Origin of the sequence: Pseudomonas sp. LRP2-20 (assembly GCF_024349685.1) — a bacterium.
Classification (GTDB): Bacteria; Pseudomonadota; Gammaproteobacteria; order Pseudomonadales; family Pseudomonadaceae; genus Aquipseudomonas.
Genome location: NZ_AP025944.1, coordinates 992,355 through 1,106,074, shown reverse-complemented (window position 1 = coordinate 1,106,074; position 113,720 = coordinate 992,355). Strand labels below are relative to the sequence as shown.

Below are 113,720 nucleotides of genomic sequence, written 5' to 3'. Positions count from 1 at the left end.
AAGTGCACGCGCACGCCTCGGTTGCCCTGGGCCTGGCAGACAATGCCGGCGAGCACCGGGACCTGCTGATCAACCTGGGTGCCGATGTACCAGGGTTCGTCGGCCAGTTCGAGCGGGTTGCCGAGATCGTTGTCGAGGAGCCCGGCATTCGCCAATCGGCCCGCGAGCGGTTCCGTTTCTACCGTGAACAGGGCTATGCTCTGCAAGACCACCGCTTACAGCGACTTTAACGACGATGGACAAGCCTTCCGCCCTACCCGATTCTGCCCATCTGCTGGACGATCTGGAATCGATTCGCCAGTTGCTCGGCGATGCCGACCTGCAGCCGCCGCTGCTGACCGATACGGTCGAGCAGATTCCGCTGTTGCTCGACGTGCCTGCAGGCACCGCGGCGCCCGAAGCCGAGCCCGCAGCAACTGAGCCCGAGGATGATCCGCAAACCCGCCGCCAGGACACCCTGCTGCACCTGGAGAGCGAGTTGCGCGCCGCCGCGCAGATGATCATGCAGGACGTGATCAACGACTTCACCCCGCATATCGAGAACGAGATCAAGCGCCGCCTCGATGCGCGGATCGAGCGCCTGATCAAGCGTTCCGAGTAATCCCCAGAGATCGGGCACCTGCTTCGCTGGCAGGCCCGCTCCCACATCTTCAAGCCTGCGCCGAACCTGTGGGAGCGGGCTTGCCCGCGAAGCAGGCGCCACTGTTCCGACAGTTGTCAGCAGCTTGTCGCCTGCGGCCCCCAGCTTGGTTATACTTCCCGGCTTTCCCGAATAAATGCACAGGGTCCCGCCGCGCATGGATAAGACCTACCAGCCGCACGCCATCGAAACTTCCTGGTACAACACCTGGGAGTCCGAAAACTATTTCGCTCCACAAGGTGCAGGTGAGTCCTACACCATCATGATCCCGCCACCGAACGTGACGGGCAGCCTGCACATGGGCCACGGTTTCAACAACGCGATCATGGACGCCCTGATCCGTTTCCGCCGCATGCAAGGCCGCGACACCCTGTGGCAGCCCGGTACCGACCACGCCGGTATCGCCACGCAAATGCTGGTCGAGCGCCAGCTCGAGGCCAAGGGCCAGAACCGTCACGACCTGGGCCGTGAGAAATTCCTGGAAAAGGTCTGGGAATGGAAGGATCAATCGGGCGGCAACATCAGCCGCCAGATCCGTCGCCTGGGCTCGTCGGTAGACTGGAGCCGCGAGCGCTTCACCATGGACGACGGCCTGTCCGAGGCGGTCAAGGAAGCCTTCGTGCGCCTGCACGAGGACGGCCTGATCTACCGCGGCAAGCGCCTGGTCAACTGGGACACCAAACTGCACACGGCCATCTCCGACCTCGAAGTGGAAAACCACGACGAGAAGGGCCACCTGTGGAACCTGCGCTACCCGCTGGCCGATGGCGCCAAGACCGCCGAGGGCAAGGACTACCTGGTAGTCGCCACCACCCGTCCGGAAACCCTGCTGGGTGACGCCGCGGTGGCTGTCAACCCGACCGACGAGCGCTACCAGGCGCTGATCGGCAAATTCGTCGAACTGCCGCTGGTCGGCCGCCGCATCCCGATCATCGCCGATGACTACTGCGACCCGGAGTTCGGCACAGGCTGCGTGAAGATCACCCCGGCCCACGACTTCAACGACTATGAAGTCGGCAAGCGCCACAACCTGCCGCTGCTGAACATCTTCGACAAGAACGCCCTGGTGCTGCCCGCCGCCCAGGCCTTCAACCTCGACGGCAGCCTCAACGAGCAGGTCGATACCAGCCTGCCTGCCCAGTACGCCGGCCTCGACCGCTTCGTCGCCCGCAAGCAGATCGTCGCCGACCTGGACGCCCAGGGCCTGCTGGTGAGCATCGACGACCACGCCCTGAAAGTGCCGAAAGGCGACCGCTCGGGCACCGTCATCGAGCCGTGGCTGACCGACCAGTGGTACGTCTCCACCAAGCCGCTGGCAGAACCGGCCATCGAAGCCGTGGAAGACGGCCGCATCCAGTTCGTGCCCAAGCAGTACGAGAACATGTACTTCTCCTGGATGCGCGACATTCAGGACTGGTGCATCAGCCGCCAGCTGTGGTGGGGCCATCGCATCCCGGCCTGGTACGACGAGGCTGGCCAGGTATATGTCGGGCGCAATGAAGAAGAAGTCCGCGCCAAGCACAACCTCGGCAGCGAGGTGAAACTGCGCCAGGACGACGACGTGCTCGACACCTGGTTCAGCTCGGGCCTGTGGACCTTCTCCACCCTGGGCTGGCCGGAGCAGACCGAGTTCCTGAAGAAGTTCCACTCCACCGACGTGCTGGTGACCGGCTTCGACATCATCTTCTTCTGGGTTGCGCGCATGATCATGCTGACCATGCACCTGATCAAGAACGAGGACGGCACCCCGCAGGTACCGTTCAAGACCGTGTACGTACACGGCCTGGTGCGTGACGGCCAAGGCCAGAAGATGTCCAAGTCCAAGGGCAACGTGCTCGACCCGCTGGACATCGTCGACGGCATCACCCTCGACGCCCTGCTGGAAAAACGCACCAGCGGCATGATGCAGCCCAAGCTTGCCGAGAAGATCGCCAAGCAGACCAAGGCTGAGTTCCCTGAAGGCATCGCCAGCTACGGCACCGACGCCCTGCGCTTCACCTTCTGCTCGCTGGCTTCCACCGGCCGCGACATCAAGTTCGACATGGGCCGCGTCGAAGGCTACCGCAACTTCTGCAACAAGATCTGGAACGCCGCCCGCTATGTGCTGGACAAAGGCGAAGACTGCGGCCAGAACGGCGAAGCCTACGAGCTGTCGCTGGCCGACCGCTGGATCATCTCGCAGCTGCAGCGCACCGAAGCCGAAGTGACCCGCCAGCTCGAGCAGTTCCGCTTCGACCTGGCCAGCCAGGCGCTGTACGAGTTCATCTGGAACCAGTACTGCGACTGGTACCTGGAGCTGTCCAAGCCCGTACTGTGGGACGAGAACGCCCCGGTCGAGCGCGCTCGCGGCACCCGTCGCACCCTGGTGCGTGTGCTGGAAGTGGCGCTGCGCCTGGCGCACCCGTTCATGCCGTTCATCACCGAAGAAATCTGGCAGCGCATCGCGCCGCTGGCCGGCATCCAAGGCAAGACCATCATGCTGCAGCCGTGGCCAGTGGCCAATGAAAGCCGCATCGATGCCGCCGCCGAAGGTGATATCGAGTGGCTCAAGGAGCTGATGGTCGGCCTGCGCAACATCCGCGCCGAGATGAACATCGGCCCAGGCAAGCCGCTGCCGCTGTTCCTGAAGAACGCCAACGCCGACGACCAGCGTCGCCTGCAGGAAAACGAAGCGCTGCTGAAGAAGCTGGCCAAGGTCGAATCGTTCACGGTGCTCGGCGACGCCGACGAAGCACCGCTATCGGCCACCGCCCTGGTGGGCGACCTGCAGGTACTGGTGCCGATGGCCGGCCTGATCGACAAGGACGCCGAACTGGCTCGCCTGAACAAGGAAATCCAGCGTCTGCAGGGTGAAGTCCAGCGCGTGGGCGGCAAGCTGTCCAACGCGGCCTTCGTCGACAAGGCACCGCCTGCAGTGATCGAGAAGGAACGCGCCAAGCTGGCCGAGTCCGAGCAGGCCCTGGCCAACTTCACCGAGCAGCATGCGCGGATTGCAGCGCTGTAACCTGACATTGCTGATCTGACCGGCGAGGGCTTCGCCCTCGTTCGCGGCCAAGGCCGCTCCCACAGGAATGATGCTGCCTTCAGGTAGCACCACTATCCTGTGGGAGCGGCCTTGGCCGCGAATGGGCCGCACAACGGCCCTCTGGCCAGCGCAAGCAACACCGGACCCGAGCATGACCCAGAACAAACCCACCCTGCACCCGCGCAACCGCCACCAGGGTCGATACGACTTCCCCAGCCTGATCAAGGCCCACCCTGACCTGGCCCGCTTCACCATCACCAACCCCCACGGCAAACCCAGCATCGACTTCGCCAACCCCGAAGCCGTGCGGGTGTTCAACCGCGCCCTGCTCAAGGCGCAGTACGGCATCCAGCACTGGGATATTCCTGCCGATTACCTGTGCCCGCCGATCCCCGGCCGTGCCGACTACATCCATGTGGCTGCCGACCTGTTGGCCGAGGACAATGCCGGCGAGGTACCCAGGGGCGCCCAGGTTCGCGCGCTGGACATTGGCGTGGGTGCCAACTGCATCTACCCGCTGCTCGGCCATAGCGATTACCGCTGGCGCTTCCTTGGCTCGGACATCGACCCGGTTGCGCTGGCCTCGGCCAAGGCCATCGTCCAGGCCAATGGTTTGAGCAAGGGCATCAGCCTGCGCCAGCAAGCCAACCCCAGGCACATCCTCAGCGGCCTGCTGCACGAGGATGAGCGCTTCGACCTGACCCTGTGCAACCCACCCTTCCATGCTTCACGCGAGGAGGCTACCCGCGGCAGCCAGCGCAAGTGGAAGAACCTCGGCAAGCAGGACCCCAAGCGCAAGCTACCGGTGCTCAATTTCGGCGGGCAGAACAACGAACTGTGGTGCGAGGGCGGCGAGATCCGCTTCGTCACCCAACTGGTCGACGAAAGCGCGCAATACGCACAGCAGGTGCTGTGGTTCACCAGCCTGGTGTCCAAGGCCAGCAACCTGCCAGGTATCGAGGCGGCGCTGAAGAAGGCCGGCGCCAAGGCCGTGCGCATCACCGAGATGGGCCAAGGCCAGAAGCAGAGCCGCATGGTCGCCTGGAGCTTCCAGGACACCACCGCTCGCCAGGCCTGGCGAGCCCTGGGTAAATCGCAGGCATGAAAAAACCGCGCCCGGGCAAGCCGGGCGCGGTTTCGTCATTGCGTCAACGGATTACTTGTTGACCGCGTCGGTCAGGCCTTTGGCCGGAACGAACTTGACGACTTTCTTGGCAGCGATTTCGATGGCAGCGCCAGTCGAAGGGTTGCGGCCGGTACGGGCAGGACGCTCGGAGACTTTCAGCTTGCCGATGCCTGGCAGGGTGATTTCAGCGCCGTTTTCCAGTTGGTCAGCAACGATCTGGCCCAGTTGCTCCAGTGCGTTACGAGCGGTGGTTTTTGGCGCGTCGATGGCTTCAGCGATATCGGCAATCAGTTGGTCTTTGGTCAATGCCATGGTGGTGTTCCTTCCCTATCTAATTCAGTGGTTATGCAGCGTTCTACGACGTTATCGGGCCAGCCCCTGAATTCTGGAGGGCCGCGCCAATCGCGCATGTAGATGCGTAAATCGGCGTTTGGTTCGACACGGCATGAGCACGCTGCCAGCAATGCGCCACACACGGGGCGCAAGACGGCGCAAAGCTACCACAGGAATGGATAAATATCCGCTACCCGCTTCGATTTAGTGCAGGTTTTTCGGGGGTTTTAGCCGAAATCCCACAATTTTGAACAAAAAACGAACAACCGGCATTTCTGCCAACATGCGGCCACTGCAGCGCCTGTTGTCTGAGGTAAACTGGACAACTTTTGCAGCGCGGCTTTTGGCCGCCCCGGACTCACCGAGAATTCCATGCCAATCCGTCATTGCATCGTTCACCTGATCGACAAGAAGCCCGATGGCAGCCCCGCCGTGCTCCATGCACGGGATACCGAACTGGGCGCATCGGACGCCATCGAAAACCTCCTGGCCGACCTCAACGACAGCTACAACGCCAAGCAAGGCAAGGCCTGGGGCTTCTTCCACGGCGAGTCCGGCGCCTACCCGCTGAGCGGCTGGCTGAAACAGTACCTGGAAAACGAGAAAGACTTCACCGCGTTCAGCCGGGTGGCGGTGGAGCACCTGCAAAAGCTGATGGAAGAGTCCAACCTCTCCACCGGCGGCCACATTTTGTTCGCGCACTACCAGCAAGGCATGACCGACTACCTGGCCATCGCCCTGCTGCACCACAGCGAAGGCGTGGCGGTGAATGCCGAGCTGGACGTGACACCGTCGCGCCACCTGGACCTCGGCCAGCTGCACCTGGCGGCGCGAATCAACCTGTCGGAGTGGAAGAACAACCAGAACTCCAAACAGTACATCTCGTTCATCAAGGGCAAGAACGGCAAGAAGGTGTCGGATTACTTCCGCGACTTCATCGGCTGCCAGGAAGGCGTCGACGGCCCTGGCGAGACGCGCACCCTGCTCAAGGCCTTCAGCGACTTCGTCGAAAGCGAGGACTTGCCAGAAGAAGCCGCCCGCGAAAAGACCCAGACCCTGGTCGAGTACGCCACCACCCAGACCAAGCTGGGTGAACCGGTGACCCTCGAAGAGCTGTCGAGCCTGATTGACGAGGACCGCCCCAAGGCCTTCTACGACCACATCCGCAACAAGGACTACGGCCTGTCGCCGGAAATCCCTGCGGACAAACGCACCCTCAACCAGTTCCGCCGCTTCACCGGGCGCGCCGAAGGCTTGTCGATCAGCTTCGAGGCGCACCTGCTGGGTGACAAGGTGGAATATGACGAGGCCGCCGGCACGTTGATCATCAAAGGCCTGCCGACCACGCTGGTGGATCAGCTCAAGCGCCGCAAGGACTGATCAGACGGCCGCATAGGAGGCGACCAGCGCCTCCTTGGCCGACTTGCGCAACTTCTTCACCAGGCGCTCCTGGCGCAGCGCCTCGCCCTTGTCCGGCCATTGCTCGACGTAGACCAACGCCTGTGCCGGGCTGGTCTTGAAATAGCGGGCACCCTGGCCCTTCTGGTGGGCAGCGAAACGCCGCTGCGGGTCATCGCTGATACCGCAGTACAGCGAGCCATTGGCAGCCCGCACCAGATACACATACCAGGGTTTGCACAGCGGGGTTTCGCTGACTTCGTTGACGATGCTCATGGCCGACAGCTTAACCGCTCAGCGCGCCTGCTGGAACGCTCGCAGCCCTTTGAACGCCTGCTGGCGCACCTTGTTCTGCAGCATTGGCGACCAACCCAGCAGTACCCCTGTCACCCCCAGCGCCTGACGCGACCAGCGCCACAGGTCGAAGGTATCGTCATGCTGACAGATCAGGCCGTCGCGAATGATGAAGCGCGCCTGGATATCGTTGACCACGGTGCGGCCGGTCTGGCTGAACAGGTAGGTTGCAACCCAGTGCGCGCAGCCACTGTGCGAGTCGGCGCGGACCTGGTCGAACGTCAGCGAAAAATCCTTGGCGCGGGTGGTGAGCATGCGCCACATATCGCCTGCGTCGCGGCCGCGCAGGGTGCCGAACACGGGGTCGCTGAAAACGATGTCGTCGCTGTAGCAGGCCACCATGGCCTCGGCGTCCAGGCGCTGGAAGGCCTGGTAGAAGCGGGTGATCAGGTCACGGTTGGCGTCGCTCATGGGGGGCTGGTCCGTCCTGGGAATGGGATGTTGCACGATAATCTGCCCCGCCTGCATACGCCAGTACCAGCCTCTTCACTGGCAAGTCGGGGCGCCGAACCGCCGCACCCACAGGCTCACCGCAATCCTCGAGCTGGCGGTACTCCAGTGAGAGCGGGTTTACCCGCGAAGAGGTCGGCAAGGCCGGCCTCGATGTCAGAGTTTTTCGCTGCTCACCTGCACATGCAGAGCCCGCCCGGCGCCAAGCCCGAACACGATCGCCCCGACGCCCAGCACGGCGAAGATCCAGCCCACCGCCGCCCAGCCCCCGGTCAGGTCATGCACCAGGCCAACCGCAAACGGGCCCATGGATGCCAGGGTATACCCCACCCCCTGCGCCATGCTCGACAAGTTTGCCGCCACATGGGCATCCTTCGAGCGCAGCACGATCAACGTAAGGGCCAAGGCGAAAGTACCGCCCTGCCCCAGCCCCAGCAGTACTGCCCAGCCCCACAAACCCTCGACCGGTGCATACAGGCAACCGAACAGCCCAGCCAGCGTCACCAGCATGACGATCACGATGGCCAGGCGCTGGTCTTTGCCACGGGTCGCCAGCCAAGGTGCGCTCAGCGAGCTGACCAGCTGTACGATCACCGAGCCGGACAGCACCAGGCCGGCTTCGGTCGGGCTCAGGCCGCGGCCAATGAGGATCGACGGCAACCAGCCAAAGACGATGTACGCCAGCGACGACTGCAACCCCATGTACAGCGTTACCTGCCACGCCAGAGGGTCTCGCCAAAGCCCGCGCACCCGGTAGGCAGCCTTGTGCAGGCCGTGGCCCTGGCGCGCTTGTGGCAACCAGATGAGCATCGCCAGCAGCGCCGGTATCATCCAGAAGCCAAGGCCCAGGGCCCAGTTGTCATCGAAATGCTGGGTCAGCGGCACTGTGGCCCCCGCGGCCATGGCCGCCCCCAGGCACAGCGCCATGGTGTAGACGCCGGTCAGGGTACCCGCATGCTGCGGGAAGTCGCGCTTGACGATACCCGGCAACAGCACCCCGATGATGCCGATGCTGGCCCCCGCCATCAGGCTGCCGATGAACACCCCGGCAGCCCCCAGGGCGCTGCGCACCACGATACCCAATGCCAAGGTGAGCAGGATGCCCAGGATCACCCGCTCGCTGCCGAAACGGCGTGCCAGGACCGGTGCCAGCGGTGCGAACAGCCCCAGGCAGAGCACCGGCAAGGTGGTCAGCAGACCGGCCTCGGAGGCATTCAGGCCCAGCCCCGCAGCGACCTGGCCAAGCACCGGCGCCATGCTCGACAATGCCGGCCGCAGGTTCAGCGCCACCAGCACCAGACCCAGCAGCAATAGCCAGGGCCGCTGCAGAGCCGGCGCTTGTTGTTGCACCTGGGCATCGTCGGCCTCGGCGTCGATCAGCAGTTCTTCCAGTTCTCGCTCGCGGGCAGGCGCGTCTCGGGTCATTGGTTCAGCCATGGCCTTTTCGTCTTCAGGATTCGATGAGGGTCCGGCTCAGGGCCTTGGCCCGCTCCGGATCGCGTTGTTCGATGGCGTCGAGGATCTGCCCGTGCAGGTCGAAAGTCGCCTGGCTGCGTGGCACGGTCGCCATGTTGTGTTGCAGCGCGGCGGCCACCACGCCGGAAAAGTAGCGGTACAGCTCGCTCAGTGCCGGGTTGTGCGCGGCGTCGATCAGCCGCTGGTGAAACACCAGGTCGCAGCTGACATAGGCATCGACATCACCGTGGAAGTGCTCGGCACTGCCCGTCAGTGCTGCGCGCAAGGCTTGCAGGTCCGCGTCGGTACGGCGCAACGCCGCAAGGCCGATCGCCTCGGTTTCGAGGATGCGCCGGGTTTCGCGGGCCTGCTCCAGGGTGCAACGCGACATGGCCTGCACGGCTTGCAGCGGATCCTGGCAGGTGCGCAGGTAACTGCCGTCACCCTGGCGGATTTCCACCAGGCCACTGAATGCCAGCACGCGCATGGCTTCGCGCACGGTATTGCGGCTGATGCCCATTTCCAGCGCCAGCACCGGCTCGGTCGGCAGGCGCTGCCCGACTTGCCAGTCGCCTTGCACAATGCGCTCACGCATCCGCTCTACGGCAAGTTCGACCAGGGATCGCTTGGTCAATTCACTGCTCATTTCACTCAACCAATCATCCGATGAATTTGCGAAGCTTAATGGAACGCCTTCCGGACATCAATTCAACTGGCATTTTTACCAGTTGTCAGTTGAATGCCTTGTTGTAACGCTTGGCGCGACTCCATCAAGGCACGATTCATGTTCACTTCCAAAGCATTGCGGTTGGGTGCGCTGGTGACAGCCGCCCTGCTGTTCAGCCTGCTCTTCAGAGGCTGCGAGCACAGGCAGCCCCCCATACACCCCAAAACACTCATCATCGGCATGGACGGCGTGCAGTTGCAGTACTACGAACAACTGGGCGCCGATACCCACCTGAAGAAGCGCATGCTCCACAATAAAGCCTATGCCGGCGGCATAAGTGGCCGCGCAAGTGAACAGGCGACCATCAGTGACCCAGGCTGGATGACCTTGCTCACCGGGGTATGGGCCAACAAGCACGGGGTCATTTCCAATGCCGGATCCTTGCGCGTCGACCCTGAGTTCCCCAGCCTGTTCAAACGACTACGTGATGCCCTGCCGAACGCTTACCTGTCCAGCATCGTCAACTGGTCACCGATCAACACGGCTTTCCTGCTGGAGGACGCGCAAGGCAGCAATGTGCGCGAAAGCGGCCTGACCGATGAACAGGTCACCCTCCGAACTCTGGAGATCCTAGAAAGCACACCTGCCGACTTCACCTTCATCCAGCTCGACGATCCCGATGAGGTCGGCCATGCCAGCGGCTTTGGCCCGGCCTACCAGTTTGCCCTGCGCGAAGCTGACAACAGGCTCGGGCGCCTGCTGGACAAGGTCAAGGCACGTGCCTACAAGAACCCCCAGGAAAACTGGCTGGTGATCGTCTGCACTGACCACGGTCGTGATTATGAGGGCACAGGGCATGGTGGGATGACCGAACAGGAGAAGACGGTCTTCATTGCCAGCAACAAGTCGTTGAACGAAGAGTTGAACCAGCCAAGCATTCCAGAGGACAACCCGGGGCCCAACAACCTGTATGGCTACGCGGCGCAGACCTCGGTGGCCCCGACCGTGCTCAGGCACATGGGCCTCGACCTGCTGCCCGAATGGAGGCTCGATGGCACGCCACTGCTTGGCGCTACGGGAGTACGCAAGGCGCGGGCCATTGAAGGCGCCGCCAAGTTGCTGTGGAACAGCGACTCGCAAGGCACGGTGATCATTCACAGAAATGGCCAGGTAGTGGCTAACGTGCCAGCCTACCTGCAGCAATGGACTGATCCACAGGGCATGCGCCAGCCCAACGACTACGTGCTTGAGCTGGATGACACACCGGTGGCGGTGCGCACCCGGCCCGTCAGCAAACCAATCGTCATCGAAGAAAACAGCTACTGATGCACGCACATTGCCTGCAGGAGCGAGCACACCCGCTCCTGCAGCAAGCCGGGCTCAGTTCAGGGCGTCGATCAACGCCTGGTTCATCTCGGGCGTACCAATGGTGATACGCAGGAACTGGGCAATCCGCTCCTGCTTGAAGTGACGCACGATCACACCTTGCTCACGCAGGCGCGCCGCCAGTTGCGCGGCATCCTGCTGCGGGTGGCGGGCAAAGATGAAGTTGGCCGCCGATGGCAGCACTTCGAAGCCCTTTGCAACCAACTGCTCGACCAGCGCTTCACGGCTGCCGATCACCTTGCGGCAGGTTTCCTCGAAATAGGCCTGATCTTCGAACGCCGCCGCTGCACCCACGATGGCCATGCGGTCCAGCGGGTAGGAGTTGAAGCTGTTCTTGATTCGCTCCAGCGCTTCGATCAGGTCCGGATGGCCGACGGCCAGGCCGACCCGCAGACCGGCCAGCGAGCGCGATTTCGACAGGGTCTGGGTCACCAGCAGGTTGTCATAACGATCCACCAGGCTGATGGCCGTCTCACCCCCGAAATCAATGTAGGCCTCATCCACCACCACGACCGAATCGCGGTTGGCCTGCAGCAACTGCTCGATCGCTTGCAGCGGCAGCAGGCAGCCGGTTGGCGCGTTGGGGTTGGGGAAGATGATCCCGGCGTTGGCCTTGGCGTAGTCGGCGATGCGGATCTGGAACTGCTCATCCAGCGCCACCTGCTCGAATGGAATGCCATACAGGCCGCAATAGACCGGATAGAAGCTGTAGCTGACATCCGGGAACAGCAGCGGGCCACGATCGTGCTGGAACAAACCGTGGAAAATGTGCGCCAGCACCTCGTCCGAGCCGTTGCCGACGAATACCTGGGCTGCGGTGACGCCGTAGTAGTCGGCCACCGCCTGCTTGAGCCGGTCACTGTTCGGGTCCGGATACAGGCGCAGGTTGTCGTTCAGTTCAGCGCGCATGGCTTCCAGCGCCTTGGGCGACGGGCCATACGGGTTCTCGTTGGTGTTCAGCTTCACCAGGCGGGCCATTTTCGGCTGCTCGCCCGGCACGTACGGCACCAGTGCCTTGACGAAGGGGCTCCAGAATCGACTCATGTTCAGTTCCCCTTGTCTTGGGTCAGGATACGGTATTCAGCACTGCGGGCGTGGGCGGTCAGCGACTCGCCACGGGCCAGGACCGAGGCGGTGTGACCCAGCTCGGATGCGCCCTGCTCGGAGCAGAAGATGATCGACGAGCGCTTCTGGAAGTCATACACGCCCAGCGGCGACGAGAAACGCGCAGTGCCGGAGGTCGGCAACACGTGGTTGGGGCCCGCGCAGTAGTCGCCCAGCGCCTCGCTGGTGTGGCGGCCCATGAAGATCGCGCCGGCGTGGCGGATCTGCGGCAGCCAGGCTTGCGGGTCGGCAACCGACAGCTCGAGGTGCTCTGGGGCGATGCGGTTGGCCACTTCCATGGCCTGCTGCATGTCGCGCACCTGGATCAGCGCACCCCGGCCGTTGATCGACTTGCCGATGATCTCGGCGCGCTCCATGGTCGGCAGCAGCTTGTCGATGCTCGCGGCCACGCGGTCGAGGAATGCGGCATCCGGGCTGACCAGGATGGCCTGGGCGTCTTCATCGTGCTCGGCCTGGGAGAACAGGTCCATGGCGATCCAGTCCGGGTCGGTCTGGCCGTCGCACACCACGAGGATTTCCGAAGGGCCGGCGATCATGTCGATGCCGACCTGGCCAAACACGTGGCGCTTGGCAGTGGCCACGTAGATGTTGCCCGGGCCGACGATCTTGTCGACCTGCGGCACGCTTTCGGTGCCATAGGCCAGGGCTGCAACGGCCTGGGCGCCGCCGACGGTGAACACCCGATCGACACCGGCGATGCACGCAGCAGCCAGCACCAGTTCGTTGACCTCGCCACGCGGGGTCGGCACCACCATCACCACCTCGGTGACGCCAGCGACCTTGGCCGGAATGGCATTCATCAGCACCGACGAAGGGTACGACGCCTTGCCACCCGGCACGTACAGGCCGGCGCGGTCCAGCGGCGTGACCTTCTGACCGAGCACGGTGCCGTCCGCTTCGGTGTACTGCCATGAGTCCTGCTTTTGGCGCTCGTGGTACAGGCGCACGCGGCTGGCGGCTTTTTCCAGGGCCTGACGCTGGGCGTCGGTGATGCGGGTCAGTGCCAGCTCCAGGCGCTCGCGACCAAGGATCAGGTCATCGATGGACTTGGCGTCAACGCCGTCGAAGCGCTGGGTGAATTCCACCAGCGCGGCGTCACCGCGCTCGCGCACGGCCTTGATGATGTCGAGCACGCGCTGGTTGACCGCGTCATCGGACACACTTTCCCAGCTCAGCAGATGATCCAGATGTCGGGCGAAATCCGGATCAGCAGCGTTGAGACGGGCAATTGCAGTGGACACGGTCATGGCGAGGGCCTCGATTGTTAGCGAATGCTCAGGCGCCCTAGGCTACCAGTCCATCCGCGCGGGCACCCGAGAAAAATGGCTATGACGCGGATAGACGGGCGCGACAGCGGAGGTCGCGCGCAGGAGGTAGTGAGTCTTAGCCGCGGTGTCGGGATTCGACCGCTTGGCGCAGCGTGTCGATCAGGCTCTGGATGCGGGCGTGCTGCATCTTCATGGAGGCCTTGTTGACCACCAGGCGCGAGCTGATCGTGGCGATCAGTTCCTGGGGTTCCAGGCCGTTGGCACGCAGGGTGTTGCCGGTGTCGACCACGTCGATGATCTTGTCGGCGAGGTTGATCAGCGGGGCCAGCTCCATCGAGCCGTACAGCTTGATGATGTCGACCTGGCGGCCCTGCTCGGCGTAATAACGCTTGGCCACGTTGACGAACTTGGTGGCGACGCGCAGGCGGCCCTTGGGCTCGGGCGCACCGACCACACCGGCGGTCATCAGCTTGCAGCGGGCAATCTGCAGGTCCAGTGGTTCATACAGGCCTTGGCCGCCGTACTCCATCAGCACGTCCTTGCCAGCCACACCGAGGTCGGCAGCACCATGCTCGACATAGGTCGGCACGTCGGTGGCACGCACGATCAGCAGGCGCACGTCGTCCTGCGTGGTGGGGATGATCAGCTTGCGGCTCTTGTCCGGATTCTCGGTCGGCACGATACCGGCCTCGGCCAGCAATGGCAGGGTATCGTCGAGAATACGGCCTTTGGAAAGCGCGATGGTCAACATTGGAACGTCGGTCCTTAAGCGGCTACTGCCGGCCGGGCAACTATCGCCCGACCGCATTCAATTCGAATGACACATCCTTGTGCCAGTGGGCGACTAGCCCGGTACGCGGCGGATTTTCGCGCCGAGCATCTGCAGTTTTTCCTCGATGCACTCGTAACCACGGTCGATGTGGTAGATGCGGTCGATCAGGGTATCGCCTTCGGCGACCAGCGCCGACAGCACCAGGCTGGCGGATGCACGCAGGTCGGTGGCCATTACCGGCGCCCCTTTGAGGGTCGGTACGCCCGTGACGATCGCGGTGTTGCCTTCGACCTGGATCTGCGCGCCCATGCGGTGCATTTCGTACACGTGCATGAAGCGGTTTTCGAAGATCGTCTCGATGACCGCGCCAGTGCCTTCGGCGATCGCGTTCAGCGAGATGAATTGCGCCTGCATGTCGGTCGGGAACGCCGGGTACGGGGCGGTACGCAGGTTGACGGCTTTGGGCCGCTTGCCGTGCATGTCCAGCTCGATCCAGTCCTCACCGGTGGTGAGGTCGGCGCCCGCTTCCTTCAGCTTTTCCAGTACCGCCTCGAGGATGGTCGGGTCGGTATCCTTGACCTTGACGCGGCCACCGGTCACGGCGGCGGCGACCAGGTAGGTGCCGGTCTCGATACGGTCGGGCATGACGCGGTAGTGGGCGCTGTGCAGACGCTCGACGCCATCGATGGTGATGGTGTCGGTGCCTGCGCCCTGGACCTTGCCGCCCATGGCGTTGATGAAGTTGGCCAGATCGACCACTTCAGGCTCGCGCGCGGCGTTCTGCAGCACGCTGCGGCCTTTGGCCAGTGCCGCGGCCATCATGATGTTCTCGGTGCCGGTCACGCTGACGGTGTCGAAGAAGAAGTGCGCGCCGCGCAGGCCGCCTTCAGGGGCCTTGGCCTTGATGTAGCCGCCTTCGACTTCGATCTTCGCGCCCATGGCCTCGAGGCCGCGGATGTGCAGGTCGACCGGGCGCGAACCGATGGCGCAGCCACCTGGCAGCGCCACCTCGGCTTCACCGAAGCGCGCGACCATGGGGCCGAGCACCAGGATCGAGGCGCGCATGGTCTTGACCAGCTCGTAAGGCGCTACCAGGGTCTTGATGGTGCGCGGGTCGATTTCCACCGCCAGCTTTTCGTCGATCACAGGCTCGATGCCCATGCGCCCGAACAGCTCGATCATGGTGGTGATGTCGTGCAGGTGCGGCAGGTTGCCCACGGTGACCGGGCCATCGGCCAGCAGGGTCGCCGCCAGGATCGGCAGAGCCGCGTTCTTCGCGCCGGAAATGCGGATCTCGCCATCAAGACGAGCGCCGCCAGTAATAATCAGTTTGTCCATTGGTGTCTCGCCGCCAAGTTGGCTCAGGTGCGCTCAGCCCAGGCTGCGCTGCTGAAAAATTTCATGGTTACCGCATGGATGCTGCCATTGGCAATCCACGGATTCAGGTGAGCATAGATCGCCTGCTGACGTTTGACCGGGCTCAGGCCAGCCAACTCGTCGCTGATCACGTTCAACTGGAAGTTGCAGCCTTCGCCTTCAACTTCGACCCGGGATCCCGGCAATTTCTCTTCAAGGAAGCTCTTAACTTCTACGGCCTGCATGCTCAACCTCAATCGGCGCCCGATGCGCACGGGTCGGCCATCATACAAAAAAGCCCCTCGCCTGCGAAGCCCAACGAAGGGGCGCGCGACCGAGGGGCCTCTCTTCACTGCCAAGCCATCAGCTTGCCAGCACCTCATCGAGGTCATAGACCCCGGCGATTTCCCGCATGTCGTCGGGCATGCCACGCACTTCGAAGGCCTTGCCGGCAGCCTGGGCGTCACGGATGAACGCCAGCAGCAGCGACAGGCCGACACTGGTGGAGCGCGCCACGGCCGAGCAGTCCAGCACCAGACGCGCTTCACGGCAGGCGCCGATCAGCGCCTTGCCCTGCTTGCGCAGGGCCGGCCCGCTGCGGTAATCCAGTTCGCCGGCCAGGCACAGCACGCCCGGCTCGGCCATGGTTACAGCGGCCTCGCTCATTTGACGGTCTTCTCTGGCGAGTTGTCGGCAGCTTCCTTGGCCTTGGCCACTTCGCCGGCCCAGCCGTCGATGGTCTTGTCCAGGTCGTTGCCATTGCGCTGCATGGCATCGGCGAACTGGTCGCGGAACAGCTTGCCGATATTGATGCCGTTGACGATGACGTTGCGTACCTTCCACTCACCGCCGAGGTTTTCCAGGGTGTATTGCACCGGATAGACCGCACCGTTGTTGCCGGTAACCTTCATGCCGACACTGGCGCGCTTGCCGTCATCAGCCTTGGCCGGGTCGACGGTGATGCCCTGGTTGTTGTACTCCAGCAGCGCATTGCCATAGAACTGAAACAGGCTGCGCTTGAAGTTGTCCTGGAAGCGCTGAATCTGCGCAGGGGTGGCCTTGCGCGAGTACTTGACGGTCATGATGCTTTTCGAGATGCCTTCAGCATCCACTACCGGACCGAGAATGCGGTTGAGCGAATCGTAGAAGGCATTCGGGTTGGTCTTGTACTGCTCCTTGTTGGCCTTCAGATCGCTGAGCAACTCAGTGGTGGTGCTCTGAACCACGTCATGCGGCGACTGCGCGGCCAGGGTCATCAGGGGGAAGGCCGCCAGCAGCACCAGCAGGCCACGTCGCAGGATCGAAATCATGGAAACTCCTTAATTAGCCGGTTGCGCTTCTTTGGGTTCCTTGCCAACGGAGTTGAGCAGGAACTTGCCAATCAGATCTTCCAGCACCAGCGCCGACTGAGTGTCATGGATGGTCGAACCATCCTTGAGCACGTCTTCTTCACCGCCCACGCTGATACCGATGTATTTCTCGCCAAGCAAGCCGGCGGTCAGGATCGAAGCAGTGGAGTCGGTCGGCAGGTTGTTGACCGACTTGTCCAGCTGCAGGGTCACCCGACCGGTGTAGGAATCACGGTCCAGATCGATGGCGGTGACCTTGCCGATCGTTACACCGGCCATGGTCACTTTAGCTCTGACCGTCAAACCGGCGATATTGTCGAAGTACGCATAAACTTTATAGGTATCGCTGCTCGGGCTGGCGGACAGCCCGCTGACGCGCAGGGCCAGCAGCAGCAGCGCCAGGATCCCGGCCAGGAGGAACAGGCCGACACCGATTTCCAGGGTGCGGTTTTGCATCAGAAATCTCCAAACATCAAGGCGGTCAGAATAAAGTCCAGACCCAGTACTGCCAACGAGGCATAGACCACGGTCTTGGTGGTGGCACGGCTGATCCCCTCTGAGGTGGGTTCGCAGTCGTACCCCTGGAACACGGCAATCCAGGTCGTGACGAAGGCGAACACCAGGCTCTTGATCAGCCCGTTGAGCACGTCGTCGGTAAAGGAAACACTGTTCTGCATGTTGGCCCAGAACGAGCCTTCGTAAACGCCCAGCCAGTCGACCGCGACCCACGAACCACCCCAGATGCCGACCACGCTGAAGATCAGCGCCAGCAGCGGCAGCGAGATGAAACCGGCCCACAGGCGTGGCGCGACGATGTACTTGAGCGGGTCGACGCCGATCATTTCCAGGCTCGACAGCTGCTCGGTGGACTTCATGTTGCCGATTTCGGCGGTCAGTGCAGAACCGGCGCGGCCGGCGAACAACAGCGCGGTGACCACCGGGCCGAGCTCACGCAGCAGGGTCAGGGCGACCATCTGCCCGACCGCCTGCTCGGAGCCGTACTTGGTCAGGATGCTGTAGCCCTGCAGGGCCAGCACCATGCCGATGAACACGCCGGAAACGACAATGATCGCCAGCGACAGCACGCCCACCGAGTACAGCTGCTTGGTCAGCAACTGGAAACCACCGCCGATGCCGCCACGGCCGATCAGTGCATGGAACAGGAACAGGCACGAACGCCCGAGCACCGCCAGCACGTCGATCGCCGAGCGCCCGAGCAGGCGGATACGTTCGAGTAAGGATTTTCTGCGCATCACCGCGCTCCCAGCAGATCGGCGCGGTAGTCAGGCGCGGGAAAGTGGAATGGCACCGGGCCGTCCGGGTCACCTTTCATGAACTGGCGAATGCGCGGATTGTCCGAGCCCATCAGTTCGTCGGGCGTACCCTGGCCCAGCACCTGGCCATCGCCGACCACATAGATGTAGTCGGCGATACTGGCAGTTTCGGCCAGGTCGTGGGAAACCACGATGCTGGTGATACCCAGGGCATCGTTGAGCAGGCGGATCAGCCGCACGAGCACACCCATGGCAATCGGGTCCTGGCCGACGAACGGTTCGTCGTACATCAGGATCTGCGGGTCCAGGGCAATCGCCCGGGCCAGCGCCACCCGGCGCTTCATGCCGCCGGACAGTTCGTCCGGCATCAGGTCGATGGCACCGCGCAGGCCCACGGCCTGCAGTTTCATCAACACGATGTCGCGGATCATCTCGTCCGAAAGCTGGGTATGCACGCGCAACGGAAAAGCGACGTTCTCGAACACATCGAGATCGGTGAACAGCGCGCCGCTCTGGAACAGCACGCCCATCTGCTTGCGTGCGTCGAACAAGTCGCTGCGCGAAAGGCTCGGCAGGTTCTGCCCCGCCACCCACACTTCACCGCTCGACGGCCGTAGCTGCGCGCCCATCAGGCGTAGCAGCGTGGTCTTGCCGCAACCCGACGGCCCCATGATCCCGGTGACCTTGCCGCGCGGGATACGGATGTCGACATTGCTGAAAATGCTGCGCGAACCGCGCTTGAAGGTGACTCCCTTCAACTCGACCGCGTAGGCGCTATCCACACTCATCTAGACTCCTTGCTAGTGCAGCCTCGCACTAATGGACGCCGGCCTTCATCTTGAAGACACACGCGCCCTTGGCAGGCCGAATAGCGGCGAACTATAGCACCGCTGCCCCCTCGCCCCCAAGGCCATGCAACGTGTCGTTCAGGGCAACGACAGGGTTTCATGACAAATGTTCAGGCAATCCAATGGATGAGGCTTTCTTACATTGCGGCTATAATCGCCGCCTTTTCTTCAGGCAGTGTTTTCGACATGAGCCAATCCAATGAGCTGATCCAGTCCGCCCAGCGCACCTTGCGCCTGGAGTTGGAGGCCGTACAGGGCCTGGCAGCCAGCATCGACGCGAACTTCGTCAAGGCCTGCGAGCTGATCCTGGCCAGCACGGGCCGCGTGGTGGTGGTCGGCATGGGCAAGTCAGGGCATATCGGCAACAAGATCGCCGCCACCCTGGCCAGCACCGGCACACCGGCATTCTTCGTGCACCCCGCCGAGGCCAGCCACGGCGACATGGGCATGATTACCCGCAATGATGTGATCCTGGCGCTGTCCAATTCGGGCAGCACGGCCGAAATCGTTACCCTGCTGCCGTTGATCAAGCGCCTTGGCATCCAGCTGATCAGCCTGACCGGCAACCCGGACTCGCCACTGGCCCAGGCAGCCGAGGTCAACCTCGATGCCCGCGTCGCACAGGAAGCCTGCCCGCTCAATCTGGCCCCGACCTCCTCCACCACCGCCGCGCTGGTGCTGGGCGACGCGCTGGCCATCGCCCTGCTCGAAGCGCGCGGTTTCACCGCAGAAGACTTCGCCTTCTCGCACCCCGGCGGTGCACTGGGCCGGCGCCTGCTGCTCAAGGTCGAGAATGTCATGCATTCCGGCGACGAGCTGCCACAGGTTCAACGCGGCACATTGCTCAAGGACGCACTGCTGGAAATGTCGCGCAAGGGCCTGGGCATGACCGTGGTCCTGGAGCAGGACGGCACCCTGGCCGGGATCTTCACCGATGGCGACCTGCGCCGCAGCCTGGACCGCAACATCGATGTGCACACCACCCTGATCGACCAGGTGATGACCGTGCACGGCAGGACCGCTCGCGCCGAGATGCTCGCCGCCGAAGCGCTGAAAATCATGGAAGATCACAAGATCAACGCGCTGGTGGTGGTCGACCGTAACAACTGCCCGACCGGCGCGCTGAACATGCACGACCTGCTGCGCGCAGGCGTCATGTAACCGAGAGTCATGACTATGAACCAAGACCTGATGCAACGTGGCAAGGCCATCAAGCTCGCCGTGTTCGACGTGGACGGCGTGCTCACCGACGGCCGCCTGTACTTCCTTGAAGACGGCAGCGAATTCAAGACCTTCAATACCCTCGACGGCCAAGGCATCAAGATGCTCATGACCTCGGGCGTGACCACGGCGATCATCAGCGGGCGCAAGACCCCGGTGGTCGAGCGCCGGGCGAAGAACCTCGGCATCCCCCACCTGTTCCAGGGCCGCGAGGACAAACTGGTGGTGCTGGACGGCCTGCTCGCCGAACTGGGCCTAAGCTATGAACAGGTCGCCTACCTGGGCGACGACCTTCCCGACCTGCCGGTGATTCGCCGAGTCGGGCTGGGCATGGCGGTGGCCAATGCCGCACCATTCGTACGCCAGCACGCCCATGGCGTGACCCAGGCACGGGGTGGCGAAGGTGCCGCTCGCGAGTTCTGTGAACTGATCATGCAGGCCCAGGGCACCCTGGACGCTGCCAACGCCAATTACCTTTAAGGCCGCCCATGCTCAGCAAGAAAGCCCGCAACATTGCGCTGCTCGTGGTCATCGCCGCCCTGCTGGTGGCGGTCGGCTACTGGAATGTCAGCCCGGAGCGCTTCCTCGAGGAACCAAAGGCCCAGGTCGACGAAAGCGCCATCGACTACTATGCGATCAACGCACACAGCGTGCAGTTCCTGCCCGATGGCAAGCTGCAATACGAAATGACCGCCGACAAGGTCGAACACCTCAAGGCCAGCGAGGTCACCCTGGTGACCACGCCCGACCTGCACATGTACCGCGGCACTGAATACCCGTGGCACGTGCAGAGCCTGCGCGCCGAGGTCAACCCCGACGGCAGCGAAGTCGAACTGATCGACCAGGTGCGGGTCGCCCGCACCGACGAAAAGCAGCGCGACACCATCATCACCAGCTCGCGCATGACCGTATTCCCGCAGAAGCAATATGCTCAGACCGAGCAAGCCGTTAGAATCGACGGCGCCGGTGGCACAACCACAGGCAAGGGAATGAAAGCGTATTTGAAAGAAGGCAAGATGGACTTGCTCTCTAACGTAAGAGGACAGTATGAGGCTCGTTAAAACCCTCCCCCTTTTGCTCAGCCTGAGCGCAGCACTGGGAAGCGCGAGCGCCTTCGCCCTGCCGACCGACCGTGACCAGCCTATTCGCATCCAGGCCGACAACGCGCACCTGGACGACAAGCAAGGCGTGGCCACCTATACCGGCGATGTGATCATCACCCAGGGCTCGATGATGATCAAAGGCAACACCGTAACCATGACCCGTGCCGCCAATGGCGACATCGACGTGGTGACGTCGGTGGGCAACCTGGCCTACTTCGAGCAGCAGCAGAGCACGGCCAAGCCTGACAAGATGAAGGGCTGGGCGGTGACCATCCAGTACCAGGCGCAGAAAGACACGGTGATCCTCACCGATCGCGCCAAGGTCGAGAACGAAGGCAACACCACCGAAGGCGAGAAGATCGTCTACAACACCAAGACCCAGGTTGCGACCGCCGGTCGCGGTGGCAACGTGACTCAACCACGTCAGCGCATCGACATGGTGATCCAGCCGAAGAAGAAGGCCGAGTAAATGGCAACTCTCAAAGCCCAGCACCTGGCCAAGAGCTACAAGGGGCGGCAAGTCGTGCGCGATGTCAGCCTGTCGATCGACAGCGGGCAGATCGTTGGCCTGCTCGGCCCCAACGGCGCCGGCAAGACCACCTGCTTCTACATGATCGTCGGCCTGGTCCAGGCCGACCAGGGGCGCGTGCTCATCGACAACCTCGATGTCAGCCACCAGCCCATGCACGGCCGCGCCCGCGCCGGTATCGGCTACCTGCCGCAGGAAGCCTCGATCTTCCGCAAGCTATCGGTGGCCGACAACATCATGGCCATTCTCGAGACCCGCAAGGACATCGACCGCGAAGGCCGGCGCAAGGAGCTGGAAAGCCTGCTGCAGGAGTTCCACATCAGTCACATCCGCGACAACCTCGGCATGAGCCTTTCCGGTGGCGAACGCCGCCGGGTCGAAATTGCCCGCGCCCTGGCCACCGCACCGAAGTTCATCCTGCTGGACGAACCTTTTGCCGGTGTCGACCCGATCTCCGTGGGTGACATCAAGCAGATCATCCACCACCTCAAGGCCAAGGGCATCGGTGTACTGATCACCGACCACAACGTCCGTGAAACCCTGGATATCTGCGAAACAGCCTATATCGTCAACGACGGCCGACTGATCGCCGAAGGTGACGCCGAGACCATCCTGGCCAACGACCTGGTCAAGGAGGTCTACCTGGGCCACGAGTTCCGACTCTGACCCCTGGGACCTGCCTGGAGCGCTGGCATTAACGCCCTGTCGGGGCTTAAGTTGTTACAGTGCTCTAGGCAAACGCTACAATTTAAGGCATAAAACTTGCTTGAATTTGGCGCTCCGGCGCCCTCGTGTAGTGGATGGCGCATGCGCGCCGGCGAACAAGGTATTAAGCCCCAGCCATGAAACCATCGCTCGTCCTAAAAATGGGCCAGCAACTGACGATGACACCGCAGTTGCAACAGGCCATCCGCCTACTCCAGCTCTCCACCCTGGACCTCCAGCAGGAAATCCAGGAAGCGCTGGAATCCAATCCGATGCTCGAACGTCAGGAAGACGGCGACGACTTCGACAACAGCGACCCGATGGCGGACAACGCCGAGAACAAGCCGGCCGCCGAAGTCCAGGACACCAGCTTCCAGGAAAGCACCAGCAGTGCCGAAACCCTGGAAGACGGTGAGTGGAACGAGCGCATCCCCAACGAGTTGCCGGTCGACACCGCCTGGGAAGACATCTACCAGACCAGCGCCAGCAGCCTGCCGAGCAACGATGACGACGAGTGGGACTTCACCACCCGCACATCGGCCGGCGAAAGCCTGCAGAGCCACCTGCTGTGGCAACTGAACCTGGCACCGATGTCCGATACCGACCGCCTGATCGCCGTCACCCTGATCGACAGCATCAACGGCCAGGGCTACCTGGAAGACACCCTCGAAGAGATCTGCGCAGGCTTCGACCCGGAGCTGGATATCGAGCTCGACGAGGTCGAAGCGGTGCTGCACCGCATCCAGCAGTTCGAGCCGGCCGGCGTCGGTGCCCGCAACCTCGGCGAGTGCCTGCTGCTGCAATTGCGCCAGCTGCCCGCCAGCACGCCGTGGATGGGCGAAGCCCAGCGCCTGGTCACCGATTTCATCGACCTGCTCGGCAGCCGCGACTACAGCCAGCTGATGCGCCGCATGAAGCTCAAGGAAGACGAACTGCGCCAGGTGATCGAACTGGTGCAGAGCCTCAACCCGCGGCCCGGTTCACAGATCGAGTCCAGCGAACCGGAATACGTGGTGCCTGACGTGATCGTGCGCAAGGACAGCGACCGCTGGCTGGTCGAGCTGAACCAGGAAGCGATCCCACGCCTGCGGGTCAACCCGCAGTACGCCGGCTTCGTCCGCCGCGCCGATACCAGCGCCGACAACACCTTCATGCGCAACCAGCTGCAAGAGGCGCGCTGGTTCATCAAGAGCCTGCAAAGCCGCAACGAAACGCTGATGAAGGTCGCCACGCAGATCGTCGAGCACCAGCGCGGCTTCCTCGACCATGGCGACGAAGCGATGAAGCCACTGGTCCTGCATGACATCGCCGAAGCGGTGGGCATGCATGAGTCGACCATTTCGCGGGTGACCACGCAGAAATACATGCACACCCCGCGTGGCATCTACGAACTGAAGTACTTTTTCTCCAGCCACGTCAGCACCGCCGAAGGCGGAGAATGCTCGTCTACGGCGATTCGCGCGATCATCAAGAAACTGGTTGCAGCGGAAAATCAGAAAAAGCCATTGAGTGACAGCAAGATCGCTGGTTTACTGGAGGCACAAGGCATCCAGGTAGCCCGTCGCACCGTCGCCAAGTACCGCGAGTCCCTCGGCATCGCACCGTCGAGCGAGCGCAAGCGACTGATGTAGCCCCTGGATGTGCCACAGCGTTTGTGGGGCAGGTGCAATACCTGCCTCTTTATGCACGGGCAACAAAGGAGAAGCTGTATGCAAGTCAATATCAGTGGACAGCATGTAGAAGTCACCCAGCCACTGCGCGATTATGTGCTTGAAAAGCTCGCTCGCGTGGAAAGTCACTTCGACAAGATCACCAACGTGCAGGTCATCATGAAAGTCGAGAAGCTGCAGCAGAAGGTCGAGGCGACCCTGCAGATTCCCGGCGGTGAAGTGGTTGCCAACGCCGAACACGAAGACATGTATGCAGCGATCGACGCCTTGGCCGACAAGCTCGACCGCCAACTGAAAAAACACAAGGAAAAACAGCAAAGCCTGCTGCAAGGTGCAGCAGCCCGCTGATCCCTCTCATCCATGATCCGACTTGAAACCATCCTGACCCCCGGCCGTTCCCTGGTGAATGTGCCGGGCGTCAGCAGTAAAAAACGCGCGCTGGAAACGATCGCCGCTGCGGTCCACCGCGAAGTCCCCGAGCTTGATGAGCAAGATCTCTTCGAGAAGCTGATCGCCCGCGAAAAACTGGGCTCAACTGGATTTGGCAATGGCATTGCAATTCCACATTGCCGTCTCAAGGGTTGCGAGAGCCCGGTAAGTGCCCTGCTCCACCTCGCCGCCCCCATTGATTTCGACGCCATCGACGGTGCACCTGTGGACTTGCTGTTCGTCCTGCTGGTGCCAGAAGCCGCCACCGATGCGCACCTTGAACTGCTCCGCCAGATCGCCAGCATGCTCGATCGCAAGGATGTTCGTGATCGCCTGCGTGCCGCCAGCAGCAGCGAAGCGTTGTATCAAGTCGTCCTGGACGTGCAGAACGGGAGCTGAACATGCGCCTGATCATCGTCAGCGGCCGGTCCGGCTCCGGCAAGAGCACCGCCCTTGATGTGCTGGAAGACAACGGTTTCTATTGCATCGACAACCTGCCCGCCGGGCTGCTACCGCAGCTGGCAGAGAACGCGTTGATCAATACCGAACTGCTGCAACCCAAGGTGGCGGTATCGATCGATGCGCGCAACCTGCCCAGCCACCTGTCGCGCTTCCCCGAACTGTTGGCGGAGGCCCGTGGGCGCCACATCCAGTGTGATGTGCTGTTCCTCGATGCCGACCAAGACACGCTGCTCAAGCGTTTCTCGGAAACCCGTCGGCGTCACCCGCTGACCAACGCCGAGCGCTCGCTGGCCGAAGCGATCCGCGTCGAAAGTGAACTGCTGGGGCCGATTGCCGACCTTGCCGACCTGAAGATCGACACCACCAATCTCAACCTCTACCAGCTGCGCGATTCGATCAAACTGCGCCTGCTCAACCAGCCCGAGCCGGGCACCGCCTTCCTGGTCGAGTCGTTCGGCTTCAAGCGCGGTATGCCGGTCGATGCCGACCTGGTGTTCGACGTGCGCTGCCTGCCCAACCCGTACTGGAAACCGGAACTGCGCGAACATTCTGGCCTGGAGCAACCGGTCATCGATTACCTGGCCGCACAGCCGGACGTCGAGGAAATGTTCAGCGACATTTCCAGCTATCTGCTCAAATGGCTGCCACGCTTTGCTGCCAGCAACCGCGCCTATGTCACCATCGCCATTGGCTGCACGGGTGGCCACCACCGCTCGGTCTACATCACCGAACGCCTCGGCCAACTGCTGCAGCAATCTCTGAAAAACGTCCAGGTCCGCCACCGCGACCTCTAGCCCACAGGATCCACCGCACGATGCCCGCCCGCGAAATCACCATCATCAACAAGCTGGGCCTGCATGCCCGGGCGGCAGCCAAGTTCGTCGGCGTGGCCGGCAAGTACCCGTGCCAGGTCCGTGTCGGGCGTGCGCCCGACAAGCTGGTGGATGGCAAGAGCATCATGGCGGTGATGATGCTGGCTGCGGGCAAAGGCACTCAGGTGCACCTGCTTACCGAAGGGGAGCAGGATAACGATGCGCTGGAAGCGCTGGTGGCGCTTATCAACAACTACTTCGACGAAGGCGAGTGAAGGCCTCAGGGGGCTCAACTTACCCCTTTCAGCGCCTGTGAGATCGAGCGCCGCCCGCGCGGCGCATCGCGAGCTGCGCTCGCTCCTACGTTTGTTTCGGGCCAGTAATTCCTTGGGGGATTTTCGCGCGAACGCCTAGGCGCATGGCGCGATATCGCGCCGTACCAACAAGGCGGTCGCGCGCGCCTGGCACAGGCGTTACTGGCCGGAAACAAACGTAGGAGCGAGCGCAGCTCGCGATGCGCCGCGCGGGCGGCGCTCGATCTCACAGGCACAACAAACCCGCCGGCGGGCCCCAGGCCAAAATCACGACATCGCCGTATCCATCACCATCATCAGGCAAAAACCGAGGCAAAGCCCCAGGCTGGCCAAGCGGTGATGGTCATTGCTGCGTGACTCGGGAATGATCTCCTGGGTCACCACCAGCAACATCGCCCCGGCTGCACAGGCCAGGCCCACCGGCAACAGCAGCTGCGCCATGTTCACCAGCCAGGCACAGATCACTGCAGCCACTGGCTCTACCAGGCCAGAAGCGGCGCCGATCAGAAACGCCTTGAACCGTGGCATCCCCGCCCCTGCCAGCACCAACGCTATCACCAGCCCTTCGGGCACATCCTGCAAGGCAATGCCCATCGCCAGGCTATCGGCGTCGGCCATGCCACCGCCGGCAGATACACCGATGGCCATACCTTCAGGGATGTTATGGGCAATGATGGCGATCACGAACAACCAGATCCGCGCGGCGATCACGGGCTGATTTTCGGTACCGACCAGCGCTTGCGGCGAAGCACCAGAGACCTTGAGGTCGACCAGAAACAGGCACAGGGCACCGAGCATCAGGCCGAAGCTGATCAGGCCTCCGGCGCCCCAAGGGCTGAAACCAATGGCCTGGGCGGCATCCAGGCCGGGGATGATCAGCGAGAACGCCGTGGCCGCCAGCATCACCCCTGCCCCGAAGCCCAGCAAGCTATCGGCCAGGGCTACCGGCATATTGCGGATCACCAGCACCGGTACAGCACCCAACGCCGTACCTAGCGCGCACAGTGCGCCACCTTCCAGGGCACGCAGCATGCGCGGTTCCAGGTCCAGCCAGGCGATGCCCCGGGCCAGCAGCAGCGCAGTGCCGACCAGCAACAGCAAAGTACCCAGCGCCAGCCGGAACAGGCGCACACTGCCGACAGACATCACCTCCGTGCGCATACCGGGCCGACTCACTTCAAGGCTTGGTGATAGCGGCGATCCACTTCCGCCCAGTCGATCACGTTGTAGAAAGCCCCAATGTATTCCGGGCGACGGTTCTGGTACTTCAGGTAATAGGCGTGCTCCCACACGTCCAGGCCAAGGATCGGCGTATTGCCGTGCATCAGCGGGCTGTCCTGGTTACCACTGCTTTCCACTACCAGCTTGTTTTGTGGCGTAACACTGAGCCATGCCCAGCCGCTGCCAAAACGGGTCAGCGCCGCCTTGGTGAAGGCATCCTTGAATGCTTCGAAACCACCCAGCTCGGCGTCGATGGCCAGGGCCAGCTGGCCGTGGGGCTGCCCGCCGCCCTGGGGCGACATGACCGTCCAGAACAGGCTGTGGTTGGCGTGCCCACCCCCGTGGTTGGTGACTGCACCACGCAGGTTCTCGGGCAGCTGCTTCACTGCAGCGACCAGTATCTCGACTGGCCATTCGGCCCACTCGGTCCCCTCGATGGCCGCGTTCAGGCCATTGACGTAGGTCTGATGGTGCTTGGTGTGATGGATTTCCATGGTTTGCGCATCGATGTGCGGTTCCAGCGCATCGTAGGCATAAGTCAGGGCAGGCAAGGTATGCGACATATCAATGGATTCCGTAGGCATGGGTTCTGGGCGCCACATCCGGCTGGGCAGCGAGTTCGCTGGCCACGGCGCCATGGCGGTTGAGCAGGCGCTCGGTACGCGGGTACTGGCCGTACTCGGCGATGAAACTCAGCAGTTCGGTATAGGTTGGTCCGCTGTGGCGCAGCGCTGCAGCACGCAGCGCCTGCGGCAAACGCGCCTCCTGGCTGGCCTGGAGCAATCGCTGATGGGCGGCGCACAGGTAGTCGGCGCTCTCGTGCGGCTGGTTCAGGCGCAGGTGCAGGTCGGCCAGGTTGTGATGGGCAATGACCAGCGCGGCCACCGCTTCGTCCACGTCATGCCAGCGCTCGAACAGCACCTGGGCCAGGGCCAATGCTTGCAGATAGTGCTCCCGGGCATCGACCAGCTGGCCCTGTTCGAACAGGCGGTTGGCGGCCTCGGTGGTGCGTTTCCAGTGCTGCATGACGTTACTTCCTCTGGGCCCGGCGGCTTGTCAGATACCGCCTGCGGTGAGTTTTTCCGGATCCAGCAGCGCCTCCAGCTGGTCGCGCGACAGGTCGGTGTGCTCCAGTGCGACATCGATGATCGGACGGCCCTGTTTGTAGGCCGTCTTGGCAATGTCGGCGGCTTTGAGGTAACCGATGATCGGGTTCAGCGCGGTAACCAGAATCGGGTTGCGCGCCAAGGCTTCCTTGAGCTTGCCTTCGTTGACCTTGAAGCTGGCAATGGCCTTGTCGGCCAGCAGGCGGCTGGCATTGGCCATCAGCTCGATGCTCTCCAGCAGGTTGCGGGCGATCACCGGCAGCATCACGTTCAGTTCGAAGTTGCCCGACTGGCCGGCCACCGCGATGGTGGCGTCATTGCCGATCACCTGCGCGGCAACCATGGCGGTCGCCTCCGGGATCACCGGGTTGACCTTGCCCGGCATGATCGATGAGCCCGGCTGCAGGCCCTGCAGCTCGATTTCGCCCAGGCCGGCCAAAGGGCCTGAGTTCATCCAGCGCAGGTCGTTGGCAATCTTCATCAGCGCCACCGCGGTGGTCTTGAGTTGGCCAGACAGCGCAACGGCGGTGTCCTGGGAGCCGATCAGGGCGAACAGGTTTTGGCCGGGGGTGAACTCGACCTGGGTGAGAGCACTCAACTGGCGCGCGAAGCCGGCAGCGAACTGTGGATGGGCATTGATCCCGGTGCCCACGGCCGTGCCACCCTGGGCCAGTGCCTGCAGGCTCGGCAAGGTTGCCTGGAGATGTGCCTTGGCAGCGTTGATTTGCGCAGCCCAGCCGTCGAGCACCTGGCTCATGCGCACCGGCATGGCATCCATCAGGTGGGTTCGACCGGTTTTCACATACTGATGCACGTGTGCTGACTTGGCCTCGATCACCTGGACCAGGTGGCTCAGCGCCGGCAACAGTTGCTCATGCAGGGCCAGGGCGGCACTGACGTGGATGCTGGTCGGGATGATGTCGTTGCTGCTCTGGCCACAGTTGACGTGGTCGTTGGCATTGACCGGCTCGCCGAGGATGCGGCTGGCCAAGGTGGCGATCACCTCATTGGCATTCATGTTCGAACTGGTGCCGGAACCGGTCTGGAATACATCCACCGGGAAGTGCTGGATGAAATCTTCGGCCAACAGTTGCTCGACCGCCTTGGCGATCGCCTGGCCCTGCCCCGCCGACAGTTGCTCCAGTTCGATGTTGGCCTTGGCCGCAGCGGCCTTGGCCAGCAACAGGGCCCGGATGAACTGGGCCGGCATGCGCTGGCCGCTGATCGGGAAGTTGTCGACCGCGCGCTGGGTCTGGGCGCCATACAGGGCCTTGGCCGGCACCTGCAGCTCGCCCATGCTGTCACGCTCGATACGGGTATCACTCATCTTCAAGTCCTTGCATCAGTTCATCGGGAGAAATCGACGGCAGCAGCCGGCAGTTGGCCAGCTGCAAGGCATAGGGCTGCCAGCGCTGGTTCTGTTCGCGGCGATCGAGGTTGCGCAGGTCAAGCAGCGGGCGCCAGGCCTGGTCCAGGCACAGGCAGCGCCAGTGCCACGGCAACATGCGGTCGCAGGCGGTATCCAGCAGCAGGCGGAACGAAGTCAGTGCCACGGTCCATGGCGAGGTTTCGGTGCAGCACACCAGGTAACGGCCTTCGGCCAGGTAGTGCTCGATCAGGCGCGGCTCGTCGGGTTCGAGGGCGCAGCGGATGCGCCGGCTGAGCCAGCGCCAGTTTTCCAGGTAGGGCAGTTCGCGGAGGACGGGTTTCATGAACATCATCGCCGGGTTACTGGATAATGATATTCATTATTAAGTGATAAATAGAATCACTTCAAGTGGATCGTGATGAAAGAAAAACCCGGCGCGATGGCCGGGTTTCAATGTCAGTGGGCAATTCCGGCAGTTTTCAGCTGCCAGCGACGGTCATCCGCTCGATCAGCACCGACCCTGTGTGAATATTGCTACGGGTCTCAAGATCACTGCCGATCGCGACAATCTGCTGGAACATATCCTTCATGTTTCCGGCAATGGTCACTTCCTGCACAGCATGCTGGATCTCGCCATTCTCGACCCAGAAGCCCGCCGCACCGCGCGAATAGTCGCCGGTCACCATGTTCAGGCCATGGCCCATCAGCTCGGTCACCAGCAGGCCACGGCCCATGCGGCGAATCAGCGCCGCCTGGTCTTCGACGCCATGGGTAACGTACAGGTTGTGCACGCCCCCGGCGTTGGCAGTACTCGGCAGGCCCAGTTTGCGCCCGGAGTAGGTACCCAGCAGGTAGGACACCAGCTCGCCTTGGTCGACGAACGGTTTGGCGTAGGTCGCCAGGCCATCACCGTCGAATGCGGCGCTGCCCAGCGCACGCGGAATGTGCGGGCGCTCGTCGAGGGTGAGCCAGGACGGGAACAGGCGCTGGCCAATGGCGCCATCAAGGAACGACGATTTGCGGTACAGGTTGCCCCCCGAGATGGCCGACAGGAAGCTGCCGAACAGGCCGCCTGCCAGCTCGGCGGAGAACAGTACCGGCACTTCGCAGGTCGGTACCGGCCGCGCGCCCAAGCGGCTGGCGGCACGCTGGGCGGCGCGCACGCCAATGCTGCGCGGGTCGGCCAGCAGGTTGCCCTGGCGGTTCACGTCATACCAGTAGTCGCGCTGCATCTGGCCATCACCTTCGGCGATCATCACGCAGCTCAGGCTGTGCCGGGTCGAAGCGTAGCCACCGATGAAGCCGTGGCTGTTGCCGTATACGCGGCAACCTTGGTGGGTATTCAAGGTGGTGCCATCGGCATTGAGGATGCGCTTGTCGGCGTCGAATGCCGCCGCCTCGCAGGTCAGCGCCATCTCGATGGCTTTCTCCGGCTCGATGTCCCAGTCGTGATAAAGGTCGAGGTCGGGAATCTCGCGGGCCATCAGCGCGGCGTCAGCCAGGCCCGAGCATTCGTCCTCGGAGGTGTGTTTGGCAATCGCCAGGGCAGCGGCCACGGTTTCGCGGATAGCCTCCGGGCCACTGGCCGAGGTGCTGGCCGAGCCCTTGCGCTGGCCGACATAGAGGGTGATGCCAAAGCCTTGGTCGCGGTTGAACTCGACCGTCTCGACCTCGCGCTGACGCACCGTGGTGGACAGGCCCTGCTCCAGCGATACCGCCACTTCGCAGGCACTGGCGCCTTGCTTGCGCGCTTCTGCAATGATCGCTTCGACCTGCTCCTGCAACGCTGGCAGGTCCTTGGGGCCTACGCTCTGGACTGCACTCATGGTTTTCTCCACTCAAATTCTGCGTTCGGCAAAGGTCATTCTACGACCGGGCCGGACAAGCGGCCCCCGACTGGTTATCATGGCGGCGATTTCTAGCGGACTGCCACCATGGTTGATTCATACGACGACGCCTTCGACGGCGAAAAAAGCAAAACCCAGATCAAGCGCGAGCTGCATGCGCTGGTCGAACTCGGCGAACGCCTGACCACAGTCAAGGCCGATACCCTGGCGCGCCTGCCGCTCACCGACGAGCTGCGCAAGGCCCTGGCCGACGCCAGCAAGCACACAGCCCACGGCGCACGCAAACGCCACATGTCGTTCGTCGGCAAGCTGATGCGCGACCAAGACCTGGATGCCATCCACGCCGTGCTCGAGCAGATCGACAGCTCCAGCCGCCAGTACAACGAGCGCTTCCACAACCTGGAGCGCTGGCGCGACCGCCTGATCGACGGTAACGACGAAGACCTCGAGCGTTTCGTCAACGAATACCCCGAGACCGATCGCCAGCAACTGCGCTCGCTGATCCGTCATGCCCAGCACGAAAAGGCGCGGAACAAACCGCCTGCCGCTGCGCGCAAGGTGTTCAAGTACATCCGTGATCTCGACGAGATGCAGCGCGGTCTGCGCTGATTCCCGCCGCTGGCCGCTTGTAGGAGCGGCCTTGCGTCGCGAAAGGGCTGCGCAGCAGCCCCATCCGTTTCTGCTGTGTCGCTGATATCCCGGGGCCGCCTTGCGGCCCTTTCGCGACACAAGGCCGCTCCTACAGGCAGCGCGTATCATCAAGCGCCTGTACCGCCCACGGTGATTGCATCCAGCTTCAAGGTCGGCTGACCGACGCCTACTGGCACCGACTGACCATCCTTGCCGCACGTTCCCACACCACTGTCCAGCGCCAGGTCATTACCGACCATCGACACCCGGCTCATGGCCTCAGGCCCGTTGCCGATCAGGGTTGCGCCTTTGACTGGGGCGGTGATCTTGCCGTCTTCGATCAGGTAGGCTTCGCTGGTCGAGAACACGAACTTGCCACTGGTGATATCGACCTGGCCACCGCCAAGGTTTGCGCAGTAGATGCCCTTCTTCACCGAGGCGATGATTTCCTGCGGGTCGCTTTTGCCGGCCAGCATGTAGGTGTTGGTCATGCGCGGCATCGGCAGGTGCGCATAAGACTCGCGACGGCCGTTGCCGGTAACTGCCATGCCCATCAGGCGCGCATTGAGCTTGTCCTGCATGTAGCCCTTGAGGATGCCGTTCTCGATCAGCGTGGTGCATTCGGTCGGGGTACCTTCGTCATCCACGCTCAACGAGCCGCGGCGACCTTCGAGGGTGCCGTCGTCGACAATGGTGCACAGGCTCGAAGCGACCTTCTCACCGATCCGCCCACTGAATGCCGAGCTGCCCTTGCGGTTGAAGTCGCCTTCCAGGCCATGGCCGACCGCTTCGTGCAGCAGCACGCCCGACCAGCCGGAACCCAGTACCACCGGTAGGGTGCCGGCCGGAGCCGGGATAGCCTCGAGGTTGACCAGCGCCTGGCGCAGCGCTTCGCGGGCATAGCCCATGACGCGGTCTTCAGTGAAGAAGCGGTAGTCGGTACGCCCGCCACCGCCCTGCCCGCCGCGCTCGCGACGGCCATTGTGCTCGACGATGACGCTGACGTTGAAGCGCACCAGCGGGCGCACATCGGCGGCCAGGCTACCGTCGGCCGCGGCGATCAGGATGCGCTCCCAGACCCCGGCCATGCTCACGCTGACCTGCTGGATGCGCGGGTCGAGGGCACGGGTGGCAGCATCGACACGCTTGAGCAACTCGACCTTCTCGGCACGACTGAGCACATCCAGCGGGTTGTCCGGCGCATACAGCGCCGTCACGTCCTGGCTGCGGAACGCCTGCACCTTGCCATTCTGGCCGGCGCGGGAAATCGAGCGGGCAGCGCGGGCCGCCGAGGTCAACGCCTCGAGGTTGATCGCATTGCTGTAGGCGAAGCCGGTCTTCTCGCCAGACTGGGCACGCACGCCCACACCCTGGTCAAGGTTGAAGCTGCCCTCTTTGACGATGCCGTCCTCCAGCGCCCAGGTTTCCGAAATCTGGCCCTGGAAATACAGGTCGGCGGCGTCGATGCCGGGGCCGGCCAGCTCGCCCAGCACGCTCTGCAGGCTGTCGAGGGTGAGTCCGCCCGGGGCCAGGAGCTGCTCGCTGACGGTGGATAACATCTGGCTCATAGTCACTCCGAGGTGTGCGCAGGCCGCAAGGCGTCCTGCGAGAAAAAGCGCCGGTGGCTAATGACCGGCATGCGCGCCCGGATGGACGCCTGTTCTTCAATGTCGCGCTCGGCGAGCAATACCGCTTCGCCATGCGCCTGTTCGGCGACGATCCGCCCCCAAGGGTCGACGATCGCCGCATGCCCGTGGGTTTCCCGTGGGCCTGGATGGGTGCCGCCCTGTGCCGCCGCCAGCAGATAGCACTGGGTTTCGATGGCCCGGGCACGGATCAGCACTTCCCAATGCGCTGCGCCTGTGACCGCAGTAAAGGCGGCCGGTGCCGTTATCAGTTCCGCGCCGGCGCTGCGCAAGGCGCTGTACAGCTCGGGGAAGCGCAGGTCGTAGCATACGCTGAGCCCCAAGCGCCCTACCGGCGTATCGGCCACCACCACCCGGGCTCCATGGGCATAGTCATCGGACTCGCGGTAGCGGCCACGGTTGTCGGCCACATCCACGTCGAACAGGTGCAGCTTGTCGTAGCGCGCCACCACTTCGCCGTGTTCGTCGATGAGCAGCGAACAGGCATGGGCCTTGGCTTCAGGCTGACCTTGTGGTGGCAGCGGCAAGGTACCGGCGACAATCCATAATCTGAGGTCGCGTGCGGTACGTTTCAACCATGGCAGGATCGGGCCATCGCCCATGGCTTCGGCGCGGCCGATGGCGGCGGCATCCTTGCGCCCCATTGCCGCGAAGTTTTCCGGCAGCACCGCCAGCCGTGCGCCGCCCAGGGCCGCCTGTTCGAGCAGGGCCCCCGCACGCTGCAGGTTGGCCAGCACATCGTCCTGGCTGACCATCTGGATCACCGCTGCCTTCATGGGCACTCCCGAAGTTATTTATCGAACGGTTTCACAAAGGTGATTTTAGGCTCTTTCACCGGGCCTTCGACGCGATAGTGCACGCTGGCGAAACGCGACACCCGGTCGCCGATCAGCCGATCGACCAGGAACAGCGCACCACCGACCGCTGGCGCACCGACGATCAGTGCGGCCAGCGGCAGGTTGTTGGTCACCGGCAGGGTCACCTGGAGGTTGGCAGCGACCTGATCGCGCACCAGGTCCAAGGTGCCATCGAGTTCGAAGTTGCTCGACGGCCCGGTCACGGTGATCGGCTCGCGGGTCACATAGACGCCGTTGCTGGCCACCAGCAGGCCCTTGACCCGGTCATAGGCCAGACCCTTTTCGAACAGGTCGGAGAAGTCCAGGCGCAGGCGCCGGCCAATCGAGTTGAAGTTGAGCAGGCCGAACACGCGCAGGGCCTGGGCGCCACCTTCCACTTCGACGAACTGACCGCTGCGCAAGGCTGCATCCATGCTGCCAGAGAAGCGTTTGAGGCCGACCCAGGCTGGCGAACCGGGCCAACGGCCGTCCACATCCAGGCGGAAGTCGCGACTGGTCACGGTCGGGGCGAAGCCCCAGGCCTTGAGCACATCAGCAAGGTTCTTGCCATCGAGTCGGCCTTTGTACCAGCTGCTGGTCGCGCCGGTTTCGCCTTCCCAACCACCGCTGCCATCGACATGCAGGCCTTTGAAATCGAGGTCGATGTCCTGCGCCGCCACACCACGTGCAGTCGGGCGCAGCTTCAGCGCGGCACTGCCGAACAGGTCATCGCCGCGGTACAGCTTGTCGATGCTCAGGTCCAGGGCCGGTACCTTGCGTGGGTCGAACGAAGCCAGCGGGTCGGGGCCCTCTTCCGATTGTGTCTCAGTCGGGTCGGCAGGCGGCAGGCGCAGGGTCTGCAGGCGCACGGTCATCGGCGCAGCCTTGGCATCTGGCACGCGCGCGTTGCCGATGACTTCCTTGCTGTCCAGGCGCAGGTCCCAGGCCTGGCCACCACGGGCCAGCCGCACCACGGCCTGGTTCAGGTCCATGCCGAAAGCTTTCAGCTGGCCGATGCTCAGGTCGACGCTCTGCAGGTTCTGCCGGGCATTGCCACCGGGGTCGTCACCGGCAAAGCGTGCGGCCTGTTGCTGCCAGGGCGCCAGGTCCAGGCTTTCCAGCCGCCCTTTCACCCGCAGCCCCTGGCCCGCCGGCAACTGCGCCTGCCCGGCACCGAGCAGCAATTCGCCGCGACCTTGGCCCAGCTTGTCGGCCGGTGCGGCGTAGGCGAAACGGGCGAGATCGGCGTAAGCCGCATCAAAACGCCGTTCTGGCCCTTGCAGGTTCATGCTGAAACGGCTGTCGCGGGTATCCGCCGCCGCCTTGCCGAATGGCGCTGGCAGGTCGATGGCCAGGCCCTTGAGCGAAGAGCTGACATTCAAGCTGTTGTCGCGGCTGCCCAGATTAAGCTGCAACTGGTAGGGCAGATCACCAGAGGCGGGCAAGGTCTGCTTGAACTGCAACCAGTCGGTCAGTGACTTCAGTGAGGCCTGGCCGCTGGCATTGATGCGTGTCTGCATCTGCCCGGGCTGGCCCTCGGCGCTGATCTGCGCAGTGGCCGGCTTGCCGAATACCTGCAGGCTGATGTTCTTGCCGCTCAGGCCCTTGTCGAAGTCGAAGCTGAAGTCACCCTTCAGCCGCGTCAGGTCCAGGCTGGGCGGGGCAACTTTCAGGTGTGCATCGGCAGTGGCGAAGTCCACCAGCACTTTTGGCCGCTCGCCGTGGGCCAGGGGGACGTCGAGCTTGAGCTTGCCCTTGAGGGGGCCCTCGCCTTCCCAGCCGGCGAAGATCTCGCCGGTGCCGATCGGTGCTTCCTTGAGAATCTTCAAGCCATCGCCGAGGCTGCCATCGAAATCACCGTCGAGGTACAGGTGACTGTGCTGGCCGCTGTCGACATGGGGAATATTCACACTGACGTCGCTGACCTGGGTGTCGAGCAGCAAGCCCTTGCTGGCCTTGATGCGCACGCCGCTGTCTTCGATCAGCACATCGCCGTCCACCTGCTGCACCTGCGGCCAGCCAGGCTGGAAGTCCAGCGCGGCGTCGTGGACCTTGAAGAACAGGCTGATGCTGCGTGCTTCCGGCGCGGCGCCGTGGTTCAACGAGCCCTGGTACTGGAAATAGCCCTGGTCGACATTGCCCTTGACGATGGCGCTGCGCAACCATTCGTCGAGGGCCGGGCTCAGCACTTCAGGCAGGTATTTGGCGGTGTAGCGGCCATCGCCTTCGGTCAGGCCGACACGCAGGTCCATGTAGCTTTCAGTGCCTTCGTCGAACAGCAGGCGAATCAGGAAGTCGCCGGCAATCTTGCCTTCCTCGCCCAGCACCTTGAGGTAGGGCGCGATGAGCGTGAAGCCGTGCTTGTCGAGGGCCCAGGTCAGGCGCGCATTGGCCTTCTGGTAATGCCAGGGTTTGGCGAAGATTGGATACAAATGCAGCATGAACGCGTCAGTATCGAGGCGCAGCTCGCCATGCCCGAGATCACCACTGATGCTGCCACTGACATTACCGGCCGCCGGTGCGCCATGGTAGGCATCGAAACCGACCCTCTCCAGATTCGCGGCAAACTGCAGGCGCTGGTCGCCCTCGGCTTTTGGCCGTGCTTCCAGGCGAACGTTACGCAGGGCGCCAGTCACCTTCAGCGCATCGACCACAGTCATGAGCTTGTCCGGCAAGGGGGCCAATGCCTCGATCAACGGGGTCAACGGGGTGAGGTCAAGGCGGTCGGCCTGCACTTGCCAGGTTTCGCCCGCCGGGTCATCGCCGAGCCGCTGGTTCACTTGCAGGTGCGATTCCCAGCGGGTCTTGCCAATGCTTGCAGCGAGTGAATCCACCACCACGTCGAAGCCCTGATCGCGGCGCTGGAACCAGGCGGACAAGGCGAGATTGTCCAGGGCCACGGCCTTGCGTTCGGCGTAGGCACCCTGCAGTTGCGGGGCATTGAGGCGGACCACCGCCTGCTGCAACTGGCCCTTGCTCCAGTCCACCCAGAACTCGCCACCGGCCTTCAGCGCCTCGGCCCGCCACTGGCCCAGCAAACGCGGTGGCAACCACCGCGCCCAGTCGCTCTGCGGCAGGCTCAGGTAGGCCTCGACCTCACCGTCGCGCCAGGCCTTGGCGCTTGCCCGGCTGCGCAGGTTGACCGCAAGCGGCTGGCCATCGGGCAAGGTCGCACGCAGGTCCAGGGCCTGGCGGGATGCGCCGGCCTGCAGACCGACGCTGACATAGGTGAGGGTCACCGGGTCACGCTGCCAGGGCTGCAGGGTAACCTGACTGTCGAACACATCGATGCGGCCCAGTTGGCGCAGGCGCTGCAGCATTTCGGCGGGGTCCAGCGGCGCGTCGTCTTTTTTCGGTAACCCTTCGAGGGCCCAGCCTCCCTGCTCATCCTCCCGCAGAATCAATTGCAGGCCGCCGAGTTCGATGCGCGCCAGGCGCACCTCGCGGGACGTCAGGCTGGCCCACAGGTCGGGCACCACCTTGACGTCATCCAGGCGCAGAGCCGAAGCACCCTCGCCCAGTTGCAGGTCACGCACGCGCAATACCGGCGCCAGGCCACTCCAATGCCCTTCCAGAGCCCCCACATGCACGGGCAGGCCCAGGGCCTGTTCGGCCTTGCTTTCGACGTCGGCACGGTATTCGGCCACCAGTGGCACCAGCTCGCGACCGAGACTGACATACAACGCCACCAGCACCGCGAGCAGCGCGCAGATGCCCAGCCCCCAGCGGGTCAAGGCAACAAGAACGCGGTTCAGACGTCCCATGGCCATGGCCCTCCAGGTCGTTTATCCATCATGGCCCGACGTGCCGATTTTGCCAGCCAGAGCGATCCTGGGTGGTTATCAGAACGCCTCAGAGCAGCACCACATCATATTGTTCCTGCGAATACATCGACTCGACCTGAAAGCGAATGGTTCGACCAATGAAGGTCTCCAGTTCGGCAACGTTGCCGGATTCTTCGTCCAGCAGGCGATCGACCACCTTCTGGTTGGCCAGCACGCGATAACCTTCGGCCTGGTAGGCACGGGCTTCGCGGAGGATTTCGCGGAATATCTCGTAACAGATGGTTTCGGGGGTTTTCAGCTTGCCGCGGCCCTGGCAAGCGATGCAGGGTTCGCACAGCACCTGCTCCAGGCTTTCGCGGGTGCGTTTGCGGGTCATCTGCACCAGGCCCAGTTCGGTGATGCCGATGATATTGGTCTTGGCGTGATCGCGTTCCAGCTGTTTTTCCAGGGTACGCAGCACCTGGCGCTGGTGCTCTTCGTCTTCCATGTCGATGAAGTCGATGATGATGATCCCGCCGATGTTGCGCAGGCGCAGCTGCCGGGCGATGGCCGTGGCGGCTTCGAGGTTGGTCTTGAAGATGGTTTCTTCGAGGTTGCGGTGGCCGACGAACGCCCCCGTGTTGACGTCGATGGTGGTCATCGCCTCGGCCGGGTCGACCACCAGGTAGCCACCGGACTTGAGCGGCACCTTGCGCTCCAGGGCGCGCTGGATTTCGTCCTCGACCCCATACAGGTCGAAGATCGGCCGTTCGCCTGGGTAATGCTCCAGGCGATCGGCGATTTCAGGCATTAGTTCGGCGACGAACTGCGTGGTTTTCTGGAAGGTTTCCCGCGAATCGATGCGGATCTTCTCGATCTTCGGGTTGACCAGGTCGCGCAGCGTGCGCAGGGCCAGGCCGAGGTCTTCATAAATGACCGTCGGTGCGCCGCAGGTCTTGATCTGGCTGCCGATCTGCTCCCACAGGCGGCGCAGGTAGCGGATGTCCTGCAGGATTTCCTCGGCCCGCGCGCCCTCGGCGGCAGTGCGCAGGATGAAGCCGCCGGCGTCCTTGATGTTCTCGCTGTCCATGCAGTCGCTGACCACCTGCTTGAGGCGATCACGTTCGGCTTCATCTTCGATCTTCAGGGAAATGCCGACATGGCTGCTGCGTGGCATGTACACCAGGTACCGCGAGGGGATCGACAGTTGCGTGGTCAGGCGTGCGCCTTTGGTACCGATCGGGTCCTTGGTCACCTGCACCACCAGGGCCTGGCCCTCGTGCACCAGTGCGGTGATGTTCTCCACTGCCGAGCCTTCGCGCTGGGAGATTTCCGACGCATGGATGAACGCGGCACGCTCCAGGCCGATATCGACGAACGCTGCCTGCATGCCCGGCAGCACCCGCACCACCTTGCCCTTGTAGATATTGCCGACGATGCCGCGACGTTGGGTGCGCTCGACATGCACTTCCTGCAGCACCCCGTTTTCCACCACCGCCACACGCGATTCCATCGGGGTGATGTTGATCAGGATCTCTTCACTCATGGCAGGCTCTCGTCAAAGGTCTTCGGTAATGATGGATCGCGCGTGCTGGGCTGGCTACCGCTGGATTGTTACCTCCGGCAAAAGCGCCGGTACCTGCCAGCAGGCGATACCGAAGCGGGCGAGCATGTCGGCCGTTTCGCACAGCGGCAGGCCGACCACCGCCGAATAACTGCCTTCGAGCCCGGTGACGAACACCGCGCCCAGGCCCTGGATGGCATAGCCGCCCGCCTTGTCCGCTGGCTCGCCACTGGCCCAATAGCGCTCGGCTTCTGCGCCATCGACAGGGCGAAAACGCACCGTGCTGCTGACGCACAGGCTCTCGCAGCGCTGGCCATCGCTCAACGCCACGGCCGTCAGCACCTGGTGCTCGCGGCCAGCCAGGTCGGCCAGCATCGTCAGGGCATGTTCACGGTTTTCCGGCTTGCCGAGAATACGACCATCGAGCACCACTGCCGTGTCGGCGCCAAGCGCCACGGCAGGGCCCTGAAGCGTGGCCAGGCCGGCTTCGGCCTTGGCCCGGGCCAGGCGTTCGACATAGGCCTCGGCGCTTTCGCCCGGCAGCGGAGTTTCATCGATGGGTGCACTGATGACGGTGAACGGCACGCCGATCTGGCCGAGCAGTTCACGCCGGCGCGGGGAGCCAGAGGCGAGGTAGAGGGGTTTCATTCAGACATCTCCCTGTCAGTGGTGGCAGCGCCGTCAGTTGATATGCAAACGTCGGCGCAGGTCGCGCAGGGCGAAGCTGATCCAGGGCCAGAGCAAGGCACTGATCACGGCTGACCAGACCAGTGCCAGGGTTGGCAGGCGGTTGCCAGTGAGCGCGCTGAGCCACAGCTGTATCAGCTGGGCGATACCGAAGATCACCAGGATCACCAGGCTCTGCTGCCACAGCGGGAACATGCGCAGGCGCTGCTGCAGCGAAAGCACCAGGAACGTGATCAAGGTGAGGATGAACGCGTTCTGCCCGAGCAAGGTGCCATACAGCACGTCCTCGGCCAGGCCCAGGACGAAGGCGGTGGTCATGCCCACCTTGTTCGGCACGTTCAAGGTCCAGAACGACACCAGCATTGCCAGCCACATCGGCCGGAACACTTCGAGGAACTGCGGCATGGGCGAAACGCTGAGCAGCAGGCCGATGGCGAACGTCAGCCAGATGACCCAACCGTGGTTACGGCGCGACTTGGCCATCATTGCCTCCGTGGATGGGCGGGTGCCGCTGGCGCAGCGGCGGGGCTGGCGGGCGCTGCGGCAGGGGCTGCAGGAGCCGGAGCCGCAGCTGCCGGAGCCGCTGGCTGCACCGGGGCTGCTGCCGGGTGCTCGGGGTTTGCGGCAGGTTGGCCAGCACCTTTGCGATCGGCTTCTTCCTGGGCAATTGCCGCATCGGTGGCGCGCTGCTCGGGGGTACGGCGATCACTGAATACCAGCAACATGTAACGGCTGCGGTTGAGCGCGGCGGTAGGAATGGCGCGGACGATGGCGAACGGCTGGCCGGAGTCGTGGATCACCTCGTTGACCGTGGCCACCGGGTAGCCGGCCGGGAAGCGTTGGCCCATGCCGGAGCTCACCAGCAGGTCGCCTTCCTTGATGTCGGCAGTGTCGGCGACATGGCGCAGCTCCAGGCGTTCCGGGTTGCCAGTACCGCTGGCGATGGCGCGCAGGCCGTTGCGGTTGACCTGCACAGGGATGCTGTGGGTGGTGTCGGTCAGCAGCAGGACGCGTGAGGTATACGGCATCAGCTCGACCACCTGGCCCATCAGGCCACGGGCATCGAGCACCGGCTGGCCGAGAAACACGCCATCACGCTCACCCTTGTTGATCAGGATGCGGTGGGTGAACGGGTTGGGGTCGACACCGATCAGCTCGGCCACTTCGACCTTCTCGTTGACCAGCGCCGAGGAGTTGAGCAACTCGCGCAAGCGCACATTCTGCTCGGTCAGGGCCGCCAGCTTCTGCAGGCGCCCCTGCAGCAGCAGGGCTTCGGTCTTGAGTTTTTCGTTTTCGGCGATCAGCTCGGTGCGGCTGCCGAACTGGCCCGCCACGCCTTGCCACATACGCTGCGGCAGGTCGGTGATCCAGTACGATTCCATGAGCACCAGGCCCATCTGGCTGCGCACCGGCTTGAGCACGTCGAAACGCGCGTCGACAACCATCAACGCGACCGACAGCACCACCAGTACCAGCAGGCGAACGCCCAGCGAAGGGCCCTTGGAAAAAAGCGGTTTAATGGGCCGTTCCTCGTGGACGACTCAGGAGGTCATTGGACATGGGACAACGCACCAGCCTGGTTGCGGGTTGACGGAAACGACGCCCGGATGGACGCCAGCCCAGCGCATACAGGTAGCACTGCACGTGCTACCTGTAAACCGGGCGCTCGAAAGCAGCAAGGATCACTCGCTGGAGAGCAGGTCCATCGCGTGCTTGTCCATCATCTCCAGGGCGCGACCGCCGCCACGGGCAACGCAGGTCAGCGGGTCTTCGGCGACGATCACCGGCAGGCCGGTTTCCTGGGCCAGCAGCTTGTCGAGGTCACGCAGCAGCGCGCCACCACCGGTCAGCACCAGGCCGCGCTCGGCGATGTCGGAGGCCAGCTCCGGCGGCGACTGTTCCAGGGCGCTCTTGACCGCCTGGACGATGGTCGCCAGGGACTCCTGCAGGGCTTCGAGGACTTCGTTGGAGTTCAGGGTGAAGGCACGTGGTACGCCCTCGGCCAGGTTACGGCCGCGCACGTCGACTTCGCGCACTTCGCCGCCCGGGTAGGCGGTGCCGATTTCCTGCTTGATGCGCTCGGCGGTGGATTCGCCGATCAGGCTGCCGTAGTTGCGGCGCACGTAGGTGACGATGGCTTCGTCGAAGCGGTCGCCGCCAACACGCACGGACTCGGCGTAGACCACACCGTTCAGCGAGATCAGGGCGATTTCGGTGGTACCACCACCGATATCGACGACCATCGAGCCACGGGCTTCTTCGACCGGCAGGCCGGCGCCGATGGCAGCGGCCATGGGCTCTTCGATCAGGAACACTTCACGGGCACCAGCACCCAGGGCCGACTCGCGAATGGCGCGGCGCTCTACCTGGGTCGACTTGCACGGCACGCAGATCAGCACGCGAGGGCTGGGCTGCAGGAAGCTGTTCTCGTGAACCTTGTTGATGAAGTACTGCAACATTTTTTCACAAACGCTGAAGTCGGCGATGACGCCGTCCTTCATCGGACGAATGGCAGCAATGTTACCTGGCGTACGGCCCAGCATGCGCTTGGCTTCGGTACCGACGGCGACAACGCTTTTCTGGTTGCCGTGGGTACGGATGGCAACAACCGAGGGCTCATTCAGGACGATACCGCGCTCACGCACGTAAATAAGGGTGTTGGCAGTCCCCAGGTCGATGGAAAGATCGCTGGAAAACATGCCACGCAGTTTCTTGAACATGGGAAAGTGACCCTGGGGAAAGCGTGGGTAAAAAAGTGCGGCAAACTCTAACAATGGCAGGGATTTTGGGCAAGGAGCCAATATGTTAAATTGGCTGTTTTTCCGAGCACGCCAGCAGATGATCGCGGCCGATAGACCGCCAAAATGCTGACATGTTCCTCACCGCGGACCCTATTCCGTTCTTTGTTTCCCCTGGAGATCACCATGGCGCTTGAACGCAGCGACGTGGAAAAGATCGCCCATCTGGCCCGCCTGGGCCTGAATGACGGCGAACTGCCACGCATTACTGACGCCCTGAACAGCATTCTCGGCCTGGTCGACCAGATGCAAGCGGTCGATACCAACGGCATCGAGCCCCTGGCCCACCCCCTGGAGGCCAGCCAGCGCCTGCGTCCCGACCAGGTCACCGAAAGCAACCAGCGCGACGCCTACCAGGCCATCGCACCCTCGACCGAAAGCGGTCTGTACCTGGTTCCCAAAGTCATCGAGTAAGGGATAGAGCCTGCCATGCATGAATTGACCCTGGCCGAGATCGCCCGCGGACTCGCCGACAAGTCGTTTTCCTCCGAAGAGCTGACCGGCGCCCTGCTGGCGCGCGTCAAGCAGATCGACCCACAGATCAACAGCTTCATCAGCGTCACCGAGGAACTGGCCCTGGGCCAGGCACGCGCCGCCGACGCCCGTCGCGCCGCTGGCGAGACCGGTGCGCTGCTGGGTGCTCCGATCGCCCACAAAGACCTGTTCTGCACTCTCGGCGTACGCACCAGCTGCGGCTCGAAGATGCTCGACAACTTCAAGGCGCCATATGACGCCACCGTGGTCGCCAAGCTGGCCGAAGCCGGCATGGTCACCCTGGGCAAGACCAACATGGACGAATTCGCCATGGGTTCGGCCAACGAATCCAGCCACTACGGTGCGGTGAAGAACCCGTGGAACCTCGAGCACGTGCCAGGCGGCTCGTCCGGCGGTTCGGCCGCGGCCGTGGCCGCGCGCTTGCTGCCGGCCACCACCGGCACCGACACCGGCGGCTCGATCCGCCAGCCGGCAGCACTGACCAACCTCACCGGCCTCAAGCCGACGTACGGTCGTGTGTCGCGCTGGGGCATGATCGCCTACGCCTCCAGCCTCGACCAGGGTGGCCCACTGGCACGCACCGCCGAAGACTGCGCCCTGCTGCTGCAAGGCATGGCCGGCTTCGACGCCAAGGATTCCACCAGCATCGATGAGCCGGTGCCGGACTACAGCGCCAGCCTCAATGGCTCGCTGCAGGGCCTGCGCATCGGCCTGCCGAAGGAATACTTCGGCGCCGGCCTCGACCCGCGCATTGCCGAACTGGTCCAGGCCAGCGTCAAGGAGCTGGAAAAGCTCGGCGCGGTGGTCAAGGAAATCAGCCTGCCGAACATGCAGCACGCCATTCCGGCGTACTACGTGATCGCCCCGGCCGAGGCCTCCTCCAACCTGTCGCGTTTCGACGGCGTGCGCTTCGGCTACCGCTGCGAAGAGCCGAAAGACCTCACCGACCTGTACAAGCGTTCCCGTGGCGAAGGCTTCGGCGCCGAAGTGCAGCGCCGCATCATGGTCGGCACCTACGCCCTGTCGGCCGGCTACTATGACGCCTACTACGTCAAGGCGCAGCAGATCCGCCGCCTGATCAAGAACGACTTCATGGCCGCCTTCAACGATGTCGACCTGATCCTCGGCCCGACCACGCCGAACCCGGCCTGGAAGCTGGGCGCCAAGAGCAGCGACCCGGTCGCCGCGTACCTGGAAGACGTCTACACCATCACCGCCAACCTGGCGGGCCTGCCCGGCCTGTCGATGCCAGCCGGCTTCGTCGATGGCCTGCCGGTCGGCGTGCAGCTGCTGGCCCCGTACTTCCAGGAAGGCCGCCTGCTCAACGTCGCGCACCGTTACCAGCAAGTCACCGACTGGCACACCCGCGCCCCTAACGGCTTCTGAGGAATTCACACATGCAATGGGAAGTTGTGATCGGGCTGGAGATTCATACCCAGCTGGCCACCCAGTCGAAGATCTTCTCCGGCAGCGCCACCACCTTCGGCTCCGAGCCGAACACCCAGGCCAGCCTGGTTGACCTGGGCATGCCCGGCGTACTGCCGGTGCTGAACCAGGAAGCCGTGCGCATGGCCTGCATGTTCGGCCTGGCGATCGATGCCGAGATCGGCAAGCGCAACGTGTTCGCGCGCAAGAACTACTTCTACCCCGACCTGCCCAAGGGCTACCAGATCAGCCAGATGGACCTGCCGATCGTCGGCAAGGGCCACCTGGACATCGCCCTGGAAGACGGCACCATCAAGCGCATCGGTGTCACCCGCGCGCACCTGGAAGAGGACGCCGGCAAGAGCCTGCACGAAGACTTCAGCGGCTCCACCGGCATCGACCTCAACCGTGCCGGCACGCCGCTGCTGGAAATCGTCTCTGAGCCGGACATGCGCAGCGCCAAGGAAGCCGTGGCTTACGTCAAGGCCATCCACGCCCTGGTGCGCTACCTGGGCATCTGCGACGGCAACATGGCCGAGGGCTCGCTGCGCTGCGACTGCAACGTGTCGATCCGCCCGAAAGGCCAGGCCGAGTTCGGCACCCGCTGCGAGATCAAGAACGTCAACTCGTTCCGCTTCATCGAGCGCGCGATCAACAGCGAGATCCAGCGCCAGATCGACCTCATCGAGGACGGTGGCAAGGTGGTGCAGGAAACCCGCCTGTACGACCCGAACAAGGACGAGACCCGCTCCATGCGCAGCAAGGAGGAAGCCAACGACTACCGTTACTTCCCCGACCCGGACCTGCTGCCGGTGGTGATCGAGGACAGCTTCCTCGAAACCGTTCGCGCGGGCTTGCCGGAGCTGCCACCGCAAAAGGTCGAGCGCTTCCAGAGTCAGTACGGCCTGTCGGCCTACGACGCCAACGTACTGGCGTCCAGCCGCGAACAGGCGGACTACTTCGAAGAAGTGGTGAAGATCGGTGGCGACGCCAAACTGGCCGCCAACTGGGTCATGGTCGAGCTGGGCAGCCTGCTGAACAAGCTCGGCATCGAGATCGACCAGGCGCCGGTCAGCGCCGCGCACCTGGGCGGCATGCTGCTGCGCATTCGCGACAACACCATCAGCGGCAAGATCGCCAAGACTGTGTTCGAAGCCATGGCCGCCGGTGAAGGCGATGCCGACAGCATCATCGCAAGCAAAGGCCTCAAGCAGGTTACCGACACCGGCGCGATCGACAAGATGCTCGACGAAATGCTCGCGGCCAATGCCGAACAGGTCGAACAGTACCGCGCCGCCGACGAGGCCAAGCGCGGCAAGATGTTCGGCTTCTTCGTCGGCCAGGCGATGAAGGCGTCCAAAGGCAAGGCCAACCCGGGGCAGGTGAACCAATTGCTCAAGGCCAAGCTCGAAGGGTGATTGTTTTTTCCCTGTAGCCTTGCGAGGGCTTCGCCCTCGTTCGCGGGCAAGCCCGCTCCCACAGGTATGTCGCTGTGCCTGTGGGAGCGGGCTTGCCCGCGAAAGGGCCATACCGGAGCATCCGAATTGCTAAAACGATTCCTCACCACCCTCGCCTTCTTCTCTGTCCTGGCCGGTTGCGCCAGCCATGACATCGACCCCCGCGGTTACAACGAAACCGGCACCGCGTCCTATTACGGCTCGCGCCACCACGGCAAACGCACCGCCAGCGGCGAACCATTCAACCAGCACGGCCTCACCGCCGCCCACCGCAGCCTGCCCTTCGGCAGCCGGGTGCTGGTCACCAACCTGGCCAACGACCGCAGCGTGGTGGTCCGCATCAACGACCGTGGCCCGCACACCCGCGGCCGGTTGATCGACCTGTCACGTGCCGCAGCAGAAAAAATCGGCATGCTCCGTAGCGGAACGGCGCGCGTCCGGGTACAAGGTCTGAGCGACTGACCTGACACCCGCCCTGACTGGAGCCCGACCATTTTCGACCTGGCCACCCTCCCCACCTTCAGCCTGCTGCAAATGGGCGTTTCCCTGCTGCTGCTGATCGCCGGAGCTGAACTGCTGGTGCGCGCGGCGCTGCGCCTGGCCGGGCGCCTGCGCGTGCGGCCATTGATCATCGGCCTGAGCCTGGTGGCCTTCGGCAGTACCGCACCGCAACTGACCGTGAGCCTGCAGGCCGCCTACCAGGGTGCGCCCGACGTGGCCGTGGGCAGCGTGATCGGCAGCAATATCTTCAACGTGCTGGTCATCCTCGGCCTGGCGGCGCTGATCATCCCCTTGCGGGTATCGCGCCAACTGGTGCGCCTGGACATCCCGCTGATGATTGCCGCCAGCGGCCTGGTCTATGCACTCTGTGCCAATGGCCATCTTGGCCGGTTCGAAGGCTTGTTGTTGCTGCTCGCCCTGGCGGGCTACCTGGCCATGCTGTGGCACCAGTCACGCAACTATGCGCGCACCTACCCTGCGCCAGATGCCGGGGCAGCCAGCGCCGGGCGCTTCTGGTCCGGGACACTGCTACAGGTGCTGTTCGGCCTTGGCCTGCTGAGCCTGGCCGGCCACCTGCTGCTGGAAGCTGCCATTGAAGTGGCTACTGATCTGGGCCTGTCCGAACGTGTCATCGGCCTGACCGTGGTCGCGGTATGCACATCGCTGCCTGAGCTTGCCGCCGCGCTGATCGCCGCCATTCGGGGTGAACGGGAAATTGCGGTCGGCACGGTGATCGGCAGCAACCTGTTCAACCTGCTGGCAGTACTCGGCCTGACCGCGCTGGTCACCCCCGAGCCACTGACCATCTCGCCCAATGCACTGGCCTTCGACCTGCCAGTGATGCTTGGCGTCGCCGCGCTGAGCTTGCCGGTGTTCTACTCCGGTTATCGCATCACCCGCGCCGAGGGGCTGGTGTTCCTCTGCCTGTACCTGGTCTACGGCCTGCATGTGGCGGCCTTTACCATGGGCATGCCGCTGGCCGGCCGCCTGGAGCGGTTGATGCTGTTCTACGTTCTGCCGGTGCTCGTGGTGGTGCTGTTGTTAACCACCGTTCGTGCCTGGCGCCGCCAACACTAAGGAAAACAACATGGCTGAGAGCAACAAGACCGGCGAACAGATTCGCCGCCAGGTGATGGGCGATGCCTTCGTCGACCGCGCCCTGGGCAATGCCACCGACTTTACACAGCCGCTTCAGGACTTCGTCAATGAGCATGCCTGGGGCAGTGTCTGGGCACGTGACGGGCTGCCGCTGAAAACCCGCAGCCTGATTACCCTGGCCACGCTGACGGCGCTCAAGTGCCCACAGGAACTCAAGGGGCATGTGCGCGGGGCATTGAACAATGGCTGTACGGTAGAGGAGATTCGCGAAGCGCTACTGCATTGCGCAGTCTATGCGGGGGTGCCGGCGGCGATCGATGCGTTCAGGGCCGCGCAGGAAGTCATCGACAGCTATCAAGCCTGATTCAGTCTTTGCAGGCCCGGCCTCTTCGCGGGTAAACCCGCTCCCACAGGTACAGCGCAGAACCTGTGGGGGCGGGTTTACCCGTGAAAAGGCCGGGCCTGTCTTACTTACAGGGCCTGGCGAGCCTTCTTCAGCTTGAAGGCCACCCATAGCAGCGCAATCCAACCCGGAATGAGCAGCACCGAAATGCGAATCGGCGGGGTCAGGTACATCACCACCAGAATCAGCACGATGAACGCCAGGCACAGGTAGTTGGTCAGCGGGTGCCCCCAGCTCTGGTAGAACGGGGTAATGCCCGCCGCCAGCTTGGCCTTGCGGAATTTCAGGTGGGTAATGCTGATGCTGGCCCAGTTGATCACCAGCGCCGACACCGCCAGCGCCATCAGCAGCCCGAACGCCTCACCAGGCATCATGTAGTTGATCAGCACGCACATGCCGGTTGCAAAGGCCGAAACGCCCAACGCCGTCAGTGGCACGCCGCTGCGGCTGACCTTGAGCAGCTGACGCGGCGCATCCCCCTGGCTGGCCAGGCCGAACAGCATGCGGCTGTTGGCATAAACGCAGCTGTTGTACACCGACAGCGCCGCGGTCAGCACCACGATGTTGAGGATGGTCGCCACCAGGTCGCTGTCCAGTTCGTGGAAGATCATCACGAACGGGCTGCCGCCCTGCACCACTTTCTGCCAGGGGTACAGCGACAGCAGCACGGCCAGGGCGCCGATGTAGAAGATCAGGATGCGGTACACCACCTGATTGGTCGCCTTGGGGATGCTCTGGCGCGGGTTGTCGGCCTCGGCTGCAGTGATGCCGACCAGCTCCAGGCCACCGAACGAGAACATGATTACCGCCAGCGCCATCACCAGCCCGGTCACGCCATTGGGGAAGAACCCGCCGTATTGCCACAGGTTGGCCACACTGGCATCCGCGCCGCCATGGCCGCTGGCCAGCATCCAGGCGCCAAAGCCGATCATGCTGACGATCGCCACCACCTTGACCAGGGCGAACCAGAACTCCATCTCGCCGTAGACCCTCACCTGGGTCAGGTTGATCAGGTTGATCACCACGAAGAAGATCGCCGCCGTGGCCCAGGTCGGGAATTCCGGCCACCAGTACTGCACATAGATGCCCACGGCCGTGAGTTCGGCCATGCCAACCAGCACGTACACCACCCAGTAGTTCCAACCGGAGACGAACCCGGCGAACTCGCTCCAGTATTGGTGGGCGAAGTGGCTGAAGCTGCCGGCGACCGGCTCCTCGACCACCATCTCACCCAGTTGGCGCATGATGAAGAAGGCCATCAGGCCAGCGATGGCGTAACCCAGCAAAACGGAGGGGCCGGCCAGCTGGATGGTCTGGGCGATGCCCAGGAACAGCCCGGTGCCAACGGCACCACCCAGCGCGATCAGCTGGATATGGCGATTCTTCAGCCCGCGCTTCAACGGCTCGGGCGTGCTCTGGTCTTGCATGAAGTGTCCTTTGGCTCAGTGAGGCTGTGTTGTTTCTGTTGTTTTGCAGTCAAGGATCTAGATCCATCCGCCCCACTGCAAGATGAAAATACCAATATTGGTGGTGATCGCCGCCATTAGCGTGGTGATCACGATGATCGACGCCGCCAGTTCATGGTTGCCGTTGGCGGCGCGGGCCATGACGTAGCTGGCTGCTGCGGTCGGGCTGCCAATGTACAGGAACAGGATACCCAGCTCGGCGCCACGGAAGCCGCACAACCAGGCACCCAAGGTGCCGATCAGTGGCAGCCAGACCATCTTCACCAGGCTGGCATCGATGGCCAGCTTGCCGCTGTCGCGCAGCGCCGCCAGCGACAGGGTACCGCCGATACAGATCAGCGCCAGCGGCAAGGTCATCTGCGCCAGGTAGTCACCCGAAGTCAGCAGCCAGTTGGGCAGTGGCACCTGGCCGTAAGCCATCGGCGTGGCCACCAGCACGCTGATGATCAGCGGGTTGCTGAGGATGCTCTTGCAGATGCTCCAGGGGTCGGACTTGAGGTCCGGGCTGTACACCGCCAGCACCACCGCCGACAGCGAGTTGTACATGAGGATCACCAGGCCGGCGAGCACCGCCCCCAGGGAGATGCCGTAGTCACCATAGAGGCTCGCGGCCAGGGCCAGGCCGATCACGCCGTTGTTGCCGCGAAACGCACCCTGGGTGTAGATGCCGCGGTCGGCCAGCGGGCTGCGCCAGATGGCCATGCCCCAGGACACGGCAAAGCCGACCAGGGTGGCGGCGACGAAGTAGAGGATGACCTTGGGTTTGACTGCCGCTGTCAGGTCGGCGTGATAGATGCCGAGAAACAGCAATGCCGGCATGCAGACGTTGAACACCAGCTGCGAGGCGACGCGGTTGAAATTGTCGTCGATCAGGTGGATGCGTTTGAGCAGCACGCCCATGAACAGCATGGCGAAGACGGGCGCCGTGATGTTCAGCGTCTGGATAAGAAGGGCGAGCATGCGCAAGCGGTCCTGATGGGAGTTGCCGTTAGGCGGCTAATGATACGCCAACGCGTCAGGAAATGCGGGGATCGAGCAGGACTTTAAACACGTTTCTGTCTGTACCGGCCCTTTCGCGGGCAAGCCCGCTCCCACAGGCTCTGCACTGCCTTCGGGGCTGTTGAGATTCCTGTGGGAGCGGGCTTGCCCGCGAAGAGGCAGACAGCCATTCAGCGGCGAACAGGGCGCTTCTGCAATTTGCGCTGCAAGGTCCGGCGGTGCATGCCCAGCGCCCGCGCGGTGGCGGAGATATTGCCCTCGTGCTCGTTCAGCACGCGCTGGATGTGCTCCCATTGCAGGCGGTCCACCGACATCGGGTTTTCCGGCACCAGGGAGTCCAGGTCGGCATGTTCCGACAGCAGTGCTGCCAGCACGTCGTCGGCGTCGGCCGGCTTGCACAGGTAGTTGCAGGCACCGCGCTTGACCGCCTCGACGGCGGTGGCGATGCTCGAGTAACCGGTCAGGATCACCACGCGCATCTCCGGGTCCAGCTCCAGCAGCTTGGGCAGCAACACCAGGCCCGAGTCGCCTTCCATCTTCAGGTCCAGCGTGGCGTAGTCCGGCAGGTCCTGCTGGGCCAGGATCAGGCCTTCCTCGGCGGAACCGGCCGTGCTCACGCGGAAACCGCGGCGGCTCATGGCGCGGGCCATGACCCGGGTGAAGGTGGCGTCATCGTCCACCAGCAGCAGGTGCGGCAGCTCTTCGCCTTCGACCTGGTTTTCTTCGCTCATCATTCATCTCCTCGCTTGCCATGGGGCAGGCGCAATTCGGTCAGGGTGCCACCCTGTTCATGACTATAGAGTTTCACCGAACCGCCCGCACGGGTCACGCTGGCTTTGCTCAAGAACAGGCCCAGGCCGAAACCTTTGCCTTTGGTCGTAATGAAGGGTTTGCCGATCGCTTCGGCAATGGCCGGCGGCACGCCGGGGCCATGGTCGCGGATGCTGATCAGAATGTCCTGGGCATCCCAGTCAAGGGTCACCTGCAGGTCATCGGGGCAGGCATCGGCGGCATTGTTCAGCAGGTTCAGCAGCGCCTGGGTCAGGTCCGGTGGCGGGGTCAGGCGCGGCACCTGGCCGTCGCGCAGGCGCTGGAAGCGATAGCTGGCCTCCGGGCGCATCAGGTGCCAGCGGTTCAACGCCTCGTCGAGCCAGGCGGTGACATCCTGCTCGACCACCGCCAGGCGGCGGTTGGCCTCAGCGGCGCGCACCAGTTGCTGCAAGGTTTCCTTGCACAGCTTGACCTGGTCCTGAAGGATCTGCAGGTCTTCCTGCAGCAGCGGGTCGGTGTGGTCCTGGCGCATTTCATTGAGCAGCACGCTCATGGTCGCCAAGGGTGTGCCCAGTTCGTGGGCGGCGCCAGCAGCCTGGGTGGCGACGGCCAGCAGTTGCTCGTCACGCAGGCTTTCTTCGCGGCGCTCGGAACGCAGTTGCTCCTGGCGGCGCAGTTCTTCGGCCATGCGCGCGGCGAAGAAGGTGATCACGGCGGCGGCCAGGGCAATACTCAGCCACATGCCGTAGACCTGCATCTTGTCCCGCGCCATCGGCAGCCCCTCGAGCGGGTAGAACTGCACCAGCAGCAGGCTGTAGGCGGTCAGGGCGATGCCCGAGAGGATCAGCGAATACAACCACGGCAAGGTCACTGCGGCAATCGCCAGCGGCACCAGGTAATAGGACACGAACGGGTTGGTCGAGCCGCCGGAGTAATACAGCAAGGCGCTGTGAATCAGCAGGTCGCAGGCCAGCTGCAGGGCGTATTCAGTTTCGGTGACCGGCAGCGATAGGCGCAGGCGCAAGGCGGTGAAGGCGCAAAGGATCGACGACAGCGCCAGGGTGGCGGCCAGCGACAGCCAGGGTAGCGGCAGCAGGTCGGTCCAGTAGGCGACGCCCACGGAGCCTGCCTGGGCGGCCAGGACCAGAACGCGAATGACAGTCAGGCGCCAGAGGTTCTGGCGTGTTGCGGATAACGGTTGTGCGGCGGCGAGCATGCGCTCTCCCGATGAGTGCTCAATCGGCTGAAGTATACCGAAGCCGGGCGCCCCGCTGCAGCGATGCGGCAAAGCGCCACACTTTGTCACAAGTTCATAGTGGCACTTTTGAACCCACTACACTGCTCCGGGTCTGATGGGCCATGCGTGGAATGGATGGCCAGACTCCACGCCCACTATTGCCAAGGAGTAACACATGCACATCCCACGTCGCGGCGCGGCCCTGATCATGTCCTGCGGCCTGCTCGCCAGCCTGCCGGCACTGGCGGCCGACGAGCCGCGCTTCAACCAGGTATCGCTGCGCGCCGAAGTCAGCAAGGAAGTGGCACGTGACCTGATGGTCGTGACCCTCTACAGCGAAGCGCAGAATACCGACCCAGGCAAGCTCGCCAAGCAGATCACCGAAACCATGAACAAGGCCGTGCAGCAGGCACGCCAGGTCAAGGACGTGAAGATCAGCCAGGGCAGCCGTAACAGCTACCCGGTTTATGACAGCAAGGGCCAGAAGATCACCGGCTGGCGCGAACGCGCCGAGCTGCGCCTGGAAGGTGCCGACTTCCCGGCCCTGTCCCAGCTCACCGCAGACCTGCTGCAGGACCTGAAGATGGGTGGCATGGACTTCTCGATTGCCCCGGCCACGCGCAAGGCCAGCGAGGATGAGCTGCTCAAGGACGCGGTGAATGCGTTCAAGGCCCGTGCGCAGCTGGCCACCGAGGCGCTGGGGGGCAAGGGCTATAAAGTGGTCAGCCTGAACCTGAACAGTTCCGGGTATCCGCGCCCTTACCTGCGCAGCGCCCCAATGGCGATGAAGGCCATGGCGGCCGATGAAGCGGCACCGGCGCCGGATATCGAGGCCGGCACCAGCGAAGTCAGCATGAATGCTGATGGCCTGATCGAAGTGCAGATGCCTTAAGCCGATAAGCAGTACCTGTGGGAGCGGGCTTGCCCGCGAAAAAGGCGACACGGTGCCTGGCACCGGCTTGGCCGGAGTTCGCGGGCAAGCCCGCTCCCACAGGAACCACGGGTGAAATTCCCGAAACAGAGAAATTTCCTACGCACCATATAGGTGCTTCCTACACACTCCCCCGCCCCGAAATATCCCGCAAAAAGCCATCATTTCGCCTGCGCAAACGTTCAACTTCGCTGAAAGTTATACGAATGCGACATTCATGTACGCTCGTACTACTTTTCTGACGCCAACTATCCTTGTGCCTGTTGCATTGGGAATACCCCCTGCATAAGTATCCGCAGGTCGGCTCACGAGGCCACCTCAAAATCAAAAATGACAACAATGAGGCCACCATGCTCAAACACGCAGTCATTCCGTTCCTGCTAGGTGCAGGCTTGCTCGCTGGCGCTCCGCTGGCCCACGCCGCGTCCAACCTGGTGTTCTGCTCCGAAGGCAGCCCGGCCGGCTTCGACCCGGGGCAATACACCACCGGAACCGACTTCGACGCCTCGGCCGAGACCGTGTTCAACCGCCTGACCCAGTTCGAGCGCGGTGGCACCGCGGTCATCCCGGGCCTTGCGACCAAGTGGGACGTGGCTGAGGACGGCAAGACCTATACCTTCCACCTGCGTGAAGGGGTCAAGTTCCACACCACCGACTACTTCAAGCCGACCCGCGCATTCAACGCCGACGACGTGCTGTTCACCTTCAACCGCATGCTCGACAAGAACCACCCCTTCCGTAAGGCCTACCCCACCGAATTCCCGTACTTCACCGACATGGGCATGGACAAGAACATCGCCAAGGTGGAGAAACTCGACGATCACACGGTGAAGTTCACCCTCAATGAAGTGGACGCCGCGTTCATCCAGAACCTGGCCATGAGCTTTGCCTCCATCCAGTCCGCCGAGTACGCCGACCAGTTGCTCAAGGACGGCAAGGCCGCCGATATCAACCAGAAGCCGATCGGTACTGGCCCATTTGTGTTCAGCAAGTACCAGAAAGACGCGCAGATCCGCTTCAAGGGCAACAAGGACTACTGGAAGCCCGAGGACGTGAAGATCGACAACCTGATCTTCGCCATCACCACCGACGCCTCGGTGCGCATGCAGAAGCTGAAGAAGAACGAGTGCCAGGTCACCCTGTTCCCGCGCCCCGCCGACATCGAGCCGCTGAAGGCCGACAAGAACCTGCAGATGCCGCAACAGGCCGGCTTCAACCTCGGCTACATCGCCTACAACGTGATGGACAAGATCAAGGGCAGCAACGAGCCTAACCCGATGGCCAAGCTTGAAGTGCGCCAGGCCCTGGACATGGCCGTCGACAAGAAGAAGATCATCGAATCGGTCTACCAGGGCGCCGGCCAGCTCGCCGTCAACGGCATGCCACCGACCCAGTGGTCCTACGACACCAGCATCAAGGATGCGCCGTACGACCCGGAAAAGGCCAAGGAACTGCTCAAGAAAGCCGGCGTCAAGGAAGGCACCGAGATCACCCTGTGGGCCATGCCCGTACAGCGCCCATACAACCCCAACGCCAAGCTGATGGCCGAGATGCTGCAATCGGACTGGGCGAAGATCGGCATCAAGGCCAAGATCGTCAGCTACGAGTGGGGCGAGTACATCAAGCGATCCAAAGGCGGCGAACAGGGCGCCATGCTGATTGGCTGGAGTGGCGACAACGGTGACCCGGACAACTGGCTCGGCACCCTCTACGGTTGCGACGCCATCGACGGCAACAACTTCTCCAAGTGGTGCTACAAGCCCTACGACGACCTGATCAAGCAGGCCAAGGCCACCTCCGACCAGGGCAAGCGTACCGAGCTGTACCAGAAGGCCCAGCACATCCTCAAGGAGCAGGTGCCTATCACCCCGATCGCCCACTCCACGGTCTACCAGCCGATGAGCACCAAGGTGAAGGACTTCAAGATCAGCCCATTCGCGTTGAACTCCTTCTACGGCGTCAGCGTGGACAAATAGGGTAGGTCCCGGCCCCCGCCGATCGACGGCGGAGGCCACCTCACCACCATCAAGCATCTCGTGCCCACTCCGACGCTATCCGCGACGGAGTCGGCAAACTGTTGCCGTCATTCGTACCCCGAGGCGGCGTAAACAGCTGGAAAAGGAACCGCCATGCGCCACGTCACTCGCCTTTCGACCCTACTGGCCCTCGGCCTGCTGAGCCAGGCCCCTGCCCTTCAGGCCAAGAACCTGGTGTTCTGCTCCGAAGGCAGCCCGGCCGGCTTCGACACCGCCCAGTACACCAGCGCCACCGACAACGATGCCGCCGAACCGATCTACAACCGCCTGGTGGAATTCGAACGCGGCGGCACCGCCGTGCACCCGGCGCTGGCGACGAAATGGGAAGTCTCCGACGATGGCCTGCGCTACACCTTCCACCTGCGCGAGGGCGTGAAGTTCCACGCCAACAAGGCCTTCACGCCAAGCCGTGACTTCAACGCCGACGATGTGCTGTTCACCTTCAACCGCATGCTCGACAAGGACCAGCCATTCCGTAAGGCCTACCCCACCGAATTCCCCTACTTCGTCAGCATGGGCCTGGACAAGAACATCGCCCGGGTCGAGAAAACCGGCCCGATGACCGTGGTGTTCAGCCTGAACAAGGTCGACGCCGCATTCATCCAGAACCTGGCGATGAGCTTCGCCTCGATACTCTCTGCTGAATACGCCGAGCAGCTGCTGGCCAGCGGGCGCCCCAGCGACATCAACCAGCAACCGATCGGCACCGGGCCGTTCGTGTTCCAGCGTTACCAGAAGGACTCGCAGATCCGCTTCAAGGGCAACAAGGATTACTGGGCGCCAGATGAAGTGAAGATCGACAACCTGGTGTTCTCGATCAACACCGACCCGTCGGTACGCATCCAGAAACTGCGCCGCAATGAATGCCAGGTCACCTTGCACCCGCGCCCGGCCGACCTGCCGGCGCTCAAGGCCGACGGCAAGCTGCAGGTCATGCAGCAGCCGGGCTTCAACCTTGGTTACATCGCCTACAACACCCAGCACCCACCGTTCGACCGCCTGGAAGTGCGCCAGGCCATGGACATGGCGGTGAACAAGCAGGCCATTCTCCAGGCGGTGTATCAGGACTCCGGCCAGCTGGCGGTCAATGCCATGCCGCCGACCCAATGGTCCTATGACAACAGCCTCAAGGACGCGCCCTTCGACCCGGAAAAGGCCAAGCAGCTGCTGCAGCAAGCCGGGGTCAAGCCAGGCACCGAGATCACCCTGTGGGCGATGCCCGTGCAGCGCCCGTACAACCCCAACGCCAAACTGATGGCCGAGATGCTGCAGTCCGACTGGAACAAGCTCGGCTTCAAGGTGCGCATCGTCAGCTACGAATGGGGCGAATACCTCAAGCGCATGAAGAGCGGCGAGCACGACATCGCTCTGATCGGCTGGACCGGCGACAACGGTGACCCGGACAACTGGCTCGGCACCCTCTACAACTGCGACGCCATCGGCAGCAACAACTATTCGCTGTGGTGCGACCCGCAGTACGACAGCCTGGTCAAGCAGGCCAAGCAGGTCACCGACCGCGAGCAGCGCACGGCGCTATACCAGCAGGCCCAGCAGCGCCTCAAGCAGCAAGTGCCGATCACCCCGGTGGCGCATTCCACGGTGAACCAGCCGCTGAGCATCAAGGTGGCCGATTTCAAGGTCAGCCCGTTCGGGCGCAATAACTTTTCCGGTGTGAGTGTTGATTGAGCAATAGCCCTTACCGGCCTCTTCGCGGGACGAGCCCGCTCCCACAGGCACAGCACAAGCTTGCAGATCTCAGGAAATCTGTGGGAGCGGGCTTGCCCCGCGAAAGGGCCGGCACAGCCAACACAACGCCCCGATTTTGCCCGGCAACCCCGGGCAACCCTGGCAACACCGCAGCAAGCAACCCGGCCCACAAGGCCAGGTGATAACTAAAAGAACAGAAAGGGAGCTTTAACCTTGAGACTATTCACCTTGACCGCTTTGGCCTTATCCATCGGCACCTTTTCCGCCGTGACAGAGGCCGACACCCAGAGCCAGGACTACGTCCCGTTCAGCCTCAAATCCAGCAGCGAACAGGACCAGGCCAACGGCTTCATCGACGGCCAGAGCCTGTCCGGCAGCACCCGCAACTGGTACGCCCACGAACGCGCCACCCGCGCACCACTGTGGAAGTACTACAAGGGCGACGGCACCCGCCACGACACCCACAGCCGCGACAACTGGGTGCAGGGCACCATCCTCAACTACAGTTCGGGTTTCACCCAGGGCACCGTCGGCTTTGCCGTCGAGGCCGCCGGCTACAACGCCATCGCTCTGCAGCAGGGCCGCGCCGCAATCGCCGGGCCGAACAACCGAACGCTCACCCACAGCGACGGCGACCCGGTCGGCCAGTGGAGCAAGATGGGCCTGGCCAACGTCAAGGCACGTGTCTCCAACACCACCCTCACCGTCGGCCGCCAGTCGGTGGATACGCCGATGATCGCCTACATCGGCAACCGTGCGCTGCCGTCGAGCTTCCAGGGCGCGTTCCTGCACAGCGCCGAGTTCGACAACCTGTCGATCGACCTGGGCACCTTCGACCGCGTTTCGCCACGTACCGAACAAAGCCTGAGCAAGTTCCGCAGCGAATACGGCGCCACCGGCGTCGAGACCGACCGCGCCAGCACCGCCGGGGTCAACTACCAGCCGTTCAAGAGCCTGACCACCAGCCTGTACGCCACCAAGGTCGACGACTTCTGGAACCAGTACTACTTCGGCGCCAACCACGTACTCGGCGACAACGCCGTGCTCGCCCTGACCACCGGCCTGAACTACTACAAGACCGTGGACGAAGGCAGCAAGAAGATGGGTGAGATCGACAACGACACCTACAGCCTGTCGTTCGGCCTGACCCACCAGGCGCACACCCTCACCGCGTCCTGGCAGCAGGTCAACGGCAACGAGTACTTCGACTACCTGCACGAAACCAACGGCATCTACCTGGCCAACTCGCTGCTGTCGGACTTCAACGGCCCCAACGAGAAGTCCCTGCAGCTTTCCTACGTGCTGAACATGGCGCCGTACGGCGTGCCGGGCCTCAAGTTCAACCTGTACAACGCCCGCGGCTGGGGCATCGACGGCACCCACTACCGGGGCACCGCCTATGACGTGAACGGCCTGGACGGCGAAACCCACTACGAGTGGGGCATCGGCACCAGTTACGCGGTGCAGAGCGGGCCGTTCAAGGACACCAGCATCCGTGCCACCTACACCGCACACCGCGCCAGCAAGGCCCAGGCCGATGGCAGCCTGGACGAGTTCCGCGTGGTCACCACCATTCCATTCAACATTCTCTGACCGATGGCGCCACGGCCCGCTTCAACCCGGGCCGTGGCGGCTACGCTGGAATCAATGCATGCAGGGAGTTTCCATGACATCGCTACCGCTCCGCGCTGCCCTGGCAGCGGTCATCCTGGGCGCCGCTGGCAACCTCGCGGCCAAACCGCTGGTGGTCTGCACCGAAGCCAGCCCGGAAGGCTTCGACATCGTCCAGTACACCACTGCGGTCACCGCCGATGCTTCGGCCGAGACGGTGTTCAACCGCCTGGTCGACTTCAAGCCCGGCACCACCGACATTCAGCCGGCCCTGGCCGAACGCTGGGACATTTCGCCCGACGGCCTGACCTACACCTTCCACCTGCGCCAAGGGGTCAAGTTCCACACCACCGAGTACTTCACGCCGACCCGCACGTTCAACGCCGATGACGTGCTGTGGAGCCTGAACCGCCAGCTCGACCCGAACCACCCTTGGCACGCCAGGACCAGTGTCGGCTACCCGTACTTCGAAAGCATGGCCTTCAAGGACCTGCTCAAGTCGGTAACCAAGACCGACGACCACACCGTGGTGATCACCCTCAGCCGCCCGGAAGCGCCATTCCTGCGCGACATGGCCATGGCCTTCACCTCGATCTACTCCGCCGAATATGGCGACCAGCTGCTCAAGGCGGGCAAGACCGGCGACCTCAACAGCAAGCCGATCGGCACCGGCCCGTTCATCTTCCAGCGCTACAACAAGGACGCCCAGGTTCGCTACAAGCCCAACCCGGACTACTTCCGTGGCAAGCCGCCTGCCGACGCGCTGATCTTCGCCATCGCCACCGACAGCAACGTGCGCCTGCAGAAACTGCGTGCCAACGAGTGCCAGGTGGCGCTGTACCCCAAGCCCGATGACGTACCGTTGATCAAGCAAGATCCGAAACTCAAGGTCGACGAAATCGAAGCCCTGGTCACCGGCTACATCTCGATGAATACCGAACACAAGTACCTGAGCGACGTGCGCGTGCGCAAAGCCATCAACATGGCCTTCGACCGCCAGACTCACGTCGACCAGCTGTTCGGCAAGGGCAACGCGCTGGTCGGCGTGAACCCGTATCCGCCGACCATGATCGGCTACAACACCGAGAACAAGAACCCGCCCCGCGACCTGGCCAAGGCCCGCGAGCTGCTCAAGCAGGCGGGCGTGCCGGAAGGCGCGGTGATCACCCTGTTCACCCGCAACGGCGGCGGCCCGACCAACCCCAACCCGCGCCTGTCCGCCGAGATGCTGCAGGCTGACCTCAAGCAGATCGGCCTGAAGCTGGATATCCGTGTGATGGAATGGGCCGAAATGCTGCGCCGCGCCAAGAAGGGCGAGGCCGACCTGGTGTCCACCGGCTGGGCCGGCGACAACGGAGACCCGGACAATTTCCTCAGCCCGCTGCTTAGCTGCGACGCCGCCAAAAGCGGCGAGAACTATGCACGCTGGTGCAATGCCAAATTCCAGGAACTGATCACCCGCGCTCGCGAAGTGATCGACAACGACGAACGCGCCAGGCTCTATGCCGAGGCTTTGAAGGTGTACGATGACGATCAACCCTGGATCAGCATGGCCCATCCGAAGATGTTCACCGCCATGCGTGACAACGTGGAGGGCTACGTGATCAACCCTCTGACCAACAACAACTTCGCCACCACCAAGGTGAAGTAGAACAACAACGATCGCCGGGATCCCGCACGGGCACCGGCGACACTGCGTGACCTGCTGATGAGGTAACCCCGACAATGTTGAGTTTTATTGCCCGGCGCCTGGGCCTGCTGATACCGACCTTCTTCGGTATCACCTTGCTGACCTTCGCGCTCATACGCCTGATCCCCGGCGACCCGGTGGAAGTGATGATGGGCGAACGCAGGGTCGACCCCGAAATGCACGCCCAGGCCATGGAGCGCCTGGGCCTGAACAAGCCGCTGCCGGTCCAGTACCTGGACTATGTCGGCAAGCTGGCCCACGGCGACCTGGGTGAATCGCTACGCACCCGCGAGAGCGTGTGGACCGAGTTCCTCACCCTGTTCCCCGCCACCCTGGAACTGGCCCTCGCCGCCTTGCTGTTCGCCGGCGTCGTCGGCCTGCTGGCCGGGGTGATCGCCGCACTCAAGCGGGGGTCGCTGTTCGACCACGGGGTGATGGGCATCTCCCTGGCCGGCTATTCCATGCCGATCTTCTGGTGGGGCCTGATCCTGATCATGTTCTTCTCGGTGAGCCTGGGCTGGACCCCGGTTTCCGGGCGCATCGACCTGCTCTACGACATCGAGCCGAAAACCGGTTTCATGCTCATCGACACCCTGCTCAGCGACGAGGAAGGCGCGTTCAAGGATGCGGTGATGCACCTGATCCTGCCAGCCATCGTGCTCGGCACCATCCCGCTGGCGGTGATCGCCCGCATGACCCGGTCGTCAATGCTCGAAGTGCTGCGCGAGGATTACATCCGCACCGCCCGCGCCAAGGGCCTGTCGCCGGCCCGCGTGGTCTTCGTGCACGGCCTGCGCAACGCGTTGATCCCGGTGCTGACGGTGTTCGGCCTGCAGGTCGGCACGTTGCTGGCCGGTGCCGTACTGACCGAAACCATCTTCTCCTGGCCGGGCATCGGCAAATGGCTGATCGAAGCCATCGGCGCCCGTGACTACCCCGTGGTCCAGAACGGCATCCTGTTGATCGCCTGCCTGGTGATCCTGGTCAACTTCGTCGTGGATATCCTCTACGGCCTGGCCAACCCACGCATCCGTCATCAGCGCTGAGGCCTTCGCCATGACTAGCCCGATTCCGAAATCCGTCACACCGGCCAGCCCGGTGGACCAGAGCCTGCTCTACCCCTCACCCTACAAAGAATTCTGGCACGCCTTCTCGCGCAACAAGGGCGCGGTAATGGGCCTGGCCTTCATGTGCCTGGTGGTGTTCTGCGCGCTGTTCGCGCCGTGGGTCGCCCCACATGACCCGAGCGAGCAGTACCGCGACTTCCTGCTGACCCCGCCAGTGTGGCTCGAAGGCGGCAACTGGCAGTTCATCCTCGGCACCGACGAACTGGGCCGCGACCTGCTGTCGCGGCTGATCCAGGGCGCGCGGCTGTCGCTGCTGATCGGCCTGTCGTCGGTGGTGATGTCGCTGATTCCGGGGATCCTGCTGGGCCTGCTGGCCGGCTTCTTCCCGCAGGTGCTCGGCCCCTCGATCATGCGCCTGATGGACGTGATGCTGGCGCTGCCGTCACTGCTGCTGGCCGTGGCCATCGTCGCCATCCTCGGCCCAGGCCTGATCAACACGGTGATCGCCATCGCCATCGTTTCCTTGCCGTCCTACGTGCGCCTGACCCGCGCTGCAGTGATGGGCGAACTGAACCGCGACTACGTCACCGCCGCACGCCTGGCCGGTGCCGGGCTGCCACGACTGATGTTCGTCACCGTGCTGCCCAACTGCATGGCGCCGCTGATCGTGCAGGCAACCTTGAGTTTCTCCTCGGCGATCCTCGACGCCGCCGCGCTGGGCTTCCTCGGCCTCGGTGTGCAACCGCCAACCCCCGAGTGGGGGACCATGCTGGCCTCGGCCCGTGACTACATCGAGCGCGCCTGGTGGGTGGTGAGCCTGCCCGGCCTGACCATTCTGCTCAGTGTGCTGGCAATCAACCTGATGGGCGACGGCCTGCGCGATGCGCTGGACCCGAAACTCAAGAACGCCGCCTGAGGAGAACGCCATGTCACTGTTGCAGATCAACAACCTGAATGTGCGCTTCGGCGACGCCAATGCAGTCCCTGTGGTCGACGGCCTGGACCTGGCGGTGGAGGCTGGCGAGATCCTGGCCATCGTCGGCGAATCCGGCTCGGGCAAATCCGTCACCATGATGGCCCTGATGGGCCTGATCGACGCCCCCGGGCGTATCACCGCCGATGCGCTCACCTTCGACGGCACCGACATGCTCAAGCTCAGCCCCCGCCTGCGGCGCAAGGTGGTGGGCAAGGACATCGCCATGGTCTTCCAGGACCCGATGACCGCGCTCAACCCCAGCTACACCGTGGGTTACCAGATCGAGGAAGTGCTGCGCCAGCACCTGGGCCTGAAGGGCAAGGCCGCGCGCCAGCGTGCCCTGGAGCTGCTGAAGAAAGTCGAGATCCCGGCTGCGGAAAGCCGCCTGGATGCCTACCCGCACCAGCTGTCCGGCGGCATGAGCCAGCGCGTGGCGATCGCCATGGCCATCGCCGGCGAACCCAAGCTGCTGATCGCCGACGAACCGACCACCGCGCTGGACGTGACCATCCAGGCGCAGATCATGGAGCTGCTGGTCAACCTGCAGAAAGAGCGCAACATGGCGCTGATCCTGATCACCCACGACCTGGCCGTGGTCGCCGAAACCGCCAGGCGCGTGTGCGTGATGTACGCCGGCCAGGCCGTGGAAGTCGGCCAGGTGCCGGAGCTGTTCGACGTGCCTGCCCACCCTTACAGCGAAGCGCTGCTGGCGGCGATCCCCGAGCACAGCGTCGGCGCCGAGCGCCTGGCCACCCTGCCCGGCATCGTCCCCGGCCGCTATGACCGCCCGGCTGGCTGCCTGCTGTCACCGCGCTGCCCGTACGTGCAGGACAACTGCCGGCACCAGCGCCCGCCCCTCGACCCACAGGCACACAGCCTGGTGCGTTGTTTCTACCCGCTGAACCAGGAGGTGGCGTGATGGCCGTCGTTCTCACTGCCCGGGAGCTGACCCGGCATTACGAAGTCTCCCGCGGGCTGTTCAAGGGCCACGCCCTGGTGCGGGCGCTCAATGGTGTGTCGTTCGAACTGGAGGCCGGCAAGACCCTGGCCGTGGTCGGTGAGTCCGGCTGTGGCAAGTCGACCCTGGCCCGTGCCCTGACGCTGATCGAAGAACCTTCTTCCGGCTCGCTGCAGATCGCCGGCACCGAGGTCAAGGGCGCCAGCAAGGCCGAGCGCAAGCAGCTGCGCCGCGACGTGCAGATGGTGTTCCAAAGCCCCTACGCCTCGCTCAACCCACGGCAGAAGATCGGTGATCAGCTGGCGGAGCCGCTGCTGATCAACACCTCGCTGAGCAAGGCCGAGCGGCGCGAGAAAGTGCAGAAGATGATGGAGCAGGTCGGCTTGCGCCCCGAGCATTACCAGCGCTACCCGCACATGTTCTCCGGCGGCCAGCGCCAGCGCATCGCACTGGCACGGGCGATGATGCTGCAGCCTAAGGTGCTGGTGGCGGACGAGCCAACCTCGGCACTGGACGTGTCGATCCAGGCCCAGGTGCTGAACCTGTTCATGGATTTGCAGAAGGAGTTCAACACCGCCTACGTGTTCATCTCGCACAACCTGGCGGTGGTGCGGCATGTGGCCGATCAGGTGCTGGTGATGTACCTGGGGCGGCCGGCGGAGATGGGGCCCAAGGCGGATATCTACGAGAAGCCGCTGCATCCGTATACCCAGGCGCTGCTGTCGGCGACGCCGGCGATTCACCCGGACCCGCTGAAGCCGAAGATCCGCATTGCCGGGGAACTGCCCAACCCGCTGAACCCACCGGATGGCTGTGCGTTCCACAAGCGTTGCCCGTATGCGACCGAGCGGTGTGCCAAGGAAGTGCCGGCGCTACGGCAAGTGAGTACGCGGCAGGTGGCCTGCCACTATGCGGAGCAGTTCCTCTAGCTCGGTATGAGATTCTTCGCGGGTAAACCCGCTCCCACAGGTGTTTCACAGCATTCGAAATCTGTGCGGTCCCTGTGGGAGCGGGTTTATCGAGGCGTCGAACCGCCGCGAAGGGCCGCACAGCGGCGCAAAAAATCTCAATGCATAAAGAACCAGATCAGGATGATCACTGGAATCGGTACGCCAATCATCCACAGCAGTATCGAGCGCATGGCCTTTCTCCTTGTTCGGTGGTGACAGGAAAGGTGCACTCCCCATGCCAGCTGTATCAAAAAACTACGCTCTTAAGAATCAACGCCTTAGCGCTAAAGCCGCTTGCCCGAACCGTGCAATATGCAGGATCCGCCCCCTTGCACCTGGGTGTTCTGCAATGCACTATCAGGCCCATGACCGCCATCACCCTCCCCGACGGCCCCGAGCAGACCCCGCTCACCGCCGACACCGTGCTGCGCTACCACCTGTGCTGGAAGCACCGTGACCTCGACGGCGTAATCGCGCTCTACCACCCCGACATCCAGTACCACGACTTCTTCCAGAACCGCGTGCTCGGCTACCTCGAGCTGCGCGACTACGTGCGCGCCTGCCTGCCCCATGAAGCCGGCGAGGACATCGTCCACAGCGACCGCATCCGCGTCGACGGTTGCACCGCCTTCATCCAGTACCAGGTCACGGTGCAAGGTGGCGAAGGGCTGGTAGCGTTCCAGTCCAGCGAAGCGATCACCGTCAAGGACGGGCTGATCTGGCGGGTCAACGAATACGCCACTCTGGTTCGCCAGAACGGCAACGGCCTGGCCAGCAACGGCCCACGCCCGGCCACCAGCCGCCTGGGCCTGTCGCCAAGGCAGCTGTCGACCATGGCCCAGGACCTGGAGCACTACTTCCAGCGCCAGCGCCCGTACCTCGATCCGGAACTGGACCTGCAGCAGGTGGCCGACGCCAGCGGCTACAGCCGCAACCAGATCTCCTACCTGCTCAACCAGGTGCTCGGGCAAAGCTTCTACCGCTACGTCAACCAGGCGCGCCTGCAACACCTGATGGCCAGCCTTGACGATGACAGCGTCGAAGCGCCGATCGACGAGCTGGCGTTCAGCGCCGGCTTCAACTCGCTCTCGGCGTTCTACAAGTGCTTCCGCGAGCACACCGGCCTCACCCCCAAGGCCTATCTGAAGCAAATTTCCCTGCGTGCACGCACGTAAGACAGGCACTGGCAGACACCACTAGCATCGCCCACAGACCTTGACGGATGTGGAGCAAAAACCGATGCAACCCCTGCGCACGCTCAGCCTGTGGATGGACCAGCTCGACGAGCCGCTGTGCGCGCGCCCGGCCCTGCGCCAGGACCTCGACGTCGATGTGTGCATCATCGGCGCCGGCTACACCGGGCTGTGGACCGCCTACTACCTCAAGCGCCAGGCGCCGCAACTGAACATCGCGGTGATCGAGGCCAACATCGCCGGCTTCGGCGCCTCGGGGCGCAACGGCGGCTGGTTGATGGGCAACCTGCTCGGCGAAGACCGCCTGCTCGCCACCCTGTCGCCGCAGCAGCGCCGTGCCAGCATCGACCTGCTGCACGGCATTCCCGATGAGGTGCACAGCGTGCTGCAACGCGAGGGCATCGACTGCGACTACCGCAAAGGCGGCGTGCTGTATTGCGCCGCGCGTTACCCGGAGCAGGAACGCAGCCTGCGAGCTTACCTGGACGAGCTGTACCGCCAGGGCATGACCGAGGACGACTACCGCTGGCTGCGCCCCGAGCAACTGGACGCGCAACTGCGGGTCAGCAATGCCTACGGCGCCATCTACAGCCCGCATACCGCGACCATCCACCCGGCCAAGCTGGCCCGCGGCCTGGCGCGAGCGGTGGAGGCGCTGGGGGTGACGATTTACGAGAACACCCCGGCCATCGACTGGCAACCCGGTGAAGTGCGCTCGCCCCTGGCGCGCATCCGCTGCCAATGGATGGTACCCGCCGTTGAAGGGTACGCCGCCAGCCTGCCGCCGCTGGGCAAGCACCAGTTACCGGTGCAGAGCCTGCTGGTGGCGACCGAGCCACTGCCAGAGTCGACCTGGGAGCAAATCGGCCTCTCCCAAGGCCAAGCCTTCAGCGAAAGCAGCCGCCAGGTCACCTACGGCCAGCGCACCGCCGACAACCGCCTGGTGTTCGGCGCCCGCGGCGGCTACCGCTTCGGCGGCCGCCTGCGCGAGAACTTCAACCTCGACGAGCACGAAATCGAGCTGCGTCGCTACCTGTTCAGCGAACTGTTCCCGCAGCTCAAGCACGTGCGCATCACGCATACCTGGGGCGGCAACCTGGGCATGGCACGGCGCTTCCGCCCGCATATGCTCTGCGACCGCCAGCGCGGCATCGCCCTGGCCGGCGGCTACGGCGGCGAAGGTGTCGGCGCCACCAACCTCGGCGGGCGCACGCTGGCGGCGCTGATCCTCAACCAGCACAACCTGCTGACCGCACAACCTTGGGTACTCGACAACCGTCCGGTTTCCAGCTTGGCCAGCTGGCCACCCGAGCCCTGCCGCTGGCTCGGCTACAACGCGATCATCCAGAGCTTCGTCCACGAGGACCGGACCCTCGCCAACCCCGCCAGCGCGCCTTGGAGGCGGCGCCTGGCCAGCTCCCTTGCGGACTTCATGGAAGGCTTCATGCACTGACTTCCCTTTCCCCGACACAGGATCCACCGGTCATGAGCATCACCCAGTTCAAACACACCGACAGCGCCGTGCTCGACAGCTCCAACCCGGTCGCGGTGCCACTTGGCGAACCCGTGGCAGTGACGTCGGTCACCTGCGTGGAGCGCAGCGACGGCGTCGAAACCGGCATCTGGGAGTGCACCCCCGGGCGCTGGCGGCGGCAGATAGTGCAGCAGGAGTTCTGCCATTTCATCAAGGGCCGCTGCACCTTCACCCCCGACGGTGGCGAGCCCCTGTTCATAGAAGCCGGAGACGCACTGATGCTACCGGCCAACAGCACCGGCACCTGGGACATCCAGGAGACTGTGCGCAAGACCTACGTTCTGATTTTCTGATCCGCTGATCGCCTGCCTTCGATAACAACAGACAAAGCAAGGTAAACCCGATATGCGCACGCTCCTTCTCGCTCCCCTGATGCTGGCCGCAAGCTGCGCCAGCGCCGCCGAAACGGTGAAGATCTACAACTGGTCCAGCTACGTCGCGCCCGACACGCTGAAGAACTTCCAGCAGGCCAGCGGCATCGTGCCGACCTACGACGTGTACGACAGCAACGAGACCCTCGACGGCAAGCTGATGACCGGCAACTCCGGCTACGACGTGGTGTTCCCGTCCAACCACTTCATGGCCCGGCAGATCCAGGGCAAGGCCCTGAAGCCGCTGGACAAGTCGCAGCTGCCCAACTGGCACAACCTCAACCCGGTGCTGCTCAAGGCACTGGAGGTCAATGACCCGGGCAACCAATACGGCTTTCCGTACCTGTGGGGCAGCACCGGCATCGGCTACAACATCGACAAGGTCAAGGCAGTGCTCGGCGACAATGCCCCGGTGGACTCCTGGGACCTGATCTTCAAGCCCGAGTACATGAGCAAGTTGAAAAGCTGCGGCGTCGCGGTACTGGACAACGGCCCCGAACTGCTGCCGATCGCCCTGCACTACCTGGGCCTGCCGCACCACAGCCAGGACCCGGCCGACTACGACAAGGCCAAGGCGTTGCTGATGCAGGTGCGGCCGTACATCAGCTACTTCCACTCCTCGAAGTACACCGGCGACCTGGCCAATGGTGACATCTGCGTGGTGGTGGGCTTCTCGGGGGATGTGCTGCAGGCGAAGAACCGCGCCGAAGAAGCGAAGAACGGGGTGAAGGTGGGGTATTCGATCCCCAAGGAAGGTGCGCCGATGTGGTTCGACATGGTCGCCATGCCGGCCGATGCGCCGGATGAGAAGGCCGGGTATGCCTACATGAACTACCTGCTGCAGCCGGAGGTGATGGCCAACATCAGCAACCACGTGCAGTACGCCAACGGCAACCTCAAGGCGGACGGGCTGGTGGAGCCGGCGATGAAGGGTAATACGATGATTTACCCGAGCGAGGACGTGATGGGCAAGCTGTATGCGCTGGAGGCGATGCCGGCCAAGATCGACCGCATCAGAACCCGGATCTGGACCAGTATCAAGGCAGGTAATTGAATTGGGGCTGCTTTGCAGCCCTTCGCGGCGGTTCGGCGCGAAGGGCCGCAAAAGCGGCCCCATTTCATTGTTTAATGATGCTCGCGGGTGGCGCGGAACTTGATGTCCGGCCAGCGTTCTTCCATCAGCGCCAGGTTGACCCTGGTCGGTGCCAGGTAGGTCAGGTGGCCGCCACCGTCGATGGCCAGGTTTTCCATGGCCTTGTTCTGGAATTCCTCGAGCTTCTTCTTGTCGTCGCAACCGATCCAGCGGGCCGACCACACAGTGATTGGCTCATAGGCGCACTCGACCTTGTACTCTTCCTTCAGGCGGCTGGCGACCACGTCGAACTGCAGCACACCGACCGCACCGAGGATGATGTCGTTGCTGCGCTCGGGGAAGAACACCTGGGTCGCGCCTTCTTCGGCCAACTGCTGCAGGCCCTGACGCAGCTGCTTGGATTTCAGCGGGTCTTTCAGGCGCACGCGGCGGAACAGCTCCGGGGCAAAGTGCGGGATACCGGTGAAGCCCAGCGCCTCGCCTTCGGTGAAGGTGTCGCCGATCTGGATGGTGCCGTGGTTGTGCAGGCCGATGATGTCGCCGGCATAGGCCTCTTCCAGCTGCTCACGCTCGGAGGAGAAGAAGGTCAGCGCGTCACCGACACGCAGGTCCTTGTTGATACGCACATGGCGCATCTTCATGCCCTTCTCGTACTTGCCCGAGCAGATACGCATGAAGGCGATGCGGTCGCGGTGTTTCGGGTCCATGTTCGCCTGGATCTTGAACACGAAGCCGGTGAACTTCTCTTCCACAGGCTCGACGGTCCGCTCGTGGGCCACGCGGCCCAGCGGGCGCGGCGCCCAGTCGACGACGGCGTCGAGCACGTGGTCGACACCAAAGTTGCCCAGTGCGGTACCGAAGAACACCGGGGTCAGCTGACCGTTGATGAACTCTTCCTGGTTGAACTCGTGGCAGGCGCCCTGCACCAGCTCCAGTTGCTCGACGAACGAATCGTACTGGTCACCCAGGTGAGCACGGGCTTCGTCCGAGTCCAGCTTCTGGATGATCTTGGCTTCGGTGCGCTCGTGGCCGTGGCCTGGGGTGTAGACCACGATGTAGTCGCCGGTCAGGTGGTACACGCCCTTGAAGTCGCGGTAGCAACCGATCGGCCAGGTGATCGGCGCGGCCTTGATCTTCAGAACGGCTTCGATCTCGTCGAGCAGTTCGATCGGGTCACGGATGTCACGGTCGAGTTTGTTGATGAAGCTGACGATCGGCGTGTCGCGCAGGCGGCACACGTCCATCAGGGCGATGGTCCGTGGCTCTACACCTTTACCGCCGTCGAGCACCATCAGCGCCGAGTCCACCGCGGTCAGGGTGCGGTAGGTGTCTTCCGAGAAGTCTTCGTGGCCGGGGGTGTCGAGCAGGTTGATCATGTGCTCGCGATACGGGAACTGCATCACCGAGGTGGTGATGGAGATGCCGCGCTGCTTCTCCATTTCCATCCAGTCGGAGGTGGCGTGGCGGTCGGACTTGCGCGACTTCACGGTACCGGCGACGGCAATGGCCTTGCCCATCAGCAGGAGCTTCTCGGTGATGGTGGTCTTACCGGCGTCGGGGTGGGAAATGATTGCGAAAGTGCGGCGCTTCGCGACTTCGGCGGCCTGGTTGGTCATGGGAAATCGCCTGACTGGGGGATTTAAAAGGGGCGATATCATACCTGAAGTTGGGCGGGGACCAAAATCCTGGCGCATGCCGCTGGTCCTTCATTGCATTCGATATCGAGCGCCGCCCGCGCGGCGCATCGCGAGCTACGCTCGCTCCTACGCTTGTTTCAGGCCAGTAAAATGCGACTGGCGCGCGCGACCGCCTTGTTGGTACGTCGCGATATCGTGCCGTGCGCCAAGGCGTTCGCGCGCAAATCCCTCAGGATAAATTGGCCCGAAACAAACGTAGGAGCGAGCGTAGCTCGCGATGCGCCGCGCGGGCGGCGCTCGATTTCAACACCCATGAAGATCGACCGCCCCACACTTAGATGCCATCACTCAATTCATCCGAGTCTCGCAATGTGATCCTCACGTCCCCAGGAAGGTGCACTATCAATTCAAGATTCGCCCCCAGTACCTCAAGGTGTCTGCGCAACTTCGATACGGGCATGTCTTCCAGCTTTCCGTCATTTACAGAATCACCCTCAATGCCCAGTTGCCTTTGAAGCGCACCAAGAACCGCTTCATCCATTTGACTCTCCTCATTACCCATACCTACCTCCCCAACATGAAAAATTTAGATCCGAATCCTGAACTTGCGACAAACGCCGCGATAGCAGGTAATTCAACGCCTTGAAGTAGGATTTGCGCTTATTTTTCGTGTGAAAAATCCACCGCCCCAGTGATTAACGCTGGCCAAATGCCGCTTCAGATGGGAACCTTTCCACCCACGGAGACGTCCACTCCCCTGCAACCCGCTTCGGTTGGGGACTGGTTTCATCAGCATTTTCGGGCCCGACGGGGTTCGGCTCATGGCCTGATCGCAGCCTTCGGTTGCTTCACGCTGCTACTCGCGAACACACCACCTGCCGCCAGGACTGGCCGGCTACCAAGAAGTGTGCTCGCCGACAACACAAGGAGTCCGCCTGTGGCTAAACGCTACGGAAAAGGGCTGTTGGGATGCGCCACCGTGCTCGTCATCCTGGCCCTGCTGATCCACTGGATCGGCATCGACACGATTGCGCGTTATCGCGACGATCTTGGGTTCTACCTGCAAGCGCACCTGGTACTGGTGCTGGCTTCGATGGCGGCGGCGCTGGCCGTGGGCATCCCTGCCGGCATTGCCTTGAGTCGACCGCAACGGGTCGACAAAGCCGAGCGCTTCATGCAGTTCTTCAACGTTGGCAACACCATTCCTCCCCTGGCCGTTCTGGCCATCGCCCTGAGTATCCTCGGCATCGGCGCCGGGCCTGCGATCTTCGCGCTGTTCCTCGCCTCGCTCCTGCCCATCGTGCGCAACACCTACGAGGGCCTGAAAAACGTCCCCGCCTCGCTCAAGGAAGCCGCCACCGGCATCGGCATGACCCCGCGCCAGCAACTCTGGCAGGTGGAGTTGCCCAACGCCGTGCCGATCATCGTCGGCGGTGTGCGCGTGGCTCTGGCGCTGAACGTTGGCACCGCGCCACTGGCCTTCCTGATCGGCGCCAACAGCCTGGGCAGCCTGATCTTCCCCGGCATCGCCCTGAACAACCAGCCACAACTGCTGCTGGGTGCCGCCTGCACCGCATTGCTCGCGCTGGTGCTCGACGCGGTGGTGAGTTTCTCCAGCAAGCGCTGGCTGGAACGTGGCCTGGCTGGATAACAAGAGGGAACGTATGAACAAGAGAATCGCCTTGCTGCTGGGCGCGGCCCTGCTGTTCGCAGGATTTGCCCAGGCAGCGGAAAAACCGCTGATCCGCATCGGCGCGCGGGTGTTCACCGAACAGACCGTGCTCGCCGAAATCACCGCGCAATACCTGCGTGCCAACGGCTTCGACGTGCGCGTCACCAGCGGCCTTGGCAGCAGCATCGCGCGCCAGGCCCAGGAAACCGGGCAACTCGACCTGATGTGGGAATACACCGGCGTGTCACTGGTGTCGTACAACCATATCGACGAGCGCATGCCCAGTGCCGAGGCCACCTACGCCAAGGTCAAGGCACTGGATGCGAAGAAGGGCCTGATCTGGCTGACCCCGTCGAAGTTCAGCAACACCTACGCACTGGGCCTGCCCAAGCAGGTCGCCGAGGCTTATCCGCAAATCAACTCGATCAGCGACCTCAACCAGGTGCTGCGTGATGAAAGCCGCCGCAACCACCTGGTGGCGCTGGACACCGAGTTCGCCAACCGCCCGGACGGCCTGGTCGGCCTGAAGCAGATGTACGACCTGCAAGTGGGCCGCGCCAACATCCGCCAGATGGATGCCGGCCTGGTCTACACCGCCATGCACAACAACCAGGTGTTCGCCGGCCTGGTGTACACCACCGACGGCCGCCTGAGCGCGTTCAACCTCAAGCTGCTGGAAGACGACAAGCACTACTTCCCCGACTACACCGCCGCCCCGGTGGTGCGCAAACAGGTGCTCGACGCCAACCCGAAACTGGCCGGGCTGCTCAAGCCACTGGCCGAGCAACTGGATGACGAAACCATGCGCCAGCTCAATGCCAAGGTCGACGTCGAACACCAGAACCCGGCCACGGTGGCCGCCGCCTTCCTGCGTGAGCACCCAATGCCTGGCGAGGTACAACCATGAGCCTGCTCGACACATTCGCCCACCTCGACTGGGCCCAGGTGCTGCAGCTGACCTGGCAGCACATCATGCTGGTCGGCGTCGCCGTGGGCCTGGCGATCATCGTCGGCGTGCCGCTGGGCATCCTGATGACCCGCTTCCCGGCCGTCGCCGGCCCATTGCAGGCCAGCGCCACGGTGTTGCTGACCATCCCCTCGATCGCCCTGTTCGGCCTGCTGCTGCCGTTCTACTCCAAGTTCGGCCAGGGCCTCGGGCCGCTGCCGGCGATCACGGCGGTGTTCCTCTATTCACTGCTGCCGATCCTGCGCAACACCTACCTGGCCCTGACCAACGTCGAGCCGGGCATCCGTGAAGCAGCACGCGGCATTGGCATGACCTTCGGCCAGCGCCTGCGCATGGTCGAGCTGCCCATTGCGGTGCCGGTGATCCTCGCCGGCGTGCGCACCGCCGTGGTGATGAACATCGGCGTCATGACCATCGCCGCCACCATTGGCGCTGGCGGCCTGGGCGTGCTCATCCTCACCTCCATCAGCCGCAGCGACATGTCGATGCTGCTGGTCGGCGCCGTACTGGTCAGCCTGCTGGCGATCATCGCCGACCTGCTTCTGCAAACCCTGCAACGTGCCCTGACTCCAGAAGGACTGCGCTCATGATCGAACTCAAGAACCTCAGCAAGACCTTCAACGTCAACGGCAAGGACGTCAAAGCCGTCGACGCCGTCAGCCTCACTGTCAACGAAGGCGAAATCTGCGTGTTCCTCGGCCCCTCGGGCTGCGGCAAGAGCACCACGCTGAAGATGATCAACCGCCTGATCACACCGACCTCCGGCCAGGTGTTCATCAATGGCGAAGACACCAGCGCGCTGGACGAAGTGACCCTGCGCCGGCACATCGGCTACGTGATCCAGCAGATCGGCCTGTTCCCCAACATGACCATCGAGGAGAACATCACCGTGGTCCCGCGCCTGCTCGGCTGGGACAAGCAGAAGTGTCACGAACGCGCCCGCGAGCTGATGCACATGATCAAGCTCGAACCCAAGCAGTACCTGCAGCGCTATCCACGCGAGCTTTCCGGTGGCCAGCAGCAGCGCATCGGGGTGATCCGCGCGCTGGCGGCGGAAGCACCGGTGCTGTTGATGGATGAGCCGTTCGGCGCGGTCGACCCGATCAACCGCGAGATGATCCAGAACGAGTTCTTCGAGATGCAACGGGCGCTGAACAAGACCGTGATCATGGTCAGCCACGACATCGACGAGGCGATCAAGCTGGGCGACAAGATCGCCATCTTCCGCGCCGGCAAGCTGCTCCAGCTGGACCACCCGGACACCCTGCTGGCGCACCCGGCGGATGACTTCGTAAGCAACTTCGTCGGCCAGGACAGCACACTGAAGCGCCTGCTGCTGGTGCGCGCCGAGGATGCCGCGGACAACGCGCCGTCGGTAAGCCCGCAGACGCCGGTCGGCGATGCGCTGGAGCTGCTCGACGAGCACGACCGCCGCTATGTGGTAGTGACCGACGGGCAGAACAAGGCGCTGGGCTATGTGCGCCGACGCGACATGCACCGCCAGCAGGGCACCTGTGGCGACTTCCTGCGGCCGTTCAATGCCACGGCCTCGCATGACGAGCACTTGCGCATCCTGCTGTCGCGGATGTACGAGTTCAACCGGGCGTGGTTGCCGGTGCTGGATGCCGAGCAGGTGTTCCTGGGGGAGGTCACCCAGGAGTCGATTGCGGCTTACCTGAGCTCGGGGCGTTCGCGCGGGGCCAAGACCAGCATTGTCTCGCCGGCTGAGGTGGTGGCTTCGTAATCACCGGGGGCGCTTTGCGCCCCATCGCCGGCAAGCGCGGCTCCCACAGGTACAGCGCCAACCTTGAGGCTTGCAGAGGACCTGTAGGAGCCGCGCTTGCCGGCGATGGGCCGCACAGCGGCCCCGGCGATCTTGGTCAGAACCCTACACTGGCCTGCACATAGAAAGTCCGCGGCTCACCCACATAGATGCCGGCATTGTTGTCGCTCGAACGGGTGAAGTACTGCTTGTCGAACAGGTTCTTCACCCCCGCCGCCAGCTTCAGGTTGGACATGTCGGGCCCAAACTCATACCCGCCACGGGCATGCCAGGTCACGTAACCCGGAATGTCGCCGTACTGCCCATCGGCACTCGGTTCGGTGATGTAGTCACCATTGAAGCTGCCATCGGCATTGATGCCGGTCCCCGGCGCACGCTGCTTGGACTGGGCATAGGCATCCAGATTCCAGGTCCAGCGGTTGATCGCATAGCGCACACCGGCAGTGGCCACCTGACGTGAATAGAAAGGCAGGTCACGGCCCTTGAAGCCCGGGATATCCCCTTCATAGGTTGCGCGGGTGTAGGTGTAGCCACCATTTACCGACAGCCCTTCCAGGCGTGGGTCCAGCCCTGCCAGGTCATAGCGCACCGAAGCCTCAATACCCTGGTGCTTGGTCGCCCCAAGATTGGTCCAGCCCACGTCGTTGCTGATGTACTGCAGTTCGTCATCGAAGTCGATGTAGAACGCGGTCAGCTCGCCGGCGAATCCGCCGTTGTCATAGCGGGTGCCGAGCTCGTAGGTCTTGGCCTTTTCCGGCTCCAGGCCATTGGCCGTGCTGTTGCCGGTACCGCCCTGGCCCAGTTGGAAATACTGCAGGCTGCCGAACGAGGTCTCATAGTTGGCGAACAGCTTCCAGGCATCGGAGAGGTGGTACATCACGCTCAGCGCGGGCAGCGGCTCGTTGCTGGTGATGCTGCGGTTCTTCTCCGGCACCGGCTGGCCATTGGTGCCGAGCACCGGGCGGTCGCGCCAGTCGGTATTGATGTGCTCGAAGCGGATGCCCGGGGTGATGGTCCAGTTACCGACATCGATCTTGTCGTCGATGTAGTAGGCGCTGGCTTCGGTGCCGCCGCTGCGGTCCTGGAACACGTGGCCGTCGGAGGTCGGTGTGGGCGTGGGGACGTTGTCGATCAGCGCCAGGCGGGTCGACTGTTCGCGCATCGCTTCTTTCAAGTAGCGATAACCGACGCTGACTTCCTGGGTGGTGGGGCCGGCGAAGAAGATCCGCGACACCCGCGGCTCGATGGCGAAGGTGTGGTAGTTGCGCGGGTACGACGACAGGGTCTTCATGTCGCGCGCGGCAATGGCGCTGCCACGGAAGCTGTCGGTGTAGTAGGTCAGCACTTCGAACTGGGTGGCATCGTCGAGCTGGCGCTGCCACTTGAACGACACATCCTTGCGCCGCCCGGCAAAATAGTCGTAATCACGCAGCGACTGGTAGGGGTTGCTGTCGTACTGGGCCTGGGTCAGGCCGCCGGGCATGTCGGCACGGCCATCGTAGTAGTGGAAGTTGAGCCAGAATTCGTCGACGTCGGTCGGCGCCCAATGGGTCTTGAGGATGACGTCGTCGATGTCGTTGCCGTTGTTGCTTTCGCGGTAACCGTTGCCGTTCACGCCGGTGTACAGCAAGGCCACGCCCATGCCGTTGTCGGCGGTGCCACCGACGAAGGCCGACTCGGTGTGCTTCCAGCCACCATGCTGGGAGGTTTCCAAGGTGGTGGACAGCTGCGCCGAGGCCTTCTCGGGGATCGCTCGGGTGACGAAGTTGATCACGCCGCCGACGTTCTGCGGGCCATAGCGCACCGAGCCGGCACCGCGCACCACGTCGATGCTGTCGAGGTTGCCCGAAGAGATCGGTGCCATCGACAGTTGCGGCTGGCCATAGGGCGCAAACGCAGCCGGAATGCCGTCGATCAGCACGGTCGAGCGCGGCGACAGGCGCGAGGTCAGGCCACGCACGCCAACGTTCAGCGACAGGTCACTGCCACCGGTGCCGTTGCTGTCCTGCACCTGCACGCCCGGGATGCCACGCAGTACATCGCGCACGTTCATCGCGCCCTTCTCCACCATCGCCTCGCGGCGCACCACGGTGCGCGCGCCGGGGTGGTTCTGCACCACGGCCTGGTCAGCATCGCCCAGCCAGTCACCGACCACCTTCACGTCGGTGGGCGCCAGCTCCAGGCTGCCGGTAGTGAGCGTGCCGGCTGCCTGGGCCGGCTTTACCACCACCGTGTCTTGCGACTTTTCATAGGTCAGCCCGCTGCCTTGCAGCAGTTGCTGCAGCGCCTGCTCGGGTGCCAGGTTGCCGGACACCGCCGGGGCCTGCTTGCCAGCCACCAGTTCAGGGCTGAAGAACAGCTGCAGACTGGTCTGCTGACCCAGCTGGCTCAGTGCCGAGGCCAAAGGTTGCGCCTGGATCTGGATCGCGTTGCCGGCCTGCTCGGCCTGGGCGTTGACGGCCGCGGTGCTGACCGCCAGGGCCAGGGCCAGCGCGCTCAGGGGTGGAAAAGGTTTGTTGTTGTTCACGTCGTCGAAACATCCTGAAGAAGGAATAAACGCCAACTGCATGCAAATGGAAATGCTTGGCAGTTGCAGCTGGCGGGGAAGACGAACGAGCGGAAAAAAACCTGAATCTATTTCGCGATTATTTCGCGGGAGCCGTCTTCATGGGCCTTGATCGCCACCGGCAGGATGCTCGGCAAGGCGCGCAACAGCGCGTCGGTGTCATCGGTGCTGAAGGTGCTGGAGATACGCATCTGGGCAGCCTTGCCAGGTGCCACGCGCAATGGCTGGGCGCGGTAGCGCGACACTTCGGCCACCACGTCGGCGAGGGTGGCGTTGTCGAACACCAGCTTGCCTTGGCGCCAGGCCGTCAGGGCTGTCGTGTTGACCGCATAAGGCGCAGCGACCTGGCCCTGCGCATCGATCCACGAACCCTGGCCAGCGCCCAGTTGCGCCAGCGAGGCGTCGCTGCCCTGCACACGCACCGAACCCTGCTCGACCGCCACCCGGGTAGCGGCCGGGTCCAGACGCACATCGAAACGGGTGCCGGTCACGGTCACGCTGCCTTGGGCGGTATCGACCACGAACGGGCGGCTGCTGTCGTGGGCGACGATGAACATCGCCTCACCTGCGTTCAGCTGAATGTGTCGGCGGCCTGGGCTGAAATCGACGTGCAGCTGGGTTGCGCCGTTGAGCTCCAGGTGCGAACCATCGGGCAGTTCGACCTGACGGCGCTCGCCAAGGGCGGTCTGCAGGCTGCCCTGGTGATTGAGCCGCTGGTAGTGCCAGCCCGTCCAGCCCAGCCCCAGCGCCACCACTGCCACACTCGCCGCCAGCGCCTGGCGCACCAGGCGCCGCTGCGGTAGCGGGCGCACCGGGGCCGGCTCGCACAGTGCTTCGAGGCGCTGACGCGGGATCAGTTCAGCCGCGCTCCAGACCGTGGCCAGGGCATCGTACTCGGCACGGTGGCTGGGGTCGGCGGCCAGCCAGGCGCGCAGCTGCTTTTGCAGCGCGGCATCGCGCGGCGCGTCCTGCATGCGGACGAACCATGCGGCCGCCTGCTCACGGACGGTCTCGGAACCGTGCTGTTTCATGGGAAAGGTCTCCTGACTCATCATGCCGACACATCCAGGTGCTCACGCAGATGCCGGAGCGTGCGGATCATATACTTTTCGACCATGTTCTTGGTCACACCCATGCGTTCGGCGATCTCGGCCTGGCTCAGGCCTTCGAGCTTCTGCCAGATGAACACCCGGCGGCAGTTCAGCGGCAACTCGGCCAGCGCCCGCTCGACGCTTTCGGCCAGCTCCAGGGCATGCACGTAGGCTTCCGGGTCGTCGCTGGTGGCCACGCCCTCGTCGAAGGTTTGCTGCGCCAGGGCCTGGCGCCGGTCCTCGCGGCGGAAACCATCCACGGCGATGTTGCGGGCCGTCTGGTGCAGGTAGGCGCGCGGTTGCTCGACCTGCTCGCGCGGGTTTTCCAGCACCCTTACAAAGGCATCGTGAGTGAGATCCTCGGCCTGCTGACGATTGCGCAGCTTGCGCGTCCAGGTGCCGATCAGCTCATGGTAGTGGTCGAGGAAGCCTTTGGGTCCGGACACGTTGGGGGTCGTCAGGGAGGCGGATAAGGGTGCGAATAGTAATGTTTCTCATCAAAACCAGCAAATCCGCCAATCGGTAACAAAAAATTTATGACTGATTTCATGTACGTGAGTACCAGGATACGTGGCCATAAATATGAACACCCCAGGCCCCTTCGCGGGTAAACCGGCTCCCACAAGAAATGCGAAAACCCTGTGGGAGCGGGTTTACCCGCGAAGGCGTCAACGCGGTCCATTCCACAATTTTTTACGCTTGAAACATGGCGGGGAACATCAGGCGGTCATGCGAGTCGGTTATTCAGCTGGTAGGGCGTCGATCCACGACGATCGCCCCCGGATTGCCTGTTGATTCTGCATTCTTCACGCCCTAAAGTGCGCGCCGAACGTCCATGCTGGAAACGATCCATCCGGCTCAAGTACTGAGTAGGCGAACCAAAGTGGGGATACGGAGGACGTTCAGTTTGCAGCCACTTATTCTTTCAGTTTGCCCATGGAGTCCCTGAGCATGTCGATCCAGGTCGAAGACTATTTCGCGCGTGACACCTTCCAGAAAATGAAGGCGTTCGCCGACAAGCAGGAAACCCCGTTCGTACTCATCGACACCCAGATGATCAGCCAGGCCTACGACGACCTGCGCGCTGGTTTCGAGTTCGCCAAGGTGTACTACGCGGTCAAGGCCAACCCGGCCGTCGAGATCATCGACCTGCTCAAAGAGAAAGGTTCGAGCTTCGACATCGCCTCGATCTACGAGCTGGACAAGGTCCTGGGCCGTGGTGTCAGCGCCGACCGCATCAGTTACGGCAACACCATCAAGAAGTCCAAGGACATCCGCTACTTCTACGAGAAGGGCGTGCGCCTGTATGCCACCGACTCGGAAGCCGACCTGCGCAACATCGCCAAGGCCGCGCCGGGCTCGAAGGTATACGTGCGTATCCTCACCGAAGGCTCGACCACTGCTGACTGGCCGCTGTCGCGCAAATTCGGCTGCCAGACCGACATGGCCATGGACCTGCTGATCCTTGCCCGTGACCTGGGCCTGGTGCCTTACGGCATATCCTTCCACGTCGGCTCCCAGCAGCGCGACATCAGCGTGTGGGACGCAGCCATCGCCAAGGTCAAGGTGATCTTCGAGCGCCTCAAGGAAGAAGACGGCATCGAGCTGAAGCTGATCAACATGGGTGGCGGCTTCCCGGCCAACTACATCACCCGTACCAACAGCCTCGAGACCTACGCCGAAGAAATCATCCGTTTCCTGAAGGAAGACTTCGGTGACGACCTGCCAGAAATCATCCTCGAGCCAGGCCGTTCGCTGATCGCCAACGCCGGTATCCTGGTCAGCGAAGTGGTGCTGGTCGCGCGCAAGTCGCGCACCGCCGTCGAGCGCTGGATCTACACCGACGTGGGCAAGTTCTCCGGCCTGATCGAAACCATGGACGAAGCCATCAAGTTCCCGATCTGGACCGAAAAGAAAGGCGAAGCCGAAGAAGTGGTCATCGCCGGCCCGACCTGCGACAGCGCCGACATCATGTACGAAAACTACAAGTACGGCCTGCCGCTGAACCTGGCCATCGGTGACCGCCTGTACTGGCTGTCGACCGGTGCCTACACCACCAGCTACAGCGCTGTGGAATTCAACGGCTTCCCGCCGCTGAAGGCTTACTACCTGTAATGCGAAACGGGGCCGAAAGGCCCCGTTTTCATTTGTGCTCTCCTGCACCGGCCTCTTCGCGGGCAAGCCCGCTCCTACAGGGACGGCGCTACATTGAAAACTGGCGCTGTACCTGTGGGAGCGGGCTTGCCCGCGAAGGGGCCGGCCCAGTCAACATCAGATTTCGCGCCGCTCCAGCTCCTGGGCATAGCTCCCGGCAAAGGCCATCAACGCCGGCCCCGCCCCCTGCAAGGTCACCAAGGCACTGCGCAGGAAATTCAGGTTCCCCTCGACCTTGGCTTTCTCCAGCCAAGCCCCGGCCTCCACTAACTCCCCACGCTCGGCCAGCACCATCGCCAGGCTGAACATCCCGCGAAAATCCCCCGCCTCGGCCGAGCGCCGATACCAGCGTACCGCCCGCACCGGGCTCGGCGCGGTGGCGATGCCATGCTCCAGGTAACGCCCATACAGGTTCATCGACTTGGCATGGCCCATCTGCGCGGCCTTCTCGTAACAGGCCAGCGCCTGGGCCTGGTTGGCCGGCAGGCCACGCCCGGTAGCCAACAGATTACCCAGGTTATAGAGCCCCCAATCCAACCCGGCATCGGCTGCAAGTGCATAGTGAATGGCCGACTGCGCCAGGTTCACCTCGCCACCCCAGCCATGTTCCAGGCAGCGACCGAGCATGTTGTGCGCCATGGCACTGCCGCCCTGCGCGGCAATACCAAACCAGCGCCGGGCAACGCCGGCATCCTGCTCGATACCCCGGCCATCGAGCAGGATCTGCCCGAGCAGCAACTGCGCCTCGACCATGCCCTCCCCCGCCGCTGCCAGGATCGCCTGGGCTGCCTTGCCGGGGCTGTGTTCGAGCATGGCCTGCAGGCCGGCAGCATCCACCACTTCTTCACGCCGCAACTGATAGGACATGGCTCAGACCTCGGCCCAGCGGCGCAGCAGGTTGTGGTAGGTGCCGGTCAGTTGCAGCAGCGACGGGTGGTCTGGCACATCGGCAGTGAGCTGCTGGATGGCATTGTCCATCTCGAACAGCAAGGCCCGCTGGCTGTCCTCGCGCACCAGGCTCTGGGTCCAGAAGAACGCCGCGTAGCGCACACCACGGGTCACCGGGTTGACCTTGTGCAGGCTGGTGCCGGGGTACAGCACCAGGTCGCCGGCCGCCAGCTTGACCTGCTGCAGGCCGTAGGTGTCCTGGATCACCAGTTCGCCGCCGTCGTAGCTGTCCGGGTCGCTGAGGAACAGGGTCGAGGACAGGTCGGTGCGCACCCGTTCCGGGCTGCCCTTGGGCTGGCGCAGGGCATTGTCGATGTGGAAGCCGAAGTTGCCGCCCTCGCGGTAGCAGTTGATCAATGGCGGGAACACCTTGTGTGGCAAGGCCGCCGACATGAAACGCGGGGTCTGCCACAAGCGGTCGATCAGGGCGCTGCCGATCTCCTTGGCCAGCGGGTGCCCTTCCGGCAGTTGCAGGTTGTGCTTGGCCTTGGCCGACTGGTAACCGGCCGTGACTTTGCCGTCGGCCCAGTCGGTCTGCTCCAGCGCCTCGCGAATACGGGCCAGCTCATCGGCGTCGAACAACCCTGGGATATGAAGCAGCATGGCGGCGGCACCGTTAAGATCCGTAAAGCGTCAATGATATTGATTCCCTTTTACGCCGCACAAGCCCTGGCTGCGCTTTAGACGATTCAGCGTCCACAAAACGTAAAGAGAATATGTAAAGATTGTAAATTCATAGCGAATGGTAACGAGTCTCAATTGTGCCTTACAAATCCTTACATTAACATCCGCGGCCTTCACACCTTGGGGAAGGCCTACAACAATGCGTCACGTACCATCTGCAGTGAGTTCACCACGCCTGATCGTCTCGGCCATCGGTGTCGCCCTCAGCGCTTCGGGCGCTTACGCGGCTGACCCGGCTGCCAGCAACGCCATCACCCTGGACGCCACCAGCGTCAATGGCAAGGCTGAGCAGGCCAGCACCGATTACAAGGTCGAGAAGGCCTCCTCGCAGAAGTACACCGCACCGCTAGTGGACACCCCGCGCTCGGTCACCGTGATCCCGCAGCAAGTGATCAAGGACACCAACGCCCTGACCCTGCAGGACGCCCTGCGCACCGTGCCTGGCATCACCTTCGGTGCCGGCGAAGGCGGCAACCCGCAAGGCGACCGCCCGTTCATCCGCGGCTTCGACGCCCAGGGTGACACTTACCTGGACGGCGTGCGCGACACCGGCGCCCAGACCCGCGAAATCTTCGCCATCGAATCGGTCGAAGTGGCCAAGGGCCCGAACTCGGCCATCGGTGGCCGCGGTGCCGCTGGCGGCACCATCAACCTGGTGAGCAAGCGCGCGCACCTGGGCAACTCGCTCGACGGTGCCTGGACCTGGGGCAGCGACCAGACCCAGCGCTACACCTTCGATGGCAACTACCAGTTCAGTGACACCGTTGCCGGGCGCCTGAACCTGATGACCCACGAAAGCAACGTTGCCGGCCGTGACAAGGTCAACTACGACCGCTGGGGTATCGCCCCGTCGCTGGCCTTCGGCCTGGGCACCGCGACCCGGGTCAACCTCGACTACTACCACCTCGAAAGCGACGACCTGCCAGATTCGGGCATCCCGTACACCATCCCGACCGCTGGCAGCGCCGCGCGGACCTCTGCTCACCCGAGCAAGCCATACGACGGCGGCGACAGCGACAACTTCTACGGCCTGACCGACCGCGACTTCCGCAAGAGCCGGGTGGATATCGCCACCTTCGCCATCGAGCACGACCTGACCGACTCGCTGACCATCAAGAACACCTTCCGTCACGGCAACAGCATGCAGGACTACATCCTGACCCAGCCCGATGACAGCAAGGGCAACGTCAACAACGGCAGCGTCTGGCGCCGTGCCAACACCCGCGTTGGCAACACCGCCACTACCACCAACCAGACCGACCTGTTTGGTGAGTTCTACCTGGGCAGCATGAAGAACAGCTTCTCCACCGGTATCGAATTGAGCCGTGAGGAAAGCGACCGCGAAAGCTACAACGTCGACACCGACACCGTCGCCGGTGGCGCAGCCAACACCAATTGCACCCCAGGCATGATTGGAGCTACCAGCGGCTACAACTGTACCTCGCTGAGCAACCCGAACCCGGATGATCCGTGGAACGGTGCAATCTCGCGCAATTACGCCGGCACCAACACCAAGAGCAACACCCGGGCCATCTACGTGTTCGACACCCTCGAACTGTCCCCCCAGTGGCTGCTGAACATGGGCCTGCGTTACGACCACTTCGACACCCAATACCGTGGCTACAACGCCAACGGCAGCACTACGGTAAGTACCAAGGGCATCGTCTCCAAGGGCAAGGACACCAGTGAGTTCGTCACCGGCCAGCTGGGCCTGGTGTGGAAACCGGCCGACAACGGTAGCATCTACGTGTCCTACGCGACCTCAGCAACCCCACCTGGTGCAATGCTCGGTGAAGGCACTGAAGGCAATCCGCTGGGCAACACCACCGATCGCTCCGGCAACCTGCTGAGCAGCGACATGGAGCCGGAAGAAACCACCAACTACGAGATCGGCACCAAGTGGGACCTGCTCAACGAGCGCCTGTCCCTGGCCGCCGCGCTGTTCCGCACCGAGAAGGAAAACGCCCGCGTCCAGGTGGACACCACCAGCTACGAAAACGTCGGCGAAACCCGCGTACAGGGCATCGAGCTGTCGGCCAGCGGCAAGATCACCGACAAGTGGCAGGTGTTCGCCGGCTACACCTACATGGAAGCGCGCCAGATCGACGGCGGCCCGCTGGGCAAGGCCAACGACGGCAACCAGCTGCCGAACACGCCGAACAACAGCGCCAGCCTGTGGACAACCTACTCGATCACGCCAAAGCTGACTGTCGGTGGCGGTGCGTTCTACGTGGATGATGTGTACGGCAGCGTGGCCAACACCACCATGGTCGACAGCTATGTGCGCTACGACGCCATGGCCGCCTACAAGCTGACCAAGAACGTCGACCTGCAGCTGAACGTGCAGAACCTGACCAACGAGGTGTACTACGACAAGGCCTTCTCCACCCACTTCGCCAACCAGGCGGCGGGCAGGACGGCATTGCTGACCACCAGCGTTCACTTCTGATGATGGGGTTGGGCTAGCCTGAATCGCCCTCTTCGCGGGCAAGCCCGCTCCCACAGCGACACCACAGTCCTCGAATCCTGTGGAGCACCTGTGGAAGCGGGCTTGCCCGCGAAGGGGCCGAAACAGACATAAACGAAGCCCACCCCCGCCCCGTTCATACCTGTGAGCGGGGCTTTTGCGTATCAAGGCATAATGCACGCCGCGCAGTCTGTGGCAGCTACACAAGGTGAGAGATGTGGTGAAGAAGACACTGTTCCAGCTGCACTGGTTCTTTGGCATTACCGCTGGCCTGGTGCTGGCCTTGATGGGCATCACCGGTGCGCTGTACTCGTTCCAGGAAGAGCTGCTGCGCGCCTTCAACGCCGATGTGCTCAAGGTCGAGGTGCGCGCCGAGGGCGTGCTGCCACCGGCCGAGCTGGTGCGCCGGGTCGAGGCCGAGCAAGGCGACAAGGTGTCGATGCTGTGGGTGGACGTGCGCGAAGGCAACGCCGCGCGGGTGTTCTTCACTCCACCGCCAGGTGAACGCCGCGGCGCACTGCGCTATGCCGACCCGTACACCGGCGAGCTCAAGGGCGAGGCCAGCGGGCAAGGCTTCTTCAACCTGATGCTGACCCTGCACCGCTTCCTCGCCATGGGCGACACTGGCCGCCAGATCACCGGTGCCTGCACCCTGATGCTGGTGTTCTTCTGCCTGTCCGGCCTGTACCTGCGCTGGCCGCGCAAGGCGCTGAACTGGCGCACCTGGCTGACCTTCGACTGGGCCAAGAAAGGCCGCGCCTTCAACTGGGACCTGCACGCCGTGGCCGGTACCTGGTGCCTGCTGTTCTATCTGCTGTTCGCGCTGACCGGTCTGTTCTGGTCCTACGAATGGTATCGCTCAGGGCTTAACAAACTGCTGGCAGACGAACCCGCCGCCGGGCAGCAGCAGAAGCGTGGCGAAGGCCGTGGCCGCCACGGGCCACCCAAGGTCGACAAGAACGCGCCGCCGCTGGTGGTCGACTACGACGCCATCTGGGCCAACCTCAAGGATGCTGCCGGCCCGGGCCTGGCCATCTACAACCTGCGCCTGCCGCCGGCGGGCGGCCAGCCGGCCAACCTGTTCTATCTGCTGGAGGACGCCGCCCACCCGCGCGCGTTCAACACCCTGGTGCTCGACCCGGCCACCGGCCAGGTCAAAAGCCAGGACCGCTACACCGACAAGTCGTTCAAGGCGCAGCTGCTGCAGAGCGTCTACGCCCTGCACGTCGGCGAATACTTCGGCCTGCCGGGGCGCATCATCGTCACCCTAGCCAGCCTGACCATGCCGCTGTTCTTCGTCACCGGCTGGTTGCTGTACCTCGACCGCCGGCGCAAGAAGCGCCAGGTGCGTGCCGCCCGCGGCAATGTCGACAGTACCCAGGCCAGCGGCGACAGCTGGCTGATCGGCTTCGCCAGCCAGAGCGGCTTTGCCGAGCAGCTGGCCTGGCAAAGTGCCGGGCAGTTGCAGGCCGCCGGCTTGTCGGTACAGGTACGCGCCCTCGCCGACCTGGGTGAAGACGAGTTGCGCCAGACGCGCCGCGCCCTGTTCGTGGTCAGCACCTTCGGCGACGGCGAAGCGCCCGACAGCGCCCGCGGCTTCGAACGCAAGGTCCTCGGCCAACCCTGGGCACTGAGCAACCTCAACTATGCCCTGCTCGCCCTTGGCGACCGCCAGTATCCGCACTTCTGCGGCTTCGCCCGGCGCCTGCAGGCGTGGCTTGCCGAGCGTGGCGCCAGCAGCGCATTCAGCCCGGTGGAAGTGGACAACGCTGACCAGGCCGCCCTGCAACAGTGGCAGCAGGAACTGGCGCAACTGACCGGTGCCCAGCCCGTCAGCGCCTGGCAGCCGCCAAGTTTCGGCAACTGGACCCTGGTGCAGCGCGACCTGCTCAACCCAGGCAGCCAGGGCCAACCGGTCTACCTGCTGGGCCTGCAACCCGAGCAACCGGCCAGCTGGGAAGCCGGAGACCTGGTGGAAATCCTGCCACTCAATGGCCAGCCACGGATCGATGCGTTCCTCGACGGCATGGCACTGGACGCCAAGGCCATCGTCCACATCGAAGGCCTGCAGCAAACCTTGGGCCAGGCGTTGGCTGGCCGCCAGTTGCCAAGCCGTCGCGATCACCTGATCGGCCTGCACCCGCAAGCGCTGGTCGATGCATTGGTGCCGATCGGCAGCCGCGAGTATTCGATTGCCTCGATCGCCAGCGATGGCGTGCTGCAACTGATCGTGCGCCAGGAGCGCCATGCCGACGGCAACCTCGGCCTGGGTTCCGGCTGGCTGACCGAGTACCTGCCGCAGGGTGGCACCTTGAGCCTGCGCCTGCGCCGCAACAGTGGTTTCCACCTCCCGGACACGGCGGCACCGATGATCCTGATCGGCAACGGCACCGGCCTGGCTGGCCTGCGCAGCCTGATGCGGGCGCGGATCAATGCTGGCGAACAGCGCAACTGGCTGCTGTTTGGCGAACGCAACCGGGCGCATGACCTGCTGTGTGGCGCAGAGCTGCAGGGCTGGCTCGACAGCGGCGACCTGGCGCGGCTGGACCTGGCGTTTTCGCGGGATCAGGCCGAGAAAGTGTATGTGCAGGATGTGCTGCTGCAGCACGCCGAGGAACTCAAGCGCTGGGTGGCTGACGGGGCTTGCGTTTATGTCTGCGGCAGCCTGCAAGGGATGGCGGCTGGCGTGGATGCAGCGCTCAAGGGCATTCTTGGGGAAGAAGCGGTGCAGCAGCTCGTCGAGGATGGGCGGTATCGGCGGGATGTGTACTGATCGGACGTTGATGTAACCAAGGGCTGGCCTCTTCGCGGGCAAGCCCGCTCCCACAGGTGACTCACAGATCTCGAAGGCTGTGCATCACCTGTGGGAGCGGGCTTGCCCGCGAAGAGGCCGGCTCTGTATTAGTGCAGCTCGAAGGTATCGGCATCCAGGTTGGCCGGGAACTTGGTGCGGTAGGCCGCCAGCTCCGCCGCGCTCAACACTGCAGTGAACACCCCGTCGGCCTCCCCTGCACTGAGCAGGCTTTCGCCCTGGAAGTCCAGCACCTGGCTGTCGCCGGAATAGGCAAAGCCTTTGCCGTCCGTCCCCACTCGGTTCACTGCCGCCACATAGCACAGGTTCTCGATACCCCGCGCCGGCAACAGCCGGTTCCAGTGCTGGCGCCGTGCCGCGGGCCAGTTGGCGGTGTACAGCAGCAGGTCGGTGTCCTGGGCATCACAGCTCCACACCGGGAAGCGCAGGTCGTAGCAGATCAGCGGGCGCACCCGCCACCCCTTGACCTCGAACTGTACCTGGCGCTCACCCGGGGTGTAGTGCTTGTGTTCGCCCGCCATGCGGAACAGGTGACGCTTGTCGTAATGCAGGATCTCGCCATCCGGCCGCGCCCACAGCAGACGGTTGCGGTGGCTGCCGTCGGCGGCCTGGATGATCACGCTGCCGGTGATCACCGCATCGATGCGCTTGGCCTGGGCTTTGAGCCATTTGTAGGTCGGGCCGTTCTCAGGCTCGCACAAGGCTTGCGACTGCATGGAAAAACCCGTGGTGAACATCTCCGGCAGCACCACCAGATCGGCACCACGGGCCTGGTCCAGCAGCACCTCGAAATGCGCGTAGTTGGCCTCACGGTCATGCCACGCCAGGGTGGTCTGGACCAGGGCGACTTTCAGGTTGGGCAGTGCACTCAGATCGCGCATAGTTTTTCCGCTGCCTGACGCAGCGTCTCCTCACGTTTGGCAAAGCACAGGCGCACCAGGCGTTGCTCGGGGATGGGTTGCTGGTAGAACACCGACACCGGGATGGTCGCCACACCGTGTTCACGGGTGAGCCACAAGGCCATGTCGACATCGTTCAGGTCGGGGCGGATCTGCGAGTAGTCCACCAGCTGGAAATAGGTGCCTGCGGTGCGGGTAAAGCTGAAACGTGAGCTTTCGAGCAGGTCGCAGAACAGGTCGCGCTTGGCCTGGTAGAAGGCCGGCAGCTCATCGATGTGCTCCGGGTGCTCGGCCATGAAGTCCGCCAATGCGCATTGCAGCGGCGTCACGCCGCAGAAGTTGACGTACTGGTGCACCTTGCGCAGCTCGGCGCTCAAGGCCGGCGGCGCTATCACGTAGCCGGTTTTCCAGCCGGTGACGTGGTAAGTCTTGCCGAACGAACTGACGACGAATGCCCGCTGGTACAGCTGCTCGTGGGCGAGCACGCTGGCATGGCGCACGCCGTCGTAGACCAGGTGCTCGTAAACTTCGTCGCTGACCAGGTAGATATCGCGGTCGCCGATCAGCCGCGCCAGCTGGTCGAGGTCTTCACGGCTGATCAGCGCACCGCTGGGGTTGTGGGGTGAGTTGAGGATCACCATCCGCGTGCGTGGGCTCAGGGCATCGCTGAACTGCTGCCAGTCGATGCGGAAGTCACCGTCGCTCAGTTGCACATGCACACAACGCCCGCCCGCCAGCTCCACAGAGGGCTCGTAGCTGTCGTAGCAGGGATCGAAGACGATCACCTCGTCGCCGGCGTGGATTACCGCCTGGATGGCGCAGAAGATCGCTTCGGTAGCGCCTGGGGTGATGGTCACTTCCTGGTCGGCATCGACCTGGGCGCCATACAACCGCCCGACCTTGGCCGCCACCTGCTGGCGCAAGGCCGGCAAACCGGTCATCGGCGAATACTGGTTATGCCCGGCGGCCACGTGCCGGCCGACTGCATCGAGCAGTGCCTGCGGGCCGTTGAAGTCGGGGAAACCTTGGGACAGGTTGAGCGCGCCGGTCTGCATGGCGAGCTGGGACATGGTGGTGAAGATGGTCGTGCCGACATTCGGCAGTTTGCTGCGGATCATGGAGCCCTCTTTCCTGGGGTTTATCCGGCACGGGGTGGAGTCCGAGCATAGCGGATCGAGCGGTCAGGAAAAAGGTTGAAACAATAGGGGGATTGCGCTGGATCAAAGGGCCCATTCGCGGGCAAGCCCGCTCCCACAGGAACCTCACACATTTCGAATACTGTGCATTACCTGTGGGAGCGGGCTCGCCCGCGAAGAAGCTGACGCGGAATCAGCGCTTGTCGCGGCGCTTCTTCTCGGCCTTCTTGTGGTGCGACATCAAGCGGCGCTTCTTGTTGACCTGGCGATCGGTGAGGGTGTTCTTCTTGCCCTCGTACGGGTTCTCACCGCCCTTGTACTCGATGCGGATCGGCGTACCGACCAGCTTCAGCACGCGGCGGTAGGTGTTTTCCAGGTAACGCGAGTACGACTTCGGAATCTTGTCGGTCTGGTTACCGTGGATCACGATCAGCGGCGGGTTGGCACCACCGAGGTGGGCATAGCGCAGCTTGATGCGGCGGCCATTGACCAGCGGCGGCTGGTGCTCGCTGACGGCATCTTCGAGAATCTGCGTCAGGCGGCTGGTCGGCCAGCGGGTGACCGCCGACTTGAACGCGGCCTGCACCGACTTGTACAGGTGGCCCACGCCGGTGCCGTGCAGGGCGGAGATGAAGTGAATGTCGGCGAAGTCGACGAAGAACAGCCGGCGCTCCAGCTCGGTCTTCACGTAGTCGCGCTCGCCCGACTCCATGCCATCCCACTTGTTCAGGGCGATGACGATGGCGCGGCCGGCTTCCAGGGCGAAGCCCAGCAGGTTGAGGTCATGGTCGACCACACCTTCGCGGGCATCCATGACGAAGATCACCACGTTGGCGTCCTTGATCGCCTGCAGGGTCTTCACCACCGAGAACTTTTCGACTTCCTCGTGGATCTTGCCGCGCTTGCGTACACCGGCGGTGTCGATGAAGGTGTACTTCTCGTCATCACGCTCGAACGGGATGTAGATACTGTCGCGGGTAGTGCCCGGCTGGTCGTACACCACCACGCGCTCTTCACCGAGCATGCGGTTGACCAGGGTCGACTTGCCCACGTTCGGGCGGCCGATGATGGCGATCTTGATACCGTCCTTTTCGCTCGGGCCTGGAATGCGCACTGCTTCCTCGCCTTCGGCGACTTCGGCGTCCAGTGCTTCCTCGACCTGGTCACGCGGGATGTGGCCAAGCACGGCTTCCATCAAGGCGTTGATGCCACGGCCCTGGGAACCGGCCACCGGAATGGCGTTGCCCATGCCCAGCGGCGAGAACTCGGCGCGAGCGACGTCGGCGTCGATGTTGTCGATCTTGTTGGCGACCAGGATCGCCTCTTTGTTGCGCTTGCGCAGGTGCTCGGCAATCATCTGGTCGGCGGCGGTCATGCCGGCGCGGGCGTCGACCAGGAACAGCACATAGTCGGCTTCTTCGATGGCCATCAGCGACTGCTCGGCCATCTTCTCGTCCATGCCCACTTCGTCACCGGTGATACCGCCGGTGTCGATGAGGATGAAGGAACGACCCTGCCAGGTGGCATCACCATACTGGCGGTCGCGGGTCAGGCCCGACAAGTCACCGACGATGGCATCGCGGGTCTTGGTCAGGCGGTTGAACATGGTGGATTTGCCGACGTTCGGGCGGCCCACCAGGGCGATTACGGGAACCATCGGCTCTCCACTCTTGAATTCTTGAAAATGCAAAGGCCGCTGCAAGGCAGCGGCCGGAGTTCGAGCGGCGTGTCCTACGCCGCGGCCTGAAGCCGGCAAGGCTTCAAGCATAGCTTCAGCGGATGGTCAGTGCCTCGAGCTTGCCGCTGTTGCCGAAGACGTAGATGGTGTCGCCGACCACAAGTGGGCGGGCGCGCAGGCCATCGCTGTCGATACGTTCACGGCCGACGAAACGGCCATCGACCTGGCTCAGCAGGTGCAGGTAACCCTCGAAATCACCGACCGCCACATAGCTGGAGAACACCTCGGGGGCGGTCAGCTGGCGGCGAGCCATCGAATCGTTGCTCCACAGCGCGCTGGAAGAGCGCTCGTCGACGCTTTCAACGGTACCGGTGGCTTCGCTGACATAGACGTTGCCGTAGCCCTGGGCGACACCCACGTAGCTGGAAGCATCACGCTGCCACAGCACGCGGCCGCTTTCCAGGTCCAGGCCCGCTACACGGCCCTGGTAGGTGCTGACATACAGGGTACCACCAGACAGCAGCAGGCCGCCGTCGATGTCGACCACGCGGTCCAGCTCGGAACGGCCCTGCGGGATGGCCACGCGGCTCTCCCACACCGGCACACCGTTGTTGATGTCCACCGCCACCACCTTGCCGGTGGACAGGCCGGCGACGGCCAGGCGGTTGGTGGCGATCGGCGCGCCGGTGCCACGCAAGGTCAGCACGGCCGGGGTGTTTTCGTAGATCCAGCGGCGGTCGCCGGTGGCGGCGTCCAGGCCGATCAGGCGGTCATCCTGGGTCTGCACCACCACAACGTCACCGTTGTTGGCCGGCGGAGCCAGCACTTCGCTGGTGACGCGCGCTTTCCAGCGTTCCTCACCGGTGCTGGAATCCAGGGCGATCACTTCACCCTTGAGGGTGCCGAGCATGACCAGGCCATAGCCGACACCGACCGCACCGGAAACCGGCTTGTCCAGGTCCTTCTTCCACACCACGTCACCGGTGATGCGGTCGAGGGCGAAGACTTCGCCGTTGACGTCGGAGGCGTAGATACGGTCGTTCTCGATGGCCGGAACCAGGGTGTTGTAGGTTTCGCCCTGGCCGTCACCGATCGAACGGCTCCACTGCTTTTTCAGCACCACTTCTTCGGTGAACTTGGTCAGCTCGGCCGGAGGCAGTTCCTTCTTGCTGTTGCTGCTGCAACCTGCGGCCAGCACGGCCAGGGTCAGCACTGCTGCTTGTTTCCAACCGATCACTTACGCGTCCCCTTTGGCCAGGTCATCCAGCTTCAGTTGCAGGCCACCGACCGCTGCTTCGTCAGACAGCGCGGCCTTGGCTTTTTCGTAGGCACTGTGGGCATCGTCGCCGCGACCCAGCTGCACCAGCAGGTCACCCTTCAATTCTTCGCGGCTGGCCAGGAACGCCTTGTCAGCGTCGCCGTCGAGCAGCTTGAGGGCCTCTTCGGCCTTGTTCTGCGCGGCGAGCACACGTGCCAGGCGCTGGCGCGAGATTTCACCCAGAGTGACGTCAGCCGGCTTGTCCAGCACGCTTTTCAGCTCGGCAGCGGCGTCGTCGAGCTTGCCGCTCTCGACCGCGACCTTGGCCACGAACAGGCTGCCGTACTGGGCGTACGCCGTACCGCCGAACTCGCTCTTGAGCTTGCCGGCCAGTTCCGCGACCTTGGTCGCGTCTGGTTGGCCATTCGGCGTCAGGCTGGTCTCAAGCAAAGCCTGATACAGCTGCGAGGCACCTTGCGACTGGTTGCTCTGGTACTTGTGCCAGGTATTCCAGCCCAACACCACCACGCCAGCCAGCAGGGCACCGGTCAGCAGCGGCTTGCCGTTGCGGTTCCACCAGTCCTTGACCCCTGCCAGTTCATCATCGGTACTCGACACCCCAATACTCCTTTTCGCCTATTCGCTTGTTGAACCGCGTTACGCCTGAGCGATCGCGGTTTCCAGGTGCTCAGCCAGAGCATCCCAGGCAATGTTCTGTTGTTCGCCCTGACCACGCAGGGGCTTCAAGCCGATCTCTTGCTTGGCCAGCTCGTCGTCGCCGAGGATCAGGGCGAACAGCGCGCCGCTCTTGTCGGCTTTCTTGAACTGGCTCTTGAAGCTGCCGCCACCAGCATTGACCGCCAGGCGCAGGCCCGGCAAGCGGTCGCGCAGGCCTTCGGACAGGCGCAGGCCGGCCAGTTCCGCCTGCTCGCCAAAGGCGCACAGGTACACGTCGATGGTGCGGTTGATCGACTCCGGGACCTTGCCGAGGGTTTCCAGCAGGAGAATCAGGCGCTCGATACCCATGGCGAAACCAACGCCAGTGGTCGGCTTGCCGCCCATCTGCTCGACCAGGCCGTCGTAACGGCCACCGGCGCAGACGGTGCCCTGAGCGCCGAGCTTGTCGGTGACCCACTCGAACACGGTCTTGCTGTAGTAGTCCAGGCCGCGTACCAGCTTGGTGTTGATCACGAACGGGATGCCGGCGGCGTCGAGGCGCGCCTTGAGGCCCTCGAAGTGCACGCGGGAATCTTCGTCCAGGTAGTCTTCCAGCTTCGGCGCGCCGACCAGCACCGCCTGGGTGCCCTGATCCTTGCTGTCGAGGATGCGCAGCGGGTTGCTCTTGAGGCGGCGCTGGCTGTCTTCGTCAAGCTGCTCCAGGCGCGCCGAGAGGAACTCGACCAGCGCGTCACGGTAGCGGGCACGGGCTTCGCTGGTGCCCAGGCTGTTGAGCTCGAGCTTGACCGCGTCCTGGATGCCCAGCAGGCCCCACAGGCGCCAGGTCAGCATGATCAGCTCGGCGTCGATGTCCGGGCCGTCCAGGTTGAATACTTCCACGCCAATCTGGTGGAACTGGCGGTAGCGGCCCTTCTGCGGGCGCTCGTGGCGGAACATCTGGCCGATGTACCAGAGCTTCTGCACCTGGCCGTTGCCGGTGATGCCATGCTCCAGTACAGCGCGTACGCAGGCGGCGGTGCCTTCAGGGCGCAGGGTGAGCGAATCGCCGTTGCGGTCCTCGAAGGTGTACATCTCTTTTTCGACGATGTCGGTGACTTCACCGATCGAGCGCTTGAACAGCTCGGTGAATTCGACGATCGGCGTGCGGATCTGGCTGTACCCGTAGGTGTCCAGCAGGCCGGCAACGGTGCCTTCGAAGTAGCGCCAGAGCGGCGACTGCTCTGGCAGGATGTCGTTCATGCCACGGATGGCTTGCAGCGATTTGCTCACGAAAAGTCCTTACGAATCTGTGTGTCAGCTGCGCGCGATCAGCGCGGCGTCAGCCTCGACCTTTTCGGCCGCTTTCTGGCGGATGAGCTTCTCCAGCTCATCGACCAGGTTGTCATTGGTCAGCTTCTGCGCCGGCTTGCCGTCGATGTAGACCAGGTTCGGCGTACCGCCGGTCAGCCCCACGTGGGACTCCTTGGCTTCACCCGGGCCGTTGACCACGCAACCGATCACCGCCACATCCAGCGGGACCAGCAGGTCTTCCAGGCGCCCTTCCAGCTCGTTCATGGTCTTGACCACATCGAAGTTCTGCCGCGAGCAGCTCGGGCAGGCGATGAAGTTGATGCCACGCGAACGCAGGTGCAGCGACTTGAGGATGTCGTAGCCGACCTTCACTTCCTCGACCGGGTCGGCCGCCAGCGAGATACGGATGGTATCGCCGATGCCTTCGGCCAGCAGCATACCGAGGCCGACAGCGGATTTCACCGTCCCCGAGCGCAGGCCACCGGCTTCGGTGATGCCCAGGTGCAGCGGCTGGATGATCTGCTTGGCCAGCAGGCGGTAGGCTTCGACGGCCATGAACACGTCCGAGGCCTTGACGCTGACCTTGAAGTCCTGGAAGTCCAGGCGGTCGAGGTGCTCCACGTGACGCAGGGCCGATTCGACCAGCGCGGCCGGGGTCGGCTCGCCGTACTTCTTCTGCAGGTCCTTTTCCAGGGAGCCGGCGTTGACGCCGATGCGGATCGGGATGCCGCGGTCGCGGGCGGCATCGACCACCGCGCGCACGCGGTCTTCACGGCCGATGTTGCCGGGGTTGATGCGCAGGCAATCGACACCAAGCTCGGCCACACGCAGGGCGATCTTGTAGTCGAAATGGATGTCGGCAACCAGCGGCACAGTGACCAGCTGCTTGATCTTGCCGAACGCCTCGGCGGCGTCCATGTCCGGCACCGAGACACGGACGATGTCGACGCCGGCATCGACCAGGCGCTGGATCTGCGCCACGGTGGCCATGACATCGTTGGTGTCGGTGTTGGTCATGCTCTGCACCGCGATGGGGGCATCACCACCCACCGGCACATTGCCGACCCAGATTTTGCGGGATTCGCGACGTTTGATCGGAGATTCGCCGTGCATGACTTACTGTCCCAACTTCAGGCGAGCGGTCTCGCCACTGGTGAACGGGGCAACATCGACGGCCTGGCCGTTGTAGCTGACCTGGGCGCCACGGGCAAAGCCCAGACGTACCGCGAATGGCGGCTTGCCGGTCAGCTCGAGGTTGTCCCCCTTGCGCTTGATGGCGCTGAACAGCACCTTGCCGTTGCCATCGGACACCTGGGTCCAGCAATCGGCGGTGAACTGGATTGCAACCTTGGCGCTGCCGGCCGGCACGGCCGCAGGGGCGGCAGGCTCGGTGGCGGCGACGGCTGGCACGCTGGCCACGGGGGCGGCCGGTACTGCTACCGGAGCGGCCGGGGCTGGCGCGACAGCATGGGCCGGTGCCTGCTGAACCGGAGCAGGAGCAGGAGCAGCGGCGGCGGCTTCGCCGGTGGTTTCGGCAGCGGCCTCGGCAGGGGCCTGTTCCAGCGGCAGCGGCGCGCTTTCAGGCTGCTGGCCCGCCGTCACGGCCTGGTCTTCAGGCTCGTCCAGCGGGTGGATCTGGGTGGTGCCGTCGGCGCTTTCAACTTCTACGTGCTCGAGGGCGATCTTGGCCAGGTCCTTGCCCTTCATGCTGCCCTGGTCCTGCCACCAGATGAAACTGCCGCCAACCACGGCGACCAGCAGCAACAGGGTGACGCCGCGCATGATGTTGTGGGAAAGACGCACGGGTTCTTCGATACGACCCAGCGAATGCACTTCGCTGCCCTTGGCGTGGGTGCCGGTGTACTGGTCGAACGCCTCGACCAGCGAAGCCTGGTCCATGTCCATCAATTTGGCGTAGGCGCGGATATAACCACGGGCGAAAGTGTGCCCGGGCAGCTTGTCGAAGGCGCCGGTTTCCACGTGGTTCAGCGAACTTACGGTGAGGTTGAGCTTGCGGGCCACCTCGGCTTGCGACCACTCCCGTTTCTCGCGGGCCTGGCGCAACAGCTCACCGGGGTTCTGGCCAGTCGCTGCTGCTACTTCGGGATGCGCGGCTTTCATCGTTGCTCCGACAGGTATTGCTGATATTCCGGCGTACCGGGATAAAGTCGTTGTAATTGCTGGCCCAGATCGGCCAGGGTGCCCTGCTCGTCGAATACCCGGGCAAGACGGCTGCCCAGCAGAAGGCTACGGGCGTTGTGATCACTCAACTGGCTGAAACGATCGTAGTAGTCACGGGCCGGCACATAATGCCTGTTTTCGTAGGACAACTCAGCCATTTCCAGCAACGCTCTGGGCTGGCGCCGGTTAAGTTGCAGGGCCCTGGTCAGATACGCATGTGCCTGGTCGCGATCGTCGAGCTTCAGGGCCGTCAGGCCAAGGTTCTCGTACACCCGCGAACGTTCAGGATACAGGGTATCGGCACTGGCCAGGCGAAACATCTGCTCGGCTTCGGCAAAACGTTGCTGAGCATATAGGAAACTGCCGTAATTGTTGCGAATTCGCGTGTCGCCCGGGTGGGAAGCCAGCGCTTTTTTGAAGTGAGCCTCGGCAAGGGCAGGTTCACCTTCGGCCTGGAACACCAGAGCAAGAGCCGCGTGGGCGTCGGCATCCCCGGCATCCAGCGCCAGGGCCTTGCCCAATGGGGCCTTGGCCTGTTCGGTCAAACCTTGTTGCAAATAACCCAGGCCAAGCTGCGTGTAGGCCCGCACCGCCTCCGTTCGCCCCTGGCGGTTGGCCAGGGGGTCGCTCGCGCCGCCCGACACGCAGCCGGCCAGCAGCGAAAGCGCAAGGATCGACAGCGCAGCGCGCAGGCTCATGGCAAGGCCGGACTCAGTGGCGCACGGCGCTGTCTTGCAGCTCGGCGTCAGCGGACAGCTGGCGGACGGCGATGTAGCGCTCGCTGCGGCGGGTGCGGTCGTTGACCTGGCCGACCAGCTGACCACAGGCGGCGTCGATGTCGTCGCCACGGGTGGTGCGGGTGGTGACGTTGAAACCACCGTGGTGCAGCAGATCCTGGAAGCGGCGGATCGCATTGTTGCTCGGCCGCTCGTAACCCGAGTGCGGGAACGGGTTGAACGGGATCAGGTTGATCTTGCACGGAACGTCGCGCAGCAGCTCGATCATCTGTGCCGCATGCTCAGGCTGATCGTTGACGTCCTTGAGCAGGGTGTATTCGATGGTCAGCACGCGCTTGCCACCCAGGGTCGACATGTAGCCCATGCACGACTCGAGCAGCATCTTCAGCGGGTACTTCTTGTTGATCGGTACCAGCTGGTTGCGCAGTTCGTCGTTGGGCGCGTGCAGCGACAGTGCCAGGGACACGTCGATATGCTTGGCCAGCTCGTCGATCATCGGCACCACGCCCGAGGTGGACAGGGTGACGCGACGCTTGGAAATGCCATAGCCAAGATCTTCCATCATGATCTTCATGGCGGCGATGACATTGTCGAAATTCAGCAGAGGCTCGCCCATGCCCATCATCACCACGTTGGTAATCGCGCGGTCGATCTTGGCAGGGACGGTCCCGAAGGATTTGTTGGCAAGCCACACCTGGCCGATCACTTCGGCGGCGGTGAGGTTGCTGTTGAAGCCTTGCTTGCCGGTGGAGCAGAAGCTGCAGTCCAGGGCACAGCCGGCTTGCGACGAGACGCAGAGCGTGCCGCGGTCGTCGGTGGGGATGTAGACGGTCTCGACACAGCTGCCGGAGGCAACGCGAACCACCCACTTGCGGGTACCGTCGGCGGAAATGTCTTCGCTGACCACTTCCGGCCCCCGAATCTCGGCAACGGCCTCGAGCTTTTCACGCAGGACCTTGCCGACATTGGTCATGGCGGCGAAATCGTCGACGCCATAATGGTGAATCCACTTCATCACCTGGCCGGCGCGAAAGCGCTTCTCCCCGATCGAGTCGAAGAACTGTTCCATTTCCTGCAGGGTCAGCCCCAACAGGTTGATTTTGCCGGTAGATGTCGTCATGGATTCACCTTCACCCTTAAGCTTTCGCTTAGCGAGTGGTTACCTCGGTAGCAGCGAAGAAGTAAGCGATTTCGCGAGCAGCAGCAGCTTCGGAGTCCGAACCGTGAACGGCGTTGGCGTCGATCGACTCGGCGAAGTCAGCGCGGATGGTGCCTGGAGCAGCTTCTTTAGGGTTGGTAGCGCCCATCAGCTCACGGTTCAGAGCGATGGCGTTTTCGCCTTCCAGAACCTGAACGACGACCGGACCGGAGGTCATGAAGGCAACCAGGTCACCGAAGAAGCCACGAGCGCTGTGCTCGGCGTAGAAGCCTTCGGCTTCGGCTTTGGACAGTTGCTTGATTTTCGAAGCAACGATTTTCAGGCCAGCTTCTTCGAAGCGAGTGGTGATCTTGCCGATGACGTTCTTGGCAACGGCGTCAGGCTTGATGATCGAGAAAGTACGTTGAACAGCCATGGAAAACTCCAGAATATGAGTGTTACGAAAAATTAAACCCGCGAATTATACGCGGGTTCCAGGGGATTGCCTAACCTGCAGCGTCACGCTTAGTCGGCTTCTTCGATCCAGGCCGCCTGGATGGCCTCGAGCACTTTCTCACCGCCGCGTGACGGATCGTCGCTGAACTCTGGCAAGGCCAGCACCCAACGGTGCAGATCGACGAAATTCACATATTTAGGATCGACGTCCGGCTTGCTTTCCGCAAGCTGGATGGCGATCTCAAGTACATCAATCCATTTCAGGCTCATGGGGCAAACCTCAGTGCGGCGCTTCGGCAGCGTGGTTGAGCGAATACTTGGGAATCTCGATGGTGAGGTCGTCCTCACCGACGATCACCTGGCAGGCCAGGCGCGACTGCGCCTCCAGGCCCCAGGCCTTGTCCAGCATATCCTCTTCCAGCTCGTCGGCTTCCTCGAGCGAGTCGAAGCCTTCGCGCACGATGCAGTGGCAGGTGGTGCAGGCGCACACACCGCCACACGCGCTTTCCATCTCGATGTGGTGTTCGTGGGCCAGCTCCAGGATGTTGGTCCCTGGCTCCACCTCAACCACCAGCCCGTCCGGGCAGAACTTCTCGTGCGGCAGGAAAATCACCTGGGGCATCGGTTACTCCTCGATCTCATTCAGGTTGCGCCCGGCCAGTGCGGCTTTGACCGTTGAATCAAGGCGACGGGCGGCAAAGGCATCGGTCACTTGCGACAGACGCTTGGTCTGTTGCTCGATGGCCGCGCCATCGGTGCCGCTGAGCAAATCACGCAATTCTTGCATCTGGTATTCGATGGCTACCCGCTCGTCTTCGCTGAGCAGGCGATCACCGTCGGCATCCAGGGCACCCTGCACCGCTTCGAGCAGCCGTTCGCCGTCGACCTGGTGCTCGCGCAGCTGGCGCGCCTGCTTGTCGGAGCCTGCGTGCTCGAAGGAATCCTTGAGCATACGGGCGATCTCGCCGTCGGTCAGGCCGTAGGACGGCTTGACCTGGATGCTGGCTTCCACGCCCGAGCCCAGTTCGCGGGCGGCAACGCTGAGCAGGCCGTCGGCATCGACCTGGAAGGTCACGCGGATCTTGGCGGCGCCGGCCACCATGGCCGGAATGCCACGCAGCTCGAAGCGCGCCAGAGAGCGGCAGTCGCTGATCAGCTCGCGCTCACCCTGCAGGACGTGGATCATCATGGCCGACTGGCCATCTTTGTAGGTGGTGAATTCCTGGGCGCGGGCCACCGGAATGGTGGTGTTGCGCGGGATGACTTTCTCCATCAGCCCGCCCATGGTCTCAAGACCCAGGGACAGCGGGATGACGTCAAGCAGCAGCAGTTCGCCACCTTCGCGGCGGTTGCCAGCCAAGGTATCGGCCTGGATGGCGGCGCCAATGGCCACCACCTGGTCCGGGTCGATCGACGTCAGCGGGGTGCGACCAAACAGCGCGCCCACCGCCTCACGCACACGCGGTACGCGGGTCGAACCACCGACCATCACCACCGCACCCACCTCTTCCATCTCGACACCGCTGTCGCGCACGGCGCGGCGGCAGGCTTTCAGGCTGCGGGCAACCAGTGGCTCGATCATGGCTTCGAAGGCAGCCCGGCTCAGCTCGCCCTGCCAGGCGCCATGGCTGACGCTGACGCTATCGGCATCGGTCAGGGCCTCTTTGGCGGCGCAGGCGGCCTGCAGCAGCTGGCGCTGGGTGGCCGGGTCGAGATCGGCGGACAGGCCAGCCTGCTCGATGATCCAGCCAGCGATGGCGTGGTCGAAATCGTCACCGCCCAGGGCGGTATCGCCACCGGTAGCCAACACTTCGAACACACCGGCGGTCAGGCGCAGGATGGAAATATCGAAGGTACCCCCACCCAGGTCATAGATGGCTACCAGGCCTTCGGCATTCTGGTCCAGGCCATAGGCCACGGCAGCAGCGGTCGGCTCGTTGAGCAGGCGCAACACGCTCAGGCCGGCAAGGCGCGCAGCATCCTTGGTGGCCTGGCGCTGGGCGTCGTCGAAATAGGCCGGCACGGTGATCACCGCACCCACCAGCTCACCACCCAGGGTGGCTTCGGCACGCTCGCGCAACTCCTTGAGGATGTCGGCGGACACTTCCACCGGGCTTTTCGGCCCCTGGACGGTGTCGATGAACGGCATGTGCGACTCGCCGCCGATGAAGCGGTACGGCAGCTGCTCGCCGAGCTGCTTGACGTCAGCCAGGCCACGGCCCATCAGGCGCTTGACCGACAGCACGGTGTTCAGCGGGTCGCTGGAAGCCGCTTCGCGCGCGGCCAGGCCGACTTCGCTGTGGCCAGCCAGGTAACGCACCGCCGACGGCAGAATGACGTTGCCCTGCGCATCGGGCAGGGGCTCGCTACGACCGCTGCGCACGGCAGCGACCAGAGAATTGGTGGTACCCAGGTCGATCCCCACCGCCAGGCGGCGCTGGTGCGGCTGAGGGCTTTGACCGGGTTCGGCGATCTGCAGTAGGGCCATGCTTATCTGAATACCTTAGGCGTCATCACGGACGACACCGGGTTAATCGTCGAGGCGCTCTTCCAGTTGGCGCACTTCTTGGGCGAGCTTGTCGAGGAACTGCATGCGGCGCATCAGGCGCTCGGCCTTGTCGCGCTCGGCAGGCACATCCCAGCAGGCGGCGAAATCCTCGTTGAGCGTGTCCTGAGCGACCTTCAGGCGCTTCTTGAACACCGCCACGCCATCGAGGTCGGCTTCGTCCTGCAGCTCTTCGAGCTCTTCGCGCCACTGCATCTGCTGCAACAGGAAGTCAGGGTCATGGACCGTGACCTCCTGGGGCACTTCGTGGCCGCCGATTGCCAGCAGGTAGCGGGCACGGCGCGGCGCACTGCGCAGGGTCTGATAGGCGTCGTTGAGAGCCGCGGACTTTTCCAGCGCTACCCGCTGCTCGCGCTCGGAGGCGTCGGCGAAGCGGTCCGGATGAACCTCGCGGGCCAGCTCGCGATAGCGAGTGGCCAGCTTGTCGAGGTCCAGGCGGAAACAGGGCTGGAGGTCAAACAGAGCGAAATGACAAGGAGTACCCACGGCCAGCCTCAAACGTTGAAGCTTTCGCCGCAGCCACACTCACCGCGCACGTTGGGGTTGTTGAACTTGAAGCCTTCGTTCAACCCTTCCTTGACGAAGTCCAGCTCGGTGCCATCGAGGTAGACCAGGCTCTTGGGATCGATGATCACCTTGACGCCATGGTTCTCGAACACCTGGTCCTCTTCGGCCAGCTCGTCGACGAACTCCAGCACGTAGGCCAGGCCCGAGCAGCCGGTGGTGCGCACGCCCAGGCGAATGCCCTCACCCTTGCCGCGCCCGTCAAGGGAGCGGCGAATGTGGTTGGCGGCGGCTTCTGTCATGCTGATAGCCATCGGAACTCCTTGAGTCTTACCTTGCAACGGGCGGCTTAGATCAAGCCTTTCTTCTGCTTGTAGTCGCGAACGGCTGCCTTGATGGCATCTTCGGCGAGTACCGAGCAGTGGATCTTCACTGGCGGCAACGCCAGTTCTTCCGCCAGCTGGGTGTTCTTGATGGTTTCGGCTTCGTCCAGGGTCTTGCCCTTCATCCACTCGGTGGCGAGGGAACTGGAGGCGATGGCCGAACCGCAGCCATAGGTCTTGAACTTGGCGTCTTCGATGATGCCTTGCTCGTTGACCTTGATCTGCAGACGCATCACGTCACCGCACGCTGGAGCGCCGACCATGCCGGTACCGACATCCGGGTCTTCGGCGTTCATCTTGCCGACGTTGCGTGGGTTTTCGTAGTGGTCGATGACCTTTTCACTGTATGCCATGGTGCAATTCCTTCCTCATCAGGGAGCCGCTCTTGCCGGCGACTGCTTAGTGGGCGGCCCACTCGATCTTGGAGATGTCAACGCCGTCTTTGTACATGTCCCACAGCGGCGACAGCTCACGCAGTTTGTTAACGGCCTCGCAGACTTTCTGCGCGGCGTAGTCGACTTCTTCTTCAGTGGTGAAGCGACCGAAGGAGAAGCGGATCGAGCTGTGCGCCAGCTCGTCGTTGCGGCCCAGAGCGCGCAGTACATACGACGGCTCGAGCGAAGCGGAGGTACAGGCCGAACCGGACGATACGGCGATGTCCTTCAGGGACATCAGCAGCGACTCGCCTTCGACGTAGTTGAAGCTCAGGTTCAGGTTGTGCGGCACGCGGGCAGTCTTGCTGCCGTTGACGTACAGTTCTTCGAGGTCCGAGACCTGCTTGAAGAAGCGGTCGCTCAGGGCCTTGATGCGCACGTTCTCGGCGGCCATTTCCTGCTTGGCAATGGCGAAGGCTTCGCCCATGCCGACAATCTGGTGGGTCGGCAGGGTGCCCGAACGCATGCCGCGCTCATGGCCACCGCCGTGGATGATGGCTTCCAGGCGCACGCGCGGCTTGCGGCTGACGTACAGCGCGCCGATACCTTTAGGGCCGTAGACCTTGTGCGCGGAGAACGACATCAGGTCGACTTTCAGCTTCTGCAGGTCGATTTCGACCTTGCCGGCCGACTGGGCGGCGTCAACGTGGAACAGCACGCCGCGCGAGCGGGTCAGCTCACCGATGGCGGCGATGTCGTTGATCGAGCCGACTTCGTTGTTCACGTGCATCAGCGAGACCAGGATGGTGTCGTCGCGCAGGGCGGCTTCGACCATGGCCGGGGTGACGATGCCGTCTTCGCCCGGCTCCAGGTAGGTGACTTCGAAACCTTCACGCTCGAGCTGGCGAGCGGTGTCCAGGACCGCCTTGTGCTCGATCTTGGAGGTGATGATGTGCTTGCCCTTGGTCTGATAGAAGTGCGCCACGCCTTTCAGGGCGAGGTTGTCGGACTCGGTGGCACCGCTGGTCCAGACGATTTCGCGCGGGTCGGCGTTGATCAGCTCGGCGACCTGGCGACGGCCGTTCTCGACCGCTTCTTCGGCCTTCCAGCCGAATACGTGGGAACGCGAGGCCGGGTTACCGAAGTTGCCGTCGACCAGCAGGCAGTCGGCCATCTTCTGGGCGACACGCGGGTCGACCGGCGTGGTAGCGGAGTAATCGAGGTAGATCGGCAACTTCATGGGTATCTCCTATCAGGCGGTGGCGTCGCTCGTCACTGCAGAGTTTCAGTCGACGGCGGACGTCTCAATCTTGTCCAGCATGGCGGTACGGCCTGCGACACGCCGCAGGTCCTGGCGCTGGGCGACTTCCTGCACCTCACGGCGCATGACGAGGTCGGCCAGGCTGATGCCGCTGAGGAATTCGTGGATCTGCTGGCTGAGGTCGCACCACAGGTGGTGGGTCAGGCAGGTGTCACCGGCATGGCAATCCCCGAGGCCCTGGCAACGGGTGGCATCGACCGATTCGTTGACCGCGTCGATGACCTGGGCCACCTGGATGGTTTCCATGCCGCGCGACAGTTGGTAGCCACCGCCCGGACCGCGCACGCTGGAGACCAGGCTGCTGCGGCGCAGCTTGGCGAACAGCTGTTCCAGATAAGAGAGGGAAATGCCCTGGCGCTCGGAAATGTCGGCCAAAGACACCGGCCCATGCTGCGCGTGCAGTGCCAGGTCGAGCATGGCAGTCACGGCGTATCGGCCTTTGGTAGTCAGTCGCATGGCTAATGGGTACCACGGGAGTTACGGGATGTGTGCGAGTATGCGATTCCCGAGCATTTAAGTCAACTATTAGACCTACTGCTTTAGTCGGGTTTGCAACTGGGAGGCGGCCGCGAGTGTAGCAGCAAAGGGGCGTGAGCACACGCCCCATATGTCAGAGTGACTTCACCGCGACGCAATCAATGCGACTGAGTGTCGCGCTGGGCAGCCTGGGTTTCGACCGCGAAGTCATCTTCCGGCAGCTTCGGCAACTCCTTGGCACAATAGTCACTGCCCATCTTGGTCAGCGCGCCGCACATGCCCTCCAGGCGCTCGTCGACGGCCTGCAGGTGGTCGAGCATCTGCCCGATGGCGCGAGCCACCGGGTCTGGCATGTCGCCGCTGACGCCGTAGGCATCGAAGCCGATCTTTTCGGCCATGGCCTTGCGCTTGGCCTCGATTTCACTGTCTTCGCTCTTGACGATGATCCGCCCCGGGATGCCAACCGCAGTGGCACCCGCCGGCACCGCCTTGGTCACCACCGCGTTGGAACCGATCTTGGCCCCGGCACCGACCGTGAACGGGCCGAGCACCTTGGCGCCCGCCCCTACCACCACACCGTTTTCCAGGGTCGGGTGGCGCTTGCCTTTGTTCCAGCTGGTGCCCCCCAGCGTCACTCCCTGGTAAAGGGTGACATCATCTCCGATCTCGGCGGTTTCACCGATGACGATGCCCATGCCGTGGTCGATGAAAAAGCGCCGACCGATGGTCGCACCGGGATGGATCTCGATACCGGTCAGCCAGCGGCCGAAGTTCGACACCAACCTGGCCAGCCATTTGAGGTCGCGCTTCCACAGGGCATTGCCCAGGCGGTGCAGCCAGATGGCGTGCATGCCGGGGTAGCAGGTCAGCACCTCGAAGGCGTTGCGCGCTGCCGGGTCACGATGGAATACGCTCTGGATATCTTCACGCAGACGTTCGAACATCTGTCAGTCCTTCCGTTTATGCGGCTCACCCCGGGCGACCTTCTGGGTCTCGGTGAGGATGCCGCGCAAAATGCTCATTTCCGAACGATTGACCGAGCTGCGCCCGTACAGCCGCCGCAGGCGCGGCATCAGGTGCTTGGGCTTTTCAGGGTCGAGGAAGCCAATGTCCACCAGGGTTTTTTCCAGGTGTTCATAGAACAGCTCCATTTCGTCCATGGTCGCCAGCTCGTTGCTGCGCAGCGAGTTGGCGTCGAATTTCTCGACTTTCGAAGGCGCGCCTTCGGCTGCCAGCCAGGCCATGCGCACCTCATAGGAGAGCACCTGGACTGCGGCGGCAAGGTTCAGCGAACTGAAGTCGGGATTCGAGGGAATGTGCACATGGAAGTGACATCGCTGCAGTTCTTCGTTGGTCAGGCCGGCGTGCTCGCGCCCGAACACCAGGGCGATTTCTTCACCGCCGCTGGCGTGCTCCACCGCCTTGGCCCCGCATTCGCGCGGGTCGATCAATGGCCAGGGGATGCTGCGCTCACGGGCACTGGTACCCATGACCAGATTGCAGCCGACCAGCGCGTCTTCAAGGCTGTCGACCACCTGGGCATTGGCCAGGATGTCGTCGGCGCCCGAGGCTCGCGCGGTGGCGTCGCCGGACGGGAACTCTTTTGGCTGCACCAGCACCAGACGCGACAAGCCCATGTTTTTCATGGCACGCGCAGCGCCGCCGATGTTGCCGGGGTGGCTGGTATTGACCAGAACAACACGAATATTTTGCAGCAAGGTGTTGTGCTCACAGATGCAGGTTTGGGGGAAATCGATCTTACATAACCGACCAGCGTAACGCCATGAAAGCAAATGTGACACTTCTGCCGCCAAACTTTTCTGCTAGAATGTTCGGCTTTCTTCTTTAACATCTCCAGGTGACCCGCCCATGCAGCCTATGCTGAATATCGCCCTGCGCGCCGCTCGCAGCGCCAGTGAACTGATTTTCCGCTCCATCGAACGCCTGGATAGCATCAAGGTCGACGAGAAAGAGGCCAAGGACTACGTCTCCGAAGTGGATCGCGCCGCCGAGCAGAGCATCGTCAACGCCCTGCGCAAGGCCTACCCGAACCACTCCATTCAAGGTGAAGAAACCGGCCTGCACGCCGGCACCGGCGAAGAAGGCAAGGACTACCTGTGGATCATCGATCCGCTGGACGGCACCACCAACTTCCTGCGTGGCATCCCGCACTTCGCAGTCAGCATCGCCTGCAAATACCGTGGCCGCCTCGAGCACGCCGTGATCGTCGACCCGGTTCGCCAGGAAGAATTCACCGCCAGCCGTGGCCGTGGCGCCCAGCTCAATGGCCGCCGCCTGCGTGTCAGCTCGCGCACCAGCCTGGACGGCGCCCTGCTGGGCACCGGCTTCCCGTTCCGTGACAACCAGATGGCTGACATGGACAACTATCTGGGCATGTTCCGCGCCCTGACTGGCCAGACCGCCGGCATCCGCCGCGCCGGCTCCGCCAGCCTGGACCTGGCCTACGTGGCTGCCGGCCGCTTCGACGCCTTCTGGGAGTCGGGCCTGTCCGAGTGGGACATGGCAGCTGGCGTGCTGCTGATCCAGGAAGCCGGCGGCCTGGTGAGTGACTTCAACGGTGGCCACGACTTCCTCGACAAGGGTCACATCGTTGCAGGCAACATCAAGTGCTTCAAGGCCGTACTGACCGCTATCCAGCCGCACCTGCCAGAGCACATGAAGCGCTAAGCGCGGATTGCAGGCACCAAAAAGCACCCCTCGGGGTGCTTTTTTTGTGCTTGAAAGTTTTGCACTGGCTCTTCGCGGGTAAACCCGCTCCCACAGGGATCGAATTACCACTGTGGGAGCGGGTTTACCCGCGAAGAGGGCGGCACAGACAACATAAATTACTGCCCGGCTTCGCTGAGGATCAGCCTGCCATTCTTGTCCACAGGGATGGTGGAACCCGGCTCATGATCCATCTTCACCTGCCCGGCCTTGTCGCCGAGGGTGTACTTCACGTTATACCCAACGACTTTCTCGCTGATATCGTTGACCGTGTTGCAGCGGGTTTGCGTGGTGGTATAGGTGTCACGCTGCTGCATGCCTTCCTGCACCTTGTTGCCGGCATAACCACCACCGACCGCACCGGCAACGGTGGCAATCTTCTTGCCGGTGCCGCCGCCAATCTGGTTGCCCAGCAGGCCACCAGCCAGCGCACCAACCACGGTACCGGCGATCTGGTGCTGGTCCTTGACCGGCGCCTGACGCGTGACGGCGACGTCCTTGCAGACCTCGCGCGGGGTTTTGACCTGCTGCTTGATCGGTTGCACGTCGGTGACCTGGGCATACTCAGGCCCCTTGTTCACCAAGCTGTAGGTGGCGACAGCACCTCCGGCAGTAACACCGACAGCACCCAACACAGCGCCTACGAGCATTGATTTGTTCACATGAACCTCCTGTTGTACCGGCAGGGCTAACCTGCTTTCTCCAAGCCTTGGAGCGAAAAAAAAGGCGCGAGTTCAACACTCGCGCCTTTTGGGTCGCCGAACGGCGCAGGGCTAATCCTTAAGGACGGTCATCCACGCCTTCGTTTTTCGCCGGCGGGATCAGGTCTTCGCTGTTCAGGTTCAGCCAGATCAGCACCACGTTGGCGATGTAGATCGACGAGTAGGTACCGGCCATGACACCGATGAACAATGCCAGGGAGAAGCCGAACAGGTTGTCGCCACCGAAGAACAGCAGCGCGGCGATCGCCAGCAAGGTCGAAACCGAGGTGGCGATGGTGCGCAGCAGGGTCTGGGTGGTCGAGACGTTGATGTTCTCGATCAGCGAGGCCTTGCGCATCACACGGAAGTTCTCACGTACCCGGTCGAAGACGACGATGGTGTCGTTCAGCGAGTAGCCGATGATCGCCAGCACCGCCGCCAGCACCGTCAGGTCGAAGGTGATCTGGAAGAACGAAAGGATGCCCAGGGTCACCACCACGTCGTGGATCAGCGACACGATCGCGCCCACGGCGAACTTCCACTGGAAGCGGAAGGCCAGGTAGATGAGGATGCCGCCCAGTGCCAGGAGCATGCCGAGGCCGCCCTGGTCACGCAGCTCTTCACCCACCTGCGGGCCGACGAACTCGACGCGCTTGAGGGTGGCCGGGTTGTCGCCGCCTGCCTTCTGCAGGGCAGCGCCGACCTTGGCACCCAGTTGCGGGTCATCGCCCGGCATGCGCACCAGCAGGTCGGTGGTGGCGCCAAAGCTCTGCACCACGGCCTCGTGGAAGCCGGACTCGACCAGCTCGGCACGCACCGCCTTGAGGTCGGCCGGGCGTTCGTAGGTCAGCTCGATCAGCGTACCGCCGGTGAAGTCCAGGCCGAAGTTCAGGCCCTTCTGCCACCAGCTGAACAGCGCCAGCACGGTGAGGAGCACGGTAACGGCGAACGCGACATTGCGCACGCCCATGAAGTTGATGGTTTTCATCGCAGCTCCCTCAAACCCACAGCTTCTTGATGTCACGCCCGCCGCAGGTCAGGTTGACCATTGCGCGGGTCACCATGACGGCGGTGAACATCGAGGTGAAAATCCCGAGGGACATGGTGACCGCGAAGCCCTTGACCGGGCCGGTGCCCATGGCGAACAGGATGCCGCCGACCAGCAGGCTGGTCAGGTTGGCGTCGATGATCGCGGTATAGGCGCGGTTGAAGCCTTCGTGAATGGCGCGCTGCACCGACATGCCGGCATTCAGCTCCTCGCGGATACGCGAGAAGATCAGCACGTTGGCGTCCACCGCCATACCCATGGTCAACACGATACCGGCAATACCCGGCAGGGTCAGGGTCGCGCCCAACAGCGACATCAGCGCCAGCAGCAGCACCATGTTGCCCGCCAGGGCGATGGTGGCGATCACGCCGAAGCCGCGGTAGATGGCGATGATGAACAGCGAGACGAACAGCATGCCCCACAGCGACGCATCGATACCCTTGGTGATGTTGTCGGCACCCAGGCTTGGGCCAATGGTACGTTCTTCGGCGAAGTACATCGGCGCGGCCAGACCACCGGCACGCAGCAGCAGGGCCAGTTCCGACGATTCACCCTGGCCGTTCAGGCCGGTGATGCGGAACTGGCTGCCCAGTGGCGACTGGATGGTCGCCAGGCTGATGATCTTCTTCTCTTCCTGGAAGCTCTGAACGGCAACGTCCTTCTCGACGCCGTCGACCGTCTGCTTGACGTAGCGGGTGACCGGCTTCTGCTCGATGAAGATCACCGCCATGCTGCGGCCGACGTTGCTGCGGGTCGCGCGGCTCATCAGCTCGCCACCGTGGCCATCCAGGCGGATGTTCACCTGCGGGCGGCCGTGCTCGTCGAAGCTGGCCTGGGCGTCGGTGACCTGGTCACCAGTGATGATCAGGCCACGCTCGACCGCGGCAGAACGGTTGCCTTCACGGAACTCGAAGACCTCGGTAGTGGCCTTGGAAGCCCCCGGCTCGGCACCGAAGCGGAACTCCAGGTTGGCGGTCTTGCCGAGGATACGCTTGGCTTCGGCAGTGTCCTGCACACCCGGCAGCTCGACCACGATGCGGTTGGCGCCCTGGCGCTGCACCAGCGGTTCGGCCACGCCCAGCTCGTTCACACGGTTGCGGACGGTGGTCAGGTTCTGCTTGATCGAGTATTCGCGGATCTCGGCGACTTTCGCCTGGGTCAGCGCCAGACGCAGCACGGCGAGCTCGTTGCGCTCGGTGGTGGTCAGGTCGAAATCATTGAAATTCTTGCGGATCAGGGCACGTGCCTGTTCGCGGGTAGCATCGTCAGCGAAGCCCAGCATCACACCGCCATCCTGCTGCGGCAGGCTGCGGTAGCGGATGCGCTCTTTGCGCAGCAAGGTCTTGACCTCGCCTTCGTAGACTTTCATGCGGGCGCTCATGGCCTTGTCCATGTCCACTTCCAGCAGGAAGTGCACACCACCGGACAGGTCCAGGCCCAGCTTCATCGGGCTTGCACCCAGGTTACGCAGCCACTGCGGGGTAGTCTGGGCCAGGTTCAGGGCCACGACGTAATCATCGCCCAGTGCCTTGCGCACTACATCCTTGGCTGGCAGTTGATCTTCCTGGTTGGTCAGGCGAATCAGCCCACTGCCCTTCTCACCCAGGCTCGCGCCCTTGACGGTGATACCGGCATCGACCAGCGCCTTGCTGACGCGGTCGAGGTCGGCCTGGTTGACCTGCAGCGCCGAGCTGGCACCGCTGATCTGCACCGCCGGATCATCCGGGTAGAGGTTGGGAGCGGAATAAATGAAACCGATCGCCAGTACCACCAGGATCAGTGCGTATTTCCACAGAGGGTATTTGTTCAGCATCACGCCGCCCGTTCAAGACGCGGGGCGCTTTGCGCGCCCCGACTGGAAAAATGAAACCGGTAACTCAGATAGCCTTGAGCGTACCTTTTGGCAGGGTGGCCGCGATGGCACCCTTCTGGAACTTCAGCTCGACGGTGTCGGAAACTTCCAGGACCACGAAGTCATCGGAAACCTTGACGATCTTGCCGGCGATACCACCGTTGGTGACAACTTCGTCACCTTTTTGCAAGTTGCTCAGCAGGTTCTTCTGCTCTTTGGCACGTTTGGCCTGCGGGCGCCAGATCATCAGGTAGAAGATGACCAGGAAACCAACCAGGAAAATCCACTCAAAGCCGGTGCCGGCAGGGCCAGCGGCGGGTGCAGCAGCATCCGCGTATGCGGCGGGGATCAAGAAGCTCATTGGGCACTCCTAATGTAATTTTCTAATAATGGATGCGAACAGTCAGTCCAAAGGCGGCACAGGCAGCCCGCGCTTGGCGTAGAAGGCGTCGACAAAGGCGGCCAATTTACCCTGTTGAATAGCCTCGCGTAAACCGGCCATCAAGCGCTGGTAATGGCGCAAGTTGTGGATGGTATTCAGCATGCTGCTCAGCATTTCGCCACACTTGTCCAGGTGATGGAGATAAGCGCGGGAGAAGTTGGTGCAGGTGTAGCAATCACAGGTCGGATCCAGCGGCGAATCATCATGGCGATGGAACGCGTTGCGGATCTTGATCACCCCTGTATCGACGAACAGGTGGCCGTTGCGCGCGTTGCGCGTGGGCATCACGCAGTCGAACATGTCGACGCCGCGGCGCACACCCTCAACCAGATCTTCCGGTTTGCCTACCCCCATAAGGTAACGAGGTTTGTCAGCCGGCATCTGGTCCGGCAGGTAGTCGAGGACCTTGATCATCTCGTGCTTCGGCTCGCCGACCGACAGGCCACCGATGGCCAGGCCATCGAAACCGATGTTTTCCAGGGCTTCCAGCGAACGCATGCGCAGGTCCTGGTACATGCCGCCCTGAACGATACCGAACAGCGCCGCGGTGTTGTCGCCGTGGGCATTCTTCGAACGCTGGGCCCAGCGCAGCGACAGCTCCATGGAAGTGCGCGCCACGTCGTGCTCGGCCGGGTAAGGTGTGCACTCGTCGAAGATCATGACGATGTCCGAGCCCAGGTCGCGCTGCACCTGCATGGACTCTTCCGGGCCCATGAACACCTTGGAACCGTCGACTGGCGAGGCGAAGGTCACCCCCTCCTCCTTGATCTTGCGCATGGCACCCAGGCTGAACACCTGGAAACCACCGGAATCGGTGAGGATAGGGCCTTTCCACTGCATGAAGTCGTGCAGGCCGTTGTGCTTCTTGATCACCTCGGTACCTGGGCGCAGCCACAGGTGGAAGGTGTTGCCGAGGATGATCTCGGCACCGATGGCCTCGATGTCACGCGGCAGCATGCCCTTGACCGTGCCATAGGTGCCCACCGGCATGAACGCCGGGGTCTCGACCGTGCCACGGGGGAAGGTCAGCCGGCCACGACGGGCCTTGCCGTCGGTGGCCAACAGTTCGAACGACATTCGACAGGTGCGACTCATGCTTGATCCTCTGGGCCGCGTGGCGCCGGATTGCGGGTGATGAACATGGCATCACCGTAACTGAAGAAGCGGTACCCGTTGCCGACCGCCGCCGCATAGGCAGCCATGGTCTCGGGGTAACCGGCGAAGGCCGAGACCAGCATCAGCAGCGTGGACTCCGGCAGGTGGAAGTTGGTGACCAGGCAATCGACCACATGGAACGGCCGGCCCGGGTAGATGAAGATGTCGGTGTCACCGCTGAAGGCCTTGAGCACGCCATCGCGCGCCGCGCTCTCCAGCGAGCGCACGCTGGTGGTACCGACCGCGATCACCCGGCCGCCACGGGCGCGGCAGGCCTCGATGGCGTCGACCACGTCCTGGCTCACTTCAAGCCACTCTTTGTGCATGTGGTGGTCTTCGATCTTGTCGACCCGCACCGGCTGGAAGGTGCCAGCCCCCACGTGCAGGGTGACGAAGGCGCGCTCGACGCCCTTGGCTGCGATCTTCTCCA

At 63.3% G+C, this 113,720-nt stretch carries 111 protein-coding genes (2 of these 111 cut by a window edge); 44 read left to right on the top strand and 67 right to left on the bottom strand.

Annotated features, from left to right (window positions below):
- The 4 genes from OCX61_RS04810 to rlmF all read left to right on the top strand — a co-directional run.
- Positions 1 to 230, top strand: the 3' portion of a protein-coding gene (locus tag OCX61_RS04810) for a DNA polymerase III subunit chi (RefSeq protein ID WP_261942818.1). It extends 199 nt beyond the left edge of the window; the window shows 230 of its 429 coding nt (coding positions 200–429); its start codon lies beyond the left edge, outside the window; its stop codon occupies positions 228 to 230.
- A gap of 5 nt (positions 231 to 235) precedes the next feature.
- Positions 236 to 601 (top strand): DNA polymerase III subunit chi, encoded by a 366-nt coding sequence (locus OCX61_RS04805; protein ID WP_261942817.1) that lies wholly within the window; start codon positions 236 to 238, stop codon positions 599 to 601.
- A gap of 196 nt (positions 602 to 797) precedes the next feature.
- Positions 798 to 3,644 (top strand): valine--tRNA ligase, encoded by a 2,847-nt coding sequence (locus OCX61_RS04800; protein WP_261942816.1) that lies wholly within the window; start codon positions 798 to 800, stop codon positions 3,642 to 3,644.
- Between the two features lie 172 nt (positions 3,645 to 3,816).
- Complete coding sequence (rlmF, locus tag OCX61_RS04795; protein WP_261942815.1) at positions 3,817 to 4,770, top strand: 23S rRNA (adenine(1618)-N(6))-methyltransferase RlmF; 954 nt, start codon at positions 3,817 to 3,819, stop codon at positions 4,768 to 4,770.
- Positions 4,771 to 4,821: 51 nt separating this feature from the next.
- Here rlmF and OCX61_RS04790 read toward each other — a convergent pair whose 3' ends face one another.
- A complete protein-coding gene (locus tag OCX61_RS04790; RefSeq protein WP_027920195.1) occupies positions 4,822 to 5,103 on the bottom strand; it encodes an HU family DNA-binding protein in 282 nt (93 codons plus the stop codon).
- 393 nt (positions 5,104 to 5,496) lie between these two features.
- Here OCX61_RS04790 and yejK point away from each other — a divergent pair, with 393 nt between their 5' ends.
- Entirely contained in the window at positions 5,497 to 6,504 is a 1,008-nt protein-coding gene (gene yejK / locus OCX61_RS04785) for a nucleoid-associated protein YejK (protein ID WP_261942814.1), read from the top strand.
- On the opposite strand, the gene OCX61_RS04780 is transcribed toward yejK, so the two are convergent.
- From OCX61_RS04780 to OCX61_RS04765, 4 genes are all read right to left on the bottom strand, one after another.
- Positions 6,505 to 6,798: a GIY-YIG nuclease family protein gene (locus OCX61_RS04780; protein WP_261942813.1), complete on the bottom strand. Its 294-nt coding sequence runs from the start codon at positions 6,796 to 6,798 to the stop codon at positions 6,505 to 6,507.
- 18 nt (positions 6,799 to 6,816) lie between these two features.
- Complete coding sequence (locus OCX61_RS04775) at positions 6,817 to 7,287, bottom strand: nuclear transport factor 2 family protein (RefSeq protein WP_261942812.1); 471 nt, start codon at positions 7,285 to 7,287, stop codon at positions 6,817 to 6,819.
- Positions 7,288 to 7,482: 195 nt separating this feature from the next.
- Positions 7,483 to 8,763, bottom strand: coding sequence for a CynX/NimT family MFS transporter (locus OCX61_RS04770; RefSeq protein WP_261942811.1), 1,281 nt, complete (start codon positions 8,761 to 8,763; stop codon positions 7,483 to 7,485).
- 13 nt (positions 8,764 to 8,776) lie between these two features.
- Positions 8,777 to 9,427, bottom strand: a complete 651-nt coding sequence (locus OCX61_RS04765) for a FadR/GntR family transcriptional regulator (protein ID WP_261942810.1) — start codon at positions 9,425 to 9,427, stop codon at positions 8,777 to 8,779.
- A 156-nt stretch (positions 9,428 to 9,583) separates the two neighbouring features.
- On the opposite strand from OCX61_RS04765, the gene OCX61_RS04760 reads away from it, so the two are divergent.
- The gene (locus OCX61_RS04760; RefSeq protein ID WP_261944270.1) at positions 9,584 to 10,774 is read left to right on the top strand and encodes an alkaline phosphatase family protein; all 1,191 of its coding nucleotides are present in this window, start codon (positions 9,584 to 9,586) and stop codon (positions 10,772 to 10,774) included.
- Positions 10,775 to 10,828: 54 nt separating this feature from the next.
- Here the strand turns inward: OCX61_RS04760 and hisC are convergent, their stop codons facing one another.
- From hisC to OCX61_RS04710, 10 genes are all read right to left on the bottom strand, one after another.
- Positions 10,829 to 11,878, bottom strand: coding sequence for a histidinol-phosphate transaminase (gene hisC / locus OCX61_RS04755; RefSeq protein ID WP_261942809.1), 1,050 nt, complete (start codon positions 11,876 to 11,878; stop codon positions 10,829 to 10,831).
- Between the two features lie 2 nt (positions 11,879 to 11,880).
- Positions 11,881 to 13,206: a histidinol dehydrogenase gene (gene hisD / locus OCX61_RS04750; RefSeq protein WP_261942808.1), complete on the bottom strand. Its 1,326-nt coding sequence runs from the start codon at positions 13,204 to 13,206 to the stop codon at positions 11,881 to 11,883.
- Between the two features lie 136 nt (positions 13,207 to 13,342).
- Positions 13,343 to 13,978, bottom strand: coding sequence for an ATP phosphoribosyltransferase (gene hisG, locus OCX61_RS04745; RefSeq protein WP_023382134.1), 636 nt, complete (start codon positions 13,976 to 13,978; stop codon positions 13,343 to 13,345).
- Between the two features lie 93 nt (positions 13,979 to 14,071).
- On the bottom strand, positions 14,072 to 15,337 hold the full coding sequence (gene murA, locus OCX61_RS04740) for a UDP-N-acetylglucosamine 1-carboxyvinyltransferase (protein ID WP_261942807.1): 1,266 nt from the start codon (positions 15,335 to 15,337) through the stop codon (positions 14,072 to 14,074).
- A 23-nt stretch (positions 15,338 to 15,360) separates the two neighbouring features.
- Positions 15,361 to 15,600, bottom strand: coding sequence for a BolA family protein (locus OCX61_RS04735; protein WP_003255121.1), 240 nt, complete (start codon positions 15,598 to 15,600; stop codon positions 15,361 to 15,363).
- Between the two features lie 118 nt (positions 15,601 to 15,718).
- On the bottom strand, positions 15,719 to 16,021 hold the full coding sequence (locus OCX61_RS04730; protein WP_261942806.1) for an STAS domain-containing protein: 303 nt from the start codon (positions 16,019 to 16,021) through the stop codon (positions 15,719 to 15,721).
- Positions 16,018 to 16,665, bottom strand: a complete 648-nt coding sequence (locus OCX61_RS04725) for an MlaC/ttg2D family ABC transporter substrate-binding protein (RefSeq protein ID WP_261942805.1) — start codon at positions 16,663 to 16,665, stop codon at positions 16,018 to 16,020. The genes OCX61_RS04730 and OCX61_RS04725 overlap by 4 nt, the downstream gene beginning before the upstream one ends.
- Before the next feature lie 9 nt (positions 16,666 to 16,674).
- The gene (gene mlaD / locus OCX61_RS04720) at positions 16,675 to 17,160 is read right to left on the bottom strand and encodes an outer membrane lipid asymmetry maintenance protein MlaD (RefSeq protein WP_110637464.1); all 486 of its coding nucleotides are present in this window, start codon (positions 17,158 to 17,160) and stop codon (positions 16,675 to 16,677) included.
- Complete coding sequence (gene mlaE / locus OCX61_RS04715; RefSeq protein ID WP_079229598.1) at positions 17,160 to 17,957, bottom strand: lipid asymmetry maintenance ABC transporter permease subunit MlaE; 798 nt, start codon at positions 17,955 to 17,957, stop codon at positions 17,160 to 17,162. Before mlaE ends, mlaD begins: the two co-directional genes overlap by 1 nt.
- On the bottom strand, positions 17,957 to 18,766 hold the full coding sequence (locus tag OCX61_RS04710) for an ATP-binding cassette domain-containing protein (RefSeq protein ID WP_043213285.1): 810 nt from the start codon (positions 18,764 to 18,766) through the stop codon (positions 17,957 to 17,959). The genes mlaE and OCX61_RS04710 overlap by 1 nt, the downstream gene beginning before the upstream one ends.
- 246 nt (positions 18,767 to 19,012) lie before the next feature.
- On the opposite strand from OCX61_RS04710, the gene OCX61_RS04705 reads away from it, so the two are divergent.
- The 10 genes from OCX61_RS04705 (at position 19,013) to OCX61_RS04660 (ending at position 26,032) form a co-directional block, all read left to right on the top strand.
- On the top strand, positions 19,013 to 19,987 hold the full coding sequence (locus tag OCX61_RS04705) for a KpsF/GutQ family sugar-phosphate isomerase (RefSeq protein WP_261942804.1): 975 nt from the start codon (positions 19,013 to 19,015) through the stop codon (positions 19,985 to 19,987).
- Positions 19,988 to 20,002: 15 nt separating this feature from the next.
- The gene (locus OCX61_RS04700) at positions 20,003 to 20,527 is read left to right on the top strand and encodes a KdsC family phosphatase (RefSeq protein WP_261944269.1); all 525 of its coding nucleotides are present in this window, start codon (positions 20,003 to 20,005) and stop codon (positions 20,525 to 20,527) included.
- An 8-nt stretch (positions 20,528 to 20,535) separates the two neighbouring features.
- A complete protein-coding gene (gene lptC, locus OCX61_RS04695; RefSeq protein ID WP_261942803.1) occupies positions 20,536 to 21,108 on the top strand; it encodes an LPS export ABC transporter periplasmic protein LptC in 573 nt (190 codons plus the stop codon).
- The gene (gene lptA / locus OCX61_RS04690; protein ID WP_027595608.1) at positions 21,095 to 21,619 is read left to right on the top strand and encodes a lipopolysaccharide transport periplasmic protein LptA; all 525 of its coding nucleotides are present in this window, start codon (positions 21,095 to 21,097) and stop codon (positions 21,617 to 21,619) included. Before lptC ends, lptA begins: the two co-directional genes overlap by 14 nt.
- Positions 21,620 to 22,345, top strand: a complete 726-nt coding sequence (lptB, locus tag OCX61_RS04685; RefSeq protein WP_060511298.1) for an LPS export ABC transporter ATP-binding protein — start codon at positions 21,620 to 21,622, stop codon at positions 22,343 to 22,345. It abuts the gene before it with no gap.
- Positions 22,346 to 22,521: 176 nt separating this feature from the next.
- Positions 22,522 to 24,015, top strand: coding sequence for an RNA polymerase factor sigma-54 (locus OCX61_RS04680; protein WP_261942802.1), 1,494 nt, complete (start codon positions 22,522 to 22,524; stop codon positions 24,013 to 24,015).
- Between the two features lie 78 nt (positions 24,016 to 24,093).
- Complete coding sequence (gene hpf / locus OCX61_RS04675; RefSeq protein ID WP_003255135.1) at positions 24,094 to 24,402, top strand: ribosome hibernation-promoting factor, HPF/YfiA family; 309 nt, start codon at positions 24,094 to 24,096, stop codon at positions 24,400 to 24,402.
- Between the two features lie 12 nt (positions 24,403 to 24,414).
- On the top strand, positions 24,415 to 24,882 hold the full coding sequence (gene ptsN / locus OCX61_RS04670; protein WP_261942801.1) for a PTS IIA-like nitrogen regulatory protein PtsN: 468 nt from the start codon (positions 24,415 to 24,417) through the stop codon (positions 24,880 to 24,882).
- Positions 24,883 to 24,884: 2 nt separating this feature from the next.
- Positions 24,885 to 25,739: an RNase adapter RapZ gene (rapZ, locus tag OCX61_RS04665; RefSeq protein ID WP_261942800.1), complete on the top strand. Its 855-nt coding sequence runs from the start codon at positions 24,885 to 24,887 to the stop codon at positions 25,737 to 25,739.
- A gap of 20 nt (positions 25,740 to 25,759) precedes the next feature.
- Positions 25,760 to 26,032, top strand: coding sequence for an HPr family phosphocarrier protein (locus OCX61_RS04660; RefSeq protein WP_027920218.1), 273 nt, complete (start codon positions 25,760 to 25,762; stop codon positions 26,030 to 26,032).
- A gap of 306 nt (positions 26,033 to 26,338) precedes the next feature.
- Here the strand turns inward: OCX61_RS04660 and OCX61_RS04655 are convergent, their stop codons facing one another.
- The 6 genes from OCX61_RS04655 to pmbA form a co-directional block, all read right to left on the bottom strand.
- On the bottom strand, positions 26,339 to 27,232 hold the full coding sequence (locus tag OCX61_RS04655) for a ZIP family metal transporter (protein ID WP_261942799.1): 894 nt from the start codon (positions 27,230 to 27,232) through the stop codon (positions 26,339 to 26,341).
- An 11-nt stretch (positions 27,233 to 27,243) separates the two neighbouring features.
- Positions 27,244 to 27,855 (bottom strand): superoxide dismutase, encoded by a 612-nt coding sequence (locus OCX61_RS04650; protein WP_261942798.1) that lies wholly within the window; start codon positions 27,853 to 27,855, stop codon positions 27,244 to 27,246.
- A gap of 1 nt (position 27,856) precedes the next feature.
- Positions 27,857 to 28,318 carry a DUF2753 family protein gene (locus OCX61_RS04645; RefSeq protein ID WP_261942797.1) on the bottom strand — a complete coding sequence of 154 codons (462 nt, stop codon included), beginning with the start codon at positions 28,316 to 28,318 and terminating at the stop codon, positions 27,857 to 27,859.
- Between the two features lie 30 nt (positions 28,319 to 28,348).
- The gene (locus OCX61_RS04640; RefSeq protein WP_261942796.1) at positions 28,349 to 29,725 is read right to left on the bottom strand and encodes a class II fumarate hydratase; all 1,377 of its coding nucleotides are present in this window, start codon (positions 29,723 to 29,725) and stop codon (positions 28,349 to 28,351) included.
- Positions 29,718 to 30,119, bottom strand: coding sequence for a FagA protein (locus tag OCX61_RS04635; protein WP_261942795.1), 402 nt, complete (start codon positions 30,117 to 30,119; stop codon positions 29,718 to 29,720). Before OCX61_RS04635 ends, OCX61_RS04640 begins: the two co-directional genes overlap by 8 nt.
- 127 nt (positions 30,120 to 30,246) lie before the next feature.
- Entirely contained in the window at positions 30,247 to 31,593 is a 1,347-nt protein-coding gene (gene pmbA, locus OCX61_RS04630; RefSeq protein WP_261942794.1) for a metalloprotease PmbA, read from the bottom strand.
- 108 nt (positions 31,594 to 31,701) lie between these two features.
- Here pmbA and yjgA point away from each other — a divergent pair, with 108 nt between their 5' ends.
- Positions 31,702 to 32,223: a ribosome biogenesis factor YjgA gene (gene yjgA, locus OCX61_RS04625; RefSeq protein ID WP_027920225.1), complete on the top strand. Its 522-nt coding sequence runs from the start codon at positions 31,702 to 31,704 to the stop codon at positions 32,221 to 32,223.
- A gap of 149 nt (positions 32,224 to 32,372) precedes the next feature.
- On the opposite strand, the gene tldD is transcribed toward yjgA, so the two are convergent.
- The 8 genes from tldD to mreB all read right to left on the bottom strand — a co-directional run bounded on the left by tldD (position 32,373) and on the right by mreB (position 43,461).
- Positions 32,373 to 33,812 carry a metalloprotease TldD gene (gene tldD, locus OCX61_RS04620; RefSeq protein WP_261942793.1) on the bottom strand — a complete coding sequence of 480 codons (1,440 nt, stop codon included), beginning with the start codon at positions 33,810 to 33,812 and terminating at the stop codon, positions 32,373 to 32,375.
- Between the two features lie 2 nt (positions 33,813 to 33,814).
- Positions 33,815 to 34,666, bottom strand: coding sequence for a carbon-nitrogen hydrolase family protein (locus OCX61_RS04615; RefSeq protein WP_261942792.1), 852 nt, complete (start codon positions 34,664 to 34,666; stop codon positions 33,815 to 33,817).
- A gap of 14 nt (positions 34,667 to 34,680) precedes the next feature.
- Positions 34,681 to 38,496, bottom strand: a complete 3,816-nt coding sequence (locus tag OCX61_RS04610) for a YhdP family protein (RefSeq protein ID WP_261942791.1) — start codon at positions 38,494 to 38,496, stop codon at positions 34,681 to 34,683.
- Positions 38,497 to 38,578: 82 nt separating this feature from the next.
- Positions 38,579 to 40,036, bottom strand: a complete 1,458-nt coding sequence (gene rng, locus OCX61_RS04605; protein WP_261942790.1) for a ribonuclease G — start codon at positions 40,034 to 40,036, stop codon at positions 38,579 to 38,581.
- A gap of 54 nt (positions 40,037 to 40,090) precedes the next feature.
- A complete protein-coding gene (locus tag OCX61_RS04600; protein WP_261942789.1) occupies positions 40,091 to 40,702 on the bottom strand; it encodes a Maf family protein in 612 nt (203 codons plus the stop codon).
- A gap of 33 nt (positions 40,703 to 40,735) precedes the next feature.
- A complete protein-coding gene (mreD, locus tag OCX61_RS04595) occupies positions 40,736 to 41,224 on the bottom strand; it encodes a rod shape-determining protein MreD (RefSeq protein ID WP_103445582.1) in 489 nt (162 codons plus the stop codon).
- Positions 41,224 to 42,231, bottom strand: a complete 1,008-nt coding sequence (gene mreC, locus OCX61_RS04590; RefSeq protein WP_409260760.1) for a rod shape-determining protein MreC — start codon at positions 42,229 to 42,231, stop codon at positions 41,224 to 41,226. The genes mreD and mreC overlap by 1 nt, the downstream gene beginning before the upstream one ends.
- 192 nt (positions 42,232 to 42,423) lie before the next feature.
- Positions 42,424 to 43,461, bottom strand: a complete 1,038-nt coding sequence (gene mreB / locus OCX61_RS04585) for a rod shape-determining protein MreB (RefSeq protein ID WP_003255163.1) — start codon at positions 43,459 to 43,461, stop codon at positions 42,424 to 42,426.
- Positions 43,462 to 43,665: 204 nt separating this feature from the next.
- Here mreB and gatC point away from each other — a divergent pair, with 204 nt between their 5' ends.
- The 6 genes from gatC to OCX61_RS04555 all read left to right on the top strand — a co-directional run bounded on the left by gatC (position 43,666) and on the right by OCX61_RS04555 (position 48,879).
- Positions 43,666 to 43,953: an Asp-tRNA(Asn)/Glu-tRNA(Gln) amidotransferase subunit GatC gene (gatC, locus tag OCX61_RS04580; protein ID WP_060511330.1), complete on the top strand. Its 288-nt coding sequence runs from the start codon at positions 43,666 to 43,668 to the stop codon at positions 43,951 to 43,953.
- 15 nt (positions 43,954 to 43,968) lie between these two features.
- Positions 43,969 to 45,420 (top strand): Asp-tRNA(Asn)/Glu-tRNA(Gln) amidotransferase subunit GatA, encoded by a 1,452-nt coding sequence (gene gatA / locus OCX61_RS04575; protein WP_261942788.1) that lies wholly within the window; start codon positions 43,969 to 43,971, stop codon positions 45,418 to 45,420.
- An 11-nt stretch (positions 45,421 to 45,431) separates the two neighbouring features.
- Positions 45,432 to 46,877 carry an Asp-tRNA(Asn)/Glu-tRNA(Gln) amidotransferase subunit GatB gene (gene gatB / locus OCX61_RS04570; RefSeq protein ID WP_261942787.1) on the top strand — a complete coding sequence of 482 codons (1,446 nt, stop codon included), beginning with the start codon at positions 45,432 to 45,434 and terminating at the stop codon, positions 46,875 to 46,877.
- A gap of 126 nt (positions 46,878 to 47,003) precedes the next feature.
- The gene (locus OCX61_RS04565) at positions 47,004 to 47,378 is read left to right on the top strand and encodes a septal ring lytic transglycosylase RlpA family protein (RefSeq protein WP_261942786.1); all 375 of its coding nucleotides are present in this window, start codon (positions 47,004 to 47,006) and stop codon (positions 47,376 to 47,378) included.
- A gap of 72 nt (positions 47,379 to 47,450) precedes the next feature.
- Complete coding sequence (locus tag OCX61_RS04560) at positions 47,451 to 48,494, top strand: calcium/sodium antiporter (RefSeq protein ID WP_261942785.1); 1,044 nt, start codon at positions 47,451 to 47,453, stop codon at positions 48,492 to 48,494.
- A 10-nt stretch (positions 48,495 to 48,504) separates the two neighbouring features.
- The gene (locus OCX61_RS04555) at positions 48,505 to 48,879 is read left to right on the top strand and encodes a carboxymuconolactone decarboxylase family protein (protein WP_261942784.1); all 375 of its coding nucleotides are present in this window, start codon (positions 48,505 to 48,507) and stop codon (positions 48,877 to 48,879) included.
- 107 nt (positions 48,880 to 48,986) lie between these two features.
- Here the strand turns inward: OCX61_RS04555 and OCX61_RS04550 are convergent, their stop codons facing one another.
- The 4 genes from OCX61_RS04550 to OCX61_RS04535 all read right to left on the bottom strand — a co-directional run bounded on the left by OCX61_RS04550 (position 48,987) and on the right by OCX61_RS04535 (position 53,370).
- Entirely contained in the window at positions 48,987 to 50,345 is a 1,359-nt protein-coding gene (locus tag OCX61_RS04550) for an amino acid permease (RefSeq protein ID WP_261942783.1), read from the bottom strand.
- 57 nt (positions 50,346 to 50,402) lie between these two features.
- Entirely contained in the window at positions 50,403 to 51,344 is a 942-nt protein-coding gene (locus OCX61_RS04545) for an AEC family transporter (protein WP_261942782.1), read from the bottom strand.
- Between the two features lie 209 nt (positions 51,345 to 51,553).
- Positions 51,554 to 52,114 (bottom strand): response regulator transcription factor, encoded by a 561-nt coding sequence (locus tag OCX61_RS04540; RefSeq protein WP_079229623.1) that lies wholly within the window; start codon positions 52,112 to 52,114, stop codon positions 51,554 to 51,556.
- Entirely contained in the window at positions 52,114 to 53,370 is a 1,257-nt protein-coding gene (locus OCX61_RS04535) for an ATP-binding protein (RefSeq protein WP_085673641.1), read from the bottom strand. The genes OCX61_RS04540 and OCX61_RS04535 overlap by 1 nt, the downstream gene beginning before the upstream one ends.
- Positions 53,371 to 53,566: 196 nt before the next feature.
- On the opposite strand from OCX61_RS04535, the gene OCX61_RS04530 reads away from it, so the two are divergent.
- The 13 genes from OCX61_RS04530 (at position 53,567) to OCX61_RS04470 (ending at position 69,469) form a co-directional block, all read left to right on the top strand.
- Complete coding sequence (locus tag OCX61_RS04530) at positions 53,567 to 54,283, top strand: SIMPL domain-containing protein (RefSeq protein ID WP_261942781.1); 717 nt, start codon at positions 53,567 to 53,569, stop codon at positions 54,281 to 54,283.
- Positions 54,284 to 54,672: 389 nt separating this feature from the next.
- Positions 54,673 to 56,298: an ABC transporter substrate-binding protein gene (locus tag OCX61_RS04525; protein WP_261942780.1), complete on the top strand. Its 1,626-nt coding sequence runs from the start codon at positions 54,673 to 54,675 to the stop codon at positions 56,296 to 56,298.
- A 153-nt stretch (positions 56,299 to 56,451) separates the two neighbouring features.
- Positions 56,452 to 58,044 carry an ABC transporter substrate-binding protein gene (locus tag OCX61_RS04520; protein WP_261942779.1) on the top strand — a complete coding sequence of 531 codons (1,593 nt, stop codon included), beginning with the start codon at positions 56,452 to 56,454 and terminating at the stop codon, positions 58,042 to 58,044.
- A 234-nt stretch (positions 58,045 to 58,278) separates the two neighbouring features.
- On the top strand, positions 58,279 to 59,658 hold the full coding sequence (locus OCX61_RS04515; protein ID WP_261942778.1) for an OprD family porin: 1,380 nt from the start codon (positions 58,279 to 58,281) through the stop codon (positions 59,656 to 59,658).
- A gap of 73 nt (positions 59,659 to 59,731) precedes the next feature.
- A complete protein-coding gene (locus OCX61_RS04510; protein WP_261942777.1) occupies positions 59,732 to 61,327 on the top strand; it encodes an ABC transporter substrate-binding protein in 1,596 nt (531 codons plus the stop codon).
- A 74-nt stretch (positions 61,328 to 61,401) separates the two neighbouring features.
- Positions 61,402 to 62,412 (top strand): ABC transporter permease subunit, encoded by a 1,011-nt coding sequence (locus OCX61_RS04505; RefSeq protein WP_027920247.1) that lies wholly within the window; start codon positions 61,402 to 61,404, stop codon positions 62,410 to 62,412.
- Between the two features lie 10 nt (positions 62,413 to 62,422).
- Positions 62,423 to 63,349, top strand: a complete 927-nt coding sequence (locus OCX61_RS04500) for an ABC transporter permease subunit (protein ID WP_261942776.1) — start codon at positions 62,423 to 62,425, stop codon at positions 63,347 to 63,349.
- 10 nt (positions 63,350 to 63,359) lie between these two features.
- Positions 63,360 to 64,328, top strand: a complete 969-nt coding sequence (locus tag OCX61_RS04495; RefSeq protein ID WP_261942775.1) for an ABC transporter ATP-binding protein — start codon at positions 63,360 to 63,362, stop codon at positions 64,326 to 64,328.
- Positions 64,328 to 65,296, top strand: a complete 969-nt coding sequence (locus tag OCX61_RS04490; protein ID WP_261942774.1) for a peptide ABC transporter ATP-binding protein — start codon at positions 64,328 to 64,330, stop codon at positions 65,294 to 65,296. Before OCX61_RS04495 ends, OCX61_RS04490 begins: the two co-directional genes overlap by 1 nt.
- A gap of 386 nt (positions 65,297 to 65,682) precedes the next feature.
- A complete protein-coding gene (locus OCX61_RS04485; RefSeq protein WP_261942773.1) occupies positions 65,683 to 66,492 on the top strand; it encodes an AraC family transcriptional regulator in 810 nt (269 codons plus the stop codon).
- Between the two features lie 64 nt (positions 66,493 to 66,556).
- The gene (locus OCX61_RS04480; protein WP_261942772.1) at positions 66,557 to 67,963 is read left to right on the top strand and encodes an NAD(P)/FAD-dependent oxidoreductase; all 1,407 of its coding nucleotides are present in this window, start codon (positions 66,557 to 66,559) and stop codon (positions 67,961 to 67,963) included.
- A gap of 32 nt (positions 67,964 to 67,995) precedes the next feature.
- Positions 67,996 to 68,337 (top strand): cupin domain-containing protein, encoded by a 342-nt coding sequence (locus OCX61_RS04475; RefSeq protein WP_261942771.1) that lies wholly within the window; start codon positions 67,996 to 67,998, stop codon positions 68,335 to 68,337.
- 52 nt (positions 68,338 to 68,389) lie between these two features.
- Positions 68,390 to 69,469: a polyamine ABC transporter substrate-binding protein gene (locus tag OCX61_RS04470; RefSeq protein WP_261942770.1), complete on the top strand. Its 1,080-nt coding sequence runs from the start codon at positions 68,390 to 68,392 to the stop codon at positions 69,467 to 69,469.
- A gap of 71 nt (positions 69,470 to 69,540) precedes the next feature.
- Here OCX61_RS04470 and OCX61_RS04465 read toward each other — a convergent pair whose 3' ends face one another.
- The gene (locus tag OCX61_RS04465) at positions 69,541 to 71,124 is read right to left on the bottom strand and encodes a peptide chain release factor 3 (protein WP_085673665.1); all 1,584 of its coding nucleotides are present in this window, start codon (positions 71,122 to 71,124) and stop codon (positions 69,541 to 69,543) included.
- 355 nt (positions 71,125 to 71,479) lie between these two features.
- The gene (locus OCX61_RS04460; protein WP_261942769.1) at positions 71,480 to 71,686 is read right to left on the bottom strand and encodes a hypothetical protein; all 207 of its coding nucleotides are present in this window, start codon (positions 71,684 to 71,686) and stop codon (positions 71,480 to 71,482) included.
- A 396-nt stretch (positions 71,687 to 72,082) separates the two neighbouring features.
- Here OCX61_RS04460 and OCX61_RS04455 point away from each other — a divergent pair, with 396 nt between their 5' ends.
- From OCX61_RS04455 to OCX61_RS04440, 4 genes are read left to right on the top strand one after another with little or no spacing between them, the layout of a single operon-like run.
- Entirely contained in the window at positions 72,083 to 72,796 is a 714-nt protein-coding gene (locus tag OCX61_RS04455; RefSeq protein WP_261942768.1) for an ABC transporter permease, read from the top strand.
- A 13-nt stretch (positions 72,797 to 72,809) separates the two neighbouring features.
- Positions 72,810 to 73,724: a glycine betaine ABC transporter substrate-binding protein gene (locus tag OCX61_RS04450; RefSeq protein WP_261942767.1), complete on the top strand. Its 915-nt coding sequence runs from the start codon at positions 72,810 to 72,812 to the stop codon at positions 73,722 to 73,724.
- Complete coding sequence (locus OCX61_RS04445; RefSeq protein WP_054901077.1) at positions 73,721 to 74,374, top strand: ABC transporter permease; 654 nt, start codon at positions 73,721 to 73,723, stop codon at positions 74,372 to 74,374. Before OCX61_RS04450 ends, OCX61_RS04445 begins: the two co-directional genes overlap by 4 nt.
- Positions 74,371 to 75,528 (top strand): osmoprotectant ABC transporter ATP-binding protein OsmV, encoded by a 1,158-nt coding sequence (locus OCX61_RS04440; RefSeq protein WP_261942766.1) that lies wholly within the window; start codon positions 74,371 to 74,373, stop codon positions 75,526 to 75,528. Before OCX61_RS04445 ends, OCX61_RS04440 begins: the two co-directional genes overlap by 4 nt.
- 136 nt (positions 75,529 to 75,664) lie before the next feature.
- Here OCX61_RS04440 and OCX61_RS04435 read toward each other — a convergent pair whose 3' ends face one another.
- From OCX61_RS04435 to OCX61_RS04425, 3 genes are all read right to left on the bottom strand, one after another.
- Entirely contained in the window at positions 75,665 to 78,094 is a 2,430-nt protein-coding gene (locus OCX61_RS04435; protein ID WP_261942765.1) for a TonB-dependent siderophore receptor, read from the bottom strand.
- A gap of 107 nt (positions 78,095 to 78,201) precedes the next feature.
- Positions 78,202 to 79,164, bottom strand: coding sequence for a FecR family protein (locus tag OCX61_RS04430; RefSeq protein WP_261942764.1), 963 nt, complete (start codon positions 79,162 to 79,164; stop codon positions 78,202 to 78,204).
- Between the two features lie 20 nt (positions 79,165 to 79,184).
- A complete protein-coding gene (locus OCX61_RS04425) occupies positions 79,185 to 79,670 on the bottom strand; it encodes an RNA polymerase sigma factor (protein WP_261942763.1) in 486 nt (161 codons plus the stop codon).
- A 505-nt stretch (positions 79,671 to 80,175) separates the two neighbouring features.
- On the opposite strand from OCX61_RS04425, the gene OCX61_RS04420 reads away from it, so the two are divergent.
- Positions 80,176 to 81,339, top strand: coding sequence for a type III PLP-dependent enzyme (locus OCX61_RS04420; RefSeq protein ID WP_025337787.1), 1,164 nt, complete (start codon positions 80,176 to 80,178; stop codon positions 81,337 to 81,339).
- A 156-nt stretch (positions 81,340 to 81,495) separates the two neighbouring features.
- Here the strand turns inward: OCX61_RS04420 and OCX61_RS04415 are convergent, their stop codons facing one another.
- Both OCX61_RS04415 and OCX61_RS04410 read right to left on the bottom strand, forming a co-directional pair.
- Positions 81,496 to 82,245, bottom strand: coding sequence for a tetratricopeptide repeat protein (locus OCX61_RS04415; RefSeq protein WP_261942762.1), 750 nt, complete (start codon positions 82,243 to 82,245; stop codon positions 81,496 to 81,498).
- Positions 82,246 to 82,248: 3 nt separating this feature from the next.
- Positions 82,249 to 82,929, bottom strand: a complete 681-nt coding sequence (locus OCX61_RS04410) for a Fe2+-dependent dioxygenase (protein ID WP_261942761.1) — start codon at positions 82,927 to 82,929, stop codon at positions 82,249 to 82,251.
- A 220-nt stretch (positions 82,930 to 83,149) separates the two neighbouring features.
- Between OCX61_RS04410 and OCX61_RS04405 the strand changes: the two genes are divergently transcribed.
- Positions 83,150 to 85,459 carry a TonB-dependent receptor gene (locus OCX61_RS04405; protein WP_261942760.1) on the top strand — a complete coding sequence of 770 codons (2,310 nt, stop codon included), beginning with the start codon at positions 83,150 to 83,152 and terminating at the stop codon, positions 85,457 to 85,459.
- 235 nt (positions 85,460 to 85,694) lie between these two features.
- A complete protein-coding gene (locus OCX61_RS04400) occupies positions 85,695 to 88,250 on the top strand; it encodes a PepSY domain-containing protein (protein ID WP_261942759.1) in 2,556 nt (851 codons plus the stop codon).
- A gap of 128 nt (positions 88,251 to 88,378) precedes the next feature.
- On the opposite strand, the gene OCX61_RS04395 is transcribed toward OCX61_RS04400, so the two are convergent.
- The 21 genes from OCX61_RS04395 to trmJ form a co-directional block, all read right to left on the bottom strand.
- Positions 88,379 to 89,170 carry an amidohydrolase gene (locus tag OCX61_RS04395; RefSeq protein ID WP_261942758.1) on the bottom strand — a complete coding sequence of 264 codons (792 nt, stop codon included), beginning with the start codon at positions 89,168 to 89,170 and terminating at the stop codon, positions 88,379 to 88,381.
- Positions 89,158 to 90,306, bottom strand: a complete 1,149-nt coding sequence (locus tag OCX61_RS04390; protein ID WP_261942757.1) for a pyridoxal phosphate-dependent aminotransferase — start codon at positions 90,304 to 90,306, stop codon at positions 89,158 to 89,160. Before OCX61_RS04390 ends, OCX61_RS04395 begins: the two co-directional genes overlap by 13 nt.
- A gap of 211 nt (positions 90,307 to 90,517) precedes the next feature.
- On the bottom strand, positions 90,518 to 91,981 hold the full coding sequence (gene der, locus OCX61_RS04385) for a ribosome biogenesis GTPase Der (protein WP_261942756.1): 1,464 nt from the start codon (positions 91,979 to 91,981) through the stop codon (positions 90,518 to 90,520).
- A 115-nt stretch (positions 91,982 to 92,096) separates the two neighbouring features.
- Positions 92,097 to 93,239, bottom strand: coding sequence for an outer membrane protein assembly factor BamB (bamB, locus tag OCX61_RS04380; RefSeq protein ID WP_027920270.1), 1,143 nt, complete (start codon positions 93,237 to 93,239; stop codon positions 92,097 to 92,099).
- Positions 93,240 to 93,878, bottom strand: coding sequence for a tetratricopeptide repeat protein (locus OCX61_RS04375; protein ID WP_054887573.1), 639 nt, complete (start codon positions 93,876 to 93,878; stop codon positions 93,240 to 93,242).
- A 39-nt stretch (positions 93,879 to 93,917) separates the two neighbouring features.
- On the bottom strand, positions 93,918 to 95,207 hold the full coding sequence (gene hisS / locus OCX61_RS04370; RefSeq protein WP_085673698.1) for a histidine--tRNA ligase: 1,290 nt from the start codon (positions 95,205 to 95,207) through the stop codon (positions 93,918 to 93,920).
- A 24-nt stretch (positions 95,208 to 95,231) separates the two neighbouring features.
- Complete coding sequence (gene ispG, locus OCX61_RS04365) at positions 95,232 to 96,341, bottom strand: flavodoxin-dependent (E)-4-hydroxy-3-methylbut-2-enyl-diphosphate synthase (protein WP_261942755.1); 1,110 nt, start codon at positions 96,339 to 96,341, stop codon at positions 95,232 to 95,234.
- Between the two features lie 3 nt (positions 96,342 to 96,344).
- Entirely contained in the window at positions 96,345 to 97,349 is a 1,005-nt protein-coding gene (locus tag OCX61_RS04360; RefSeq protein ID WP_261942754.1) for a RodZ domain-containing protein, read from the bottom strand.
- A complete protein-coding gene (pilW, locus tag OCX61_RS04355) occupies positions 97,346 to 98,107 on the bottom strand; it encodes a type IV pilus biogenesis/stability protein PilW (protein WP_261942753.1) in 762 nt (253 codons plus the stop codon). The genes OCX61_RS04360 and pilW overlap by 4 nt, the downstream gene beginning before the upstream one ends.
- Positions 98,108 to 98,120: 13 nt before the next feature.
- Positions 98,121 to 99,266 (bottom strand): dual-specificity RNA methyltransferase RlmN, encoded by a 1,146-nt coding sequence (rlmN, locus tag OCX61_RS04350; protein WP_261942752.1) that lies wholly within the window; start codon positions 99,264 to 99,266, stop codon positions 98,121 to 98,123.
- A 28-nt stretch (positions 99,267 to 99,294) separates the two neighbouring features.
- The gene (gene ndk, locus OCX61_RS04345; protein WP_011532343.1) at positions 99,295 to 99,720 is read right to left on the bottom strand and encodes a nucleoside-diphosphate kinase; all 426 of its coding nucleotides are present in this window, start codon (positions 99,718 to 99,720) and stop codon (positions 99,295 to 99,297) included.
- An 89-nt stretch (positions 99,721 to 99,809) separates the two neighbouring features.
- Complete coding sequence (gene iscX, locus OCX61_RS04340; protein WP_027920277.1) at positions 99,810 to 100,010, bottom strand: Fe-S cluster assembly protein IscX; 201 nt, start codon at positions 100,008 to 100,010, stop codon at positions 99,810 to 99,812.
- Between the two features lie 10 nt (positions 100,011 to 100,020).
- Positions 100,021 to 100,362, bottom strand: coding sequence for an ISC system 2Fe-2S type ferredoxin (gene fdx / locus OCX61_RS04335; protein WP_054887566.1), 342 nt, complete (start codon positions 100,360 to 100,362; stop codon positions 100,021 to 100,023).
- A gap of 3 nt (positions 100,363 to 100,365) precedes the next feature.
- Positions 100,366 to 102,228 (bottom strand): Fe-S protein assembly chaperone HscA, encoded by a 1,863-nt coding sequence (gene hscA, locus OCX61_RS04330; RefSeq protein WP_261942751.1) that lies wholly within the window; start codon positions 102,226 to 102,228, stop codon positions 100,366 to 100,368.
- A gap of 42 nt (positions 102,229 to 102,270) precedes the next feature.
- Entirely contained in the window at positions 102,271 to 102,792 is a 522-nt protein-coding gene (gene hscB / locus OCX61_RS04325; protein WP_261942750.1) for a co-chaperone HscB, read from the bottom strand.
- Positions 102,793 to 102,800: 8 nt separating this feature from the next.
- Positions 102,801 to 103,124 (bottom strand): iron-sulfur cluster assembly protein IscA, encoded by a 324-nt coding sequence (gene iscA, locus OCX61_RS04320; RefSeq protein WP_011532338.1) that lies wholly within the window; start codon positions 103,122 to 103,124, stop codon positions 102,801 to 102,803.
- Between the two features lie 35 nt (positions 103,125 to 103,159).
- A complete protein-coding gene (gene iscU, locus OCX61_RS04315; protein ID WP_007929523.1) occupies positions 103,160 to 103,546 on the bottom strand; it encodes a Fe-S cluster assembly scaffold IscU in 387 nt (128 codons plus the stop codon).
- Positions 103,547 to 103,592: 46 nt separating this feature from the next.
- Complete coding sequence (locus OCX61_RS04310; protein WP_013971017.1) at positions 103,593 to 104,807, bottom strand: IscS subfamily cysteine desulfurase; 1,215 nt, start codon at positions 104,805 to 104,807, stop codon at positions 103,593 to 103,595.
- A gap of 45 nt (positions 104,808 to 104,852) precedes the next feature.
- Positions 104,853 to 105,344: a Fe-S cluster assembly transcriptional regulator IscR gene (gene iscR, locus OCX61_RS04305; protein WP_261942749.1), complete on the bottom strand. Its 492-nt coding sequence runs from the start codon at positions 105,342 to 105,344 to the stop codon at positions 104,853 to 104,855.
- A 179-nt stretch (positions 105,345 to 105,523) separates the two neighbouring features.
- Entirely contained in the window at positions 105,524 to 106,309 is a 786-nt protein-coding gene (gene cysE / locus OCX61_RS04300; RefSeq protein ID WP_261942748.1) for a serine O-acetyltransferase, read from the bottom strand.
- Positions 106,310 to 106,312: 3 nt separating this feature from the next.
- Positions 106,313 to 107,083 carry a tRNA (cytosine(32)/uridine(32)-2'-O)-methyltransferase TrmJ gene (gene trmJ / locus OCX61_RS04295; RefSeq protein ID WP_261942747.1) on the bottom strand — a complete coding sequence of 257 codons (771 nt, stop codon included), beginning with the start codon at positions 107,081 to 107,083 and terminating at the stop codon, positions 106,313 to 106,315.
- Positions 107,084 to 107,234: 151 nt separating this feature from the next.
- Between trmJ and suhB the strand changes: the two genes are divergently transcribed.
- Complete coding sequence (gene suhB / locus OCX61_RS04290) at positions 107,235 to 108,053, top strand: type III secretion system regulator SuhB (RefSeq protein ID WP_016393981.1); 819 nt, start codon at positions 107,235 to 107,237, stop codon at positions 108,051 to 108,053.
- Between the two features lie 158 nt (positions 108,054 to 108,211).
- On the opposite strand, the gene OCX61_RS04285 is transcribed toward suhB, so the two are convergent.
- The 6 genes from OCX61_RS04285 to queA all read right to left on the bottom strand — a co-directional run.
- Entirely contained in the window at positions 108,212 to 108,754 is a 543-nt protein-coding gene (locus tag OCX61_RS04285; protein ID WP_261942746.1) for a glycine zipper 2TM domain-containing protein, read from the bottom strand.
- 118 nt (positions 108,755 to 108,872) lie between these two features.
- Positions 108,873 to 109,781: a protein translocase subunit SecF gene (gene secF, locus OCX61_RS04280; RefSeq protein WP_085673712.1), complete on the bottom strand. Its 909-nt coding sequence runs from the start codon at positions 109,779 to 109,781 to the stop codon at positions 108,873 to 108,875.
- A 10-nt stretch (positions 109,782 to 109,791) separates the two neighbouring features.
- Positions 109,792 to 111,654: a protein translocase subunit SecD gene (gene secD, locus OCX61_RS04275; protein WP_261942745.1), complete on the bottom strand. Its 1,863-nt coding sequence runs from the start codon at positions 111,652 to 111,654 to the stop codon at positions 109,792 to 109,794.
- A gap of 64 nt (positions 111,655 to 111,718) precedes the next feature.
- On the bottom strand, positions 111,719 to 112,054 hold the full coding sequence (yajC, locus tag OCX61_RS04270; RefSeq protein ID WP_008092587.1) for a preprotein translocase subunit YajC: 336 nt from the start codon (positions 112,052 to 112,054) through the stop codon (positions 111,719 to 111,721).
- Between the two features lie 42 nt (positions 112,055 to 112,096).
- Entirely contained in the window at positions 112,097 to 113,212 is a 1,116-nt protein-coding gene (gene tgt / locus OCX61_RS04265; protein WP_177408547.1) for a tRNA guanosine(34) transglycosylase Tgt, read from the bottom strand.
- Between the two features lie 14 nt (positions 113,213 to 113,226).
- Positions 113,227 to 113,720, bottom strand: partial view of a tRNA preQ1(34) S-adenosylmethionine ribosyltransferase-isomerase QueA gene (gene queA, locus OCX61_RS04260; protein ID WP_261942744.1) — the 3' portion only. Its footprint extends 556 nt past the window's final position; the window shows 494 of its 1,050 coding nt (coding positions 557–1,050); the start codon falls outside the window, past its right edge; its stop codon occupies positions 113,227 to 113,229.

Bases quoted from the DNA above. Each gene is read 5' to 3' on its own strand.
- OCX61_RS04805 (WP_261942817.1), top strand. From the start codon at position 236: ATGGACAAGCCTTCCGCCCTACCCGATTCTGCCCATCTGCTGGACGAT.
- OCX61_RS04800 (WP_261942816.1), top strand. From the start codon at position 798: ATGGATAAGACCTACCAGCCGCACGCCATCGAAACTTCCTGGTACAAC.
- rlmF (WP_261942815.1), top strand. From the start codon at position 3,817: ATGACCCAGAACAAACCCACCCTGCACCCGCGCAACCGCCACCAGGGT.
- OCX61_RS04790 (WP_027920195.1), bottom strand. From the start codon at position 5,103: ATGGCATTGACCAAAGACCAACTGATTGCCGATATCGCTGAAGCCATC.
- yejK (WP_261942814.1), top strand. From the start codon at position 5,497: ATGCCAATCCGTCATTGCATCGTTCACCTGATCGACAAGAAGCCCGAT.
- OCX61_RS04780 (WP_261942813.1), bottom strand. From the start codon at position 6,798: ATGAGCATCGTCAACGAAGTCAGCGAAACCCCGCTGTGCAAACCCTGG.
- OCX61_RS04775 (WP_261942812.1), bottom strand. From the start codon at position 7,287: ATGAGCGACGCCAACCGTGACCTGATCACCCGCTTCTACCAGGCCTTC.
- OCX61_RS04770 (WP_261942811.1), bottom strand. From the start codon at position 8,763: ATGGCTGAACCAATGACCCGAGACGCGCCTGCCCGCGAGCGAGAACTG.
- OCX61_RS04765 (WP_261942810.1), bottom strand. From the start codon at position 9,427: ATGAGCAGTGAATTGACCAAGCGATCCCTGGTCGAACTTGCCGTAGAG.
- hisC (WP_261942809.1), bottom strand. From the start codon at position 11,878: ATGAGTCGATTCTGGAGCCCCTTCGTCAAGGCACTGGTGCCGTACGTG.
- hisD (WP_261942808.1), bottom strand. From the start codon at position 13,206: ATGACCGTGTCCACTGCAATTGCCCGTCTCAACGCTGCTGATCCGGAT.
- hisG (WP_023382134.1), bottom strand. From the start codon at position 13,978: ATGTTGACCATCGCGCTTTCCAAAGGCCGTATTCTCGACGATACCCTG.
- murA (WP_261942807.1), bottom strand. From the start codon at position 15,337: ATGGACAAACTGATTATTACTGGCGGCGCTCGTCTTGATGGCGAGATC.
- OCX61_RS04735 (WP_003255121.1), bottom strand. From the start codon at position 15,600: ATGCAGGCCGTAGAAGTTAAGAGCTTCCTTGAAGAGAAATTGCCGGGA.
- OCX61_RS04730 (WP_261942806.1), bottom strand. From the start codon at position 16,021: ATGAGCGAGGCCGCTGTAACCATGGCCGAGCCGGGCGTGCTGTGCCTG.
- OCX61_RS04725 (WP_261942805.1), bottom strand. From the start codon at position 16,665: ATGATTTCGATCCTGCGACGTGGCCTGCTGGTGCTGCTGGCGGCCTTC.
- mlaD (WP_110637464.1), bottom strand. From the start codon at position 17,160: ATGCAAAACCGCACCCTGGAAATCGGTGTCGGCCTGTTCCTCCTGGCC.
- mlaE (WP_079229598.1), bottom strand. From the start codon at position 17,957: ATGCGCAGAAAATCCTTACTCGAACGTATCCGCCTGCTCGGGCGCTCG.
- OCX61_RS04710 (WP_043213285.1), bottom strand. From the start codon at position 18,766: ATGAGTGTGGATAGCGCCTACGCGGTCGAGTTGAAGGGAGTCACCTTC.
- OCX61_RS04705 (WP_261942804.1), top strand. From the start codon at position 19,013: ATGAGCCAATCCAATGAGCTGATCCAGTCCGCCCAGCGCACCTTGCGC.
- OCX61_RS04700 (WP_261944269.1), top strand. From the start codon at position 20,003: ATGAACCAAGACCTGATGCAACGTGGCAAGGCCATCAAGCTCGCCGTG.
- lptC (WP_261942803.1), top strand. From the start codon at position 20,536: ATGCTCAGCAAGAAAGCCCGCAACATTGCGCTGCTCGTGGTCATCGCC.
- lptA (WP_027595608.1), top strand. From the start codon at position 21,095: ATGAGGCTCGTTAAAACCCTCCCCCTTTTGCTCAGCCTGAGCGCAGCA.
- lptB (WP_060511298.1), top strand. From the start codon at position 21,620: ATGGCAACTCTCAAAGCCCAGCACCTGGCCAAGAGCTACAAGGGGCGG.
- OCX61_RS04680 (WP_261942802.1), top strand. From the start codon at position 22,522: ATGAAACCATCGCTCGTCCTAAAAATGGGCCAGCAACTGACGATGACA.
- hpf (WP_003255135.1), top strand. From the start codon at position 24,094: ATGCAAGTCAATATCAGTGGACAGCATGTAGAAGTCACCCAGCCACTG.
- ptsN (WP_261942801.1), top strand. From the start codon at position 24,415: ATGATCCGACTTGAAACCATCCTGACCCCCGGCCGTTCCCTGGTGAAT.
- rapZ (WP_261942800.1), top strand. From the start codon at position 24,885: ATGCGCCTGATCATCGTCAGCGGCCGGTCCGGCTCCGGCAAGAGCACC.
- OCX61_RS04660 (WP_027920218.1), top strand. From the start codon at position 25,760: ATGCCCGCCCGCGAAATCACCATCATCAACAAGCTGGGCCTGCATGCC.
- OCX61_RS04655 (WP_261942799.1), bottom strand. From the start codon at position 27,232: ATGCGCACGGAGGTGATGTCTGTCGGCAGTGTGCGCCTGTTCCGGCTG.
- OCX61_RS04650 (WP_261942798.1), bottom strand. From the start codon at position 27,855: ATGTCGCATACCTTGCCTGCCCTGACTTATGCCTACGATGCGCTGGAA.
- OCX61_RS04645 (WP_261942797.1), bottom strand. From the start codon at position 28,318: ATGCAGCACTGGAAACGCACCACCGAGGCCGCCAACCGCCTGTTCGAA.
- OCX61_RS04640 (WP_261942796.1), bottom strand. From the start codon at position 29,725: ATGAGTGATACCCGTATCGAGCGTGACAGCATGGGCGAGCTGCAGGTG.
- OCX61_RS04635 (WP_261942795.1), bottom strand. From the start codon at position 30,119: ATGATGTTCATGAAACCCGTCCTCCGCGAACTGCCCTACCTGGAAAAC.
- pmbA (WP_261942794.1), bottom strand. From the start codon at position 31,593: ATGAGTGCAGTCCAGAGCGTAGGCCCCAAGGACCTGCCAGCGTTGCAG.
- yjgA (WP_027920225.1), top strand. From the start codon at position 31,702: ATGGTTGATTCATACGACGACGCCTTCGACGGCGAAAAAAGCAAAACC.
- tldD (WP_261942793.1), bottom strand. From the start codon at position 33,812: ATGAGCCAGATGTTATCCACCGTCAGCGAGCAGCTCCTGGCCCCGGGC.
- OCX61_RS04615 (WP_261942792.1), bottom strand. From the start codon at position 34,666: ATGAAGGCAGCGGTGATCCAGATGGTCAGCCAGGACGATGTGCTGGCC.
- OCX61_RS04610 (WP_261942791.1), bottom strand. From the start codon at position 38,496: ATGGCCATGGGACGTCTGAACCGCGTTCTTGTTGCCTTGACCCGCTGG.
- rng (WP_261942790.1), bottom strand. From the start codon at position 40,036: ATGAGTGAAGAGATCCTGATCAACATCACCCCGATGGAATCGCGTGTG.
- OCX61_RS04600 (WP_261942789.1), bottom strand. From the start codon at position 40,702: ATGAAACCCCTCTACCTCGCCTCTGGCTCCCCGCGCCGGCGTGAACTG.
- mreD (WP_103445582.1), bottom strand. From the start codon at position 41,224: ATGGCCAAGTCGCGCCGTAACCACGGTTGGGTCATCTGGCTGACGTTC.
- mreB (WP_003255163.1), bottom strand. From the start codon at position 43,461: ATGTTCAAGAAACTGCGTGGCATGTTTTCCAGCGATCTTTCCATCGAC.
- gatC (WP_060511330.1), top strand. From the start codon at position 43,666: ATGGCGCTTGAACGCAGCGACGTGGAAAAGATCGCCCATCTGGCCCGC.
- gatA (WP_261942788.1), top strand. From the start codon at position 43,969: ATGCATGAATTGACCCTGGCCGAGATCGCCCGCGGACTCGCCGACAAG.
- gatB (WP_261942787.1), top strand. From the start codon at position 45,432: ATGCAATGGGAAGTTGTGATCGGGCTGGAGATTCATACCCAGCTGGCC.
- OCX61_RS04560 (WP_261942785.1), top strand. From the start codon at position 47,451: ATGGGCGTTTCCCTGCTGCTGCTGATCGCCGGAGCTGAACTGCTGGTG.
- OCX61_RS04555 (WP_261942784.1), top strand. From the start codon at position 48,505: ATGGCTGAGAGCAACAAGACCGGCGAACAGATTCGCCGCCAGGTGATG.
- OCX61_RS04550 (WP_261942783.1), bottom strand. From the start codon at position 50,345: ATGCAAGACCAGAGCACGCCCGAGCCGTTGAAGCGCGGGCTGAAGAAT.
- OCX61_RS04545 (WP_261942782.1), bottom strand. From the start codon at position 51,344: ATGCTCGCCCTTCTTATCCAGACGCTGAACATCACGGCGCCCGTCTTC.
- OCX61_RS04540 (WP_079229623.1), bottom strand. From the start codon at position 52,114: ATGAGCGAAGAAAACCAGGTCGAAGGCGAAGAGCTGCCGCACCTGCTG.
- OCX61_RS04535 (WP_085673641.1), bottom strand. From the start codon at position 53,370: ATGCTCGCCGCCGCACAACCGTTATCCGCAACACGCCAGAACCTCTGG.
- OCX61_RS04530 (WP_261942781.1), top strand. From the start codon at position 53,567: ATGCACATCCCACGTCGCGGCGCGGCCCTGATCATGTCCTGCGGCCTG.
- OCX61_RS04525 (WP_261942780.1), top strand. From the start codon at position 54,673: ATGCTCAAACACGCAGTCATTCCGTTCCTGCTAGGTGCAGGCTTGCTC.
- OCX61_RS04520 (WP_261942779.1), top strand. From the start codon at position 56,452: ATGCGCCACGTCACTCGCCTTTCGACCCTACTGGCCCTCGGCCTGCTG.
- OCX61_RS04510 (WP_261942777.1), top strand. From the start codon at position 59,732: ATGACATCGCTACCGCTCCGCGCTGCCCTGGCAGCGGTCATCCTGGGC.
- OCX61_RS04505 (WP_027920247.1), top strand. From the start codon at position 61,402: ATGTTGAGTTTTATTGCCCGGCGCCTGGGCCTGCTGATACCGACCTTC.
- OCX61_RS04500 (WP_261942776.1), top strand. From the start codon at position 62,423: ATGACTAGCCCGATTCCGAAATCCGTCACACCGGCCAGCCCGGTGGAC.
- OCX61_RS04495 (WP_261942775.1), top strand. From the start codon at position 63,360: ATGTCACTGTTGCAGATCAACAACCTGAATGTGCGCTTCGGCGACGCC.
- OCX61_RS04490 (WP_261942774.1), top strand. From the start codon at position 64,328: ATGGCCGTCGTTCTCACTGCCCGGGAGCTGACCCGGCATTACGAAGTC.
- OCX61_RS04485 (WP_261942773.1), top strand. From the start codon at position 65,683: ATGACCGCCATCACCCTCCCCGACGGCCCCGAGCAGACCCCGCTCACC.
- OCX61_RS04480 (WP_261942772.1), top strand. From the start codon at position 66,557: ATGCAACCCCTGCGCACGCTCAGCCTGTGGATGGACCAGCTCGACGAG.
- OCX61_RS04475 (WP_261942771.1), top strand. From the start codon at position 67,996: ATGAGCATCACCCAGTTCAAACACACCGACAGCGCCGTGCTCGACAGC.
- OCX61_RS04470 (WP_261942770.1), top strand. From the start codon at position 68,390: ATGCGCACGCTCCTTCTCGCTCCCCTGATGCTGGCCGCAAGCTGCGCC.
- OCX61_RS04465 (WP_085673665.1), bottom strand. From the start codon at position 71,124: ATGACCAACCAGGCCGCCGAAGTCGCGAAGCGCCGCACTTTCGCAATC.
- OCX61_RS04460 (WP_261942769.1), bottom strand. From the start codon at position 71,686: ATGGATGAAGCGGTTCTTGGTGCGCTTCAAAGGCAACTGGGCATTGAG.
- OCX61_RS04450 (WP_261942767.1), top strand. From the start codon at position 72,810: ATGAACAAGAGAATCGCCTTGCTGCTGGGCGCGGCCCTGCTGTTCGCA.
- OCX61_RS04445 (WP_054901077.1), top strand. From the start codon at position 73,721: ATGAGCCTGCTCGACACATTCGCCCACCTCGACTGGGCCCAGGTGCTG.
- OCX61_RS04440 (WP_261942766.1), top strand. From the start codon at position 74,371: ATGATCGAACTCAAGAACCTCAGCAAGACCTTCAACGTCAACGGCAAG.
- OCX61_RS04430 (WP_261942764.1), bottom strand. From the start codon at position 79,164: ATGAAACAGCACGGTTCCGAGACCGTCCGTGAGCAGGCGGCCGCATGG.
- OCX61_RS04420 (WP_025337787.1), top strand. From the start codon at position 80,176: ATGTCGATCCAGGTCGAAGACTATTTCGCGCGTGACACCTTCCAGAAA.
- OCX61_RS04415 (WP_261942762.1), bottom strand. From the start codon at position 82,245: ATGTCCTATCAGTTGCGGCGTGAAGAAGTGGTGGATGCTGCCGGCCTG.
- OCX61_RS04410 (WP_261942761.1), bottom strand. From the start codon at position 82,929: ATGCTGCTTCATATCCCAGGGTTGTTCGACGCCGATGAGCTGGCCCGT.
- OCX61_RS04405 (WP_261942760.1), top strand. From the start codon at position 83,150: ATGCGTCACGTACCATCTGCAGTGAGTTCACCACGCCTGATCGTCTCG.
- OCX61_RS04395 (WP_261942758.1), bottom strand. From the start codon at position 89,170: ATGCGCGATCTGAGTGCACTGCCCAACCTGAAAGTCGCCCTGGTCCAG.
- OCX61_RS04390 (WP_261942757.1), bottom strand. From the start codon at position 90,306: ATGATCCGCAGCAAACTGCCGAATGTCGGCACGACCATCTTCACCACC.
- der (WP_261942756.1), bottom strand. From the start codon at position 91,981: ATGGTTCCCGTAATCGCCCTGGTGGGCCGCCCGAACGTCGGCAAATCC.
- ispG (WP_261942755.1), bottom strand. From the start codon at position 96,341: ATGCACGGCGAATCTCCGATCAAACGTCGCGAATCCCGCAAAATCTGG.
- OCX61_RS04360 (WP_261942754.1), bottom strand. From the start codon at position 97,349: ATGAAAGCCGCGCATCCCGAAGTAGCAGCAGCGACTGGCCAGAACCCC.
- pilW (WP_261942753.1), bottom strand. From the start codon at position 98,107: ATGAGCCTGCGCGCTGCGCTGTCGATCCTTGCGCTTTCGCTGCTGGCC.
- rlmN (WP_261942752.1), bottom strand. From the start codon at position 99,266: ATGACGACATCTACCGGCAAAATCAACCTGTTGGGGCTGACCCTGCAG.
- ndk (WP_011532343.1), bottom strand. From the start codon at position 99,720: ATGGCTGTTCAACGTACTTTCTCGATCATCAAGCCTGACGCCGTTGCC.
- iscX (WP_027920277.1), bottom strand. From the start codon at position 100,010: ATGAGCCTGAAATGGATTGATGTACTTGAGATCGCCATCCAGCTTGCG.
- fdx (WP_054887566.1), bottom strand. From the start codon at position 100,362: ATGCCCCAGGTGATTTTCCTGCCGCACGAGAAGTTCTGCCCGGACGGG.
- hscA (WP_261942751.1), bottom strand. From the start codon at position 102,228: ATGGCCCTACTGCAGATCGCCGAACCCGGTCAAAGCCCTCAGCCGCAC.
- iscA (WP_011532338.1), bottom strand. From the start codon at position 103,124: ATGGCTATCAGCATGACAGAAGCCGCCGCCAACCACATTCGCCGCTCC.
- iscU (WP_007929523.1), bottom strand. From the start codon at position 103,546: ATGGCATACAGTGAAAAGGTCATCGACCACTACGAAAACCCACGCAAC.
- OCX61_RS04310 (WP_013971017.1), bottom strand. From the start codon at position 104,807: ATGAAGTTGCCGATCTACCTCGATTACTCCGCTACCACGCCGGTCGAC.
- iscR (WP_261942749.1), bottom strand. From the start codon at position 105,344: ATGCGACTGACTACCAAAGGCCGATACGCCGTGACTGCCATGCTCGAC.
- cysE (WP_261942748.1), bottom strand. From the start codon at position 106,309: ATGTTCGAACGTCTGCGTGAAGATATCCAGAGCGTATTCCATCGTGAC.
- suhB (WP_016393981.1), top strand. From the start codon at position 107,235: ATGCAGCCTATGCTGAATATCGCCCTGCGCGCCGCTCGCAGCGCCAGT.
- secF (WP_085673712.1), bottom strand. From the start codon at position 109,781: ATGAAAACCATCAACTTCATGGGCGTGCGCAATGTCGCGTTCGCCGTT.
- secD (WP_261942745.1), bottom strand. From the start codon at position 111,654: ATGCTGAACAAATACCCTCTGTGGAAATACGCACTGATCCTGGTGGTA.
- yajC (WP_008092587.1), bottom strand. From the start codon at position 112,054: ATGAGCTTCTTGATCCCCGCCGCATACGCGGATGCTGCTGCACCCGCC.
- tgt (WP_177408547.1), bottom strand. From the start codon at position 113,212: ATGTCGTTCGAACTGTTGGCCACCGACGGCAAGGCCCGTCGTGGCCGG.